This window comes from Stenotrophomonas sp. MYb57 (assembly GCF_002966815.1).
GTDB classification, from domain to species: domain Bacteria; phylum Pseudomonadota; class Gammaproteobacteria; order Xanthomonadales; family Xanthomonadaceae; genus Stenotrophomonas; species Stenotrophomonas indicatrix.
The window spans coordinates 2,469,955-2,581,757 of record NZ_CP023271.1; the positions used below are offsets into that span (position 1 = coordinate 2,469,955).

The following is a 111,803-nucleotide window of genomic DNA, read 5'->3' on the forward strand; positions in this document are numbered from 1 at the left end:
ACAACCGGCTGGAGCATGAAATCCGGCTGGTCGACCGGGTCGGCCCGTCGGTACTGCGCCGCCACTACCGCACCCTGTCGCGACTGCGCATCCTGCTGTCCGATCGCGAGGCTGGTGCCTTCGTGGTGGTCGGTGCGGCTGCTGCGGTGCTGTTTGCCTTGACCATCGGCCGCCTCGCCACGACCGATGGCGTGACCCCTGGCCACGTCTATGCGGTGATTACCTACCTGTGGACCTTTGTCGGCAGCCTGGACGATGCACCGTCGATGGTCGACCAGCTGGCAAGGCTGAAGGACATCGGCCGCCGGGTCAGCCCGGGAATGGAGGATGCGGAGAACAACGTCCACCCCGGGCCATGAGCCACCGCAGCTGTCTAGGCGATTGTCTCCATTGCTGCGGGCAGAGCGACAACCGAGCCGCCCAGCACTTGCCAGACACCGGCCGTCTTCCCCCAGAAGCGGCAGTATCTGAAGCGGCCAGAGAAGGCTGCGCCATCGAAGGTTCCGGCCAGGGCCGCAGTGGTGAGTGCAACAGCGGTTTGATCATGCAGGGCAATCTCCACCGATTGCCATTCGGCCATGCTCAGCTTCTGGCGCCCTGAACGATGCAGGGCCAGATCATCCTGCTTGCCAAACACTTCGCCCGAAGGCCCCAAAAAGATCAGGGCGTCTGCAATCAGGCCATCCAGCGCGGCCACGTCGCTGGTGAGCATCGCGATGCGCAGCGCCTCTTCGAGCTGCCGTATTTCAGTGTCCATGCCGGCTCCATGGTAGTTGGGCGATTGCTGCGTCAGTGACAACCTGCCATCACTGCCGATGGGCTTCGGGCGCCAGGGTATGGATCACCCTGCCCTGCGCGTCCAGGAACTCGAGGGCCCCGTAGCCTTCCGGCGTTACGGTCAGGCGCAGCCTGGCGCGGTCCTGTTGATCGTTCAGCGCGATGGCAGGGGTGCCATCGGCAGCCACCGCCATCTCGATGCGTGTTGGCGTCTGCACCCCCGGAATCAGGCGATTGTCCAGCCGCGGCTCGCGAATCAGCGGCGGCGCCTGGTTGATCGAGAACCGAACGTCGCCGTCGGGCGACACACGCCAGCCAATTGCATCCATGGCCGGGTGGTCAAGCGCCAGTACGGCCATGCCGCCCTCCACGTCTGCGGTTCCAAAGCCACCGCGCTCGCTGCCCTTGTGGTCGTACAGCACAATGCCCGCCACATTGAAGGCTCGCTTGTACTGGATGCCATCGATGATGGGCGGTGGCGTCTGGCCCGAGAGCGTCATCCGGATCACTCCGTTCTCGTCGACGATATCGATCCGCCGCGCCGTGATGCGTTCTTTGTCGGGAGCATCCACGCGGGTCTGCGGCGAGGTGCTGACGATCACCTTCTGCAGCTGCTCGACCGAGGGGCGTTTGGGGCTGGTGGTTTCCGCCGCCAGGGCGGCCATGGAAAAAGAAGAAAACGCGATGGCGGTTGCAATGCAGTGTGCTCGATTCATGGGTTCTCCCAGGGCCAGGAAGGATTCACGCGCGGATACGGGACTACGCCGGCCATGTCAGCCACGCGCCCGGCTCGACGACCTGCACGGGCACGGCACGGTCACCGGCTGCCTTGCGAAGCCGCCCAAGCGGGTCGTCCACTTCCGCATAGTTGTCCATTCCGCTGATGCCATAGTGAATAGGCACCAGCGTGCGTGCGCCGAGGATTGCCGCCGCTGCCACCGCTTGCTCCGGCGTCAGTACGCCAGGCTGGCCACTTACGGGCTCGCGCCAGCCGAACGTGGCGCCATTAATGGGGAGGAAGGCCGCATCGAACGGTCCGAACTGGCGCCCGATACGCCACCAATGGCCGTGCCATTGGGTGTCGCCGCCATGGAAGATGCGTCGGCCGCCCGCTGTTACCACCCAGGAAACCTGCGTATCGCCGTAGCCGTCCGATGCCGGTACCGGCGTTGCAGTGAAGTCGCCCAGCAATTGGGGCTCCCACAGCGCGCTCGGCCGTGCACGTGCGGCTGCGGGTAGCGGCATGGGCTGCAGGCCGGCTGGATATGCGAGTGTTCCCCCTTTGCTGAGCGCCGCCGCAACCGCATCTGCATCGAAGTGATCGGAGTGGGTGTGGGTGACAAGCACGTGGCTTTCGCCCGGCACATCGTTCACCGGCACCAGCCGGTCCGGCAACGCCTTGCCCCACGTTGCGGGATTCACCAGCGGATCAATCAGCAGCGTGCTCTCCGGCAATTGCAGCCGCACCCCGGCCCACGCCAATCGCTGGGCGCGCAGGCTGCGCATCGCCGCCGGTGGCGCTGCGGCGCCGGCAGGGACCAGCGCAGCAGCGGCCACACCGGCGCAACTGGCAAGGAAGCGTCTGCGACTGCCCAGCGCCGGCGCGTTGAAGGAATCGTGTTTCATGCGGCCTGCTCCCTTGCTGCCAGCGCAGCATCCAGGGAGAAGATCGACTGCGCGACGATCGCCGTGAGATTGTGTCCATGCCATTCTCGTTCGAATGCCGTCGGCGTTACCCCCGACGCGATGCAATCCTCCAGTCTGATGGCTGCCATCAGCGCTGTGGTTTCCGTCGGCGCAGTTCGCAGCCGGATATCCACGACGATCTCCTGCATCCGCTGCAGGTAGTGGAGTGCATTGCCCAGCACCGCCGCATCGAAGACCCCGATATGCCCGCCGACCACCCTGCTGCGCCCGAACTGCTGGATACGGCCGATGGCGGCGCGCTGCAGCGCCGGGTCCGACCGGGAGAGATAGACGATGTTGCCGACGATGTTGTCGCCCACGCAGACCAGATCGGCGCTCGGCACATCCACGCTCATGTGGTCCATCGTCTTGCCGGGGTTGTACAGGAAGCGCAGCTGGTGGCGCCCCCAGCGCATGGCGAGATTGTCGAACACGATATCGGGATCGCGGTAGCGTGATGCCACCGGTTGGTTCTGCGAAAGAAAGGCATGCCGGTGATGGCGGTGCGCCAGGGTCAGCGCCTCCGGAAACAGCGTCATGCCACAGATGTGGTCGCTCATGAAATGGGTGGCGGCAACCAATCGCACCCTCTTGCCCATCTGCCCGTACAGCACGTCACGCAACCAGGCGGCATCCTCCTCGCTGCCCAACGCGTCCACCAGCAGCACCTGGTCTCCGTTGACGAAGGCGGTAGCGACCGATTCAACCTGGTCACCGACGAACATCAGCACATCTGGGGCAAGCTCCTGAATACGCATGGTGGGCTTTCCGGGTGGGAGGATCGGCATCATCACCAGCTCATGCGGCACCCGGCAAACGAGTAGTTCTACGCTTCGCGTTAGAAAAATTCATGCGCTACGATGACAGGGCCCCTGCTTTGGATGGTGCCCGTGAAACCCCGCCCCACTGCCCCACTGAATGCGCTGCGCACGTTCGAAGCGGCTGCCCGCCACCTCAGCTTCAATCAGGCGGCGCGCGAACTGTTCGTCACCCCGGCTGCGGTCAGCCATCAGGTCAAACACCTCGAGGCCTATCTGGGCGTAAGCCTGTTCCAGCGCAATCACCGCGCCGTGGCGCTCACATCAGACGGCGCGGCGCTGGCAACAACGGTCGGCGATCTACTTGGGCAGCTGGACCTGGCGTTGGAGCGCGCCAGGACGCGCGCACCACACGAGCTGCGGGTGACAACCATGGAGTCGTTCGCCGCGAAATGGCTGGCCCCAAGGCTGCATCGCTTTCACCATGCGCACCCCGATGTCCGGGTGCGCATCGACACCGGCAATGAACACGCCGACTTTCTGCGCGGAGGATTCGATGTCGGCATCCGCTACGGTGCAGGCAACTACACCGGCGTGCGTGCTGAGCTGCTGTTGAAGGCGCCGGTATTCCCTGTGTGCTCGCCCGCGCTGCTGGCCGGCACTGCTGGCCGGCTGCAGCGGTCTGATGATCTGCACCACTGCACGTTGTTGCACGATGAAAGTGCCACGGACCGCCCCGGCGTGCCGGCGTGGTCACACTGGCTGGAGGCCGCCGGCGCCATCAACGTCAACGCAAGCGCTGGGCCGGTCTTCCCCAGCATCTATCTTGCGCAGGAAGCGGCGGTGGCCGGCCATGGCGTGGCGCTCGGCGTGGCGCCGCTGGTGGAAGACGATCTCCGCCAAGGCAGGCTGGTGAAACCCTTCAGCCTGGAGCTGGAGAACCGTTACGCATTCTGGTTGATCCGTCGGGAGATGGCTCAGGACCGCCCCGATGTGCAGGCGTTCTGCCAATGGCTGGGTGAGGAGTGCAGTGATCGACCATGACAGGCCCATGCGTGTCATGACGGTTCATCGGCAACAGGTGAGCGGGTCGTGTGCGCATCGCCTGCACGCATCCGGTAGTGCTCCACCCACTCCATGGTCGGTGCGATACCGCCGAAGGGAAACAGATGCGGGCTGACCTGCCCATGGGCTTCGGTCAAGCCCTCTACCAAGCGATCCACGAACACGTCTGGCCCGGCTCTTCCCAGCAGGCGGCCGATGGAGATGCCGTAGCGGGACAGCATCGAGGTGCTTGCAGCGACGCCGCACATGGCCGCATAGCGTACAAGCCGCGCGATGCTGGCCGGCCCGGGAACGCCCACCAGCACCGGATGGGTGATGCCACGGGCGCGCAGTTCATTCAACCAGGCCAGAACGATATCGGCGTCGAATGCGAACTGGGTGATGACCAGCGGTGCCATGCCTCGCTCTTCGATACGCTGGCACTTGTTTTCAAGCACGCGCCACCTCTCGGCGCTGGTCATCACCGGATGGCCTTGCGGATGCCCGCCCACCCCCACGACCTTGATGCCGGCGCGCTCGAGAATGCCGCTCTCGATGATCGATGTGCTGTCGGCGAACGGCCCGGCAGGCGTGGCAAGATCGCCTGCGATCACGAAACAGCGCTCAATGCCGGCGTCGATGACGGCACGCTCGATGAAGTGCTCAAGCGCCGCCCGCGAGCCGATGCGGCGTGCGGAAAGGTGCGGCATCGGCTCGAACCCCAGTTCGCGCACCCTGCGTGCCGCCGCCAGTCGCGCAGCATCGTCCTCGCTCGGCAGGTAGGGAATGGAGATCGTCGTCCCCCGTGCAATGCGGGCGGCTTCGGCGCGCAGCGCAGGCATGGCCTTGGCACTGACTTCCAATGAAAAGGCGTTGACGAAGGTCTGCGCCGGTGGCTCCATGCGGCCAACGCCTGCTGACATCAGCCGGCTCCACGCAGGTTGCCGGCGCTTGTGGAGCTGTTCCGTGCCAGTTCGACAAACGCCTGCAGGTAATCGATACCGGTATCGGCCTCACGCGCGCCCAGGTAGATCTGCTTGGGAATGCCTTTCGCACCCAGACGCACCGGTACCACGTCCATGCGGGCTGCATATTCCTCCACCAGCCAACGTGGCATGGCGGCCACGCCGCGACCGCTGGCCACCATCTGCATCATGATGTCGGTGGTTTCGATGGCCTTGTGGCGCCGGGGCGTGACACCGGCAGGCAGCAGGAACTGGTTGTAGATATCCAGCCGCTCGAACGGCACCGGATAGCTGATGAGTACTTCCTGGCTGAGCTGGCGGGGCTTGACGTGCTCGACCGACGCCAGCGCGTGGCCCTTGGCCACCACCAGCACCTGCTCGTAATCGAAGACGGGGACGAACTTCAGGCCCGGCTTCAACAGCGGGTCGGGCGTGACCAGCAGGTCGATTTCATAGCCGAACAGGGCGCCGATGCCGCCGAACTGGAACTTCTGCTTGACGTCCACATCGACGTCGGGCCAGCTGGCCAGATAGGGCGAGACGATCTTCAGCAGCCACTGGTAGCAGGGGTGGCATTCCATGCCGATGCGCAGCGCGCCACGCTCGCCCTGCGCGAACTGGCCCAGACGTTCCTCGGCCAGGTCCAGCTGCGGCAGCACCCGGTTGGCCACCGCCAGCAGGTACTGGCCCGCCTGGGTCAGGCGCAGGCTGCGGCCTTCGCGCAGCCAGACGTTGGTACCCAACTGCTGCTCCAGCTTCTTCATGCTGTGGCTCAGGGCCGATTGGGTCAGGTTCAGCACACCGGCGGCGGCAGTCAGCGAGCCTTGCTGTTCGACCTGCTGCACGATGCTGAGATGGATCCGCTCCAACATGACGATGAATCTCACTCATGGATTGGTGAAGTAATACCATTTTACGTCATGGGAAGGGCTGGCTAGCATCGGCTCATGCCTTCGGATCCCTGCCAGCGCGGCTACCCAGCCGGCACGCAGGACTGCGCCCCTGCAGGTCACCCCGAAGCAGCCCCTCCCCTGCTGAAGCGAAGAGATGACCCGCCCCCTCCGTATCGTCGCCGTTTCCGGCGGGCTGCAGCGCCCCTCAAGGGCCGCGACCCTGGCCGAGCACCTGCTGGACCTGATCGGCGAAGGCGTCCCCTGCGATCAGCACCTGATTGAACTGGGTGAACTGGCGCCACAACTGGCCGGTGCGCTCCGGCGCTCGCAGTTGCCCGAAACCGTGGAGCGGCAGTTGGCCGCTGTCGAGCGTGCCGATGTGCTGGTGGTGGTTACGCCGGTCTACCGCGGTTCGTACACCGGCCTGTTCAAGCACTTCTTCGATTTCATCGACCAGGACGCGCTGGTCGATACCCCGATCCTGCTGGCCGCCACTGGCGGCAGCGAACGCCACGCGCTGGTGATCGACCACCAGCTGCGACCGCTTTTCAGCTTCTTCCAGGCGCGAACCCTGCCCTTGGGTGTCTACGCAACCGACAAGGATTTCGCAGACGGCTGCGTGCAGAACGAGGCCCTGATGCAGCGGGCGCGGCTGGCGGTGCAGCGAGCGATGCCCCTGCTTGCCCTCTCCCATCGTGCAGCACCTGCCGTTACCGAGGCCGCTGCAGTCCTCTGAATGCCGAATGCCAGCGACCTGCATTCGGATGTCACCCCCGCAACCCGGAACGCCGCCCATGACGACCGAGAACTTCACCTTCAGCATCACCCGTATTCCTTTCAACGAGGACTACCAGCCCGCTGACGGCACGCGAATCACCACCAACTTCGCCAACCTGGCCCGCGGCGAATCCCGCCAGGAAAACCTGCGCAACACGCTCGGCATGATCAACAACCGCTTCAACGATCTGGCGCACTGGGACAACCCCAGCGCGGATCGCTACGCGGTCGAGCTGGACATCATCTCGGTGGAGATGCACATCGATGGCAGCGACGGCAGCGATACGTTCCCGTTGATCGAGGTACTGCGGCCGACCATCGTCGACACGCGTACCGGCGTGCGCACGGAAGGCATCGTCGGCAACAATTTCTCCTCCTACGTCCGCGACTACGATTTCAGCGTCGTGCTGCCCGCCAGCAACGAAGGCAAGGCCACCTTCGGCATTCCCGAAGACTTCGGCGATCTTCATGGCAAGCTGTTCAAGCACTTCCTGGCGTCCGACGCCTACCGTGCGCACTTCAGCAAGCCGCCGGTGATCTGCATCAGCGTGTCCAGCAGCAAGACCTACCATCGCACCGAGAACCACCATCCCATCCTGGGCGTCGAGTATCGGCAAGGCGAGTTCTCCCCCACCGACCAGTACTTTGACAAGATGGGGCTGCAGGTGCGCTACTTCATGCCGCCAGGCAGCGTCGCGCCACTGGCGTTCTACTTCCAGGGTGACCTGCTGGGCGACTACTCGAACCTGGAACTGATCGGCACCATCAGCACGATGGAGGCCTTCCAGAAGATCTACCGCCCCGAGATCTACAACGCCAATTCCGTAGCGGGCAAGGTCTACCAGCCCAGCCTGAAGCACCAGGACTATTCGTCCACCCGCATCGTCTACGACCGCGAAGAGCGCAGCCAGCTGGCCGTCAAGCAAGGCCGGTTCACCGAAGAACACTTCATCAAGCCGTACCGCGCCGTACTTGAGCAGTGGGCCGCCCGCTGATCCACCGCTTTTCCATTCGCCCCTCAGGACACAAGACGCAATGTCGACGAAGAAACTGCTCCCCACCTCCACCGCAGGCAGCCTGCCCAAGCCCTCCTGGCTGGCCGAGCCCGAAAAGCTCTGGTCGCCCTGGAAGCTGCAGGATGACGGCCTGATTGAAGGCAAGCAGGATGCCCTGCGCCTGTCCCTGCAGGAACAGCAGCACGCCGGCATTGACATCGTCAGTGACGGCGAACAGACACGGCAGCATTTCGTCACCACCTTCATCGAACACCTCAGTGGCGTCGATTTCCAGAAGCGTGAAACCGTCCGCATCCGCGACCGCTACGACGCCAGTGTGCCCACCGTGGTGAGCGCTGTCAGCCGCCCGAAGCCGGTGTTTGTGGAAGATGCGAAGTTCCTGCGCAGGCACACCACGCAGCCGATCAAGTGGGCGCTGCCGGGCCCGATGACCATGATCGACACGCTCTACGATGCGCACTACAAGAGCCGCGAAAAGCTGGCCTGGGAGTTCGCCGGGATCCTCAACCAGGAAGCCAGGGAACTGGAGGCGGCCGGCGTCGACATCATCCAGTTCGACGAACCGGCCTTCAATGTGTTCTTCGACGAAGTGAACGATTGGGGTGTCGCTGCACTGGAGCGCGCGGTCGAAGGGCTCAAATGCGAAACCGCGGTGCATATCTGCTATGGCTACGGCATCAAGGCCAACACCGACTGGAAGCAGACGCTGGGTTCGGAATGGCGCCAGTATGAAGAATCGTTCCCGAAGCTGCAGACGTCCAGCATCGACATCATCTCGCTGGAATGCCACAACTCGCACGTGCCGATTGACCTGATCGAGCTGGTGCGCGGCAAGAAGGTAATGGTTGGTGCCATCGATGTGGCGTCCAGCACGGTCGAAACGCCGGAAGAAGTGGCCAACACGCTGCGCAAGGCCCTGCAGTTCGTGGATGCTGACAAGCTCTACCCCAGCACCAACTGCGGCATGGCGCCGCTGTCGCGTGACGTAGCACGAGGCAAGCTGCGCGCGCTCAGCGCAGGTGCACAGATCATCCGCGACGAGCTTCTGGCCCGCGGCTGAGCACGAGTGCGCATGCGGGCGCACACGCTTGGATGGATGAGGCAAAGGCCGCGCGCCAGTGCGGGAGCCCACCGCTCCCACACTGGCGCCGCCTCCCCTGCTCCTGTGCCCCCACACTCAGCGCTGCTGATCCTTCAGGAACAGCCAGGTAATCAACGTGGCATCGGGCCCCTTGGGATCGGTGAACGGCAAACCGGACTGGCTGCCGCTCCAGGCATGCCCCATCCCCTGCACCACGTAATGCTGCACCAGCGTCCTGCCGCCATAGGTGTAAGAGTCAACCGTGTAGGCACGCCCACCCTGCACCTGGCCGTGGAAGGTGCTGGTCGGCACGTACTTCACCGAGTCGTTGTCCACGCCATCGTCAGCCAGGTCGTTGGTCTGCAGGAACTGGCGCACGGCCTGCTGCCCGTTGATCGGGTTCACCGTGGCGTCGGCGGTGCCATGGAAGACCAGCACCGGGATCGGCCGCGGCGACGGCGAGCCCGAGCACTGCCAGGCCAGGCGCCCGTTGCTGTCCGGTGAGTAGATGCTGCCGGCCAACAGCGCATAGGCGCTGCCGGAGATCGTGGTCGCGCCCTTGTACATGCCGCCGGAATGGATCGCGCCCGCCGCGAACACATCCGAATAGCAGGCCAACATGATCGAAGTCATCGCCCCGCCGGCGGAAATGCCGGTGACGTACACCCGGTGCGGATCGATGCTGTAGCCCGCTTTCACCTTGTCCACGATGCCGGCCAGGATGGAGGCTTCGCCACTGTCGCGCGCCTGGTTGATCGGCAGCTGCCAGTTCCAGCAGCGTGCGGGGTTGGAGGTTACGTTCTGCCGCGGGTAGACCACGATGAAGCCTTCGGTGTCGGCCACCTCGTTGAAGCCGGAGGCCTCGCCCATCAGGTTCGGCCCGGTCACGCAGCCGTGCAGCACCAGCAACAGGGGCAGTGGCTGCGTTTCGTCGTAGCCGGCCGGTACCCACACCTGGTACTCGCGGGCACCGAACAGGTTGCCGTACAGGCCAACATCCCAATGCCCGGGTGGGTCTGCCGCAGAGGCGGCGCCCGTGGTGGCCAGCCAGGCGCACAGCAGCATCAGCATCAGCGCCTTGATTGAATCGATTCCAGATTTCATGACCAGATCCTCATGCGTGAGTCGTGGATGAAGTGGTACCGGAAATCCTCGTGGACCGACCTTCCAGAGGGTGCTGCGACGCCGCTGTCAAACCCAGCCGGTGGCGTAGTAGATGCCGATCACCACGAACACCGCGAGGGTCTTGATGATGGTCACTGCGAAAATGTCCTTGTAGGCCTGCCGATGGGTCAGCCCGGTGACCATCAGCAGGGTGATGACCGCACCGTTGTGCGGCAGGCTGTCCATGCCGCCCGATGCCATCGCGGCGACACGATGCAGCACCTCCATCGGGATGCCGGCAGCCTGCGCGTTGGCGATGAAGGTCTCCGACATCGCCGCCAGGGCGATGCTCATGCCGCCCGATGCAGAGCCGGTGACGCCGGCAAGACCGGTTACGGTGACCGCTTCATGCAGCAGGGGGTCCTTGATCGCCCCCAGCGCGTTGGCCACCACCATGAAGCCGGGCAACGCGGCGATGACCGCGCCGAAGCCATATTCCGAGGCGGTGTTCATGGCTGCCAGCACGGCACCACCGATCGCCGCCTTGGTGCCTTCGGCAAACTGGGTGACCACCGGGCGCCAGGCCAGCGCCAGCACCGACAGGATGCCAACCAGCAGCGCCCCCAGCACGGCCCAGATTGCGGTGATCTTCGCCACGCCCTGCACCACCGGCGCGGCGCTGCCCATGATCGACGGCACGAAGCTGTGCTCTGCACCGTACCAGTGCGGTATGCCCAGGGTGAACAGCTTGTTGGACACAAACACCAGCAGCAGCGGCAGCACGGCAACGCCCGCGTGGGCCAGATGCGTGCCTGCGAACGGTGCCGGCTCGTTCACCAGGGTGGCCGGGTCTCCGTAGCCCTCGCCACTGCGCACCGCCGCGCGACGGCGCCACTCCAGGTAGGCCATGCCCACCGCAAGCACGAACACACTGCCCAGCGTACCCAGCACCGGAGCCGCCCAGGTATCGGTGCCGAAGAACGTGGTCGGGATGATGTTCTGGATCTGCGGCGTGCCCGGCAATGCGTCCATGGTGAAGCTGAAGCCGCCCACCCCCAGCGTGGCCGGAATCAGGCGCTTGGGGATGTTGCTCTGGCGGAACATCTCGGCCGCGAACGGATAGACCGCGAACACCACCACGAACAATGACACGCCGCCGTAGGTGAGCAGGCCCGACACCAGCACGATCGACAGCATCGCCCGCTGCGGTCCGAACAAGCGGATCGCCGCACCCACGATCGAGCGGGAGAAGCCGGACAGTTCGATCAGCTTGCCGAACACCGCGCCCAGCAGGAACACCGGAAAGTAGAGCTTGAGGAAGCCAACCATCTTGTCCATGAACAAGCCGGTGAACATCGGTGCCACCAGCGAGGGATCGGTGAGCAGCACTGCGCCAAGCGCGGCGATGGGCGCGAACAGGATCACGCTGTAACCGCGGTAGGCCACCAGGATGAGGAAGGCCAGCGCTGCAAGTACGATCAGTAACGACATACGGCGCTTCCGGGTGGGGACGCGCCCAGTATCCGGATCTGGCGACCGCTGCCGACTGGACCTAGGTCCACTCGCCGGTGCGCAACCGCGCCGCTAGCCTAGCGTCCATGGGTGGCAATGGGCCATTCGCCGCGTACATGCCTTGGGGGAGGACCGAATGAAACGGAATTGCTTGAGCCTGATGATCGGCACACTGCTGGCCACCGGGCCGGTTCTGGCGCAGGACGCACCGCAGGGCGCGCCGGCAGCCGGCCGCACCGCTTCGGCCACCAACCTGGACAGCATCACGGTGACCGCACGCAAGCGCGAGGAGACCCTGCAGGAGGTGCCGGTTGCCGTCACCGCCTTTACGTCCGAAGCCCTGGACAAGATGAACGTCCAGGACATCAGCGACCTTGATGGACAGGTCCCCAACCTGACCATCTACGCGGCGCGCGGCGCCAGCAGCACGGTCACCGCCTACATCCGCGGCATCGGCCAGTCCGACCCTACCTGGGGCGCTGACCCGGGCGTGGGCATCTACCTGGACGACGTCTACATCGCCCGTCCGCAGGGCGCGTTGCTGGACGTGTTCGATGTCTCGCGCATCGAGGTGCTGCGCGGTCCGCAGGGCACGCTGTACGGCAAGAACACCATTGGCGGTGCCATCAAGTACATCTCGCGCGGCCTGCCCACCCAGACCGAAGGCTTCGCCCAGATCACCGTGGGCAACTACAGCCAGTTGGACGCCAAGGCGGCGATCGGCGGCCCGATCGGCGGGGCCGACAGCGGCCTGCGCGCGCGCGTGGCGGTGGCCAGCATGAATCGTGACGGCTTCGGCGAGAACACCTTCACCAACCAGCCGGTCAGTGACAAGCAGATCAATGCTGCACGCTTCAACCTGGGTGCGTATGCGGGCGACGACTTCGACGTGCAGTTCGCATTGGACTGGATCGATGACCAGTCCGGCATGCGTGGCTCGAAGATGCTGGCACCCAACCCGTTCGTGCGCGCCTACCCGCCGATGGATGACCGCTACGACATCCGCTCGGGCATGCGCAACCTCAACAGCGTGGAGACCAAGGGCGCCTCGGCCACGGTGAACTGGCGGCCCAGCGAAGACGTTGCATTGAAGTACGTGGTGGCCAAGCGCGAGTCGGACAGCGACGCGAACATCGACTTCGACAGCACGCCGGTCAAGCTGGCCGATGTAGGTGGCACTTACCATGACGACCAGGTCAGCAACGAGGTGCAGCTGAACTACGATGCCGGCGGCCGCGTGCGCGGCGTGGTGGGCCTGTACCAGTTCAGTGGCGAGGCCGGTGGACAGATCCGCAACAACTTCTTCAACCTGCAGTTCGGCGACACCCGTGGCAAGGTGCTCACCGACAGCATCGCGCTGTATGCCGATTGGACGTTCGACCTGACCAGCAAGCTGAAGCTGGACGTCGGCGCCCGCTACACCGACGAGGACAAGCGCGCGATCGTGCTCAACCGCTTCTACTCCGATGCGACGTTCACCCGTCCGATCGCGGTCGCCGCCGATTTCGACAAGAAGACCAATTTCAAGAACGTCTCGCCCAAGGTGTCGCTGGATTACCAGATCACCCCGGACATCATGGTCTACGGCCTGGCTACGCGTGGCTTCAAGTCCGGCGGCTACAACATCCGCGCCAATGCCGTTGCCGTGCCACGCTCGGCCGAGCCGTTCGATGACGAGACGGTCGACAGCTTCGAGATCGGCAGCAAGATGGCCTTCCTCGACCAGCGCCTGTTCCTGAACCTGTCGGCGTTCCACAACAAGTACAAGGACATCCAGCTGTCGGTGTTCACCGGCATCGATACCAACGGCGACGGTATCGACGATGCCTTCTTCGGCGATTTCACCAATGCTGGCGCCGGCACCATCAACGGCCTGGAAATCGAGTACCAGTACCTGCCCAGCCAGCACTGGCTGATCTCCGGCAACCTGGCCTGGCTGGATGCCAAGTATGACGAGTACTTGGACCGCGGCGTCAACGTGGCCAAGCAGATGAAGTTCACCAACGCACCGGACTTCTCGGGCGCGTTGAACGTGGAGTACCACACCGACCTGGCCAATGGCAGCAACCTGTCCGCACGGGTGAGCTACAGCTACCAGAGTGAAGTGTGGCCGACCACCGATCTGAGCCCGGTGATCCGCCAGGACGGCTACGGGCTGGTCAATGCCGGCGTGACCTGGAAGCTTGACGACGCCTGGACCTTCTCGCTGCAGGGCACCAACCTGGCCGACAAGGAGTACCGCACCACCGGTTACAACATTCCGGCGGTCGGCACGCTGATTGGTTTCTATGGGCCGCCGCGCCAATATAGCCTCAGCGTCCGTTACGATTTCTAGGAAGCTCCTGCATGACACCGTCTTACGATGATCTGTACTGGAAAAGTGACGATGGCCTGCGCCTGCATGCGCGTGACCATGCACCTGCAGGCGCGGAGCCGGCGCGCGGCACCGTGGTCTGCATCCCCGGCCTGAGCCGCAATGGCGCCGACTTCGATGCCCTTGCGCAATCGTTGACCGCCGTCGGCTGGCGGGTGATCGCAGTTGACCTGCGTGGACGCGCAGGTTCGGAACGCGCATCGGACCCGTCCAGCTACAACCCGCGCACCTATGCCGACGACATGGTGGCGCTGCTGCGGTCACAGAACATCGACAAGGCGGTATTCGTCGGCACCTCGCTGGGGGTGCTGGTCACCATCACCCTGGCCTCGCGTGCGCCCGGGCTGATCGCCGCAGCAGTTCTGAACGATGCCGGCCCCAAGGTGCCGCGCGAAGCACTGGCGCGGATCGGCAAGTACGCCGGCAAGCCCGTGCCACCGATGGACCTGGCACAGGCCACGACCTATGTGGAATCCATCGGCAAGGCCGCGTTTCCGCGCTTCACCGTCGACGACTGGCGGGCGATGGCCGTACGCACGTTCCGCCAGCGCAGCGATGGCCTGCTGGAACTGGACTACGACCCGGCAGTGATCCGCACCACGCGGCCGTGGCTGCTGTGGCTGCTGCGCCCGGTGCTGTGGCGTGCGGTGCGTGGGCTGACCGCACGCGTGCCGGTGCTGGTGGTCCGCGGAGCGTTGTCGGACATCCTGCCTGCCGATGTCGCGCAGCAGATGGCCGCCACGTCGCCCAACGCCCGCCTCGTTGAAGTACCGGAGGTGGGTCATGCGCCGATGCTGTCCGAGCCCGAGGCGCGTGACGCGATCCTGGCATTGCTGGATCGCGTGCGATAAGTTCCGGCGTGTCGAGGGGTGCGCTGCCTGCCGCCCTGCAGGCCCTGCACCAATGGGCGGCAAGCGAGCGACTGAGCGGCAGCACGCGCATCGCGCAGTCGCGCATCAATGCTTTCGCCGAGGCCACCGGTGACCACAACTGGATCCACACCGATCCCGCCCGCGCACGGACCGGCCTGCCGGGCGGGCAGACCATCGCCCATGGGTTCCTTCTGCTCTCGCTTACCGTAGAGGACGACGTGGTGGCCCTGGCCGGTTTTGCCGGCATCGCCCACGTACTGAACTACGGCTTGAACAAGGTCCGCTTCCTGGCGCCGGTGCCGAGCGGTTCCGAGGTACGGGTGCGCTCGCAGCTGATGTCCTTGGAAGCGCGCAGGTCCGGGCAGTGGCTGCTGACCCAGCACAAGACCGTGGAAGTGGTTCCCGCCGGCGAGACAGCCGTGGTCGCCGAACAGTTGTCGCTGATCGTGCTCGCCGACTAGCGCCGCACCGTCCTCCCGCGCGGGGCGGGCCGGCTGCCCGCCGGCCGCGGTTCTCTCTACACTGGAGCGATGTTGACGCCCTCCATCGTCCTGTTCGCCTGCATCGCGTGGACCGTGCTGCTGTTCGGCGTCGCCCTGTGGGGGGAACGCCAGGGGCATCGGCTGTCGAAGGTATGGCCAGCCATCTACGCGCTGTCACTGGGCGTGCACTGCACGGCGTGGACCTACTACGGGGCTGCCTCGCAGGGCGTGCAATGGGGCTTCCCGATTCCGCCGACACTGATCGGCATGGCCCTCATTTTTGCCTTCGGCCTGCCGTTCTTGGTGCGGCTGGGGCGGCTGGCCAAGCAGCACAACAGCGCCACCATCGCCGACCTGGTGGTCGCGCGACTGCGTGCCGACCAAGGGCTGGGCATCACCATCACCCTGGTCGCGCTGTTCGGCATCATTCCCTACATCGCGCTGCAGCTCAAAGCGGTCAGCCAGGGCCTTGCCGCCCTGCTCGGTGATCAGTTCGCACCCGTTGGCTGGCAGCTGGACGTGTCGTTCTGGTTCGCGCTGACGATGGCGGCGTTCACCACCCTGTTCGGCGCACGCAAGGCGTCGGCGACCGAACACAACCGCGGCATCGTGGTCGCGCTTGGCCTGGAATCGCTGTTGAAGCTGACGGCACTGCTGGCCATTGGCCTGTATGCCGCGCTATCGGTGCACAAGGCCGGCACGCCGCTGCTTGAGAAGATGGCGCACCTGCCGCCGCCGGCGGTGGTGCCGGATTACCTGACCATGGTGGCGCTCGGTGCCATGGCCGCGTTTACCCTGCCCCATCAGTTCCATGTGGGCGTGGTCGAGCTGCGCCAGTCGTCGGACCTGAAGACGGCGCGCTGGCTGTTCCCGGTCTACCTGCTGTTGATCGGCCTGCCGTCGGTGCCGATGGCACTGGCCGGTGCCGCGCAGCTGCCGCCCTCGATGACGCCGGATCTGTACGTGCTGGCCCTGCCGCAGGAGCGCGGCCATCACCTGCTGGCACTGCTGGCATACCTGGGCAGTCTGAGTGCCGCCACCGGCATGATGATCCTGTCCGGGCTGACCCTGTCGATCATGCTCGGCAACCACGGTGTGGGCTCGCGCCTGCTGAGCGGCGTCAATGGCTTCAACACCGGCGCGGATCTACGACCGCGGGTGCTGGCCTTCCGGCGCGCCGGCATCCTCGCCGTGTTCCTGATGTCGTGGCTGTACAGCCGTGCGATGAGCGGCACCGAGGCGCTCAGCGATTTCGGCCTGATGTCGTTCACCGCGCTCTCGCAGCTGGCACCGGCGGTGCTGCTGGCGGTGTACCGTCCGCGCACGCCCTCCCCGGCCATCATCGCCGGCATCGTACTGGGCTCGCTGGTCTGGTTGTGGCTGGTGCTGCTGCCCATGGTGCTTCCTGCCCCGCTGGCGTCGGCCGGTCCCGACGGACTGCACTGGCTGGCGATGTTCTCGCTGCGCATGCAGCCGGGCCATATCGCCATCAGCATGGGCGCCAGCCTGGCCGTCAACCTGGTAACCGTGGTGCTGGCGTCGCGCGCGGTGCGTCCACCGATGCCTCGGCAGCGCGACGCGGTGGCCGCTGCATCGTTGCGCAAGACGGCTGGTCGCTTCCTCGGCCAGGAACGGGCACGCCAGCTGATGGACGGGCACGCCGGGCAGATGCTGGACGACGACCGGGTGACTGCCATCGAGCGCGAACTGACCGCCGTGGTCGGTGCAGGCATGGCGCGGCTGCTGGTGGAGGCGGCACGCGATGGTGGCGCAGCGCCGCTGGACGCTGTTACCCGCGCGGTCGGTGAAGCCACCCAGGTGCTGCGCTTCAACCAGCGCCTGCTGGAGGCCGCCCTGGAAAACATGAGCCAGGGCATCAGCGTGGTCGATGCGCAGCTGCAGCTGGTGGCCTGGAACAGCCGCTACGCCGCGCTGTTCAAGTTCCCGCCGGAGCTGCTGCAGGTGGGGCAACCGGTGTCGAACCTGACGGCGTGGGCACTGGGACAGCTGAAGATCGGCGACACCCCTGGTGACTCGCGCGACAAGGCGTTGCAGCGGCGGGTGGTGCACATGCGGCGCGGCACGCCGCACCTTTCCGAGCGGATTTTCCCGGACAACACCATCGTTGAGATCCGAGGCAACCCGATGCCCGGTGGTGGCTACGTGGCCACCTTCACCGATGTCACCGCGTTCCGGCGGGCAGAGGACGCGCTTAAGCGCAGTAACGAAACCCTGGAGCGCCGCGTGCAGGACCGCACCGCCCGGCTGGAACAGGCCGTGCATGAAGCCGAGCGCGCCAACGTGGCCAAGACCCGCTTCCTGACTGCGGTCGGCCATGACCTGATCCAGCCCCTGCATGCGGCGCAGCTGTTGACCGACGCCATGTCGCAGCACATCGAATCGGAATTCCTGGACAGTTTCCTGCGCCAGATTCGCGGCGCGCTGGATTCCACCGACGATCTGCTGTCGGGCCTGCTGGATATTTCGCGACTGGAAGCCGGTGGCCTGGTGGCCGATCCGCGCCCGTTCGCATTGTCGACCGTGCTGGAGCCGCTTGCGCAGGAGTTCGCGGTGCTGGCCGCGGCGCGCGGCCTGCAGTTCCGCCATGTCCGCACCCGCGTGTGGGTGCACAGCGACCCGTTGCTGCTGCGCCGCGTACTGCAGAACTTCCTGGCCAACGCCATCCGCTACACCCGCCGTGGCGGCGTACTGCTGGGCGTTCGCCGGCATGGCCAGGCACTGTCGATCGGCGTGCATGACAGCGGCCCCGGCATCGCGCCGGAGCAACAAGCCGTGGTGTTCGAGGAATTCCACCGTGGCGACCGCAGCAATGGCCAGGGCCTCGGTCTTGGCCTGACCATCGCGCACCGCATTGCCGACCTGCTGCATGCACCGTTGGAACTGCAAAGCGAACTGGATCGCGGCTCGGCCTTCTCCATCACCGTGGCGCGTGCAGCGCCGCCTGAGGCCCCACGCACTGAGCCCGCCGCTGGCAACAGCAGCATCAAGGGCATCCGCGTGCTGGTGGTCGACAACGATGCGGAGGCGCTGGAGGCAATGCGGCTGATGCTGCTTGCCTGGGGCTGCGATGTCATCGCGGCGCGTGATGTCGCTGCGCTGGGCGCGTCCGCACATGAGGCGGCACTGTGGCTGTTCGACTACCACCTTGATGAGGGCGATACCGGCGTCGCACTGTGGAAGCGCCTCGTCGCCGTGCATGGCGCGCGGCCGACGGTGATCCTCAGCGCCGATACCGGCAATGACACGCGCGAGGCGGTGCGCAGTGTGGGCCTGTCACTGCTGAACAAACCGTTCAAGCCGCTGGCGCTGCGCTGGGCGATCAACCATCTGCTGGCAACGGCCAGCACGGAAAGGACCTGACGAAGGATCAGGCGTCCTGCGCGTCTTCGATCTGCCGGGATGGGTCGGTCAACCCCATCTCGTGCAGCACGCGGATGGCCTGCGCGCGATTGCGTACGCCCAGTCGTCCCATGATGCGGGTCATGTGTGCCTTGACCGTGCGCAACTGCACGCCCAGCCGGTCGGCGATCTGCTTGTTGAGCAGCCCTTCGGCCACCAGGCTCAGCACCTTGTACTGATGCGCGGACAGGCTGGACAAGCGCGCGGCAAGATCGGCGTCCTTGCTGAAGGGCGCCACCCGCGCCACCGGCTCGCGCAGCAGCGCCGGTATCCAGCGCTCACCTTCCAGCACGGTCTGCAGTGCGGACTGCAGGTCGGTCAGGCCGGAGCTCTTGGGCAGGTACCCGGCTGCGCCCAGGTCGATGGCGCGGCGGATCACGTGCGGCTCTTCATTGGCCGAAACGATGATGATCGCCAGCCCCGGTTGCAGCGCACGTATGGTCGCCAGTCCGGCCAGGCCGTGGTTGCCCGGCATGTGCAGGTCCAGCAGCATCAGATCGATCTGCTGGTTCTCGATCGCTTCGAGCACGCCGTGCAGCGAATCGGCCTCGCTGATCTGCAGGTCAGCCACCGCTTCTTCAGCGGCGCGATGCAGCGCCGCGCGGAACAAGGGGTGGTCATCGGCGATGAGCAGGGTCGGCATGTCCAGCCGAGGTTAGCAAATCGCCTGCGCCTGGGCACGGGTACCAAGGTACGCTGGCGTGCGCCGCCCGGATGGTTAGGGTGGAGCAATGAACATCCACCGCCCCGTCATGCTGCTGTGCGCCGTGCTGCCATTGCTTCTGGGCAGCATCTCCAGCACCCACGCCGCCCCGCCCCGCCCCACTACCGCTGTTCCGGTGTTCGAGCAGTGGCGGGAAACCGTGCATCGCGGCAGCGACGAACTGCTGACCGCAGGCCTGGGCATCGACGCCCTGCGCTCGGCCACCGCGCCGGCGTTTGCCAACCCGGCCCAGCCCACGGCCGAGGAAGCACGGCGTCGTGCGATCTGGAGCAGCTGGCGCGGCATCGCCGACCTGACACCCGGCGGCGGCTTTGGCGATGTCTACGGCAGCCTGCAGGCGGTACCCGGGCGCGAGTTCTCCGCCTATGCGCGCGTTCCCGGCGCGCGCCATCCCCACCGCGTGCTGGTGCAGGTGCCCGACAGCTTCGACGCCGCGCGGCGCTGCCTGGTCGTCGCGGCATCTTCCGGCTCGCGTGGCATCCATGGCGCGATCGCGGTTGCCGGCAGCTGGGGCCTGGCACATGGCTGCGCGGTCGCCTATACCGACAAGGGCGCCGGCAGTGATTACTACGATCTGGACGCCAAGGCCGGCTTCCAGGCGGACGGCACGCCAGCCAGCCACGGTGCGTTGGCCTTCATTCCTGCGGGTGCGACAGCCGCGCAGGGAATCGCCTTCAAACATGCCCATTCGGGTGACAACCCGGAAGCAGACTGGGGACGCCATCTGCTGCAGGCGCTGCAGTTCGGCCTGCAGGCGCTGGACCGCGCCTATCCGCAATCGGCCCCGTTCACTGCGGCCAATACACGCACGCTGGGCGTGGGCGTATCCAATGGCGGTGGCGCCGTGCTGCGCGCGGCGGAGATCGAAGGCGACTGGTTCGATGCAATGGTGGCCGGCGAACCCAATGTCTCGGTGGCCGGCGCACCAGCGTTGTATGACTTCGTCACCCAGGCCGCGTTGCTGATGCCCTGCGCCCTGCTGACGGAGGACGATCTACCACAACCGCCGATGCGGGCGCAGGCCGTGCCAGGGTGGACCCAGCGATGTGCCACGCTGAAATCCGCTGGGTTGGTGCAAGGCGATGACACTGCAGCACAGGCACGGTCGGCACGGCAGCAGCTGCTCGACGCGGGTTTGAGCGCCGATGCACTTCGCGCCGGTGCATTCTCCACCGGTTTCGATCTGTGGCGCGCCATCGCAGCGACCTACTCGTCAGCCTATGGACGCTACGCCACGGGCGAACATCCCTGCGCGTACAGCTTCTCGGCCGCCGGCACCGACGGCAGACCCCACGCGGCCACGGCCGAGGTTCGTGCAACCTGGTGGAGCGAGGGCAGTGGCATCCCGCCGGGCAGCGGCGTGGTTCTGGTGGACGGCAATGCCACCGGGGCGGCAGCTGATCCGCTGCGTGGCCTGCGCTGCTTGCGCGCACTTGGCGAGAGTGACAGCGCCGACGCCCGACGGGTACGCGCCGGCATCGCCGCAGCGACTGCCAAGGCGCCGCGTCGCGGCCTGCCGATCGTGGTCATCCATGGCCTGGACGACGGGCTGGTACCGATCAGTATGACCAGTGATCGCTACGTGCCACTTGCCCGCAAAGCCGGGGCGCAGATCGCCTATTGGCGGGTGAACAAGGCACAGCACTTCGACTCGCTGCTGGCCTTCCCGGACTACCGGAAGCGCTACGTCCCGCTGCTGCCCTACCTGTTCGCGGCGATGGACCAGGTGTGGGAACACCTTGAAGATCCAGCGCGAGCGCTGCCGCAGGATGCACTCATCCAGCCGAGCCCACGCGCGGAAGCGCCGCTGCTGCGCGAGCAGCTGTCCATTCCCGCGCCCCCCGGCCGCTGACGCGCCGCCCCATCAGGAAGATCACATGTCATTCGCCACCGCCGCAGACGCGCCCGCCGCCGAGCCTCATGCCTACCCCCTGCTGATCAAGCAACTGCTGCTGACACCTCTGGCAGTGCGTCCACGGCAGGAGATCGTCTACGGCGACAAGGTCCGCTTCGACTACCGCACCCTGCAGGCGCGCATCGGCCAGTTGGCCGGGCTGCTGACCTCACTCGGGGTAAAGCGCGGCGATACCGTGGCAGTGATGGACTGGGACAGCAACCGCTACCTGGAGAGCTATTTCGCCGTGCCGATGATCGGAGCGGTGCTGATGATGGTGAACATCCGCCTGGCGCCCGAGCAGATTGCCTATACGCTCAATCACAGCGGTGCGCGGGTGATCCTGGCCAACCGCGAGTTCCTGCCGGTGCTGGACGCCATCGAAGAACAGCTGCCGGACGTGCGCACGCGCATCCTGCTGGATGATGATGAGGGCCCGCTGCCAGCGGGTTTCGTGACCGAGTATGAGGCCGGGCTGCGCGAGGCCACGCCCATCACCCGCTTCCCGGACTTCGACGAGAACACCCGCGCCACCACGTTCTATACGACCGGCACCACTGGCCTGCCCAAAGGCGTGTACTTCAGCCATCGGCAACTGGTACTGCACTCGCTTGCGGCGATGGCAGCCCTCGGCAGCGCGTCCAGCCAGGGCCGCCTGCACCGCGACGATGTCTACATGCCGATCACGCCGATGTTCCATGTCCATGCCTGGGGCATGCCGTACGTGGCCACGCTGCTGGGCATCAAGCAGGTCTACCCCGGTCGCTACCTGCCGGGCGCGTTGCTGGCGCTGATCGCCCGCGAGAAGGTGACGTTCTCGCACTGCGTGCCGACCATCCTGCATATGCTGCTGGGCCATCCCGCCGCTGCCGATACCGACCTGCGCAACTGGAAGGTGATCATCGGCGGTGCGGCACTACCGCGGGCACTGGCGCAGCAGGCACTGGCCCGTGGCATCGACATCTTCGGCGGCTACGGCATGTCCGAAACCTGCCCGCTGCTCACCCTCGCGCAGATCGATGCCGACGCCGTGGACGGCCCGGATGAGGAGCTGTCCCTGCGCACCAAGGCCGGCATTCCGGTGCCATTGGTGGATCTGCGCATCGTCGACGAACGCATGAATGATGTTGCCCACGATGGCATCGCCACCGGGGAAGTGGTGGTGCGCACGCCCTGGCTCACTCAGGGCTATCTGCACAATCCGGACGCTTCGACGGCGTTATGGGCCGGCGGTTACCTGCACACCGGGGACATCGGCAACATCGATGGCAGCGGCTACCTGCGCGTGACCGACCGCATCAAGGATGTGATCAAGACCGGTGGCGAGTGGATCTCCTCGCTCGCCCTGGAGGACATCATCGCCCTGCATCCGGCGGTCAACGAGGTTGCGGTGATCGGCATCAGCGATACGAAATGGGGCGAACGACCGCTGCCGTTGGTGGTCCGGCAGCACGGCAGCGATGTGACCGAGGCGGAGATCATCGAACTGGTCGCAGCACGCAGCCGCTCCGGTGATATCTCCCGCTACGCGATTCCCGACCGCGTCAGCTTCGTCGATTCGCTGGAACGCACCAGCGTGGGCAAGATCAACAAGAAGAAGCTGCGCAGCCTGCATGATGTGGGCGCAGCCACCGACGCAGGTTGACGCTGCGGCCTGCGGCCAACGGAGTGTCACTTCGTTCTTCTGCTTGATCGCCCGGCGCGCCCGCCCCGCTGGCGCCGTGGAGGATCCAGCAGATCCATCAGCCTGAGCTGGTTGTCGGTGCAGGAAATGCCCTCAGGACGCTGGGTGACACCCTCGATGATGCCCAGCAGGCGCGCTTCGTTCTCCTGCAGTTGCAGGATCAAGCGCCGGATCTCGGCCAGGCGCCTGCCCAGCGACTCGACCAGGCCTTGGTGATCGCACGCCTGCGTGCCCCCAGGCAGGAAATGCCGGATCTCATCAAGTGAGAAGCCGACGCGTTGCGCGTTGTCGATGATCTGCAGCACGCCCAATACGTCCGGGGAATAGATCCGGTAGCCGTTGCTCCCCCTGGGCGGCGCGCTGATCAGGCCTTCGGCCTCATAGAACCGGATACGCGATGGGGCCAGGCCCGTGGCCTTGGCCAGATCCCCGATTTTCATCCTGCCACTGCCCCTTGACCTTAAAGTTGACTTTAAACATACACTGCCGCGACCGTCAGCGTGAGAGGTTGCCGACGGCGGTCTGGCGAGCACCCGCGCGGCACTGAAATGCGGGCGCCCTGGGCTGAACTTCCACCCCGGGCGATCAGAGGCCCAGACGCCCAAGGAAAAGAGATGCAGACCATTCTGGGAGCAAACGGCCAGATCGCCCAGGAACTGGCGCGCGCGTTGAGGCGCACCTACACCGACGACCTTCGCCTGGTGAGCCGCACGCCGCGGCTGGTCAACACGGGCGACCAGCTTGTGCCGGCGGACCTGCTGGACGCAGAGCAGACGCTGAAAGCCGTTGAAGGCAGCGACATCGTCTATTTCACCGCAGGGCTGCCGCCGGATTCAGGGCTCTGGGAGCGGCAGTTTCCTTCCATGCTGAAGAACGCACTGGATGCCGCCGTCACCACCGGCGCTGCATTTGCGTACTTCGACAATACCTACATGTATCCGCAGACGGCGGCTCCGCAGACCGAGGACACCGCGTTCGCGCCCGCGGGCAGGAAGGCACGCGTGCGCGCAGAGATGGCGCGCATGGTCCTGGATGAGATGGCAGCCGGGCGCATCGCCGTCACCATCGCCCGAGCACCGGAATTCTATGGCCCGGGCAGCACGCAGAGCTTCACCAATGCCCTCGTCATCGACAGGCTGAAGGCTGGCAAGTCGCCGCGGGTGCCACTGCGCGACGATACCCTCAGAACGCTGATCTGGACGCCCGACGCCAGTCGCGCGCTCGCACTGCTGGGCAATACGCCCGACGCGCAGAACCAGACGTGGCATCTGCCCTGCAGTGAGCCGAGATTGACCTATGCCCAGTTCGCCACCCTCGCCTGCACTGTGTTCGGCAGGCCGGACACCCATGCCACCCTCGGCAGGACTGCGCTGTACATCGCCGGCCTGTTCTCGAAAGGTGCGCGCGAGATTCGAGAGCTGCTGCCGCGCTATGAGCATGACAATCGCTTCGAATCCGGAAAGTTCAAGCAGCGCTTTCCCGACTTTCCCGTCACCAGCTACGACGCAGGACTGCGGCAGATCAAGCACGAATGGGAAACCGGAAAATAAGCCAGAGGCGTATCTGATGAACCGTCGCATCCTTCATGTTGTCACCAACGTCGCGCATTACGATGACCCCAGCCACAGGACCGGGCTCTGGTTGTCGGAACTGACGCATGCCTACGACCTGTTCGCCGGGCAAGGCCATGAACAGCACCTGGTCAGCCCGCGCGGCGGGCACTCACCGCTTGAGCCGCACTCGCTGAAATGGCCGGCGCTGGACCATTCGGCGAAGGCATGGCTGCAGGATCCGGCGCGCATGGCACTGCTGGACAACACGCTCGCCCCCGACAACGTCGACGCTGCCGCGTACGACGCGATCTACTTCACCGGTGGGCATGCGGTGATGTGGGATTTCCCGGACAGCGAGGGCATCCAGAAAATCACGCGGGACATCCATGAGCAGGGCGGAATCGTCTCGGCGGTCTGCCACGGCTATTGCGGCCTGCTCAATACCCGGCTGAGCGATGGGCAACTGCTGGTGCAGGGCCGGCGGGTAACAGGATTCTCCTGGGCCGAGGAAATCCTGGCGGGTGTTTCCAGGCAGATGCCGTACAACGCGCAGGCGGAAATGTCCCGGCGAGGAGCGCTGTACGAGAAGGGACTACTGCCGTTCGTGCCGAAGGTGGTTGTCGATGGCAGGCTGGTCACCGGCCAGAATCCGCAGTCGGCCAAGGCGACGGCAAAAGCGGTTGCGGCGCTGCTGCGCACGTCCGGCTAGCACTGACACTGCCTTTCAGCGCTGCGTCCTCCAGCACGTCCTGGCGCTGGAAGGCGCAGCTCAGCGGCTGGACGCAGCTGGCAACCGGGCCAGCAGATCCGCCCGGCATGCATCCAGGATTTCGTCCGCCAGCGGCGATTCGTCCGGACAGGACCTCGACAGCACCAGCGCGCCGACCGCTTGAGCCATCAGCGCAATACTGCGCGCACGCGCCGCATCGTGCGGATCGCGCTGCGCCTGCCCCTCCTGCGTGGCACGTGTTGCCAGCCTGGCCTCGATGCCGGCCGCAAAGGCAGCCTTGACCGCGTCCGTCTGCCGCGCCGCATCGGTGCACAGCGCCGCCAGCGTGCAACCCTGGCCGGGCCCGTCGCGATGCGCGCGGGACAGGTACTCGCTCACGAATGCCTGCACATCCAGATCAGCCACCGCTGCAGCCGAGCTGGTCAGGCCGCAGGCGGCTGCTTCGGCCATCAGGTCGGCCTTCGAGCCGAAATGCTTGTAGAAGCCGCCATGGGTGAAGCCAGCGGCGGCCATCAGGTCGGCCACGCCAACGCCGTCGTAGCCGCGCTCGCGGAACAGCGTGGAGGCGGTTTCGACGATGTGTGCCCGGTTGGCCTGAGCCTGTGCCTTGGTGACCTTCATGAGCCTTCGCCCTTGGGAGTCCTGTCGCGTGTGGAGGGCACTTTAACACACATAGATTATATTCATCATCAAACCATTGACATCAATGATGATGGTCATCATCATTGATCCAGACCCCTCCTCCGTAGACGAGCCCACCCTCCCATGTCCGACGCCACGCTTTTCCAGCCCTATCCCCTCGGCCCGCTGACGCTGGCCAACCGCATCGTGATGGCACCGCTGACGCGCAACCGCGCCGGCCAGGGCCTGGTGCCCAGTCCGCTGGCGAGCACCTACTACGCCCAGCGCGCATCAGCCGGCCTGATCATCACCGAAGCCACCCAGGTCTCGGCGCAGGCGCAGGGCTACCAGGACACCCCGGGGCTGTACACGCAGGACCAGATCGACGGCTGGCGCACCGTCACCGATGCGGTGCACGCACGCGGCGGGCACATCTTCGTGCAGCTGTGGCACGTCGGCCGCATCTCGCACGTCGACCTGCAGCCCGGCAACGCCGCGCCGGTTTCCGCCTCGGCCCTCCGCGCGCAGACCAAGACCTTCGTCAACAATGGTTTCGTCGATGTGTCCGAGCCGCGCGCCCTGGACATCGACGAGCTGCCCGCCATCGTCGACGATTTCCGCCAAGCCGCTGCCAACGCCATCGCAGCGGGTTTTGACGGCGTGGAGATCCACGGCGCCAACGGCTACCTGCTCGAACAGTTCATCAAGGACGGGGCCAACCAGCGCACCGACGCGTATGGCGGCTCGGTCGAGAACCGTGCCCGCCTCCTGCTTGAGGTGACCGCTGCGGTGGCGCGCGAAATCGGCGCTGACCGCACCGGCGTGCGCATTTCGCCGGTGTCGCCGGCCAATGCCATTTCCACCGTCAGCGATCCGCAGCCCCAGTACGACTACATCGTCGATCAACTCAGCGCACTGGGCATTGTCTACCTGCATGTGGTCGAGGGCGCCACGGGTGGCCCGCGCGATGTGGCACCGTTCGACTTCGATGGGCTGCGCCGTCGCTTCAACGGCACCTACCTGGCCAACAACGGCTACGACCTGCAGCTGGCCAGCGCCCGTGTATCCGAAGGCAAGGCCGATCTGGTCGCCTTCGGTCGCCCGTTCATCAGCAACCCCGATCTGGTCGAGCGCCTCAAGCGCGGCGCCGCGCTGGCGGCACTGAACCCGGCCACGCTGTATGGCGGTGGCGCCGAAGGCTACACCGACTACCCCACCCTGGCTGAAGCGCACGCGCAGTAACGCGGCCGCCCGCATCCGACACGTCCCCCGTCCAGAGAAGCCCATCATGTCCGTCCTCCCTTCCGTCCTCATCACCGGCGCTTCCAGCGGCATCGGTGCCACCTATGCCGACCGCTTCGCGCGGCGCGGGCATGACCTCGTCCTGGTCGCGCGTGACAGCGCCCGACTGGAAGCACTCGCCGCGCGACTGCGCCAAGAGACCGGCGTGGCGGTGGACATACTGCCGGCCGATCTCACCCAGGCTGACGCGCTGGCCACGGTCGAGGCACGGCTGCGCGACGATGCGCGCATCGGCATCCTCATCAACAATGCCGGTATCGCCCAGTCCGGCGACTTCCTCGCACAGTCGGCCGACGCCATCGAACGCCTGGTCACCCTGAACACCACCGCGCTCACGCGCCTGGCCGCCGCTATTGCGCCGCGGCTGGTCGGTGCCGGCAACGGCGCGATCGTCAACATCGGATCGGTGGTTGGCCTTGCACCGGAGTTCGGCATGACCGTGTACGGCGCGAGCAAGGCGTACGTACTGTTCCTGTCGCAGGGCCTGAGCCAGGAACTGGCCCCGAAGGGCGTCCATGTGCAGGCGGTGCTGCCCGCTGCCACGCGCACCGAGATCTGGGAACGCGCCGGTATCGACATCACCACGCTTGCTGAAGTGATGGACGTGGGCGAACTGGTCGATGCAGCGCTGGTCGGCTTCGATCGTCGCGAAACGGTGACCATTCCGCCGCTGCACGTGGCCGAACGCTGGGACACGCTGGATGGCGCACGTCAGGCCCTGCTCGGCGACATCCGCCAGGCGCACGCCGCAGAGCGCTACCGCACCGGCGCCTGAGGCCGGCCTCCGTTGCATCCACCCGGCCCCATCACTGCAGGAACCGTCCGCCATGAAAGCCTTCATCATTGACCGCTACAGCAGCAAGGACGTCGGCCGCATCGCCGACGTGCCCGAGCCGCATGTGGGCGACGACGATGTCCTGATCCGGGTTCATGCCGCAGGCGTGAATGCACTGGACAGCAAGATCAGGCACGGCGAGTTCAAACAGATCCTGCCCTATCGCTTTCCGTTGATCCTGGGCAACGATGTGGCCGGGACGGTGGTGCGGGTCGGCGATCGCGCAGGCCCGTTCAAACCGGGCGACCAGGTGTATGCCCGCCCGGACGATGATCGCATCGGCGGATTTGCCGAGTACATCGCGGTCAAGGCCTCTTCGGCAGCACCAATACCGAAGAACCTTGGCATGGTCGAGGCGGCCGCCCTGCCACTTGTGGCACTGACCGCCTGGCAGGTGCTGGTCGAAACCGCAGCACTGAAGAAGGGACAGCGGGTCTTCATCCAGGCCGGCTCCGGTGGCGTCGGCACGATTGCGATCCAGCTTGCCAAGCACCTGGGCGCCTTCGTCGCCACCACCACCAGCACGGCCAACGTTGTCTGGGTGAAGGCACTGGGTGCGGACGTCGTCATCGATTACCGGCAGCAGGACTTCGCTGCCGTGCTGCGTGACTACGACGTGGTCCTCAACAGCCTCGGCAGCGACGAACTCGATCGATCCCTCGGCATCCTCAAGCCCGGCGGTCACCTGATTTCCATTTCCGGGCCACCCACGCCGGCATTCGGTGCGGCAAGAGGACTGGCCTGGCCGCTTCGGCAGGTGCTGCGCCTGTTGAGCCTTCGCATCCGCCGCAAGGCCGCGCGCAGGAACATCCGGTACAGCTTCGTGTTCATGCGTGCTGATGGGCAACAGCTGGAACAGGTCACGGCACTGGTCGAGTCAGGCGCCCTGCGCCCGGTGGTGGACACGGTCTTTCCCTTCGAGGAAACCGGCAGAGCATTGGCCTACATGGACGGCGGCCGCGCCAAGGGCAAGGTGGTGGTGCAGATGGTGCACTCACAGCACGTGCAGCCCTGAGGAGGCAGCATCGGGCCCGCTGCTTTCAACAGCACCGAAGCCCTCGCCCATTGCTGCTCCGCGCCGTCACCGCGGTGGCGCTGCAGGAATCGACGGAGCCGGCGTTTTGGGCGCGGTCGTGCCGGCGGCCGCATATTCACGCGCCTTGACGCGGAACGGGGCGATGCATCCGGCAAGGCTGATGCAGATGGAAAGAGAAAGTGCGATCAAAGCCAGAGTCTTCATCGAGGTGCCAGGTTGCGGGGGGTGTGTTTGCAGCGCCATGGTCAGGTGCTCGAGGCTGCAAGTCCATCTCCATCTGCCAACACTGGCCCGTACCATCAGGACCCATATCCTCCTCTGCCCGACGCCTGTATCCGGGCAGCACCGATCGCGCCCTTACCCGCCTCTGGGCGCGTGCTAGGCTGGCCCAGCAGAACCTGCGCACGATATCCCCGCTGCACTCCCCTCCGGGCCGACTTCGATGAAGAACCCTCGCCTGCCTGCCTCCCAGCCGAACAGTGCATTGGACGGTCCGTCGCCCGACCTGTTCGTCGCCCTGCGGGATCTGCTGCTCACCTACAAGGCCGATCTTCTGGTGGTACACGATGATGCTGGTCACTTCTACGCCAATTGCAGGAACGCAGACGCCAAGGGCAAGGCGCAGTTCTTCGGCGCGGTGAAGGCATCGGGCCGCAGGCATTCATTCCACTTCATGCCCGTCTACACCTTTCCCGAGCTTCTGGTGGGCATCAGCCCGGCCCTGAAGAAGCATATGCAAGGAAAGTCCTGCTTCAACTTCGATGCCTGGGACCCGGCTCTTCTGCGTGAGCTGTAGATGCTGGTTGAGCAAGGCTTAGTCCGCTACAGGACGGCCGGCAAGCTTTGAGCGCAACACGCGGTCCGCAGGTGTCTTCTGGTGTCCTCAGCTGGATCTGACAGGATGGCAGGAGGCCCCGCACGCTGCAGCACGGCACAACACGTAGTGTCAGATACAGGCCCAGGCCAGCCATCCGCCCAGTGGCAACACGGCCAGCAGGGCGAGCACGCCAAGGCAGCCGCCGTTGCTGTTGCTGGTGGTGGATGTGAAATCGCTCCGAGCGTCGCCGCTTCTCCGCTCGGACGGCGGCTGTGACTGCAGCCACTGGCGATGGCAGGCCTGGCAGAAGAACCGGGTCTTGCCATTGCGCCAGGCGTTGCTGGTGCGATCATTGTGGTGAGCGGCGTTGCCGCAGCGACCGCACTTGAAGATCCGCGAAGGTGGCTGTCGCTTCCTGTTGAACAGGGCCAGCACTACCACCAGCGCGATGGCGGCTGCCGCTGTGCCGATCAGCGTTTCCGGCCCCATCGAATACTCCATGCGTCATGAATGCGAACAGCGTAACCAACGCAAGCAGGCGCCCGCAACGACGGGCGCCCGCTTGCAACTCAATGCAACGGCACCTTCAGCACCGATGGTGCGGACGCGGGCGAACTGAAGGTCACCGCCCCGCCCAACTGGCTGATGCCTGCATAGCGCAGGTCCACCGTATCGACCACCAGCGTCAGCCGGCTGCCCGCCGGAATGTTCCAGCTGCTCGCTTCCAGGCGCAGATCGAGGGTGGTCGCCTGGCCGGGCGCAACGCCTCGCAGGGTGTAGGGCTTGTGGCTGATCAGCTGGCCATTGCCCAGCACATCTTCCGCGTACAGATAGGCATACAGCGTGGTGTTGGCGCGGCTGGGAGTGACGGTCACGCGCACTTCCGGCGCGCCGTCCAGGCGGCGTGCGTTCCAGTACACCGGCCCCTGCCAGACGCCGGCGGCGTTGCGCCCGATGAAAGGCACGTACGCACCCGGCGGAAGGTTGATCATCTGCAGCGAGCCGGACACCATCGCCACGCCGGAATTGGCGGCGGTCCCCAGGCCGCTGCCGATGCGGTAGTTCCAGCCATTGCTGCGCCCGTTTTCAACCAGCCCCCCGGTGGGCAGAAGCAGGCCGCCGGGTGCGGTCAACGCGTAGCTGACCGCACCACTGTTGGTCGCCTGCCAGTTCGGGTAGCTGCTCCAGCTGCCCTTCTGCGACTTCAGCTGCACCGCCGGCTCGCGGTCGATGCCGTTGGCCACGCCCTTGAGGTAATGGTCGAACCAGTCACCCGCCGAGTCGTAGACCTCGTTGGGAATGCCCAGTGCGCCCAAGGCCTCGTTGAGGGCATGGTCGCCGTGGCGCAGTTGCAGCTGCTTGGGGCCTTTCAGCTGGTTGAAGAAATCCACCAGCTGACCCGGCGGGAACAGGCTGTCGTTGAAGGCGTTGGCCAGGAACACGGCCGGCTGGTTGGCGTTGATCTCGCTGATGCTCGCAGCGGGGCTGCGGATGGCGGCCACGGGCAGCAGCGATTCCACTGCACCCTGGTAGTTGCCGACCAACACGTTGCGGTTGATCGTGGCCAGCTCGGACCCGGGGCGGCCGGTGACCAGGCCGGCGGCCACCAGCAGCGCGATTCCCTGTGCGCTGGGGGTGTCGTTGGCGTACAGAGACGCCCGCAGGTCGGCCCATCCGCTGAGCGCGGCCACCGCCTTGATGCGGGGATCGCGTGCCGCCGCCAGCAGGCTGGTGCCGGCGCCGTAGGATATGCCCGAGACGCCGATCCGCGCCGGGTCGGCCTGGGTGTTGTCCAGCGCCCAGTCGATCAATGCGCTGACATCCTCGACTGTGGCCGGCCCGGCGATATCGATGGCCCCGCCGGACTCCCAGAAGCCGCGCGAGCTGTAGCTGAGGACCACATAGCCGCGCTTGGCCAGCGACTGTGCCACCCCTACGTACTCCACGCTGGGAACGGCCCAGCTGCTGGGCATCACCAGCAGCGGGTACTTGCCGCCACCTGCGTCCTGAGGCTCGATGACAAAGACCCCGAGGGGCGTGCCATCCCAACTGGGAAGGGTGCGGTGGGTGGTCTTGACCGTGGCAGCCCAGGCGGTGGGCGCCAGTCCGGTCAGCAGGATCAACAGCAGCAATACCTTGCGCATCGTCGTCTCTCCCCGTCGTTGTTGGTGCAACGGGCAGGACCGTACCAGTGCGAATGGTGGCTTACACCTTGCGTTGCAGCATGGGACGCACGTTCGGCACCCCATGCTGCGGGCCCTGATGCGCCTACAGCGTTGCCTGCGCCTGCAGGGTGAACACCCAGCTGTCGGGTCGGCTGGCATAGGCGCCGGGCCGTGCCACGTACTGCACCGCCGGCCGCAGCACCAGCCACGGGGCGACCTGCACGCCGTAGTTCAGCTCGACGAACTGCTCGTTGCTCTGCACATCCTTTCCGGTCAGCTGCTGATGGCGGGCGAGCCGGTCGGAGATGTCCAGCCGGTTCCAGGCCAGGCTGAGCACATCATCTTCGCGCGATGCGATCACGCCACGCCAGCTCACGCCCGCTTCCCACGAGTAGCGCATGAGCCCTGTTTTTGCGTCGGCACGGGTAGCCACGCCGAACACCGAAATGCCGCGCACCGTGTCACCCTCGGGCTTCCACACCCGCTGTGCGGCCTGCACGTACGAACCGCTGCGATGCGAAGCGCGAGGTGCCGTCGGGTCACCGATGTCATCGGCGTTGGAGGTATCCAGGTAGTAGCCGACCTTGTAGGTACCGCCATAGTCCTCTCCGGACTTGCCATGGCTGTAGCCCAGCTCGACCGGCAGGAACAGGCCGGTCTTTCCCTTCGTCGAAACACGGAAACCACTGTTGGCCTGCTTGCGCGTCGGGTTGACGTCGTAGATGCCGGTCTGTGCGTACCAGCCTGAAGGATCATTCCACTTTACCCGCAGACCCCATTGGCCTGTCGGATTGTCCAGCCAGCCAGAACTGTAGATCGGGCCCAGCGGATGCCCGCACTGGCCGTTGTTGTTGAAGTTGCAGGTGTAAGGCAAGCCACCGAAATCGTTGCCCATCGAGTAGAAGCCACCCTTCAGGCTCAACCGCTTGCCCAGCAGCAAACGCTCGTAGGAGAGCTCGTTGAAACGCAGGTTCTGGCCCTGGCCATAGAAGGCCTGGTTCTGGATGTAGGAACCGGTGGATCGTTCGTTGATGGCGTTGCCGAAGCGATCGGAGAACACCACGCGCAGGGTGCCGTCGAAGCCGAATGCCTTGCCGGTGTCGATCGTCGCGCCCAGATCGATGTGCTCGGCGGTGGACCAGCCACTGCCCTTGTAACCATCGCTGTTGACGCCGCTGCCGATCACGATGCGTGCGCTGGGGGTAACGCCGTGGTCCTGCAGCCAGAGGCGCGCTGCCCAATCCGCGCTCAGCGGCGTCTGCGCGACGCTGTCGACCGATTTGTGCTTGGCGGTGGCACCTGATTCGGCAGCCGACACCGACCCGTTGACGATGAAGGCAAGCAGCCCGATGCCGGTCAAGGATACGAAATTCATGCGGCCGCCCTCCGCGCCTTCCGGGTCTTCCAGGCGCGTCGCACCAGCAGCACGATGCCTACCAACGCCAGCACGGCAAGGATGAGCATCGGCAGCCACAAGCGTGCAATCTTCGCCAGAAGTGGCTTCTCGCCGCCGGCACGGGTCAGCGCAACCTGCGCCTCGGTGACCTGGTCGCCCGGCCCGAACTGCGTGCGCACGTAGGTCGCAACCGCTGCGATATCGGCGTCACTCAGGTCCTGTACGAACGAGCCTTTCGAGAAGTGCGGCATCAACGCGTGTTCGCCGTGCACATCGCGGTCAATGCCGCCGATGATGGTGGCGATCAGGTTCTGCGGGCGGGTCATGCCGACGGTAGTGTTGTGCACCAGGGAGGGGTAGTACCCGTCCCTGCTGCCCTCGCCGCGCGAACCGTGGCAGCTTGCACACAGGCCCGAATACAGCACACCGCCCGAGGCCAATGCAGCACTCGTTCCGCGTACCGGCTGCTCACCCGGCGCCGTGGCGGCGTCTCCCCACGCGAAGGCGGCCCGCGTGGCATCAGGGTCGGCCACGGCCGGCACCGTGCGCAGGTAGGCGACGATGGCGGCGATGTCCTCGTCCTGCAGCTTGGACAGGCTGTTGCTCACCGCTTCGGCCATGCCGCCGCCGGCCTGCGCCTTACCGGCGACGCGGCCGGTCTTCAGGTACTGGGCCAGCTCGGCATCGCTCCAACCCCCGATACCGCTGGTGGGGTGGGAGGTGATGTTGGGGGCGTACCAGTCACCCAGCGATCCGCCGGCAAAGGCCTTGCCACCCACTTCCTGCATCATCAGCCCGCGCGGACTGTGGCAGCTGGAGCAGTGCGCCAGACCCTCCACCAGATAGGCGCCGCGATTCCACTGCGCGCTCCTGCCCGCATCGGGGGTGAACGTTTCCTTGTCCAGGAACAGCAGGTTCCACACCGCCATGGACTGGCGGATGCTGAAGGGAAACGGCAGCTCGGTCGCGTGAGCTTCCTCATCGACCGGCGCCACCTCCTTCATGAAGTAGGTATACAGCGCGTGGATGTCCTCGTCGGTCAGCTTGGCATAGGAGGTATAGGGCATCGCCGGATACAGATGGGCGCCATCCTTGCGCACGCCTTCGCGTACCGCCTTGGCGAAATCGTCTTCGCTGTAGAGGCCGATGCCATGGCTTCTGGAGGGCGTGATATTGCTTGCCCATATCTCACCCAGCGGCGAGGCAATCGCGTAGCCGCCTGCGTAGGGTTTGCCCTGCTTGGGGCTGGTGTGGCATGCCACGCAGTCCGCAGCGACCGAGAGGTAGCGCCCACGTTCGGCAACCTCGTCTGCGCGCGCGGATTGGCTGGCGGCAGCCAGCATCATCAGCAGAAGCGAGCAGAAGGTCTTCATGCGGCACGCTCGATGGCATCTGCTGCCTTCAGCGCAAGCGCGGCCATGGTCAAGGTGCTGTTGACCACGCTGGCCGACACCATCGGGCCGCCACCCGGGAGCCACAGGTTGGGATGATCGTGTGCGCGGCAATCGCCATCGACCACCGAATCGCGCGGATCCGCGCCCATGATGGTCGAGCCCATGATGTGGTTGTTGGCGTTGAGCGCCGTGGTGATGACGAATTCCTCGGCGTTGAACAGCGAGCCGATGTGACGCAACTGCTTGCAGGACTCGTCATAGCCCTTGCGGGCGTAGTCGCCCAGCGAGTAGTGGATATCCGGGCAGGCCAGGCCGTGGCCATCGACCCGCGTTTTCGACAGCGTCAACCGATTGCTGGGATCCGGTAAGGGTTCCAGGCTGATCGAAAGATCCACGCCGAAGACCGCACGGCGGCGGATCTCCGCATCCAGCGCGTCGCCGACCAGGCCTTTCTTCAGCGCCTGGTCGGTGGCGATCGCCACCCGGCTGATGTTGTTGAGGATGATCTTGGTGGCCGAGTACTGCGAGCGGAAGGCGCCGTCGCGCGGGCCGACCATGCAGCTGGACTGCGCCGGTCCACGGCCCAGCCAGATCGGCCTGTCGGCAATGAACGAGCAGTGGAAACCGGAATGGTCGAGCATGTTGCGTCCCACCTGGTCGGAACTGTTGGCGATGCCGTTCGGGTTCTGCTCATTGGCGGCGAGCAGCAGTAGACGCGGCGTCTCCAGTGCATTGCACGCAATCACGAAACTACGGCCGGTGGCCTTGTGGCTGACCTTGTTGTTGTCATACCAGTGGATGGCCGTGACCCGGTTCTGCGCGTCGGTATCGATCTTGTAGGCCACTGCTTCGGCCAGCACCTGCGCACCCAGTTTCTCGGCCGCTTCGATGGTATGGATGCCGTTGTACATCGCGCCGATCGGGCAGATCGGCTGGCAGTTGTTGTTGCCGCAGCAGGCGGGCCGGTCGTTCCAGGGCGTGACCATGCGACCCTGCGGAATGGGCACCAGGTTGTAGCCGTGCGGATTGACCACCTCGGCGAACACCTTGTCACCGTTGCCCCAGGGAATCATGTCGGCGAGGTAGGGCCTGGATCGCTCGGAGGGGCTCTGCTTGTCCGGATCATTCGGCCCGGAGACGCCCATCGCCTCCTCGGCGCGGCAGTAATAAGGCTCGATGTCGTCGTAGCTGATCGGCCAGTCGCGCCCCACCCCGTAGGTGCTCTGCATCCTGAAGTCCACCGGCAGGTGGCGCCAGCAGGAGGCGGCCCAGTGCCAGGTGGTGCCACCCACGGCCTTGATGAAGCCCTGATGGAAGCTGCTGGCATCGGGGCCGGTCAGGCCCACGTAGTCATTGGCCGGGAAGTACAGCGGCGCGGTGGCAAGCGGTGACTGCGGATACGGCCCCTGGAAATCACTGCCGATGCGCCGTTCGAAGCTGACGTTGCGCCAGTTCTCGACCACGTCGGAACGATGCAGGCGGGGGCCCGCCTCCAGCACAAGAACCGATTTTCCGGCACGAACCAACTGGTGGGCGATCAATGCGCCGACGACGCCCGAACCGACGATCACAACATCGGCATCGGCGTCGCCATCACGGAAAACCGGAGCTTTCATGAGGGGAATCCATAACAATTACGGGAAAAGAGCTGGAAGCGCAGGCTCAGCCGTGCGCGCGTACCGCCGCCGGCGGTTCGGCCGTCCACCATGCGGGACCGCCTTGTGCGTAGGTGGGCGGGAACAGGCCATCGTCCACCGGGCGCTGCATCAGCGCATCGCGATAGGAAACGGTGATGGCCTGCGGCCCCTTGCCTACGCTGCCGGTGTACCAGGCAGTGATGATGGCCAGCGCTGTCGGTCGTGCATCGCCAACAGCCGCCAGCAGTGCTTCAGCGCCGTGCACCTGTTGCGCCTTGGCCGCGAGTGCGGGGAACTGGGCGTGCATGTCGGGATGCAGCTTGGCGAAGGCGGCTTCGATGCGCCCGGCGGTTGCCGGATCAAGGTCGGACTTCCCGGTCAGTGCCTGGGAGAGCTGCAGAAAGCGCCCGTCCGTCCGTTTCGCTGGCGTGGCACCGGCATGGGTTGCTGGCGCCTTGCCGTTGCAGGCAACCAGCAGCGAAGCGGAGCCAACGGCCAGCAGGAAGGTTCTGCGCGTCAGGCCTTGCCCACTCCCTTCCAATCCCTCGGGAACACTCATGATGTGGACTCCTGATGCGTCACTTCTTCGGCTGCCCCTGACCGCGACGCGGGGGGCACCTACGCGGGCAACTTTAACGCACCTGAACGTCGTCGCGGAGTGAGCAGGAAGAGCCGAAGCGCGGCGAAGCACCCTTCTTTCCGGCACCAGCAGAGGCAGATTTCAGCCGGTGCGCTGCCGCCCCCGTCACGCCCGCACAACGCCCTCAACGCTAGAAACAAGGGGTTTCCTACTCTGGAGAGTGGCCATGCGGGTACTGCTGCTGTGTGCCGTGGCGACGATGGCATTGTCGGCCTGCAACCAAGGCGAACCGACCGATAAGGCACAACATGCCGATGCGGTTCGGCAAACCCCGCCAGCGGCCAGCGCGCCGGCGCGCAACGTGCCCGGCGGCGGCAGCGGCACCGCCGCCTCCGAAGACCAGGCCTCGGGGCCAGAGGCCGAACGCGGGAAAGAAGCCGCGCCGCCGCCGCCCAAGCACTAGGCGCAGCCAGCCGCGAAGCCCCCGATGCGGGGGCGCCCGCCGAACAAGCGAATCTACTCGGCCCGTTCAAGCACGATGCGGACGAACGGTATCCAGTCATCGCCGACCCGATGCTCCCATTCCCCGGTCAGCAACTGCCGGTCGCTGCTGATCACGCCGTCGAACCGCTGGGACTGGCCCTGGATGGTGTACCTGCCGCCATCAAGTCGTGAAGTGAAATCGCTGGTGCCACCATCAGCGTCGTAGCTGCGGCTGAAGAAACCAGCGGATTCAACATCGACGCCGATGATTTCCGTGGAGCGCACACGCTGCCCGTCCATCATCGCGTCGACCTCATGCACCAGAAAGTGACCATTGGGCATCCACGTGTAAACGTCCGATGCGAACGACACCCCGCCCGTGCTGCCGTCGGGTTGCAGCGCGATGAGGGTGGTCTCCCACACTCCGGCAAGAACGTCCAGCCGGCGGTGGTGTCCGCTGTGAAAAGTGGTTTGTGTCATGGCGACTCCGTACTGGGTGCGGCGGCATAGGGTTCAACCAGGGCGCGCAGCAGCTCCATGCCCGTGGCAGTAGTGGTGGGCGCAGCGGTGCCCTCGCGCTGGACGAAACCGGTCCAGTCCGCGCCGGCCACCCGCCTCAGCTCCGTCGGTTCCACCGGCAGCCAATGCATGGGCCAGAAAGGCAGGCGTCTCTGCCCCACCCTGCCGCGTTGCAGTTCGATCAGGCCGCTGTGGCTGCTGGCACCCAGCACCCGGGAATATGCCACCTGCAGGCCATCGTCCGGGCCTTCCATGTATTGCACAAAGCGCGCGCCATCGAACAGCAGTACGCCAGTGACGCCGGCATCACGGTTGAAACGTGCTGCGTCATCCACGATTCCGCACAGCCTGCCCCCGGTCTGGCCCAGCCGGCTGGCAGCAATATCCGCTGCCGCCTCGCTGGTATATACAACGGCTCTGATGGGCACGTTCGACCTCCCTGCAGTCGGCTCCCAACCGTAGCAGAAGGCCGGTCGAGGCAGCACAGCAGGCGCAGCCTGAAACAGAACAATTCAGTGAAATGTGAAAACGAACCCGAAAAGGATTCACGCCACGCACTGCTGCCCCATGGCATGAAACAGGTCCGCCCGCGAGATCGACTTCATGCCTGACACCGGACTCTTCTACGTCTTTTCAGTGGACTACGCGACCGATGCGCGAGGCTGCATCGATCAGGTCACCGCTATCGCCTTCCGCTGCAACCAGTGCCACCACGTGTCCCGCGCCGACGCGGAGCTCAAGCGGATGACAGGGGGCACGCTGCTGACCTGCGGAAGGTGCGGGTCGCACCAGGCCGTCAGCAATGCGCGCCTGGTAGACCGCGAACACCTGGCGGCAACCGGCCAATCTGCAGCAGCGGCCGACCCACGCTGAGCTAGGTTCCGACGCGCGCCCAGTGCCCGGCGTGAGGGGAATGCATGCATCTGCGCGCTCGATGCGCATCCGCCGTTCACTGCATCTACCCCGCACCCCAACACCGGCCGGGATAGCCTCGTCGCTCCTTCCCTGCTGGAGCGCACCATGGCCATCAAGACCGCTGAAGACCTTTTCATCCACGAACTGTCCGACATCTACAGTGCCGAGAAGCAGCTGACCAAGGCCCTGCCGCGCCTCGCCCGGGCCGCAGAGAACCCCGCACTTGCCGCTGCGTTCGAGACACACCTTGAGGAGACCCAGGGCCAGATCGAGCGCATCGACCAGGTGGTGGAGGTGCTGGGCATCCGCCTGAAGCGGATCAAGTGCGCGGCGATGGAAGGCCTGGTGGAAGAAGGCAAGGAAGTCATCGAGAGCATTGAAAAGGGCCCGGTGCGCGATGCAGCACTGATTGGCGGCGCGCAGAAAGTCGAGCATTACGAAATCGCTTCCTACGGCACCATCGCCGCGCTGGCCAAGCAGCTCGGATACAAGGACGCTGTGCCGTTGCTGCTGGAAACGCTGGAAGAAGAAAAGGCCACGGACGAGAAGCTGACCCTGCTGGCCAAGAGCGGCGGCAACGCCAAGGCCGCCCAGGCCGCGTGATCGCAGGTGCACCGCAGATCAGCCCACGCGTCGCTCCCTAGGGGGCGGCGCGCTTCTGCACGAGGATGACGTATGCATCCTGATCTACTTGGATGGACCGCCACAGCCGTACTGATGGCCACACTGGTCCGGCAGATGGTCAAGCAATGGCACTCGCCGCACCCGGAAACCGTCTCGAAGTGGCTTTTCATCGGGCAGATGACCGCGTCTACGCTGTTCACGATCTACAGCGCGCTGCTGGGTGCCACCGTGTTCGTGGTCACCAACCTGCTGTTGCTGGCAACCGCGCTGATCGGACAGCTGCTGGCGTGGCGCCGCAACCGTGCAACGGCTTCGAGCTCATCTGGAAGGACGCCTTGATTGTTGACGTTGCGTCTACACCGGCTTGATGCGGGTACTCACGCGTTCACGTTTACCGTTGTCGTGCAACCCGCACGATGCGGTCCAATCAATGAGGAAACGTCATGCAGCGCGATCAGAAAGACCTGCCCCATCCGGATGACCACACGGCCGCGGTGCCTGCTGGCAGCGCTGGACAGGCCAAGGCCCACAACAGTGCCAATCATGATCAGGCGTTGACGGAGACGTTCCCGGCCAGTGATCCGATCTCTCCCTTCGTCGCCGCCGCCACGCCGGATGAGCAGGCGCAACGGCTTGGCAAGCGCGTGGTGCCCGCTCGGCACGACAAGGGTGAGGGGGACGACGGAGCTGGCCAGTGATCGGGCCTGCGCTCCCGCCGAGGGGGCCGGGCAGCCCGCGCCCGTCAGGCGGCTCCGGCGCGCTGGTGCGTGGTGCCGAAGACGAACAGGCAGTGGAGGCCTGACACCTCGGAGCCCGCCATGGAACAGCCCACCGCCCTGCTCATCATCGATCTTTTCAGCCTGTTCGACTTTCCACAGGGGCGGCAACTGGCTCCGTACGCCGTACGTGCAGCCCAGCGCACCGCCCGCCTGCGTGCTGCATTCGACGCGCACCGCTCGCCGGTGATCTACGCCAATGACAATTTCGGCAACTGGCAGCGCGACTTCCCGCAGCTGGTCGAGGCCTGCCGGCAGAGGGGCGGAGCCTCGGCGCGGATCGTCGAGTACCTTGCCCCCAGCGAGGAACACTACTTCATCCTCAAGCCGAAGCACTCCGCCTTCCTCGCCACGCCACTGCCGGTGCTGCTGGCCAAGCTCGGCACCCGGCGATTGGTGCTGGCCGGCATGGCACTGGACGCGTGCGTGCTGGCCACTGCCATCGATGCCAACTCGCGCGAGTACGCGACGGTGGTCGCCCGGGAAGCGGTCGCCGCCCTGCCGGAACGCCGCCAGCCGGCCCTGCAGACCCTGCAGCGATCGGGCGCCGTCGAAGTACTCAGCAACCGCCAGATCATCGCTTCGCTGTCATCCACGTCCTCATATCAACGCACGGGCCTGGCACCACCGCGCTGAACCGGGCCTCTCGCCAGCGTGCGCTTCTTCGCCGGCGGCCGCGGCGTCCCAGCGCGATAATCGACCTGGCATACCGGGCAGAAGAAGGTGCGCCGATGCGTGGTGCCCATGTAGACCTTGCTGACCGGACCACCACAACGGGGGCATGTCCGCCGGGTGTGCACCTGCCAGTGCTTTTTCAGCTCGAACCCGCGCTTCCAGCGCAGGAAGTCGAAACTGTATTCGCGGGCCTGCTTGACCAGGTCGGCAAGCTTGCGCGGCGGAAGATCACCAACAGGGTTGGCCGGGTGGACCCGGATGCGGAACAGCACCTCGTTCTTGATGATGTTGCCCACGCCGGAGAACAGCGTCTGGTCCAGCAGGGCATCGCAGACCAGGACATCGGGCATCGACTTCAGGCGACGGCGGGCAAGCCGGGGGTCCCACAGGTCGCTCATCACGTCGGTGCGCCAGTCGTAGACCTCGTCCAACGGCTGATCGATCAGCTTCACCGAGCAGGTGTAGAAGTTCAGTTCGCCGTTGTCAAAGCGCAGCGATACCCGCGCTGGCGTCTCCTTGCGTTCGTCGATGCGCCAGCTGCCGAACATCATCAGGTGGATGCGCAGACTGACGTGGCTGAACTCCAGCAGGAAATGCTTGCCCCAGCTGCGCACGGCCCGCACCCGGCGTCCCTCCAGGCAGGCCAGGTCGAGCGTGCTGTTGCCACTGACGCCACGGACGGTCTTTCCCTTGAACCTGGCGGCGGCCTCGCGCAGCAGCACGATGGAAGGACCTTCAGGCATTGGCGTGCTCCAGCATCGACTGCAGTTGCAGTGCATTGGGCACGGCGTGGCCGTGCGCCGTGTTGTCAAGGATGATCCACGCCTCCCCCGCCTGGGCGGCCTCTACTGCGGCGGCCACCAGACTGCAGAGCTGCGGTTGCTGGTAGGCGCTGTAGTACATGCGCGGCTGCCCGTGCCACCGCCAGTAGCTCCAGTGCCTGGCTCCGCCCGGCTGATCAGCCCCTGCAACCCGGGCGGGATCGGCCGCGACCCGGGCAATGCCGTGGTCATCCAGCAGCGCGTCGGCCTTGTCGTCGAACCAGCTCGGGTGGCGTGGTTCGCAGGCGACCCGCACGGCGCTGCGCCGGCGCAGCGCCCGGAAGAAGGCCGAGGCCGTGCGGCCATCGTAGGCCAGGCTCGGCGGCAGCTGCAGCAACAGGGCGCCCAGCCGATCACCCAGATGCGCCGCCGCGTGCAGGAACGTGTCGAGCAACGGCGCAGCACCGCGCAGGCGCGCGTCATGGGAAATGGCCTGCGGCATCTTCACCGAGAAACGGAAACCGTGCGGCACGCTGGCCGCCCAGCGCGCATACGTGGCGGGCTGATGTGGCCTGTAGAACGACGAATTGATCTCCACGATCGGAAAGCGCGATGCATAGCGTTGCAGCGCACTGTCTCCCGCCGCGAACGCGTGGGCGATGTCCGTGGGCAGCGACCACCCTGCGCAGCCCACGGCGACCGGGTGGCCCGGTCGCGGATGACGGAGTTCACGTGCCATGGCGCTACGGTGGCGACAGGCCCGTAGCAACATGGTGAACACACGTTGGCTGCGGCGTGAAGCATGTGCCGCCGGGCGTGGCGGGCCTGCAGCCGGCAGGTTGCCGTGTATCGGCCATCGCTGCTCAGAGGCTGGCGTTGACCATGGCGCCTGCTGGTTGCTGTGGCATCGGTATGGAATGCCCGTTGCGCGGTGCAACGCGTTCGTGGGTGGCGGCCAGGACCTGGTTCACCCGATGGAGCGTGCCACGGCCACCGGGCTCGATACCGATGATGTAGACGAAGCGGCCGTCGCAGCGCGACTGCGCCGATTCAAGCCCCTCGGTTTCAGAAATCACGCGCTTCAGTGCCTTCTCCCAGGCCCTGCCGGGGGGCGATGCCAGTTCCACCACCACTGCGGTTTCCCCGCAGTCCAGCGGCATCACTTCCACGCGCAGAATGCGCGGCGCCCTGCTGGTCTCGGTGCTACCCATTTTCAGTCCTCCTCGGCCAATGACGGCGGAAGTATCCACGTCCGGCGCCAAGGCGCCGTCAAGAATGGATGGCCGTTGCGTGCAGGCCTCGACCGCCTTCGCGACGTGCTGCTGGAAGCGAGCTCCTTCGCCCTGCTCTGCCCAGCGACAAAGCGGTCTGTGGAGAGCGGCCACGCCACTAACAGGTCTTCTTTTCATGCATGGGCACCCTGATCTGACAGGAGCCCAGTGCTTGCGCGCAGTCACACCTTCGCACTTTGGTCGTTGACCTGTTGACGCCAAAAAATGACGCTAACGACACCGCGACAGCTTTCCTGACGCCAGTGCGCGGTCGAGATCCCAGGCAATACCGGCTACGGCCGGGTCGCATCCCCAATACCTGTCACCGCATCGTCCTTCACACGGAATGGCCTGGCCTGCCGTGGTGGACGGCTGCGCCTTGCCCATATCCGTGGAGATCCGCAATGCGCCTTGCCACGTTCTTCCTTGCCCTTGTTTTCAGCACTTTTGCCGGGGCCGCACATGCCCAGGTCGTGACCCTCAACAAGGGTGGGTTCGTATTGACCTATGACTGCAGCATCCACAGCGCGACACGGTACGAATACACGTTGGTGGCTGACACCGGCTCGGCGGCCCGCCCGTCCAGCTTCTACAAGGACCCGGACCTGCCGGCAGGCTGCCTCGGCCAGACCAGCACCGCCTCCTATGCCAGCGTGCGGTCCGGCTATGACCGGGGACATCTGGTGACGTCCAATCACATGGACTACGACGCCACTTACATCCGCCGCGCCAACTACATGACCAACATCGTGCCGCAGGTGTCCAGCTTCAACCAGGGCATCTGGGTGAAGGCCGAGAACGTGGCCGAATGCTACCGGGACATCGCCCCGGTCGACGTCTATGGCGGCGTTGTCTATGGCGATGCGTCCAATGACCATTTCCTGGCCAGCCATGGCATTCCGACCCCGGAATTCTTCTGGAAGACGATCATCACCAAGGATCCAAACACCGGCACCGCCAAGGCCATCAGCTGGATCATTCCCAATGAAACGGGTCTGGGCAGCCTGGACAGCTATCTGGTCACCATCGCGGATCTGGAAGAGCTGCTGGGTGCCAGCTACGTGGCGATCAACGCGCCGGCGTCGCTGAAGAACATGCTGCCCAGCGCCAGCTGGCCGCTGCCGAGCGGATGCGATCTGAGCTGAGCGCCGGATGGCCCGGCAGAGCCTTCTCCGCCGGGCCTGCGCTGCGTGAGGACCCTGCCTGATCTGCCTCTGCGCCCCGCGTCAGGGTGCGACGCCGGCGCGCGCGGCATCCGGCCTGCGGCGGTAATGCAACGCAAACAGATACAACCCGGTGAACAGCTGCAGGAACAACGGCGGCAGCGGCGAGTAGGTCAGCCAGGCCGGTGGTTCGCCCTGCCCCATCCAGCGCGCCACGAAGTTGGCGATCACTGTCAGGGTGAAGACGATAGACGTCCAGCGGTGCACCGGACGCGCCGAGCTGCCGGCCCTCACTGCGGCGTCCTCGCGGCAGTCTTCGCAGGGCGCTCGATCATCTTCCAGCCATTGCCGGACGGATCACGGAATCCGGCATCCACTGCACCATAGCGCTCCACCGGCTCCTGGGTGAATTCCACCCCACGTGCCAGCAGCCGTTCGTAGCTGGCGCGGCAATCGTCCACCGCCAGCACCAGCGGCGGCATCGCACCCTTGGCCACCATCTGCTGCAGGGTCAGCGCAGTGGCCGCATCGTGTACCGGCGGCCCCGGTTTGAAAAGGCCAAGCTGGAAACCGCCCTCGCCGCCCGAATGCACCGTGAGCCAGCGATAGTCGCCGTTGCCGACATCGGTATGCACCTGGAAGCCGAGTGCGTTGACGTAGAAATCGAGTGCCGCATCCTGGTCGTGCACATACAGGCCGACCACATTTACCATGCCAGTCATAGGATCCTCCCTCAGGTGGGATCTACGCTAACAAGGCCGGTGCGGCGGCGCTTCTCCAAAACTGCGATCTTCAGGTCCGGGCGCCGTGCGGCACGCGCATGGCACTCCGGCACCGGACCCTGCGCCGGGGCATCGGTCCGCTCTCGGTCGCGGAGGGCGCCGGGGCTGTCGCCGGTGATGTCACGAAAGATGCGGCCAAAGGTGCCCAGGCTGGTCCACCCGGTCTGCAGTGCGATCTCGGTGATCGGCAGGTCGGTATCGCGCAGCAGGGCGACAGCGCGCTCGATGCGGCGGCTGAGCAGATAGCGGTGCGGCGGCACCCCGAAGGCGTCCTTGAAGGAGCGCGCGAAATGGGCCGCGGAAACCGCACTGATCCCGGCCAGCCGCGCCACCGGCCAGTCTTCATGGCTGGCCCGGTCCATGTGGTCTTTTGCACGCAGCAGGCGGCGCAGCAGTTCCGGGCTCTGGGTCATGGCGCCCAGCGTAGCGCAGAAGACGGCCTCGCTTCCGATAGGTAGCGGGCAATGGGATACTGCGCAATGCCGCAGCGGGCCTGAAGCCGCTCCCGGCCCCCAAACTTCAAGGATGACCCCGATGCGCAGGATGCACTTCGCCGGCACGCTGTTGAGCCTGGCATGCCTTTCCATTTCGTCCGCCTGGGCCGCGGAAGATCCCGATTCACTGGCCCTGTGCGATCAAGTAACGCCGCTGATGGACGCCGACGACTTTAAGGCGCTCGATGCCATGGCCGACCGCTTCCGCAAGGGCCAGCGCAATGCCAGCGGCTATTCCAACCTCAGCCGTTTCTACATCTGCATATCGCGGCGCATCGGCACCGCGCCTCAGGATGTGCAGCAGTGGAATGACTGGACCGCCTGGGCCGCACGCTGGATCCGGCAGTCACCGGGCTCCCTGTCGGCCCATTTGGTCGCCGCGCGCGTGCCACTCAATCTGGCCTGGAGCTTCCGAGGCGATGGCTATGCCCACGAGGTGGCGGCGAAGGGCTGGCAGCAGTTCAGCGAGTACAACGCGGTAGCGGCCGCCTATATGCAGGAGCACAAGGCGATCGCCAAGCGCGACCCCTACTGGTATGAAATGTCCATCCTGATCGCGTTGCGGCAGGGGGTGGATGAAGCAGCCTTCATGGCGCTGGTCGACGAAGGCAGCAGGCTCTTTCCCGACCATGACCCGCTGTATCTGATCGCGATGCAGCGCTTCACCCCGCATTGGCAGGGCGATGCGCAGCAGATGGAAGCCTTCGCGCGGCATGCCCTGGCACGAACCGCCAAGCGCCGCCGCGCCAGCCTGTATGCCCGCCTGTACGCATCGGTCAGCGAAGGCGTTCCGGGACAGCAGCTGTTCCAGAACTCGGCGGTCGACTGGCCGCTGATGCGGCAGGGATGGGAAGACATCCTCGCCGAGTACCCGACTGCATGGAACCTGGAGGCCGCAGCCCGCCATGCCTGCCTCAGCAGTGACGTACCCGCTGCGAAGGCTTGGCAGCGCCGGTTGCTGGCCGGACAGGGCATCGGCGAACCTTATCTGGGCATGGTGGTCGATTCGGCCGAGCGCCAGTGCCTGCCGGAGGGCTCCTTCGCGCGATGATAGCGCCCGGCAGGCAACACGCCCGTGCGCGCGTCAGCGCGCCATGGCCCGCGCGGCCTGCTCCTGTACGGCCTGCTCCTGTTGCCGGGCATCATGCTGTGCAGCGCCGGTGCACTCGGGTGCGTCCTGCAGCTGACGCACCTGGTCCTCGACCGGCGTAGCCACTGCCTGCGCAGTATCGGTGCGGGCGATCTGACGATCGGCGGCGTGCGGCTGGCCCTGCACCGCGAACGCGTACCTGCCGTCGTCACTGAGCACGGCCTCGTCGATCCGCTGCATGCCCTTGGCCTTGGCCGCGACCAGCAGGGCCATGCCCAGCCGTTCACTCATCTCATCAGGCTGGCGCCCCATCGCCTGGTCGAGGCTGCTCACCGCGCCTTGGCTCTGCAGCCACATGCCGTGGTCCGGGCTGGCGGTGTGCCGTGGGTCCTGCCGTGGCAGCAGCGGTGAGGGCGGCGCGAGCGACTGCAGGTGATCGCCCTGCACGGCAGCGTCGATCTTCTGCAGATCCTTGCCGCCAGCCGCGGCGATATGGAACAGGCGTTCGGCCATGCCATAGGTGGATTGCCCCTGGTTGCGCGCCAGCCCCAGTGCAAAGGCGTCCACATCCTGCTGCGGCCTGCCGTTGCCGTCCTCTGCAAGCACCTGCCACGATGGCCCCAGCATCGGGTTGTCCCCGACCATCGACTGGGTACGCTCCATCAGCGTGCGCATCTGGGCCTCGCTGAAGCTCAGGGTAGTGAGCTCACCGGCCTTCACCGGTCCGCGATCACCGCTGGGGTCGCCGGACAGTGCCGCGTTGGCCATTCCGGCAATCTGCTCACCCTGCGCATGGCCGCGCAGGTCGAAGGTGAATTCATAGCGGCGCTGCCCCCTGTCTTCCTGGCCGTCGGCGTCGTAGGCGCTGACCCGGGTTGCCGGCAGGTTGCCGTTGTACTGCACGCTGCGCAGTTCGGTGCGGCTGCCGTCCTCGCGACTGACCTGCACCACGTCGCCGCTGTTGCGTGCACCCGCCAGGTCCAGGCCGAACGTGTCGCCATAGCCGACCTTCAGCCGCGTCTGCGAACTCATGCCCAGCCGCTCGACCGTCGCCAGATCCTGCACGCCCGGGGTCTGGCCGCTCAGCGTGCCGTTGTCGATGAACTGTTCATAGGCCTGGCGGCCTTCGGCTTGATCCAGGTCGAACGTGGCAGTGCGGACGGCAGCGTGACCGAGCGCGTCCTGGCGACCGGCAATCGCGCTGAACCTGCCGGCACTGAATCCCATGCCGTTGAAGGCTTCCACCGCCTCGTTCGGCCCGGTGGAGACGCGCACCCGGCCATCATCCAGGCGATCCACGCGGTAGCTGGCACCGCTCGCCTCGGTCGTCTGGCTCTGCATGGCGATGTTGCGGAAGCTGCCTTCCAGTGCGGTGCCGGTGAACTGCTGGCCATCCAGGGTGACGCTGCCCCCCTTGGGAATGGTCTGCGGATCGAACGGGTTGATGCGGGTGGGATCGACGTCCACCGCCTCGCTGGGCAGGCTGACCCTGTAGCGCCCGCGTACGCCGGTGCTGCTGGTGTCCTGGAAGCCGGCACCTTTCGCGCTTGCCCCGACCACCGACTCCATCGTGAGCAGGTAATCCCTGCCGCCATCGGGCGTCGGGCTGCCGGTCATGTTCAGCGACGTCCCCTGGAACTGCGATGCGAGACTGGACGCTGCGCGCTTGTGCTCGGTACCCACTTTCAACGCGCCGTCGCCCTCGTTCAACGTGACCGAGTAACCACCGGCGGCGGCCCGCGCCTCGCTGTTGGCCGAGGTGTAGGTCGGATCGAACGACGCCGAGGCGGCATCGCGCGGCGCATCCTGGGTTGCGCCTTCCTTGCTGGTCCGGGCATTCATGCCGTGACCTCCTTGAACAGTGACGCGCTGATTATAGGACGCGGTGTGCGCAGCACGTTCACATCGCGCCGCAGCCGCATCTACGATAGTGATGGCCATCCCATTCCACGCCGAGGGTCCATGCCCCACTCCCTCGCCCGCCCGCAGCGATGGCGCCGTCACGGCCGCAGGCTGCTGCCGTACCTGCTGGGCCTGTATCTGCTGTACCTGTTGGCAGGCAATGTTTTCCTCAATACGCCGCTGTTCGACCAGGTCACCAATCGCAAACCGCACAAGTTCGTGATGACCACCGGCCCGGCGATCACGCTGCTGCCGGGGCATGTCATCGCCTGGAATGTGCAGATGCGCGGCCACGTCAATCACACGGTGTATGTGCTGCGCGCGGACCGCGCCAGTGCACGCTTGGCATTGCTGCCGCTGTTCCAGCGCGAAGTGCGCGTGCCGTCGCTGCACGCGACCGGGGTGGCCGCCGAGATCGCGCGCGTGGATGAGGCCATTCCCTCCCCGCCGCGTAGTGATCGCGGTTGGACGTTGCGGTTCGATGCCATTCATAGCGAGAGCATCCGCAGCTTCCGCGCAGGCAAGCTGTTGATCGTTGGCCAGGGCAGCGGCACGGTCGGTTTCGTGAAGCAGCTGCGTGGTGGTCCCTCGGAACTGCTGGACTCGGAGGTGGCGTTCGCTGATGCCGACGTCAGCCTTGACGGCACCCAGCTGCTCGGCGACATGCAGCTGAAGACGCAGTTCTCCTACCCACGGCATTACCGCGACCAGGCACCCGGGCTGGCAAAGCTGGGGCTGCTGCATGCCGTGCTGGAGGTGCAGGCGCGCAGCCAGGGCCTGCGCCTGGATACGGACACGCAACGTCCTTCCATTGCCAGCGCCGCCGTGCCGGGCCAGCTGCAGGCCGCGATCACCCTGGACCAGGGCGCGCTTCAGCCCGGCAGCCATGCGGTCTGGCGCGTTCCCCTGCAGATGGGAGCTGGCGCCCCCGACCGCGGAACGCTGGCAGTGCAGCTGGATACCGCCCGCGACATCCGCCTGCAGGCGCGGTTGCCGCAGCGCGAGGGCACAGGCGCTGCGCTGGACGCGGATCTGACCATCACCGGCCGGCACATTCCATTCGCCGAACCCAGCGAGATGCTGGGCCGCACCTCCGGAACGGTCAAGGGCGAATGGACCTTCACCTCGCTCAACTGGATTCCCGCACTGTTCGTGCAGAAACCCTGGTTCCAGCTGCAGGGCGGTGGCGTGCTGCGCGCCGACCTGCGCCTGCAGAACGGCGAGCTGGCCGCTGGCAGCAGCGTCGATATACCTGCGGCGCGGGCGGTGGCCGAAGTGGCCGGCGTGCACATGCAGGGAACGGCCAGTGCCCATGGCCAACTGCAGGCCGGGACGCCGACGCACGCCGTACTGGAAGTGAAGCTTCCCACGTTCAATGCGCGTGCAGGCGGCGCGAAGGGTGCCACGCTGTTCGATGGGCGCGACCTGGCACTGACGCTCACCGGTGACGGTCGCCTGCGCGAGCTGCGCAAGGGCGTACGCGCGCAGCTGCGCTTCGATGACGCAAGCATTCCAGACCTCACCGCCTACAACCGCTACCTGGGCGACGGCCAGGTGCGGCTGCTGGGAGGCGCTGGCCAGGTGAGCGGCGACGTTGAACTCGATACCCAGGGCCGGGTTGGCAATGGCAGTGTCCGCCTGCGCAGCCAACGCGCACGCCTGCAGGTGGCCGGGCTTGGCCTGCAGGGCGACGCCCGCGTTGATGGCAGGCTGCGGCGTGGCGATTTCAGCCAGCGCCGCTTCGATCTGGGCGGTAGCGTGATCGAGCTGCGCAACGTGCAGGTGGGTGAGCAGCAGCGTTCACAGCCGTGGTGGGGCCGGGTCACCATCGCCCGCGGTGACATCGATGCGCAGTCACCGTTCCAAGTGGACGCACGCGCGGATCTTGCCATGCGCGACGCGGGCCCGCTGCTGGCGCTGTTTGCCGAGCGCAGCGACTACCCGCGCTGGGCATTGTCGCTGCTCGACTCCGGCCAGGTGGATGCACATACCCGCCTGCGCTGGCGCGCCGGGCATCTGGTACTGGATGGACTGCAGGCGGAGAACGAGCGCCTTTCGCTGCGTGCGCGGCTGGATCTGCTGGACCAGCGCAAGCGTGGCGACCTCTACCTTCGCTGGGGCCTGCTGGGTGCCGGCATCGAGCTGGATGGGCAGCGCCGCCAATGGCATCTGGCCGGTGCGCGGGAATGGTTCGACGGTCGGCCCGCGTTGCTGCCCGGTGCTGCAGCGGCCAGCGACGGTGGCACGGCGGACTGACCCGAAGGCTGCATCCAGTCGCGACGCCTTTACGTACAACGCACTACCGCAGTTCGCGATAGTGCAGGAGGAAAGACACCGTGAATGTCCGCAGGCAAGCAGTTGGCCTTCTGGGCTGGGCCATCGTCACTTTTCTGGCCGCCGCACTGGGCGCGCGTGCCTCGATCTCGGCAACGGATTTCTACGCGAGCCTGGCGTTGCCGGCATGGGCACCGCCGGCCAGCGTGTTCGGTCCGGTGTGGACGGTGCTGTACGCATTGATGGCGCCGGCGGCGTGGCTGGTGTGGCGCCAGGGCGGATGGCGCGCGGCCACGCCTGCGCTGGCGCTCTACCTGCTGCAGCTGGCCCTCAACGTGCTGTGGAGCTGGCTGTTCTTCGGCTGGAAACAGGGGGCGTTGGCGTTCGCTGACATCGCACTGTTGCTGGCGCTGATCGTGGCCACGATCGTCGCCTTCCATCGCGTGCGTCCGGCGGCGGCATGGCTGCTGCTGCCTTACCTGGCATGGGTGACGTTCGCCAGCGCGCTCAACTACGCAGTGTGGCAGGCCAATCCGGCCGTGCTTTAGCCGGGCAATGCCTGAGGGCCTTGCGCTGCGGGCCGCCACTGGCGCAGCGCGCTGCCCCTGAAGGCCTGCTCACCGCAGCCGGTCGGGCAGCGCAGTACACGCGCGGCAGACGTGCTGACAAGCCCATCGCCCTCCTGCGCCTTGAATACGACCTCGCAGCACAGGCAGCGCGCCACCAGCGAATACAGATGGACGATGCGGCCGCTGCCGGGATCCTGCAATGCATTGACATCCAGCAGGTCGAAACGGCCGTTTTCAGGCGCTGGGCGCGATGGGCGAAGCAGGGAAGACGATGGCTGCAGGTTCACGTCGATGCGTCACAGAAGGATGAGCGACGACTGTAGTAGGCGCGATGTGCAGCAGATGTGCACCGCACCCATCAGGCTGCAGCAGCGCCACCCAGCCGGTTGATCTGCGCACATTCCAGCACCGGCGGCGGCTCCGGCATCGTCGCCAGCACGATCATCGCGCGGCCGATGGCTTCGTTGCTGGTCACCAGTGAGGGCAGGACTCGGCCCGCCGCCGCCATCAGGGGGCCGCCAAAGCGATACAGCGGCTTCAACGCCGCATGACGGGTGCCGGTACCCGTCACCGGGCGCACCCCGGCGGGACGCAGCATGACGGTGCGCACCGCGAGCTGCGCCAACGCGGCCTCGGTCTCGCCCTTGATGCGCAGGGGCATGATCCGGCTGTGGGGATTGGCATGGGCGCCGGAGACATACAGGAACCGGCCGTCCGGATTCGCCTCGGCCCACGCTGCAGCCACGGCAAGGGTGGCATCGAGCGTCACCTTCCGATACTCGTCCTCGGCGGTGCCGACCGGCGGTGCTCCGGCACAATAGAAACACGCATCGAATCCGGCCAACTGCGGGCCCACACCACGGGCATGCTGGAAATCGGCCAGCACGATCTGCTCGATACGCGCGTCAATGGGGGCCTGGCCGCGGACCAGGGCGGCGGTGCGCGCCACCTGCGGCGAAGCGAGGCAGGCACGGGCAACGCCCTGCCCGACCAGTCCGGTCGCGCCGGTCAGCAGAATCCGCAGCGGGCGTGTTTCGTACATGCGTTGACCTTGAAGAAGCCTAGAGTTTCACGAAGCGCTGGATCCGGCGGGCCAGCCAACCACTGAATACCAGCGGCGCATCCAGCGCGGAAACGCAGATGCACGGTACGCCCGGCGCCGTTACCGGCTGGTGCTCGACCTCCTCGTCCAGGTCGGCCACATCGCCGGGCGCGAACAGACCCAGCGCATCATTGTAGGAACCCCGCAGGATCTGTGTCAGTTCGCTGCGGCCATGGCTGTGCATCGGCAGGCATTTGCCCGGCGCGATCTTCAGCATGATCAGCGACGGCATCTGCTCGGCACGGATGCAATGCACTCCCGGCGCCATCCAGCGCCAGTGCAGCCGGCCCAGCGAATCGCCGAAGTACGGATGCAGCGACGTCGGCAGATGGTCCGGATCCGCCTCGGGGCGTTCTCGCGGCATCGACCGCAGCGGGCCTGGCACCGCGTCGGCCTGGACCTCGACGAGCTGGGCAAGCATCGCTTCGCGCAGGCCCGCCCGCCGCGCCTCGTCCGCCACGGGCTGGGTCTGCTCCAGCAGTGCGGCACCGATGGCCTCCGCTTCGCGCAGCCGCTGGCGGCAGTGCGGGCACTGCTCCAGATGGGTGCCGGCGACGATGCTCAACGGTGCCGGCAGAGCACCGGCGGCGTAGCTCATCAGCGTCGACTCATGCAGGTGGTGGTGCGGATTCATGGTGCACCCCCGACCTTGGACTGCAACTGCAGGAACGCTCGTCGCAGGTGTGATTTGACCGTACCCAGCGGCATGCCCAGCGCCTGCGCGATCTCGCTGTGGCTCTTGGCCTCGAAGTAGGACATGCGAACCAGACGCGCCTGCGTGGCCGGCAGTTCATTGATGCGCTGGCGCAGGCGGGCATGGTCGGCAAACTGCTCGGCGCTGCTGCGCTCGCCGACGTCAGCGGCAGCGGCGTCTTCCACGGCTTCCTGCACCTGCATCCAGCTGCGTTCGCGACGCACGCGGTCGATGTGCAGGTTGCGACCGATGCGATACAACCAGGTGCTCAGCGCACCTTGGGCAGGATCGAACTCGGCCGCGCGCAGCCACAGGCGCAGCAGGCATTCCTGGGCCACCTCTTCGGCCACCGCTGCGGGTGCCCCAAGGCCACGCAGATAAATGCACAGGCGCGGCATGAAATGGTCGTAGATGCGCATGAAGCAGTCACGATCGCGCAGCCGGGCGACGCCATCCATCTCGCCGTTCCAGTTCGTTGGCTCGTTGCTGGGCTGCTGTGAACTGGACACGATCCGCGCGGTGTCGAAGGGATGGGAGGGACTGGCGGGAGGACGGTACATCGGCGGGGGCTGCCGTTGGGTGAAGAGGAGTCCTTCCCTCTACGCACGGTGGCACCTGTTGGATGCACCCGGGATGGGTGCCAACGTGCATCCAGCCGGCGCCGTCGCGCGTACAGGCCCGCAAGCCTCCCATGGATCGCCCCGATGCGTCTTGCCTTGTTGCTGCTCTGCATGCCCTGCGCCGCTTCGGCCGCCCCTCTCGCTTCGGCCGCCCCTCTTCTGCGTTCGGAGGGCGTTGCCACCCTGGCCAACGGAGTCATTGCCTACCGCGAAGTGCATTGGCAGCGCGGCGCCGGCGATGGCAGCGAACGCTGGGTGGAATACCTTTGCCCTGCGGGCCAGCCTTTCGCCCGCAAGCAGATGCCCGCCGCCACCCGGCCGCAGGTGCGGGGCTATGTGCTGCAGGACGCCCGCAGCGGCCAAGCGGCCGATGTGAGGGTCGACCCCGGCGTGGTCCGGGTCGACTGGAAGGAGGACACGTCCACGCCTTCCCGAACCAGGCAGCTACCGCTGCCCCCGGATGCCGTGATCGACGCCGGCTTCGATGCCGCCGTGCGGGCCCACTGGCGCACGCTGCAGGGTGGAGCACCGGTCAGCCTGCCTTTTCTGGTGCCCGGCCGGCAACGCTTCTACCCCGTGCAGGTGCAGTACCAGGGCCCGGTGCGCTGGCAGGGGCTTTCCGCCCATGCGGTGAATGTCCGCCTTGATACCTGGTTCGGCGCGGTGGCCCCACGTCTGTCGCTGGTCTACGCCGATGCTGATCGCCGCCTGCTCGAATTCCGTGGTACCAGCAACCTGCGCGATGCACGTGGCGATTATCCGCAGGTGACCGTGCGCTTCGCCGCGCCCGCAACCGAGCAGCCGGAGCAGCGCTGGCGCACTGAGCTGCAGCGACCGCTGGTAGCCAGCTGCGGTGTTACGACCAGGTGAACATCCAGTCAGCTGCAATCCACTGCATCCAACCTGCACTGCAACGCGTAGAGGTAGGCAATCGACTTCCTCGGGCTTCCGTCCATGGCATCCGCAGCGCCTCCACTCCGCAGACGTTCGCGCCTGTTGCGCACCTTCCAGCGCTGGTTCGACACCGATGCCGGAAGCGAAGCGGCGATCGACGGCAGCCAGGGTGACCGCATCGACTGGCTGCGCGCCCTGCCCTTCGCGCTGCTGCACGTGGCCTGCCTCGGGGTGATCTGGGTGGGCGTGTCCTGGACAGCGGTTGCCGTCGCAGTGTTCCTGTACGCGATCAGGATGTTCGCCATCACCGCGTTCTATCACCGCTACTTCTCGCACCGGACGTTCGAGGCATCGCGCACCGTGCAGTTCGTGTTCGCGGTCATCGGCGCCGCCAGCGTGCAGCGTGGCCCGCTCTGGTGGGCAGCGCACCACCGCCACCACCACCGCCACGCCGATCAACCGCAGGACCCGCATTCCCCGCGCCAGGGCGGGTTCTGGCGCAGCCATATGGGTTGGTTCCTCACCCGTAGCGCCTTTGCCACCGATCTGCAGCGCATTCCCGATCTGGCCCGCTACCCCGAGCTGCGCTGGCTGGACCGGTTCGACACCGTGGTTCCGGTGCTGCTGGCTGCTGCGCTGTATGGCGTGGGTGCGGTGCTCGAGCGTGTGGCGCCAGGCCTGCATACCTCCGGCCCGCAGCTGCTGGTCTGGGGCTTCTTCATCTCCACCGTGGTGTTGTTCCACGCCACGGTCACCATCAATTCGCTGGCGCACCGATTCGGCCGGCGCCGCTTCGAGACCCGTGATGACAGCCGCAACAACCTCTGGCTGGCGCTGCTGACCTTCGGCGAAGGCTGGCACAACAACCATCACTTCTTTCCCGGCACCGCCCGCCAGGGCTTCTGCTGGTGGGAGATCGACATCAGCTGGTATGGCCTGCGCGCAATGGCTGCGCTGGGCCTGGTGAAGGGCCTCAAGCCGATCCCGGCCTGGGTACTGGCCAAGGCGAGGCACTGACATGCGTATCGCGGTCATCGGTTCCGGCATCGCGGGTCTGGCCAGCGCGTGGTGGCTGGACGGCGAGCATGACGTCACCCTGTTCGAGGCCAACGACTACCTGGGCGGCCACACCCACACCCACGAGGTGACGGTGGACGGCCGCAGGATGGCGGTCGACACCGGGTTCATCGTCTTCAATCCGGACCATTACCCGCTGCTGTCGGCGTTGTTCGACGAACTGGGCGTGGACTCGCAGCCCACCACGATGAGTTTCTCGATGCACAGCGAGCGCAGCGGCGTGGAGTACAACGCCACATCGCTCGATGGCCTGTTCTGCCAGCGCCGCAACCTGCTCTCGCCGCGTTTCTGGGGAATGCTGGCCGACCTGCGGCGCTTCTATCGCGACGCGCCCCTGCTGCTGGGCGAGGAGCAGGGCCCGACGCTGGGCCAGTACCTGCACAGCCAGCGCTATGGCGAAGCGTTCGTGCAGGAACATCTGCTGCCGATGGCCTCGGCGCTGTGGTCCTCGCCGACCGCGCAGGTGCTGGACTTCCCGGCGCGTTACCTGGTGCAGTTCATGGCCAATCACCAGATGCTGCAGATGACTGGGCGCGCGCCCTGGCGCGTGGTCAAGGGCGGCTCGGCGCGCTACGTGGACGCCCTGCGTGCGCGCTGGCGGGTGCATGAGCGGCTGGAATGCCCGGTGCATGCGGTCGAGCGCATGCCCTGGGGGGCACGCGTACACACCGCAACCGGCATTGAAGGCTTCGATGAAGTGATCCTGGCCTGCCATAGCGACCAGGCCCTTGCCCTGCTGGCCGACGCCGATCCGATCGAGCATGCGGTGCTCGGCGCGATCCGCTACCAGCCCAACGAGGCCGTACTGCACACCGACGCCTCCCTGCTGCCCGCCAACCGCAAGGCGTGGGCGGCCTGGAACGCGCATGTACCGCGCGACCCGACCGCACCCTGCACGGTCAGCTACTGCATGAACCTGTTGCAGGGGCTGCCCGGTGATACGCCGCTGGTGGTGACCCTCAACCGCAGCGAAGCCATCGATCCGGCCAAGGTGCTGCGCCGTCTGCAGTACGCGCATCCGGTGCATGATCCGGCTGCGGTGGACGCGCAGCGGCGCTGGGCCGAACTGCAGGGCCGGCGGCATACCTGGTTTGCGGGTGCGTACTGGGGCTGGGGCTTCCATGAAGATGGAATCCGCAGTGCCCGCCGCGTTGTGGATGCACTGCAGATGCGCGACGCCGGCGCGCCGCCTCCCCTGCAGGTGGAGGTGGCTGCATGAGCGCCAGCGCTCTCTACTTCGGGCAGGTGGTGCACCGCCGGCACCATCCGCATCCGCATGCCTTCCGCTACCCCATCGCGCAGCTGCTGCTGGACCTGGACGAGTTGGACCAGGTATTTGCCGGGCGCTGGCTGTGGTCGGTCGGGCGACGCAACCTGGCAGAGTTCCGCCGCAGCGACTATCTCGGCGATCCCAAGACACCACTTGCAGACGCCGTGCGTGACCATGCCGCGACCGTGCTGGGGCGGCGCCCGGACGGCCCAGTGCGTCTGTTGGCGCACCTGCGCTTCGGTGGCCACGTGTTCAATCCGGTCAGCTTCTATTACTGCTACCGGGCCGACGGCAGCACCCTGGACTGCATCGTCGCCGACATCACCAACACGCCGTGGAAGGAACGGCACGCCTATGTTCTGCCTGTTGAAAGCGCACAGCCGCAGGGGCGTGCCCTGCGCTGGCAGTTCGACAAAGCCTTCCACGTTTCCCCCTTCATGCCAATGGATTGCCGCTACGACTGGCGCTTCACCGCGCCCGGCGATGACCTGCGCGTACATATGCAGGTCTGGCGCGACGGTGTCCGGCAGTTCGATGCCACCCAGGCCATGCAGCGACGCCCGCTCGATGGCCGCGGCCTGGCCCGGGTACTGGCGTTCTACCCGTTGATGACCGTGCAGGTGGTAGCCGCCATCCACTGGCAGGCACTGCGCCTGTGGCTGAAGCGCAATCCCGTGCATGACCACCCCGCTCTTGCCGAGAAACCGCGATGAACGAGCTGAATCCTTCCGTTGCCCTGCCCCGCCCCGGCGCGGTGGACGCATTCCTGCGCCGGAGGCTGCTGGCGGTACTGGCGCCGCTGCGCGAAGGCGGGCTGCGGGTGCGCGACCCCTTGGGCGAGGTCGTCCTCGGTGATCGTGCCGGCGCACTGCAGGCCACGGTGACCATCAGCGATATGGCGTTCTACCGCAAGGTGGCCGCGCAGGGCAGCGTCGGCGCGGGTGAGAGCTACATCCACGGCGATTGGCACTGCGATGACCTGGTGGCCCTGGTGCGGCTGCTGGTACGCAACCGCGACCTGCTGGATGGCATGGAACGCGGGCCGGCGCGGATCGGTGGCTGGCTGCTGCGCGGCTGGAACCGCCTGCGGCGCAACAGCCGCGAAGGCAGTCGCCGCAACATCGCCGCCCACTACGATCTGGGCAATGACTTCTTCGCGCTGTTCCTGTCGCCGGACCTGATGTACTCCTCGGCGGTGTTCAGCGATGCCGGCGACTCGCTGGAAACCGCCTCGCGCCGCAAGCTGGACCGCATCTGCCAGCAGCTGCAGCTGCAACCCGGTGATCGCGTCGTCGAGATCGGTACCGGCTGGGGCGGGTTCGCCCTGCATGCCGCCCAGCACTACGGCTGCCATGTGACCACCACCACCATCTCCGCCGAACAGCACGCGCTTGCCGCCCAGCGTGTGGCCGAGGCGGGCCTGCAGGAGCGCGTGACCCTGCTGATGCAGGACTACCGTGATCTGCAGGGCCAGTTCGACAAGCTGGTGTCGATCGAGATGATCGAGGCCATCGGTGCCGAGTATCTGGACACCTACATGGCCACCCTGCAGCGGCTGCTGAAGCCAGATGGCGTGGCCCTGCTGCAGGCCATCACCATCGAGGACCAGCGCTACGAGCAGGCGCGTCGCAGCGTGGACTACATCAAGCGCTTCGTGTTCCCCGGCAGTTTCATTCCCTCGATCAACGCCATCCTGGCCGCCAAGACCCGGGCCTGCGACCTGCAGCTGATCGCCCAGCAGGATTTCGGCCACTCCTATGCCCTCACCCTGCGCGCCTGGCGGCAGCGCTTCCTGGCGCAGTTGCCGGCGGTACGTGCGCAGGGTTTCGATGACCGCTTCTGCAGGCTGTGGGAGTTCTATCTGGCCTACTGCGAGGGCGGCTTCCTCGAGCGCTCGATCGGCGTGTCCCATCTGCTGCTGGCACGCCCGGGCTACCGTCCCGAGGCGGACGTCCATGGCCAACGGGCCGGCTGACATGCGCCGCACCTGGGTCAACGTAATCGGCAACCAGCTGGTATGGCTGTGCGCCGTTGCCGGAGCCGGCCGCGGCTGGCAATGGCCGGCCCTGCTGTCGGCCACGCTCTATGTCGGCAGCCAGTTGCTTGCCTCGACGCGGCCACGCTTGGAGCTGCGCCTGCTGTTGCTCGCGCTGGGGTGTGCCTGGCTGGTGGATGGCAGCGCTGCAGCCAGCGGTGCTGTGCAGTACTCCGCCGCACCGCTTGGATGGGTGCCGCCACCGTGGATTTTCGCGCTGTGGGCGGCCTTTGCGATGACGCTGACGGCGTCGATGGCGTTCCTGCAGCGGCACTGGATGCTGCCGGTGGCCCTGGGCCTGCTGGCGCCGCTGGCGTATCTGTCCGCGGCGCGGGGTTTCCAGGCCGTACATTTCACCGCCCCGGCCTGGCTGGGCGTGGCAACACTGGCGCTGGGCTGGTGCGTGGCACTGTCGCTGCTGTGCGCCGTCGCCCGTCGCGGAACGCCCAGCAATCGTGACACCCCATTGATCGGAGCAGCCTGATGAGCATTCTGTGGTGGGTACTGCTGTACGCCGTGCTGATCATGGCCTGGGGTTGGACCTGGCAGCGCAGGCACCGCAACATCGGCATCGTCGATGTCCTGTGGGCAAAGGGCGTGGCGGCAGGCGCGCTGCTGCTTGCATGGCTGGGCGATGGCGCGCTGCAGCCACGCATCGCACTGGCCGTGCTCGGTGGCCTGTGGGGAAGTCGTCTCGCCCTGCATCTGTGGCGCCGCGTACGCAGCGAGGAAGAAGACGGTCGCTACCGCTATCTGCGCGAACACTGGCACGGCCACCAGGGCAGGATCTTCGGCTTCTTCATGGCGCAGGCGCTGTTGGTGGTGCTGTTTGCGCTGCCGTTCACGGCCGTGGCCGGCAATCCCCACAGCGACATGCCTGGCTGGATAGCAGCGGCGGTCGTCGTGTGGCTGCTCAGCGTGGGCGGCGAAGCACTGGCCGACCGTCAGCTGGCACGCTTCCGTGCCGACCCGGCGAACAGGGGCCGGACCTGCCGCCAAGGACTGTGGCGGTACACGCGCCATCCCAATTACTTCTTCGAGTGGCTGCACTGGTTCACCTATGTACTGCTGGCAGCCGGCTCACCCTTGTGGTGGCTGGCCTGGTCCGGGCCGGTGCTGATGTACGTGTTCCTGCGCTACCTCAGTGGCGTTCCCTTCACCGAGAAGCAGGCGCTGCGCAGTCGAGGCGATGACTATCGCGACTACCAGCGCAGTACCCCGATGTTCTTCCCCTGGTTTCCGCGCAGCCCCAAGGAGTGATCCCGATGAACAGCACCCCGTCCCTTGCTCCGGTTGCCGATACGGAAGCCGGCCTTACCGGTTGGGCCGAGCGTGGCTGGCTGCCCGACGCGGCGCTGCGCGCGGGCATACGCCGCCTGTGTGCGCAACGCCTGGCCGAGGAGTCGAGCGGCAGCATGGAGGAGCAGGCGCAGCGCTTCAGCCGCCGTATCGCCGAGCTCGCTGGCAGCCCACTGGCACTGCACGTGGATGCGGCCAACCGCCAGCATTACGAGGTGCCTGCCGCCTTCTTCCAGGGCTGCCTGGGGCATCGCCTGAAGTACAGCAGCTGCTACTACCGCACCGGCCGCGAGACGCTGGACCAGGCCGAGGATGCGATGCTGGAGCTGTACGGGCAGCGCGCCGGATTGGCCGACGGCCAGGACATTCTTGAGCTGGGCTGCGGCTGGGGCTCGCTGACGCTGTGGATGGCCGAGCGTTACCCGAACGCGCGCATCACCGCCGTGTCCAACTCGCACAGCCAGCGCAGCCATATCCTGGCGCAGTGCGAGGCGCGCGGGTTCGGCAACGTCGAGGTACTCACCCGGGACGTCAACCAGCTGGACCTGCCTGCCGCTGCGTTTGATCGCTGCGTGTCGGTGGAGATGTTCGAGCATGTCCGCAACTACGACCGCCTGCTGGGCCGCATTGCCCGTTGGCTGAAGCCGGACGGTGCGCTGTTCGTGCATATTTTCGCCCATCGCACGCTGATGTATCCGTTCGAGACCGAGGGCGACGACAACTGGATGGGCCGGCATTTCTTCACCGGCGGCCTGATGCCGGCAGCGGACACGCTGCTGCACTTCCAGCGCGACCTGGTGCTGGACCAGCGCTGGCTGCTGGACGGCACGCACTACCAGCGCACGGCCAACCATTGGCTGGCCAAACAGGATGCCGCCCGTGAGCAGCTGCTGCCGGTGCTGGCACAGACCTATGGCGACGAAGTGGCGGCACGCATCTGGTGGCAGCGCTGGCGCATGTTCTGGATGGCCTGCGCCGAATTGTTCGGCTACGACGACGGCCAGCAATGGCTGGTCGCCCACTACCTGTTCCGCCCGCGTTGAAGGAGACCGCCCTCATGCGTATCGCATCGCTGTTCCCGCTGCTGGCCGTTGCCCTGTTCGGCGCAGGCTGCAGCAGCCACGACACCCGCCCCATCCCGCTGCCTCCGAAGGTGGACGTGCCGCGCTTCATGGGCGACTGGTACGTCATCGCCCATATTCCGTCCCGGCCCGAGCGCGAGGCCTTCGACGCGGTGGAAAGCTACGCGCTGCAGGCCGATGGCCGCATCCAGACCACTTTCACCTATCGCAAGGGCAGCTTCCAATCGCCACAGAAGTCGATGCACCCGGTGGGCCGTGTGGAAAAACACGGCAATGGTGCGGTCTGGGGCATGCAGTTCATCTGGCCCATCCAGGCCGAATACCTGATTGCCTGGCTGGATGAGGGCTACACCCAGACCATCGTGGCCCGCAGCAAGCGTGACTACGTGTGGTACATGGCGCGTACGCCGCAGGTGAGCGAGGCGGACTACCAGCAGGCGGTCGCCCGCATCAAGGCAATGGGATACGACACCGGCAAGCTGCGCCGTGTGCCGCAGTCGGTGCGCTGAGCCCGCGCGAAGTGATGTTGCAGAACAGAATGACGCTAGCGCCGAATCGGCCGTTGCCCCATGAATGGGGGAATATAGGGCTGCCCGGCCTTTCACGGATTATCAATCCCGCTTTATGTGATTAATATCACTTAAAGACATTTACTCCCATGCAATAAAGGCGGCGAAGATTCACCGGCCTCCGGCCACAGGGAGCGTGCCATGCAGGATGTCTCGCCGCATCAGTGCAAGGTTGTATCCGAACGGAAATGGTCTCTCAGCACGTTCATGGAGTTCTATGAGCGCGTATTGAGCCAGCGCATTTTCGGTCCCTACGGAAAGCTGCTGGCCGAGGAGATCGCTGGCGACATCCGGGCCGGTTTCAACGCGTCCGACGTCCTGGAGGTCGCCTGCGGCACCGGGGTCATCACCGCAAACCTTTACCAGCACCTGAGCAGGCCGCTCGGCCTACGGTTGGTCGCCACCGATCTCTCAGCGATCGCTGTGAACGTGGCACGCGGCGTGCTGAGCGATGAGGTGCAGCGCAACGTGCCCCTCCTTGCCGATGTGGACATGGCGGAGCTGCCCTTCGCCGACGCCAGCTTCGACGTCATCGTCTGCGGGTTCGGCCTGATGTTCCCGCCGGACAAGGCGCGCGTCGCCCGCGAGTTCAGGCGCGTGCTCCGCCCTGGCGGACGGGTCTACGCCACGGCATTCCACTACAACCAGCTGTTCGAGCTGGCCCGCGAACAGTCCCGGCAGCACTTCGGCATGCCCTCCCGGCTGATGGATGCAGCCCTGAGCCTGACCGACCCGTCGCCCATCACACGCGCGTTCGCGATCGAAGGACTTTCCCCGCGCGAGGGCGAGATGGCTGAACTGCGGCCCCTCGCGTTTGCCATGGGCGACGCCGATGTGCGCGAGTTCCTGTTCAACGCCTGCATCCTTCTGGAGGAGTTCAACCAGTGCGACGCCCCCAGCAGGGAGCGCTATCTGGACGCGATGCTGGACGCCGTCCATGCAGCAGTGCCAGACCGGCGTTACCAGGTGGAAGCCTGGTTGTTGCGCGGCTGTGTCGATGCTGCACACACTCCAGCGCAGGCCGCCCTCCGGGCACCGGATTTCTCACCCCTGCTGGCGTTCCACCTGCCGCTGCAGCAGGATGCGCGCGCGATGCGCGGCTTCGAAAGCGCTCGCGCACGGTTCCTCGCCGACCACCCCGATTATCCCCATGATCAGGTCGAGGCCATGCGCCAGCAGGAATATGCGCGGCTGGATGAGCAACAGGTGACCTATCTGGATCACGTGGGCGGAACATTGCCGCCCGACAGCCTGCTTGAGCAGGATTACCAGGCACTCAAGCGGACGATTCTCGGCAATCCGCACAGCGGATCGAAAGCATCCCAGGACGCACTTCATAGGGCGTGTGAGCAGATCCACGCCTTCTTCGGAACCACGCCGGAGGAGTACGAGATACTGTTCACCGCCAATGCCAGCAGCGCAATCCGCTTGGTGGCCGAGTCATTCCCGTTCCAGGCCGGGTCGCAGGCGCTGCTGACCAAGGACAATCACACCTCGGTACACGGCTTGCGCGAGTACGCCACGGCGAAGGGCGCCCAGGTGAAGTACATTCCGCTGGATGACGAGCTGCTGTTGCATGAAGGGCTGATGTGGCGCGCGTTGCAGCGGCTGCAGCCCGGCGCCCCGCATCTGCTCGCTTTTCCCGCGCAATCCAATGCGACCGGCGCCCGGCACGATCTGGCGTGGATCGAGCGGGCCCAGGCGCATGGCGCGACGGTGCTGTGTGACGCGGCGGCCCTGGTGCCGCAATACCGGCTTGACTGCGGCCGTCATCACCCCGATTTCGTGGTGGCGTCGTTCTACAAGATCTTCGGTTACCCCACCGGTGCCGGTTGCCTGCTCGCCCGGCGGGCCGCACTCGACCTGCTGAAACCGCCGTCGTTTGCCGGTGGTGGCGTGTGCTACTACTCCGGGCCATGGTCACCCACCGATCGCCTGCTGTACCGCGATGCGGGCCAGCGATTCGAAGTCGGCACGCCCAACTACGCCGCCTTCCCCGCCATCGCCAGAGGCTTTGAATTCGTGGCTGCGCTGGGCGGAGTGGAAGCGGTCGCGTTGCGCTCGCGTGCGTTGGCCGAGTGGCTGCAGGCGCAGCTGTCATCGCTTCGCCACCACATCGGCGGCGCGTTGCCGCTGTGCCGGATCTATGGCCCGCCCGCTGCGCAGCGGGGCGCGACGCTGATGCTGAACTTCTTCGACTGCTATGGCTCCATCCTGCCGCACGCCCGCGTCAAGCGCGCCGCAGACCGGTTCGGCATCACCCTGCGCAATGGCTGCTTCTGCAACCTGGGCGCCGTCCAGCAGGCGACCTACGCGACCGCAGGCGCCGAGCACTGTGAGCTGGACAAGACCGGGAAGATTCTCGACTGCACCACATTCGACGAGAAGATCCTGGAGAAGGGTGATTGCGGTGCGGTCAGGATTTCGTTCGGGCTGGGATCGAATTTCACCGATGCCTATCGCTTCCTGCTGTTCGCCACCTGCCTGCTGGACACAGATGCTTCAGGCCTGGAATGTGTGATGGAGCAATCATCGGCACCGGCTCCGGAACCCCGGGTTGCCAGCACTGTGCAGGCTTGATCCGCTGCGGGGCCGTGCCCAGGCCGGACTGTCGCATTGCGGCGATGGGCTCCGGAACGGGTGCCGCTGATCGGCCAGGCCTGATCAACCGCAGCCTGGCCTGTGACGCGAGATGAATGGGGGTACACCCGGCCGCTAGCCGCATGCAGCCTGCCTCCTCTATAGTCAGCCGAGCACGACAGGCGTGGTGCCTGTCCGGCAACTACAGGGAGTGGGTCATGGGTCTGGTACAAGCGGTGAAGGGTGCAGTCGGCGGTGTGCTGGCCGACCAGTGGAAGGACTTCTACACCGTGCCGACCGGCCTGCCGTCCACGGCAGCCCTGTTCGCGGCGGTGCCGCAGGGCACCAATGCCGGGCGCGGTTCGAACACCAGCGGCTCCTCCAACATCATCAGCAACGGTTCGAAGATCGTCGTACCCGAGGGCTACGGCCTGCTGCTGTTCCAGGATGGCGCGATCACTGCCTTCGTGGCCGAGCCGGGTGGCTACGAGTGGCGTTCGGACGATCTGAACTCGCAGTCGATCTTCGCCGGCGACGGCCTGGTCAGCACCTTCATCAAGCAGAGCTGGGAGCGCTTCAAGTTCGGCGGCCAGCCGGGCTCGCAGCAGGCCGCCTTCTTTGTTTCGCTGAAGGAACTGCCGGACAACCGCTTCGGCACCCAGTCGGAGATCTACTGGGACGACGGTTTCCTCAACACCCAGGTCGGCGCGGTCACCCGTGGTTCGTACACGCTGAAGATCGTCGACCCGATCCTGTTCGTGAAGAACTTCGTTCCGGCCAGCTACCTGCGGCCGGGCCAGGTATTCGACTTCACCGATCTGGACAACGCCGCTGCCAGCCAACTGTTCAATGAAGTGGTGGGTTCGCTGGCGCCGGCGTTCAGCCTGTACACCAACGATCCGGGCAAGGGCAACCGCATCACCAAGCTGCAGCAGGATTCGCTGGGCTTTGCGCAGAGCCTGTCGGCCGCCGTCGAACAGGGCTACCAGTGGAAGTCCGATCGTGGCCTGGCCATCGTCAAGACCGCCATCGTCTCGATCGAGTACGACGCCAACACCCGCGAGCTGCTGAAGACCGTGCAGCGCGCCGATGCGCTGTCCGGCTCGCGTGGCAATTCCAACCTGCAGGCCAGCGTCGCCCAGGGCATCCAGTCCGCCGGTGAGAACGGCGGTGCCGCCGGGCTTGTCGGCGTGGGCATGGCATCGGGCATGTTCGGCGCGGGCAACCTGCAGCAGCCGGCAACCCCGGCCGCCCCTGCCGCCGACGATCCGGTGGCCAAGCTGAAGAAGGCCAAGGAAATGCTCGACCTGGGCCTGATCACCCAGACCGACTACGACGCGCTGAAGGCCAAGGCGCTGGGACTGTAAGAAGACGCAGGACGCGCAACCACCATGTCCGATCCCAGAAACACGCCTCCGCCGCTGCCCGGTTCCGCTTCAGCACCCCCGCCCCTGCCGGCGGCGGTGCTGGACGGCCCCGGTTCGCCGCAGGATGTCCCTCCCCTGCCCGGCAGCTTCCCGCTGGATACTTCCAAGCTGCCTGAGGCCATCCGCAACGAAGTCGAGGCGCCCGACCCGGTCGCCATCGACACCGCTGCGGCCGAACTGAAAGACGGCCTCAACCGCTGCCCCAAGTGCGGCGCCACCGACATACGGCCCAAGCTGGGCACCGACATTCTGGTCTGCCTGTACTGCCGTCACCAGTGGCATGGCGCGCGGGTGGAGGAGGAATTCGGGCTGGGCGAAGCCATCGACCAGCTGCGTGGCACCGTCATTGCATCGGGCGCACGCGATATCGATGCCGACACCTCGGCACTGATGACCTTCAAGTGCACCGGTTGCGGCGCCGAAGTCACGGTCAACACCGAAAGCACGATGACGGCGCGCTGCCACTGGTGCCGGCATGTGTTCGGCGTGAACGAACAGATCGCCAACGGCGCGGTGCCCGACGCCGTGCTGCCGTTCCATATCAAGAAGGAGGATGCGGTCGCGCGCATCCGCCAGTTCGTCGACAAGCGCCGGATGTTCGCGCTCAAGGCGTTCAAGGAACAGTTCACCCCGGAAAACGTGGTGGGCGTGTACCTGCCCTACATGATCGTCGACGGCAATGTCAGCGCAGCGGTGGCTGGCAAGGGTGAGATCAAGACCCGCGAGTACACCCGTGGCACCGAGAAGAACAAGCAGACCTACTACGACGCGGATATCTACCAGGTGGAACGCCAGGTCGATTTCACCGTGGACGACCTGCCGCTGGAATCCTCTGCCGAGCGCGGCAACCTGGACACGCGCGCCAACACCAACAACATCATCAACACGATTCTGCCGTTCGACACCAAGAACGCGGTGAAGTGGAACGCCTCGTACCTGGCCGGGTTCACTTCGGAAAAGCGCAACCTGGACGTCGAAAAGCTGCGGCCGCGCCTGGAAGACCAGCTGCTGTCGATCGCCCGCGCGCAGGTGGAAGGCACGGTGCGCCGTTACGACCGTGGCGTGCGCTGGGAACAGGAGCAACTGGAAGTGCACGGCACCCGCTGGGTGGCCATGTACCTGCCGGTGTGGCTGTATTCGTACCACCAGCCCGGCAGGAACGGCGGCATGCTGCACTACATCGCGGTGAACGGCCGGACCGGTGAAACCATGGGCAGCGTGCCGGTGCAGCAGTGGAAGATGCTGCTGGCGGCGCTGACCGCAGGTACGATCATCGAAGCCCTCGCAATTGCCTTCCTGGTGGCCAGCACATGAGTGATGACAGTGGTCTTTGGTTGTTGGCCGCAGGCCCGGCCGGCGCAACTGCGCTGTACTGGGCGCTGTATCGCTTCTACCGCAATACCGACAAATCGCATTCGTTCGAGCACGAGACCGAGATCGATGCCAAGCCGGTGACCGGCTCGGATCGCCGGGTCGATTCGATCTCGGGCACGCAGGAAAAGCGGATCCGCGGCGACAACGTGTATGAGTATCGAAAGCGGGTGGCGCGGGTGAGCAGCGGAGACGATTGAACGATCCGCCAGCGCTTCGGGGGCTGGGACCATCCCAGCCTTCGAAGCAAACCGGAACGTCAGGTGGCCGTACGTCCCGATGCCCCTGGATTCAGTCCGGCGCCACCTCTCCGTTGATCTGCTGCATCACTGAGCGCTTGCCGTCACTGGCAGGCATCGCTTGCACCAGGTTGCGCAGCAGCCGCAGGTCCTGCTGCCGGCCAAGCTCGTCGCTGAGCCGATGCAGCGCCTTGTAACGATGCCCCGAGGCGTGCAGCGGCCTGCTGTGCGGCACGTGCAGCTGCAGGTCGCAGGCGATATCCAGTTGCATGCGCAGCCTGCGCACGCGTCGGCGCCAGCGGTGGACCGCCGCGGCACCGCCGTCGCGTTTCGCCCGTGCGGCAGCCTTGTCCACGCGGCGCCAGCTACGCTCAAGATTCTGGCGCAGCGGGCCACGCCGCAGCTGATGCCAGGGTTGGACCGCCAACTGCTGCTGCACCGCTGCCAGGACACGCAGGCGGCGTGCAAACCCCGGGTCACGCTGCAGGGTCGCCTGCAGCAGCCCCTCACGACGCAGGACCAGCATCCGGATGACGCCGTTCCATCGCGGATCGGCAACCCGCCCCTGCAGTTGCCGGGCGACCTCGACCACCACATGCGCATCACGGAGGCGGGACAGGCCATCACCCAGGCGCTTCAATCCCAGGTCGGCAGCCTCGACGTCCAGCGCTGCGTGCTCCAGCAGCGCCAACAGGGAGCGCAATCGGCGGATGGCCTTGCGCGCGGAATGGATGGCCGGACGCGGGTCGGATGCCGACGACAACGCCGCAGCGATCGCGGCACCCTCATGCAGCGCTCTCTGGCGAAAGGCCTCGCCGGCTTCTGCTGCGGACATCGATGTTCCCTGCCGGGATGGGAGCCGCAGTGTAGCCTGCTCCCCGTCGGGCACCGGCACCACGCAGCCGTGACGCGGCGCTGCCTACACTTGCGCCCCTTCGCCCGTGCTGATCCCGCCACGCTGGCGCAGCACCCCTCCTCCCGCTCGAGATCAACGTGACGCCCCTGCCCTCATTTGCGACCCGCGACAGCCGGGCCACCGACAGCGTCAACATGGCACTGGCCGCCGGGGCCATCGTCGGCACCTGGTTCTGGGACGTCCAGGCCGACCAGCTCACGGTCGATGAAGCCCTGGCCCGCGCCTTCGGCCTGGACCCGGCAATGGCGCAGCGGAAACTGCACCTGCAGGACGTACTGGGCGCCGTGCATCCCGATGACCTGCCCGCACTGTCGGCGGCGATTGAGCAGACCGTGCAGACGGGCGGGCGCTTTGCCCACCAGTACCGCGCGCGCGCCACCGATGGCAGCTACCACTGGCTGGAAAGCATCGGCAGGGTCGATCTGGATGCTCAGGGCCGCGCGCTGGGTTTCCCGGGCGTGCTGATCGACATCGATGAGCGCCTGCGCGTCGAGGCCGAGCGCGACCAGGCGCAGGCGCTGCTGCGCTCGTTCGTGGAGGCTGCACCGGGCGTGATGTATGCCAAGGACCGGCAAGGCCGGCTGCTGATCGGCAACCACGGCACCACCGAGCTGATCGGCCTGCCGCCGGGAGAATATATCGGGCGCACCGATGCCGAGCTGTTGGGCGACCCCGCCCAGGCGGCGTCGGTGATGGCGACCGACGAGCGCATCATGTCCAGCGGCAACAGTGAGCAGCTGGAGGAGGAAGTGAGCTTTCCCGATGGTCGCCGGGCCTGGTGGCTGTCGACCAAATCGCCGCTGCGCGACGCCGATGGCGCCGTGATCGGCCTGGTCGGTACGTCGCTGGACATCACCGACCGCAAGGCCGCCGAAGCCGAGCGTCGTGATATCGAAGAACGCTACCGGCTGGCCGCACAGGCCACCAACGATGCCATCTGGGATTGGCGCATCGCCGATGGCCAGGTGATCTGGAACGAAGCGCTGGCCAGCCTGTTCGGCCACACGGAAAAGAACACGACCGCGCAATGGTGGCTGCAGCACATCCACCCCGATGACCGCGCACGCATCGATCACGGCATCCACGCCGTGATAGACGGGAACGGCAGCGGCTGGACGGACGAGTACCGTTTCCAGCGCGCGGATGGCAGTTATGCGTCAGTGCTGGATCGCGGAACGGTCCTGCGCGACGCCGATGGCACCCCGCTGCGGATGATCGGGGCCATGCTGGATCTTTCCGGTCGGAAGGCCGCCGAAGCGGCGCTGGCCGACAGCGAAGAGCGCCTGCGGCTGGCCACCGAAGCAGGCGAGCAAGGGTTCTGGGACGTGGACATGGTGCAGGACGTGCTGATCTGGCCGGCGCGCACCAAGGCCATGTTCGGCATCTCCGCCGGTGCGCCGGTGACCATGGACGACTTCCGTGCCGGGCTGCACCCGGACGACCGCGCGGCAACCCTGGCCGCGTTCGCCGCCGCCTGCGATCCCGAGCGGCGTGAGACCTATGACGTGGAGTACCGCACCGTCGGCAAGGAGGATGGCATCGTCCGCTGGGTCGCAGCCAAGGGCCGCGGCATCTTCGAGTTCGGCAGGTGCGTGCGCGTGCTGGGCGTGGCCATCGACATCACCGCGCGGAAGGCCGCCGATGCGCGCCTGCAGGAGCTGAACGGGCAGCTGGAGGCACGTGTGCGGGCCGAAGTCGCCGAGCGCCTGCGGGTGGAAGAGGCGCTTCGGCAGAGCCGCAAGATGGAGGCGGTCGGCCAGCTGACCGGTGGTATCGCCCACGACTTCAACAACATGCTGGCGACGGTGATCGGGCCGCTCGACCTGCTGGCGCTGCGCCTCGGCGACAGCGACGCGCGCGCCAGCCGGTACATTGAAATGGCCCTTGATGGCGCGCAGCGCGCCGCCCAGCTGACCCAGCGCCTGCTTGCGTTCTCGCGCCAGCAACCGCTGCAGCCGGTGGCGATGGATGCCAACCGCCTGGTGGCCGGCATGACCGACCTGCTGGTGCATTCCCTTGGCAGCAGCATCATCCTTGAAACCGCACTCGGCGCGGGCCTGTGGTGGACCCATGCCGACGCCAACCAGCTGGAGAACGTGGTCCTGAACCTGGCGGTCAACGCGCGCGATGCGATGCCCTCCGGCGGCCGATTGAAGATCGAGACCCGCAACCAGCGCGTCGACCTCGACACCGCATCGGCGCATGCGGGCGTGCCTGCAGGCGACTACGTCGTGATCGCGGTGACCGACGACGGCAACGGGATGACGCCGGAGGTGATGGCGCGCGCGTTCGATCCGTTCTTCACCACCAAGCAGGTCGGCCAGGGCACCGGGCTCGGGCTGTCGCAGGTGTATGGCTTCGTCCAGCAATCGGCCGGGCATGTGAAACTCGATTCCGCGCCCGGCAAAGGGACGCGGGTACAGGTCTACCTGCCGCGGCTGCTGGCCGACGTCGACATGCCCGCTGCCGCATCGGATGACGATGCGCCGGCCCTGCACGGTGGGCGCGAGCACATTCTCGTCGTGGACGATGATGCGGCCGTCCGCGCGTTCTCGGTCGATGCCCTCACTGAACTCGGCTATCGGGTACTGGCCGCAGATGGCGCCGCCAGCGCCTTGGCGCTGCTGCAGGCCCATCCTGAGGTCGCGCTGTTGTTTACCGACGTGGTGATGCCCGAGGTCAATGGGCGGCAGCTGGCCGAGCAGGCACGCGCGCGCCATCCGCAGCTGAAGGTGCTGTTCGCCACCGGCAACAGCCGCAACGCGCTGGTCGACAACAACGTGCTGGATGCGCAGGTTCACTTGATCGGCAAACCGTTCACCATCGGCGAACTGGCCTCGCGGGTAAGGATCGCGCTGGCCGGCGATGGCTGAAGGCCGCCACGCAGGTTGCGCCGCAGCCGGCAGCGGATGAATGCGCGACCGGGTCATGCTTCACCGCATGCCTACCGCGGCACCGCCATGCTGTCCCGGCATTGAATCCGCCAGCCAGCCTGCCGCAGCCAGCGAGGAGCCACGATGAGCCCACCGTCACACCTTCCCCTTTCGCGCCGGGAACTGCTGAAGTTGAGCGCGGGATCGGCCACCACCATGGCCCTGCCTGCGGTGGTCGCTGCGGCGGAGCCGGACCGGACCGGTGCACGGGCACCGGAACTGATGCAGGTGGACTTCGAGGTCAACGGAACAGCGCGATCGCTGCGGCTGGACACCCGCGTCACCCTGCTCGACGCCCTGCGTGAGCACCTGCACCTGACCGGCAGCAAGAAGGGCTGCGACCACGGCCAGTGCGGTGCCTGCACGGTGCTGGTGGACGGCCGGCGCATCAATGCCTGCCTGACGCTGGCGGTGATGCACCAGGGCGCGAAGATCACCACCATCGAAGGCCTCGGCACGCCAGACCGGCTGCACGCGATGCAGGCGGCCTTCGTCAAGCATGACGGTTTCCAGTGCGGCTACTGCACCCCGGGGCAGATCTGCTCGGCCGTCGCCGTGCTGCAGGAAATCAAGGCCGGCATACCGAGCCACGTCAGCGCCGCGTTGGACGCGCCCAGCGCCTTCACCGCCGAAGAACTGCGCGAGCGCATGAGCGGCAACATCTGCCGGTGCGGCGCCTATTCCAACATCATCGAGGCCATCCAGGACGTCGGGGAGGCCAGCGCATGAGAGCTTTCAGCTACGAGCGCGCCCGCTCTCCCGCCGAGGCGGCAGCGGCAGCGGCGCGTACCCAGGGCGCTCGGTTCATTGCCGGCGGCACCAACCTGCTGGACCTGATGAAACTGGAGATCGAGACGCCCGCCCACCTGATCGACGTCAACGGGCTGGACCTGGACACCATCGAGCCTACCAGCGAGGGAGGCCTGCGCGTCGGCGCGCTGGTACGCAATACCGATCTGGCGGCCGACCGGCGCATCCGGCGCGACTATGCGGTGCTGACCCGCGCACTGGTGTCCGGCGCATCGGGTCAACTGCGCAACAAGGCCACCACCGCCGGCAACCTGCTGCAACGCACCCGCTGCCCCTATTTCTACGACACCGCACAGCCCTGCAACAAGCGGCTGCCCGGCAGTGGCTGCGGCGCGCGCGAAGGTTTCAGCCGGCAATTGGCCGTGATCGGTGCCAGCGAGCACTGCATCGCCACCCATCCCAGCGACATGGCGGTGGCGATGATGGCGCTGGATGCATCGGTGGAGACCGTCCGCGCCGACGGATCGCGCCGGAACATCGCGCTGGACGCCCTGTATCGCGCTCCTGGCCGTACGCCGCATATCGACACCGTGCTGGACAAGGGCGAGCTGATCGCCGCCGTGGTCCTGCCGCCGCCCCCGGGTGGCGTGCACGTGTACCGCAAGGTGCGCGACCGCGCATCGTATGCGTTCGCCCTGGTGTCGGTGGCGGCGATCCTGCGGCCCGATGGCAGCGGCCGGATCGCCCTTGGCGGTGTCGCGCACAAGCCGTGGCACAGCGCCGCGGCCGATGCGGCCCTGCCGCAGGGCGCCGCCGCCGTGATGTCGGTGCTGCTGCAGGGTGCTGCGCCCACCGCACAGAACGCCTTCAAACTAGCGCTGGCCGAACGCACATTGGCTTCCATCCTGCAGGACGTGAGGGCCGAGGCATGAAATTCGACACCCCCGCAGGTCGCAATCCGATCGATGCGCAGACCGTCATCGGCAAGCCGCACGATCGCATCGACGGCCCGTTGAAGGTCACCGGCAAGGCCACCTACGCACACGAATGGCATGACGCCACCCCGTCCGCCCCCGCCTATGGCGTGGTGGTCGGGGCGGGCATTGCCACCGGCACCGTGACCCGCATGGAGCTGGACGCAGCGCGGCGCTCGCCCGGCGTTCTGGCCATCGTCACCGCCGACACCGCCGGGCCGCTGCATCCGGTCAAGCGCAACGCGGCGCCGCTGCTGGGTGGTCCGAAGGTGCACCACTATCACCAGGCACTGGCGGTGGTGGTGGCCGAAACGTTCGAACAGGCCCGGGCTGCGGCCGGACAGATCCGCATCCGCTATGCCCCGCAGCGCGGCCGCTTCGATCTAGCGGAGGCCAAGCAGGCAGGCGCTTCCCTGCAGACGCCGGAGCCCGATGCGCGCGTCGGCGATTTCGAGAAGGCCTTCAGCCAGGCGGCGGTTACGCTCGATGCGACCTACCACACGCCGGACCAGTCGCACGCAATGATGGAGCCGCACGCGACGATGGCCGCCTGGGAAGGCGACCAGCTGACGGTGTGGACCTCCAACCAGATGATCGACTGGGGCCGCACCGATCTGGCCCGCACACTGGGCATCGCCAAGGACAAGGTGCGGCTGGTGTCGCCCTACATCGGCGGCGGCTTTGGCGGAAAGCTGTTCCTGCGCTCCGATGCGCTGCTGGCCGCGCTCGCCGCACGCGCTGCCAAGCGGCCGGTGAAAGTGGCCCTGCAGCGGCCGCTGATCGCCAACAATACCACGCACCGCCCGGCCACGCTGCAGCGCATCCGGCTGGGCGCAACGCCGGAAGGAAGCCTGACCGCCATCGGTCACGAATCATGGTCGGGCAACCTGCCAGGGGGCTCGCCGGAGGAAGCGGTGCAGCAGACCCGCTTGCTGTATGCGGGGCCCAACCGCTTGGCCGCACTGCGCCTGGCCACCCTCGACCTGCCCGAAGGCAATGCCATGCGCGCGCCGGGCGAAACGCCGGGACTGATGGCGCTGGAAATCGCCATGGACGAAATGGCCATCAAGCTCGGCCTGGACCCGATCGAATTCCGTATCCGCAACGACACCCAGGTCGACCCGTCCAATCCCGAGCGCCCCTTTTCACAGCGGCAGCTGGTGCAGTGCCTGCGCACGGGCGCCGAACGGTTCGGCTGGCAGCGGCGCAGCGCCACCCCGGGCGCCGTGCGCGATGGACGCTGGCTGGTCGGCATGGGCGTGGCCGCAGGCTTCCGCAACAACCTGGTGATGAAATCCGGCGCACGCGTGCGCCTGGCCGCTGATGGCCAGGTCACCGTGGAAACCGACATGACCGACATCGGCACCGGCAGCTACACCATCATCGGCCAGACGGCCGCGGAAATGCTCGGCGTTCCGTTGCAGCAGGTCACGGTCAAGCTGGGCGATTCCCGTTATCCCGTGGCTGCCGGCTCCGGTGGCCAGTGGGGCGCCAACAGCTCCACCGCGGGCGTCTACGCCGCATGCATGGCACTGCGTACGAAGGTCGCGCAGGCGCTGGGAATGGACCCGGCGGCAGCGCAGTTCGAAGCCGGCAAGGTGACCGCAGGGGGCCGCAGCCGCGCCCTTGCCGATGCCGCTCAGGCCGGCGAGCTGGTGGCCGAAGACAGCATCGAGTTCGACACGCTGCAGGAGAAGTACCAGCAGTCCACCTTCGCCGCGCATTTCGTCGAGGTGGGCGTGGATGTGGCCTCGGGCGAAAGCCGGATCCGCCGCATGCTGGCCGTGTGCGCAGCCGGCCGCATCCTCAACCCGAAAACCGCGCGCAGCCAGGTGATCGGCGCGATGACGATGGGCATCGGCGCAGCGCTGTCGGAGGAACTGGTGGTGGATCGGCGGCTGGGGTTCTTCGTCAATCACGACCTGGCCGGCTACGAAGTACCCGTACATGCCGACGTGCCGCACCAGGAGGTGGTGTTCCTCGATGAAAGCGATGCGGTGTCGTCGCCGATGAAGGCCAAGGGCGTTGGCGAGCTGGGCCTGTGCGGCGTAAGCGCGGCAGTGGCCAACGCGGTGTACAACGCGACCGGAATCCGCGTGCGCGACTATCCACTGACCCTGGACAAGCTGCTCGCCGGCCTGCCGGACATCGCATGACCAGTGCGCTCTGCCCTGCCCCGTTGGACCTGGACGGCGGCAACCCGCGCCCGGTGCTGCAGGCCGCCGCCGACGCGGCGCGTACCGGCCACGCGGCTGCGTTGGCAGTGGTGCTGCAGACGGAAGGGTCCAGCTACAGCCGCGCGGGCACCTGTGCGCTGTTCGAACCGGGTCGACAGGTGGGCTGGCTGAGCGGCGGCTGCCTGGAACCGGAGCTGGCGCGACAGGCCGACAACGCGGTGGATGCCGGGCGCATCGCATGGATGGAGATCGACAACCGCGACGACGCTGCGCTGTTCTCCGGCAATGCCACCGGATGCCGGGGTCGCCAGTGGCTGGCACTGCTTCCATTGCCGCAGCTCGGCGGCATCGAACAGCTTCTCGATGCCTGGCTGCAAGGGCCGCATACGCTGCACCTGGCACTGCAGGCTGATGGACGGCTGGACGCCCGCTGCGCCGGCTTCACCTTCACCCGCACGGTGCCCCCTGCCGCCCCGCAGTCGCTGGACGGCAGCCACCGCTGGCGGCTGCAGTGGCACCGGTCGCCTGTCGTGCACGTGCACGGAGCAGGCCCGGAGGCGGCGCTTCTGCTGCCACTGCTGGACCAGCTGGGCTGGTGCCCGCATGTCGAAGAACCGAGACTCCGCTGGCGCGAGCATCTGCCCCTTGCCGCTGGTTCGTATTGTTCTTCCGCTGCCGCCAGCGTGGCCGATGCCGCACTCGTGATGCATCACAATTTCGAGCTCGACCGTGACGCGCTCGAACGGCTGGCAGGCTCGCGCGTGCCCTTCATCGGGCTGTTGGGGCCACGCCGTCGCAAGGACGACCTTTTCAGCGTACTGGATACCCATACGCGCCGTGCGCTGGAACCGCGCCTGCGCTCACCGATCGGCCTGCCACTGGGCGGACGTGGTCCCGAAGCGATTGCCTTGAGCATTGCCGCGCAGCTGCAGGCATGGCGGCACGGAACGCCCCTGGCCACGCCATGACCGGGCATGCGGCCGTGGTGCTCGCGGCCGGGTGCAGCCAGCGCCTGGGGCAGCCCAAGCAGCTGCTGCGCGCAGGCGGAGAGACGCTGTTGCGACGCAGCGTGCGGCTGGCGCTGGAAACATCGCCGGACACGCTGGTGGTGGTACTGCCCCAGCACCCACGCTTCGAAGAAGAACTGCACGGCCTGCCGGCACAGCGGCTGCACAATCCCAACCTTGGGCTCGGTATCGGCGGCAGCCTGTCGCTGGCCGCCACCCACGTGCACAGCGCCGCCAGGGTGCTGGTGATGATCTGCGATCAACCGACGCTGCGCGTGGAGCACCTGCACGCACTGCTGGGCGCGGCAGCCGCCGCACCGTCCGGCTGCGCGGCCACGGTACTGGGCGACACCATCGGCGTGCCGGCGGTGGTGCCGGGCAGCTGGTTTGCCGGCACAGGACCGCAACCTGCAGACGGGGGATTTGGCCGGCGGCTGCGGCAGACCGAAGGCATTGCGCGCTGCTCCGGCGCCGGGCTGGAATGCGATATCGATACCCCCGAGGACCTGCGCCGGGCGCGCGCGCTCGGCTGGCTGGATCCTGCGTCCGCCTGAGGGCGGCGGCGACAGTTGAACTGGCCAGACCGCGCTGCGCGGGCGCTCGGCATACACGCTGCGCGGACGCTCCGCCGCGCAGGATGGTGCGCCCGCTACCTGCCAGCATTCCCGCACATGGCCGCACCCTCAGGCTCCCGCCTTGTCATCTACGCCGCGCTGGCCGGCAACCTCGCCATCGCCGTTGCCAAGTTCATCGCCGCCGGCCTGTCCGGCAGCTCCGCGATGCTCAGCGAAGGCGTGCATTCGCTGGTCGATACCCTCAACGAGGTGCTGCTGCTGTACGGTCTGCGCCGTGCCGAAAAGGCCCCCGACACCCTGCACCCGTTCGGCTACGGTCGCGAGCTGTACTTCTGGAGCTTCATCGTCGCCTTGCTGGTCTTTGCCGCCGGCGCCGGTGTGTCGGCCTATGAGGGCATCCAGCACATCCGCCAGCCGGAACCGGCCACCAACCACGCCATCAGCTACAGCGTGCTGGGTATTTCCATCCTGTTCGAAGGCGCCTCCTGGTGGGTTGCACTGCGCGAGTTCCGGCGCAGCAAGGGCACGCTGGGCTACTTCGAGGCGTTCCGCCGCAGCAAGGACCCCTCCACCTTCACCGTGTTGCTGGAGGACAGTGCCGCCCTGCTCGGCCTCGGCTTTGCCCTGGTCGGGCTGCTGGCCGCGCAGCTGCTGGAAATGCCGGTACTGGATGGGGTCGCCTCGTTGTGCATTGCCGGCGTGCTGGCGCTGACCGCGTTCCTGCTGGCGCGGGAAACCAAGGGCCTGCTGGTGGGCGAGCCTGCGCACCCGGCCGTTGCCCAGCGCATCATGGCGGTGGCCGTGACCGATCCGGACCTGCGCCGTGCCAATGGCGTGACCACCATGCAGATGGGCCCGGAACAGGTGGTGGCCATGCTCAGCGCCGAATTCGAGGACGACCGCACCACCCCGCAGATCGAAGCCTGCATCACCCGCATCGAGGGTGCGGTGAAGCAGGAGTTCCCGGAACTGGTGGCGCTGTTCGTGAAACCGCAGACGCCGGAAGTCTTCGCCAGACGGCGCGCGGCGCTGGCTGACCCGGAGTGAATCAATGGCGGCGGCTTCACCCGCTGCAGGCCACACTGAAGCAGGCTTGGGAAGCGAGCACTGCCGCAACATGATGGATTGGCTGCCGGATACCTGGATACCGATACCCCGTACCTTCTACCGGCGCCCGTCGACGGTGGTTGCACCGGACCTGCTCAACAAGCTGCTGGTGCGCAGCGACGGCCGTGCAGCGCGTATCGTCGAAGTCGAAGCCTACGCCGGCAGTGAGGATCCGGCTGCCCATTCGTATCGTGGCAGGACCGCACGCAACGCCAGCATGTTTGGCGAGGCCGGGCACCTGTATGTGTATTTCACCTACGGCATGCACTGGGGCAGCAATGTGGTCTGCGGCGAGGTCGGCGAGGGTGTTGCGGTACTGCTGCGCGCGGCAGAGCCGGTGGCCGGACAGGAACGGATGTACCCACTGCGGCCAGCTGCCCGCCACGATCACGACCTCGCCAGCGGTCCCGGCAAACTGTCGCAGGCGTTCGGCCTGGACCGGCGCGTTGATGGCGCCGATCTGGTCACCGCCAGCCACGGCATCACCCTCGTGGATGACGGCACGCGGCCCCCCGACGATCCGGTGGTAGGCCCACGCATCGGCATCACCCGGGCAGTGGACTTTCCTTGGCGCTGGCATGTTCGCGATCATCGTCACGTTTCAGTGCGTCCTGCCCGCGCCTCAACGCGAAGGAGCCCCCGATGACACCTCTCGACAAACCGCTGCGCCGTGAACTGACCATCGCCGGCCAGGCCTATACGCTGACCCTGGACCCGAGCGGACTGAAGCTGGTCGAGAAGGGACGGCGGAAGGGCCTGGAACTGCGCTGGGAAGACCTCGTCTCCGGTGACGCCGCGTTGGCCAGCGCCCTGCAGGCGTCCCTGCAACAGCCATGAGCAGGCGCATCACGACGGCATCACTGCCGTACGCAGGGCGCTAACAGACCGGGTACTAGCGTGGACAGCCATGGATGAGGCCACCCGACTTCGCGAAATCGAACGGCTGGGCGTGCTCGATACGCCGCCCGAGCCGGTGTTCGATGCCATCGTCGCCGCCGCGCGCACCGCCACCGGCATGCCCATCGGCCTGGTCTCCATCGTTGCCGAGCAACGGCAATGGTTCAAATCCAGCATCGGCCTGGGCGATGTCAGCGAAACGCCGCGCTCCATCTCGTTCTGTACCTACGCCATCGAACAGGACGCGCTGCTGGAGATTCCGGATGCGCGGCAGGATCCGCGCTTCGCCCACAACCCGCTGGTCACCGCCGGGCCCAGGGTGCGCCACTATGCCGGTATCCCTCTGGCCACTGCCCATGGCGCGCGCATCGGCACGCTGTGCCTGCTCGACACCTTGCCTGGCGTGCTGTCACCGTCGCAACGTGAGCTGATGGTCCATCTTGGCCGGGTCACGACCCAGGTGCTGGAGCAGCGCAGTGCGCTGTTGCGGCAGATCGACCAGGCACAGGCGCTGCATCGCGATCTCAAGCGCAGCGAGGACTTCCTGGAGCGTACCAATACCGCCGCCAAGGTCGGCGGCTGGGAGCTGGAGCTGGCCACCCGCGAAGTGCGCTGGACGCGCGAGACCAAGCAGATCCACGGCGTGCGTTCCAGCTACCAGCCGACATTCGAATCGGCCTTGTCGTTCTATCGTCCGGACAGCCGCAGCATCATCCAGGCGGCGGTGCAGCGCTGCACCGAACAGGGCACGCCCTGGGAAGTGCAGCTGCCGATGACAACCGCCGATGGCCGCAGCATCTGGACCCGCGTGGTGGGCACCCGCCAACAGGTGGAGGGCATGCCACGGCTGGTCGGTGCCATCCAGGACATCACCGAAGAACGCGCGGTGGTGGACGCGCTGGAAGCCAGCGAAGTGCGTTATCGCCGTCTCTTCCACTACAGCCTGGGCCTGATCTGCACGCACACGCTGGACGGCACCGTGACATCGGTGAATCCGGCAGCCGTGCAGTCGCTGGGCTACCCGGAAAGCGAGATGGTTGGCCGCAGCCTGTGCGACCTGATGCCGCCGGAAAAGCGCGAGGCGTTCAAGGCCTACCTGCGGCGCATCGAAGCCAACCATACCGACGCAGGCGTGATCGAACTGCTCGCCGCCGATGGCACCCGCCGCTACTGGGCCTACAACAACGTATTGGACACCGAGACCCATCCGCCGTTCGTGCTCGGCCACGCCCAGGACGTTACCGCGCTGCGCCTTCAGGAAGAGCGCTTGCGCGAACTGTCGCTGAAGGATCCGCTGACCCAGTGCCACAACCGCCGGTACCTGCATCGGCTCGATGACGTCGCCTCACGGTCGTGGGCCTGCCTGGTGTTCGACCTGGATCACTTCAAACAGGTCAACGACACCCTGGGGCACCGTCGCGGCGACACGGTGCTGGTCGAGTTCGCCGACTTCCTGCGCGCGCCGCTGCAGGCCAATGAGGCGGCAGTGCGGTTGGGCGGCGACGAGTTCCTGGTGGCGCTGATCGAACCGGCGGCCGGGCGGCTGGCTGCGCTGGAAGCCTGGTACGCGGGCAACGCCGCGCGTGCTCCCACCGCGTTCTCGATGGGCGCCGCCGTCAACGTCCCCGGCGAACCCGTGGCCGAAACCATCCACAAGGCCGACAGCCGGCTGTATCGCACGCGGGCCAGGGTACGTCGCGAGATGCGTCCGCCGGGCAGCGCCGACTAGCGGGTAACGGTGACCCACACAGGGGCATGATCGCTGGCCTTCTCCTGCAGCCGCACCCAACGATCGACACCGGCATCCTCAAGCCCTTTGGCCAGTACCGGGTTCAGCAGCAGATGATCGATGCGCAGGCCACGATCGCGTTCGGCGTGCTGGCGGAAATAGTCCCAGAAGGTGTAGATGCGCTGGTCGCCATGAACCGCGCGCAGGGCGTCGGTCCACCCCTGCGCCAGCAGCTGCTGGAAGGCATCGCGGACCTCCGGCTGCATGAGCGCATCGCGCCGCCACGAGGCCGGGTCGTACACATCCTCGTCGTCTGGAATGACATTGAAATCCCCCAGCAGCAGTGCCGGGTGCGGAAGATCGACCAGGGTGCGCGCATGGCGGATCAGCCGCTGCATCCATCGCAGCTTGTAGTCGAACTTCGGCCCCGGATGAGGATTACCGTTGGGCAGGTACAGCGCCGCAACCACAACGCCATGCACGGCAGCTTCCAGGTACCGGCTCTGCGTATCGGCCGGTTCGCCGGGCAGGCCGCGCCGGCTTTCGATCGGCATGGCATCGCGGGCCAGTATCGCCACCCCGTTCCAGCGCGCCTCACCCAGCCACAGTGCGCCATACCCTGCCCGCTCCAGCGCGTCGACTGGAAAGGCGGCATCGACCGCCTTCAGCTCCTGCAGTGCCACCACGTCGGGCGCTTCACGCTGCAACCAGGACAGCAGATGCGGCAAGCGCGTGCCGATGCCATTGACGTTGAACGTGGCAATGCGCAGTGTCTTGCGGCGAGCCATTGCGGAAGTACCCGAGCGGCGGGCCTGCAGTATTGGCGAGGCGGCATGCAGGCAGCGTGGAGGACGCCACACGCAGGTTCACGGCGTTGCCGCGCCCGTCCCTGGCAGGAAGTTCGCCATCCGCTCCAGCTCGTCCTCCAGCGCATTGCTGAATGCCACGTCCCTTGGTGCGCTGCCATCGATATAGCCGAAGCTGGGCTGCAGCTGCCCATCCTTCGCCGCGACATTGGCCCAGCCGATCACCTGGTCGCGCCACAACAGCGGCAGCGCGTAGTAGCCGAAGCGACGCTTGGCCGCCGGGGTGTAGGCCTCGAACCGGTACACCCAGCCCCAGAGCAGTTCGAACCGTCGCCGATCCCAGGCCACCGGATCGAACGGCGCGAGCAGCCGCACCTGTTCATCGGTCTGGTAGCGCCGCGAACGGGGGTTCTCGTCGGCCGGCCAGTACCAGGTGGTTCCATCGATGCTGCAGCCCGCCAGCTGCTCGCGCGCCAACCGCAGTGCCTGCTGGATCTCCTCCGCCAGATGCGGTGCGCCATAGCCCAGAAGCCGCGCCAGATAGGTGAGGCTCGCCGAAGGCAGCGGCGCATACTTGCGCACCACCAGATCGATCAGTGCCGTGGCGCGCTGCAGGCGTGCAGCCTTGCCGCCATCGGCCGGGGCATGTGCCGCAACGGCATAGATGCGGGTACCGCTGTCACGACGATGGATGCGCAGCATGCCGCGATAGTGCATGCCGTCCAGCAGGTGGGTGCTGGCGTTGCTGGTGCCGCCCCAGTAGTTGGTCACCCGGCCATGCGCGAACGCCTGGTCGACTTCGCGCGGATGCACCGCCCCCCGCTCCTGCACGAACGCCAGCACGTCGGCTGCCTTGCGCCGCGTGCTCGCGTCCCATGGCCTGCGGGACACCCGGGGATGCATCAGGGACAGGTGTTCACGCGGCAGGAAGCCGTAGTTGACGAGGAAGTCTTCCTCGATCGGCAGTCGGCTGTAGCGGCGCTCCAGATCCCCGGCCCGGTAGCCCTTCACCCGGTGCCGCAGGGTCAGGTCCTGGGCGCGTGCGGGCGCACGGATGGGGTCGGCCTGCACGAAGCCCAGCCGACGGATCGCCGTCAGCAACGTGGTGGGCGTGAACAGCGTGCGGGCTACGGCGTAGCGGCGCAGATCATCGAGGGTCGGCGAGGTCGGCATGGGCCGATTGTAGGACTGCCGGCCGCCCCGCTGCAGGACGTCATCCGCGCAAGGCGCGCCTGGCCTTACTCGGCCACGATGCGGGCATCGTCGCCGGTGCCGTCCACGATGACCCGGCTGCCGACCTGCAGGCCTGCGACCTGTTCACGCAACTGCGTGGTTGACAGCACACGACCCTCGTCCAGGCGCACCTTCACCATGTAGCGGGTGGTGGGGCCTTCGCCGGCGATCTTCTCGCCGATGGAGCCACCGATCTTGTCGCCACTGTTGGCGGCGACATTGGTGACCACATAGCCTGCTTCGGTCTGCCCGGCACTGCTGAGGCCGACACCCGCCAGAACACCGCCGATCTTGCCCAGCCGCTCGCCGATGCTGCGGCCGCGCTTGGTGCGTTCGGAGGTATCCTCGCCTCGATTCTCGATCGGCTGCATGTCTTCGACCACACCATGCCGAGGCTTGGCCCAGGCCGTCGGCATCAACAGTGATGCGCCGATCGCCAGGCCCAGCAGTCCGGCAACACGGAAGGGGGTGTGCTGTCTCATGTCAGTGTCCTTGGTTGCGGGAAGCGGTCGGGGTTGACCTGCCTGGGCGACGCGCGTCCGGGCCGACGATATCGGTATCGCAATGGGGCCCGCGGTGCTGCCAGCGCCGTACCACGCCATCACGGTCGGCGATGTAGGTGATGTCGCAGCGGTGTTGCTCGGCATGGTGCACGTCCTCGACGATGATCGGTGCGAACACCGGACGCTCGCCGCTGGTACCGGTCGGTTCCATGTACAGGAACTCGCCACCGCCCACCTTCACCTGCTCGGTGTAGGCCGGTACGACCGTGCGCCAGGTGTAGCGTGTTTCCAGCGTTGCATCGTCTTCCTCGATCTGCACCCGGCCGCCATCCACGCGCAGCTGCATCAACAGCTGCGATGCCTCGCGCCCGATCCATCCATCGGCGCTCGCTCTGGCGGCGGCGCCCAGCGTCTGCGCGCCTGCAGCACCGGCCGCAGCCAGCAGGGCGCAGGCGAGAGCGCCCGGCAGGAATCCTTTCATGTGCACTCGAACAGCTCCCGGCTGGGGATGTATCGCGTGCGCCTGCCTTCCCCAGCAGAACACGCCATCCAATAGTGTCGCTATCGCCTCAGTCTAGGCCTCGAACACCCAGGTAACCATCGGAAACGTCCACGAAACTGCGTAGGGAAATTCCTAGAAGCGGCGTCTCGGGATCCGCGACTGGCCGCACCGCCAGCGCTCGCTGCGCACCGGATCCGCTGGCCCGCCGCTTACAATCTCCCCCAGCAGGCCACAGCCAAGGGAATCGCGTGCCACCGTTCAACCTGTTCCAGCGCCTGTCGCAGGCGCCGACCAACCCGCGCACCGACACTGCGCCGCGCACGTTCGATGTGGCCGAGCTGTACGAAGGGCCGGTGCGCCTGCAGGACGATGCAGCCGCCGCGCCGCTGCGGCTGGACGAGAAACTGCGCCAGGCCTACTTCTGGATCGTCAACAACGCGATCATCAGCCCGCACTACGACATCGAGTACCACGAAGGCCCCTCCGCCTCGTTCGCGGTGGGTGACACACGGCGGCCGCTGACCCTGCCATCGGCGCAGAGCTATTCCAGTTACGTGCTGCTGCCGCTGCTGACCTTCGCCACCCGCCGCAAGTGCCTGTTCGTGGGTGGGCCAGGGCGCGGCAAGACCGCCAGCGCGATCCTGATGGGCGTCCTGGCCGGCTATCCGGTCCGCGAGGTGCGCCGGGCGATGCAGCACGGGCACCCGCAGATGACCATCGCCGATCTGCTCGGCAATCCCCTGCCCGCCGACCTGGTGGCCGCGCAGGACATGGCGGACATCCGCATTGCCTGGCGGTCGTGGCTGGGCATGCGGGTGAAGATCATCGACGAATACAACCGCATTCCCACCCGCACCCAGAGCGCGCTGCTGACGGTGATGGGCGACAACTACGCCGAGATCCTCAACCACGTCTACGAATGCCCGGAATCGGCGTGGTACCTGACCGCCAACGATGATCGCGGCGGCGGTACCTACCAGGTGATCGAAGCCCTGCGCGATCGCATCGACGTGGTGGTGCAGGCACTGGCATTCAACCCGCGGTTCCTGGAAGAGATGCTGCTGCGCATCGAGCAGGACATCCGCCCGGAAGAGGTCGTGCCGCGTGACATCATCTTCAGCGAGGCCGAGGGCGACCAGCTGCTGCAGGAGATCCGCGCGGTCGACGTACCGCAGGACGTGCGCCGCCGCATCGAATTCTTCAGCAGCCAGTTCGAGCTGATGGAAACCGCCGGCGCCCAGTTCGAGTACCTGACCAAGGACACCGTGCGTCTGGCCGGCACCGAATGGGCGCAGGCAACCGCTGCCGACAGCGGCCGCGATCGCATGAAGGACCTGGGTTGCCAGACCCGCAACGGCCTGTCGGTGCGCAACCTGATGACCCTGCTGATGTTCGCCAAGGCCATGGCGTACTTCCGCGGCAGCCCTGCCGTTGCCCTGGAGGATGTGCGTCAGGTACTGCCCTTCGTGCTGAACGACAAGCTGCAACCGGATCTTGATGCTCCCTTCTTCGCCCTGCCGGAGAATGCGCCCTATCGCAGCGATCGGCTCAGCTGGCTGCGCTGGCTGCTCGATGCCTCCAATGCCGAATATGACCGGCTGGATCTGGATCGCGACGATCCGGTGGGCGAGCTGTCGGCACAGTTCCAGCAGGGCCTGGATGGGATGACCGAGACGGAAACGCGCAAGCGCCTGACCCGCATCGAGCGTCTGGTGGACGAACGGGTGAAGGGACGCAAGCTGTACGGCCATCTGTACGACGACCTGCTGAAGCTGAAGTACCTGCACCAGCGCTACACCAACTACCTGCATTGGCTGCGGGCACGCTGATCGTGGTTTCCGCCGTTCTCGCCGAGCTGCTGGCCGCGCGCCGTTCCGTGCTGAACCAGGCCGTGGCCGATGCCCGCCACCGCTGGCCCGGCCTGGACATGGCCGCCTTCAGCGCGTTCGTCACCCAGACCATCGACCCCCTCTGCCAGGCCATCCAGCGCCACCACCCGTCGGCAACGCAGAGCACGTGCGAGGCCGCCTTCGAGATCGGTCTGGAGCTGGTGGCGCAGGGCCATGCCGGCCCGAAGGCGCGTCTCCCGTGGGTCGAGCAGGCCTGGCGCTCGCTGGCCCCGGCCCTCGCCCCGTTGCTGGCCGACGCTCCGCGCGAGACCCTCGGCACCATCAGCAATGCGGTGGTGCGGCTGGGCGCCAGTCCGGACGTTCGCGTTGCGCAGTGGATCGATGCGATGGCCGCGCATGCAGGCGGGTGTACATCCTTGCCGGAACTGCGCGACATCGGAGCGCTCTGCGCCTGGCAGGCGGGGATGGTGCAGCTGCGCCGCCCTGCCCTTGCCCGTATCGATGCCCTGCCCGCGAATACGGTGGCCGCCGTGCTGGGCATCGATGCGGGTGATCTGGCCTCGGTCCGGGTCCAGCTTGAGCAGGACCGCTGGTGGAATCCGCGGCAGGGTGGCGTCGACCTGCGCGGGCATCGTGTCGGCAGCTTCAGCGGCCTGGACGGCGCGTTTCCGGCACCGCCACAGGTTCGTGCAGCGACCGAGGGCTTCGTGGTCGAAAGTGCAGGCGGGTACTTCCTGCTGCTCGCCGATGCCTTCGGTGCCGTCCTGCTGCCGGCCAGCGCCGCCGAGTACGCAGCGGGCAGCAGCAGCGGACCGGCGCCGGATGTGACCGCCCGCTTGGGCGTGCAGTGGATGGCGCCGGCGTTGTCCAAGGACGACCTGTGTGCGGTCTCCGGTGCGTCGGGCATCGCCCTGTTCTCGCCGTGGTCGCACCATGTGCATGTGTTGCCACCCCAATGAGTGCCACGGTCGCTGATCCGCTGCAGCCCTGGCGCGAGGCCTGGCCACAGGCACTGGCCACATGGAGCCGTTTCACCCGGCTGCAGGACCCGAAGCTGTGCCATTCGCGCATGCAGGCGGCTGCCGAGGGCCTGACCGGCAGCTTCGCGGCCATCCGCCTCGCCGACCAGCGCATCGTCATCGACCTGGAAGAAGTACAGCGCCTGCAGCTGCAACCCTACGCGCTGGAGATCCTGGCCCACGAGATCGGCCACCACGTGCTGGCGCCTGCCACCGCCAGCGACCATGCACGGCTGCTGGCGCGCATCCGCCGTGCGCTGCCGACGCTGGAAGCGCATGCACCGATGGTCGCCAACCTCTACACCGACCTGCTCATCAACGATCGCCTGCAGCGCCAGAGCGGGCTGCGCATGGATGCGATCTATCGACGCCTGGCCGGACAACCGGCGCAGGCCAGCTCGCCGGTCTGGCAGCTGTACATGGGCATCTACGAGGAACTGTGGCAGCAGCCGCGCGGCACGCTGGGCGGCTCGACCGACGACAGCGCATTGCAGGGCGATGCCTGGCTCGGTGCACGCGTCGTGCGCGTCTACGCCAGCGACTGGATGATCGGCGCTGGCCGCTTCGCCACGCTGCTGCTGCCCTGGCTGCTGGAATCACAGCAGGATGCGCGGGTGGATGCCCTGATGGATACCCGGCACGCCGGCCAGGGAAGCCAACCGGTCGGCCTGGGGCAGCTGGAGGACGACGAGTTGGCGCCGGCGCCGCACCCTGCATCCGACCCACGCATCACTGGCGATGAGCGCGGCGGCGACGCACAGCAGAAGAGCGATCTGCCTGCGGATGCGCTCGCTGGGGACCCTGCGCACTCGCCAGGACAGATGCGCGAGCCGTTCGAGTACGGGCAGATCCTGCGCGCGGCCGGCCTGGACCTGGATGACCATCAGATCGCCGTGCGCTACTACCGCGAGCGCGCGCTGCCACACCTGATCCGCTACCCGTCGCGGCCGCAGCCGCAGCCCCTGGAGCCGCTGCCGGAGGGGCTGCAGCCCTGGGAAGCCGGCGATGCACTGGACGCAGTGGACTGGCTGCAATCGGTGCTGCAGTCCCCCCATGTGATTCCCGGGCTGACGACGGTACAGCGTGTACACGGGCTGGCACCCGGCCGTGAACCCGCTGCCGAACCGGTGGACCTGGATCTGTACGTGGACAGTTCCGGTTCGATGCCCAACCCGCAGGCATGGACCTCGTTCCTGACGCTGGCCGGCGCCATCATCGCGCTGTCGGCGCTGCGCGTGGGTGCACGCGTGCAGGCCACGCTGTGGAGCGGCACCGGGCAGCACCTGCACACTGACGGCTTCGTGCGTTCGGAAGACGACATCCTCAAGGTGCTTACCGGCTATTTCGGTGGCGCCACCGCGTTTCCGATCCACCGGTTGCGTGACACCTATGCCGAGCGTCCGCCGCATGCACGGGCGGTGCATATCCTGCACATCTCCGACGACGGCATCACCACGATGTTCGACAAGGATGAGCGCGGCAACAGCGGCTGGGACGTGGCCGCCAGAGCGCTGCGTGTGGCCGGCGGTGGCGGCACCATGGCGCTGAACCTGTTCAGCCCGCTGCCGTCCCGCATCGCCGATGCCGGCAACGCGGGATGGACCGGCGATCTGCTGCGCGCACGCGACGCGGGATGGAACGTCCATGTGGTGCGCGACATGGCCGACCTGCTGCAGTTCGCGCGCGCCTTCAGCCAGCAGCACTACGGCCCTGGCGACATGCGGGTGCAGCGATGATCGTGCTCTGCCTTGCGCCCGCGCGCCTCTGACGATTGCCCTTCCACCCAGGTATTTGCCAAGTCTGGAACCTGACCATGCTCTCCGGCCCCTCCCTTGACGTTCTGCTGCGGCGCCTGCTGGACATGCCGCCCGATTTCCTCGAGCCACCGCGCCGCGCCGGCAGCGGTCGGCTCCATGTCGCGGCGGTGGTGGGCGATGTGTTTGCCGCACGCTCGCTGCACCTGCCCCCTGCACTGCGGGCAACGCTGTCGGGTGATCTGGCCGGCGTGGATGCAAACCAGCTCTCGCTTTCAGCGGTGACCGCATGGCTGATGGCAGATGCGTACTGGAATGCACTGGATATCGCCCCGGAGGCGTGGATGCCCCTGTTCGCCGAAGCGGTGCCGGCGCTGGCGGCCAGTACCAGCGCAGACCGGTTCGTGTTCGATCCAGAGCGCCGCGAAGAACTGGTGCGTACCGTGGTGGCCCGGCTGGGCCTGCTGCCGCAGGGTGAAACAGCGGCCCAGGCGACCGATCGCCTGGCCCGGGTCAGCGGCGTGGAACGGCAGCGCCTGCTCGATGCCAGCCGCGCCGCTGAAGCGCGCGCGCGTGCCATCCGCGAGGCCTTGGCGCGCAAGGCGGCCGAAGAGTCTGCGGACAAGTGGACCCGCGAGTGAGCCGCGAGCCGACCGATGCCGATCGCTATCCCACGCTGAGCGCGGCGGGCCTGGCGATGCTGCAGCAGATGCGCGAGCACCCGGCGGCGCCGATCTTCCGCAATGCCAGCGGCAACCGCCTGCTTGCCGATGAGGTGACGGCATTGCGTGGCTACGAACGGGAGATCACCTGCGCGCGCTTCGAGTGGACGCCAGACCAACCGCCACCGTGGCTGCAGGCGCATGTGACCGAGGTGTTTGCGCAGGTGCCGTATTACCGCGCGCAGGCGATGCCAGCCGCCTTCACCGACATTGCACCGGTCCACCGTGGCGACCTCGCAGCGGACATCGCCCGTTTCGTGCCGGACCCGGTACCGCTGGAGCGGATGATCAATTTCCGCACCACCGGCACCACCGGCCATCCACTGGTACTGCCATCGCATCCGGTGGTGGCGGCACGCTATCTGGCCCATCACAAGCGCGCCTTGCAGCGCTTCGGCATCACCCTGGCGCACGGCCGCGGCCAGATGGGGGTGATGTTGCTGGGCATGCAGCAGCGGTGCTTCACCTATGTTTCGGTGACACCGACGATGGACGAATCCGGCCTGGCCAAGATCAACCTGCATCCCGATGACTGGCGCCATCCTGAGGACCGCGCACGCTACATCGACCAGATGCAGCCGGAAGTGATCGCCGGCGACCCGATTTCCTTCGCAGCGCTGCTGGAATTGCCCGTACGACACCGGCCGCAGGCGCTGCTGTCGGTATCGATGGCGCTGTCTCCGGGCCTGCGCCAGGCCCTGGCCGCGCGCTTTGGCTGCGCGGTGCTCGATCTGTATTCGATGAACGAAGCGGGCCCGCTGGCCGTGTATGACGATGCTGCCGGCGGCCACGTACTGCTGCAGCCGCGCATGTATGTGGAAATTCTCGGTGCTGACGGGGCGCCGTTGCCGCCCGGGGAGACCGGTGAGATCACGCTCAGCGGCGGATTCAACTTCTGCCTGCCGCTGCTGCGCTACCGCACCGGCGACCGCGGCGCGCTGGCCATGGCCGGCGATACGCCGATGATCGTCGGCCTGCAGGGGCGACGTCCGGTACGCTATCTGACCGCCGACCAGCAGTGGATCAACAACATCGACCTGACCCATGCGCTGGCTGCGCTGCCGTTGTCACGATACGTGGTGCATCAGCACAGCGATGGCCGCGTTGCATTGTCGTTGCCACCTGCAGAGCTGGGCTACTCCGCCGAGGCGATCCGCTGCCTGCGCGCGGTGTTGCGAGGACAGCCGGTGGATGTCATTGCGCTGCAGCGCGAAGACAAGGTTCTGCAGTACTCCAGCGACGTAGCCGGGAGCAGTTCGCCGCCGCGATGAGTGCCCTGCGTCAGCGCAGCCAGTGCGCATAGGCGGCCAGCACCGCCAGGTGCGCCACGTAGTAGACGTAGAACGCCCAGCGCCATCGTGGCAGCCGCCACTGCACGCGCGCGGCCGCCAGCGCCAGCGGGATGGCCAGCAATGCCCATCCATTGCCATTGACCCAGCACAGCCCACCGAATCCGAACGCCAGCAGCCAGTAGGCCCGGTGGCGGAATGCGATCCAGCCCAGCATCACGAATGCCACGCCCACCCATTGGTAATCCACGAAGAACGGCAGCAGCCCACCCGCCACCAGCAGCAACAGCTGCCGGTTATTGGCCAGCGCGTGCACCGCTACAGCGGCCAGGCCGAAGGTCAACAGGATGTTCAGCGGCAACCAGTGGCCGAAGGCCAGCATATGCAGGGGTTGCGCAACCAGGCCCCATGCGAACAGGCGCCGTATCGACTTGCGCAGGTCCGCATCCGGTTGCGCGAGGTTGCAGGCCATCACCAGTGCGAACAGCGGGAAGGCGATGCGCCCCAGCTCGCTGACCACCGGTACATAGCCGCCGAAAATCACTTTGGCGACATGGTCGCCGGTCATCGACAGCAGCGCGAGCCACTTCAGCAGCTCGCGGGCGCCGCTGCCGAGGGCGCTGCGCGCCGGGGGGTATCGTGCAGCGACGTCCTGCGCGCTCATGCCATCCATCCTCTGCGTCCTGCAGGGTCGATATCGCCAGGAATCGGCGGCCTTACCCCTTGAACGCAAAGAATACTTGAACCTGGGGCGGATGACGCTGGTCGATGTGCCCCGCTATCCTTGTACTCCCTGCTTGTGAGGCACCGCCATGCGCACGCTGTACCCGCCAATTACCCCGTACCGCGAACACACGCTGCCCGTGGATGCACTGCACACCCTGCATGTCGAGGAGTGCGGCACGCCCGATGGCATTCCGGTGGTGTACCTGCATGGCGGTCCGGGCGCTGGCATCTCGCCCACCCATCGCCGCTTCTTCGACCCCAGGCGCTACCGCATCGTGCTGATCGATCAGCGCGGCAGCGGCCGCTCCACGCCCTTCGGCGAGCTGCGCGACAACACCACGCAGCATCTGGTGGCCGACATCGAGAAGGTCCGCCAACACCTGGGCATCGAGCGCTGGCTGGTCTACGGCGGATCCTGGGGTTCGACCCTGTCGCTGGCCTATGCACAGGCGCATCCCGACCGCGCCACCGGGCTGATCGTGCGCGGCGTGTTCCTGGGGCGCGAGGAAGAAAACCGCTGGTTCGCCGAGCTCAACGGCGGTGCGCGCTGGATCTTCCCGGAGCGCTGGGATCGCTACCAGGCGCACATTCCGGAAAGCGAGCGCGGCAACATGCTCGACGCGTACTGGAAACGCCTGGACCACGCCGACGAAGCCATCCGCATCGCCGCGGCACAAGCGTGGCTGGGCTGGGAAGACAATGCCGCCACGCTGCTGCACGACGTCGACGCGGTGTCCGCTACCGATCCGCTCGATACGCTGGCCAAGGCACGCATCGAGGCCCACTACTTCCGCCACAACACTTTCCTCGAGCACGGCCAGCTGCTGCGCGACATTGATCGCATCCGCCATCTGCCGGGTGTCATCGTGCAGGGGCGCTACGACATCATCTGTCCGCCGCGCAGTGCCTGGGACCTGGCACAGGCGTGGCCGGAAGCCCGGCTGGAGATGGTCATCGCCGGCCACAGTGCCAACGAAGCGGCCACGACCGATGCCCTGGTGCGGGCCACCGACGCTTTCGCGGACCGCAGCTGAACAAAAGGGGCCAACGGCCCCTTTTTCTATACCAAGGTATAGCCGGGCTAACCCACGGGCCTCTAGGCCTGCTGAATACGAGCGCGGACAATAGCGCCACTGGCCAGTGACTGGCCGCCCCACGCGGAGACGCAGATGGATCCCGACCCTGCCGGGCGCAACGCGCGCCCCTGCCTGCCTACTTGTTCACTGCTGGCGACTGACGGCCGGTTCCTGTCCGTGTAAGCGATGGGAGCCCCGGGCAGCGCCTGCCCGGAGGAATCCCATGTCCTACAAGATTCTCTACATCACCGTGCGCCGCCTGATCGGTGAGCGCGATGTTTCCGCCCTGCGCAGCCTGCTGCTGCAGCACGGCCCTGTCCTGTTCGCCCGTTCGCTGGCCCTCGGCTCGCCACGGGTGGTGGCCGACGCACTGTCGCTGCTGCCGATCAGCGAGCGCATCAACGTGCTGCGCCACCTGCCGTACCCGCTGCGCGATGCGATGAAGCCGCTGTGCATCGGCGGCAGCCAACGCTTGCGCATGCAGCCCTGGTCGCCGTCGGTGCTGGCCATGCGCCACGCCTGATACCACCCCTTCCGCTCCACGCGCCGGCTGCGCCCGGCGCCGCTCCAAGAGGACCTTCCCATGAGCCTGCTCAACGCCTGGTTCAACGCCTTCCTGCGCAGCCGTCGCGCGGGCAACCTGTTCGGTCGTCGCGCGATGCCCGAAGCCGGGTACGGCCGTGGCAGCACGCAGGCCGCGCCCACCGTGCTCACTGCTGGACTGCTCGCGCTTGCACAGGGCAGCGAAGCCGATGCGCTGGCCACCCTGCAGTCGCATGTCGATGGTCTCAGCCCGCACGAGGCCGAAGAGCGCCTGCTGCGCTTCGGCCCCAACGAGGTCGATCACGAGAAGCCGCTGCCGTGGTGGCGCCATCTGTGGCAGTGCTATCGCAACCCGTTCAACCTGCTGCTGACGGTGCTTGCGGCCGTGTCCTGGCTGACCGAAGACGCCAAGGCGACGGTGGTGATCGGTGCGATGGTGGTGCTGTCCACCCTGATCCGCTTCGTGCAGGAGGGGCGTTCCAACCGCGCTGCCGAACGGCTGAAGGCGCTGGTAGGCAACACCGCCCGCGTGCTGCGCCGCGCTGCGGGCACCGAAGCGGCGGAGGTGGCCGACCAGTATTTCGGCGCGCAGCTGCACAGCCATCGGCCGGCACGGCTGCTGGACCTGCCCATCCGCGCTCTGGTACCGGGTGACCATATCGTGCTTTCGGCAGGCGACATGATCCCGGCCGACTGCCGCGTGCTCGCCGCCAAGGATCTGTTTGTCGCACAGGCGGCGATGACCGGCGAATCGCTGCCGGTGGAGAAGTTCGTGCAGCCGGGCAACGCCGACGCCGGCCTGATGGAACAGGCCAACCTGTTGTTCATGGGGACCAATGTGGTGTCCGGCACGGCAACAGCACTGGTGCTGGCCACCGGCAACACCAGCTACTTCGGCACCCTCGCCCAGCGCAGCAGTGCCAGCGATCGCGCGCCGACGGCATTCCAGGCCGGGGTCAACAGTGTCAGCTGGCTGCTGATCCGCTTTGCCCTGGTGATGGTGCCGTTCGTGCTGCTGGTCAATGGCTGGACCAAGGGCGACTGGACAGAAGCGTTCCTGTTCGCGCTGTCGGTGGCAGTCGGCCTGACCCCGGAAATGCTGCCGATGATCGTCACCTCCACCCTGGCCAAGGGCGCGGTGCTGCTGTCGCGGCGCAAGGTGATCGTCAAGCGCCTGGACGCGATCCAGAACTTCGGTGCGATGGAAGTGCTGTGCACCGACAAGACCGGCACCCTCACCCAGGACAAGATCGCGCTGGAGCGGCACACCGATGTGTTCGGGCAGGATTCGGAGGATGTGTTGACCTTCGCCTACCTCAACAGCCACTTCCAGACCGGCCTGATCAACCTGCTGGATCGTGCGGTGCTGGAGCATGTGGAGCTGCAGAGCTCGCTGCGCCTGTCGCAGGACTACCGCAAGGTCGATGAGATTCCGTTCGACTTCGAGCGCCGTCGCATGTCGGTGGTGGTCTCCGAGCGCGAGGACCATCACGAATTGATCTGCAAGGGCGCGGTGGAGGAGATGCTGGCGGTGTGCAGCACCGTGCGCGAGAACGGCCGGGACATGCCGCTGGACGCGCAGCGCCTGGCCCGGGTGCGGCAGACCACCGAGGAACTGAACGAACAGGGCCTGCGCGTGGTGGCGGTGGCGATGAAAGAAACCTCCGCCAGCCAGACGGTCTACTCGCAGGCCGACGAGCGGGATCTGACCCTGGTCGGCTATGTGGCCTTCCTCGATCCGCCGAAGGAATCCGCTGCTCACGCACTGCAGGCGCTGGCCGCGCATGGTGTGGAAGTGAAGGTGTTCACCGGCGACAACGAACTGGTCACCGCGCGGATCTGCGCCCAGGTCGGCCTGGACGCCGACACGATCGTGACCGGCCCGCAGATCGAGCGCATGGACGACGCTGCCGTGGCGCGTGCACTGCAGGAGCACCGCGTGTTCGCCCGCCTCACGCCCCTGCACAAGGAACGGCTGGTGCGCGAGCTGCGCGCGCAGGGCAAAGTGGTCGGCTTTCTCGGCGATGGCATCAACGATGCTCCCGCACTGCGCGCCGCCGATATCGGCATCAGCGTGGACAGTGCGGTCGACATCGCCAAGGAGGCCGCCGACATCATCCTGCTGGAAAAGAACCTGATGGTGCTGGAGGAAGGGGTGATCCAGGGGCGGCGCACCTTCAGCAACATGCTCAAGTACATCCGCATGACCGCCAGCTCCAATTTCGGCAACGTGTTCTCGGTGCTGGTGGCCTCGGCGTTCCTGCCCTTCCTGCCGATGCTGCCGCTGCAGCTGCTGGTGCAGAACCTGCTGTATGACATCTCGCAGATCGCCATTCCGTTCGACAACGTGGATGAGGAGCTGGTGCGCAGGCCGCTGAAGTGGAACCCGGCGGACATAGGCCGCTTCATGGTGTTCTTCGGTCCGATCAGCTCGATCTTCGACCTCAGCTGCTTCGCCCTGATGTGGTACGTGTTCGATGCACGCACGCCGGCCGACCAGGGCCTGTTCCAGTCGGGCTGGTTCGTGGTCGGGCTGCTGACCCAGACGCTGATCGTGCACATGATCCGCACGCCCAAGGTACCGTTCCTGCAGAGCATCGCCGCGCCGCCGCTGCTGCTGATGACCGGGGCGATCATGGCCATCGGCGTGATCCTGCCGATGAGCCCGTTGGCCGGCTACTTCAAGCTGCAGGCACTGCCGGCCGGTTACTGGCCGTTCCTGGTGGCGATCCTGTTCGGCTATGCGGTGCTGACCACCGCGCTGAAGAAGCTCTACATCCGCCGCTACGGCTGGCAGTAAGCGCACCGGCGCAGGGAGAACCCTCATGGACTTCAACCTCCACCTGCCCGCGTTCAACGCGGGTGCCACCCTCAGCTCGCTGATCAGCCTGTCCGTCGCCTTCGTGCTGGGTGCGCTGATCGGCCTGGAGCGGCAGTTCCGCCAGCGCACCGCCGGCCTGCGCACCAATACGCTTGTAGCGGTGGGTGCAGCGGTGTTCGTCGACCTGGCCGTGCGCTTCCACGACCTGTACGGCGGGCCGCCGTCGCCACTGCACGTGGTGGCCTACGTGATCTCCGGCGTCGGCTTCCTCGGTGCCGGCGCGATCATGAAGGATGGCGCCCAGGTGTCGGGCCTGAACACCGCCGCCACGCTGTGGGGTTCGGCGGCGGTCGGCGCCTGTGCCGGCATCAAGCTGCTGCCTGAAGCCGTGCTGGCTGCGGTGTTCGTGCTGGCTGCCAATACCCTGCTGCGGCCGGTGGTGAACCGCATCCAGCGGCAGCCGCTGCCGGAGGCCTTCAGCGAGGCCACCTATGCCATCAACGTGGTCTGCCAGCGTGAGCAGCAGGCCGAAGTGTTGGACCGGCTGCTGCTGTTGCTGGAGCAGGCGCAGTACCCGGTACGCGCGGTCGACCAGCGGCCGTTCGGCGAGCGCGATGTCGAGATCGAAGCGGTGCTGTACGCCACCACGGTCGATGGCGCTGAACTGGATGCAGTGCTGGCAACGCTGGCCGCCACGCCGGGCGTGCTGCAGGGATTCTGGAACGCCAGCCTGGAGGAGTAGTGCCGGCCGCTGGCCGGCAACCTCATGAACTGCGGGAACACCCTGCAGATGCCGGCCAGCGGCCGGCACTACCCTGCATCTCTCTGGCGCATGCCGACCAAGGTCGGCATCTACTGAACAGCGCTTTGCTATCCTTTCCACCCACGCCAGGGAGCTATCCCGATGCCATCGCTGTCGCCCCGCCGCCCACTGGTCGTGCTGGCCCTGATCATCGTGATGGCGGCCATCTTCCTGGTCGATACGGTTACCGACTACGCCATTGCTGCCGCCTGCTTCTACGCGGCGGTGATCCTGGCAGCGTCGCGGCGGCTTCCCGCCCGCGGCCTCATCGCCCTTGCGGCAGTCTGCATCGCATTGACCGGCCTCAGCTTCTTCCTGACCCGCTTCGGCACCTACCGTATCGGCCTGGTCAATTCAGCGATCGGCATGCTGGTGATCGGCATCACCACCTACCTGGCATTGAAGATGGAAGCGGCCAAGGCCGCGGTGCAGGATGCACAGGCGCGACTGCTGCGGGTGGCCCGCGCCTCCACCGTCGGCGAGCTGACCACCTCCATCGCACATGAAGTGAACCAGCCGCTGGCGGCCATCGCCAGCAGCGCCGAAGCCAGCCAGCGCTGGTTGGCCCAGGAGCCGCCGAACCTGGACAAGGCGCGCCAGACCATCGCCCGCATCGTCGCCGACGCCCATCGCGCCAGTGACGTGATTGCCCGCATCCGCGGCCTGACCCAAGGCGCCGCGCCGGAGCGCCAGGCCTTCGACCTCAACCTGGCCGTGGAGGAAATGCTGGCACTCTCGCGCAGCGAACTGGAGCAGCATGGTGTGACGGTGGCGCTGGTGCTGGGCAGCGACCTGCCACCCGCCCACGCCGATCGCGTGCAGGTGCAGCAGGTGATCGGCAACCTCATCCTCAACGCCGTCGATGCGATGTCGGACACGTCCGTAAGCGAGCGCAGGCTGTCCCTGCTGACGGCGTACGATGGCCGCGGCCACGTCAGCCTGAGCGTGCGCGATCGTGGTGTCGGCCTGCCGTCGGAGCAGACTGACCGCGTGTTCGATGCATTCTGGACCACCAAGGCGAACGGCCTCGGCCTGGGCCTCAGCCTGAGCCGCTCGATGATCGAAGCCAACGGCGGCCATATCCGCGCCGAACGACCGCCCGGTGGCGGCGCCTGCTTCATCTTCGAGCTGCCCACGGCCACGGAGGCTGCGCATGCGTAAACCCGCCACAACACCTATTGAACCGTCACCGATCGTCTACGTGGTCGACGACGACGCCTCGGTGCGCGCCGCGCTGGAGGACCTGCTGGCCTCGATGGGCCTGCAGGTGCGGGCCTTCGCCTCGACCGGCGAATTTCTTGCCCATGCGATGGAGGATGCTCCGGCTTGCCTTGTGCTGGACGTGCGCATGCCCGGGCAGAGCGGACTGGATTTCCATCGCAGCATGGCCAGCCACGATCTGCACCTGCCGGTGGTGTTCATCACCGGCCACGGCGACATCGCCATGGGCGTCAATGCGATCAAGGACGGCGCGATCGAATTCCTGACCAAGCCGTTCCGCGACCAGGAACTGCTGGACGCGATCCACAGGGGCATCGGGATCGATCGCCAGCGGCGCCGCGAGGGTGATGCGCTGGGGGCATTGCAGCTGCGCTGGGGCACCTTGAACGCCGGCGAGCGCGAGGTGGTTGCCGGCGTGGTGCGCGGTCGCCTGAACAAGCAGATCGCCGCCGACCTGGGGGTCAGCGAGATCACCGTGAAGGTGCGTCGCGCGCAGGTCATGCGCAAGATGGAAGCACGCACGCTGGTCGATCTGGTGCGCATGTACGACCGGCTGCAGGCTGCTGCGCCATGACCGCCTGCGTGGCCCTGCTGCGCGCGGTCAATGTCGGCGACACCAGCGAGCTGTTCCATCCATTGCGGCGATGGCATGGCCGATTCACGCCTGCGCGTACCCTGCATCACACACGGCACGCAACCTCAACACCGTGGGCAAGCTGGCGATGATGGCCGTTGCCCTTCGCTGAGCTGGGGCCGTTACGTGCGCGCCGCTGCGATGTTCCTTTTCAACCGTGTATCGGCCAGCCCCACCACCAGCAGCACGATGCTGGTCAGCCACCCTGCCGCCAGCAGGTGCATCCATGGCAGCACGAAGCCGAGCACGACCAGAACCCCTGCCCCCACCAGGTGCGAGCGCGGCACGCGGCCGTAGACCGCCCGCTTGTACAGTGCGCTGCCCAGCAGGTAGATCAACGGCCCCGCTGCCAGCATCGCGGCATACGGCAGGGTCACCCTCGCCTCCGGTTCGTCCATCACCAGGTCGTTGCCGACGGCGGTAGCGATGATGCCGGCGATCAGCAGCGCGTGCACGTAGTGGAAGTAGGCGCCGATGCGGCCCGGGTCGTCGGAACGGGTGATGGTGTCGGTGGCGTCGCGGCTGGAGATGCCGAAGTACAGCCACCACATCGCGATAGTACCGGCAAAGGTCGCCAGCACTGCCGACACCACCGCGCCACTCCAGTGCTCCACCTCGCTCAGCACGCCGCCGGTTGCCAGCAACGTCTCACCCAATGCGACGATCACGAACAACTGGCAGCGCTCGGCCAGGTGCCCACCTTCGATGGTCCACTCGCGGGTACGCGAACGGCCAAGGCCCGGAAACGCGAAGCCGAACATCGGCGAGATGTACTCGCAGGCGACAGCCACCGCCCACAATGCCAGCCGCGCATTGCCCTCGACCGCTGCACCGGCCAGCCAGAAGCAGGCCGAAACGCTGACCCAGGCCAGCATGCGCCTGAAGTTGGCGGCCAGCGGGTGCGAGCGCCCTACTTCCAGCAGCACAAACAGCGTCCGCCCTACCTGCATCGTGGCGTAGGCACCGGCGAACATCCACGCGCGACCGGCAAAGGCTTCCGGGATGGACGAAGACATCAGCAACGCCAGCAGCATCGTGACGAACAACAGGCCACGGATACGTGGCGCCTCCGGGTCGAACCAGTTGCTGACCCAGCACGCGTACTGCCAGCCAAGCCAGACCGCAAACCACAACACCAGCGTCTGCAGCACGCCCAGCAGGCCCAGGTGGTGCAGCAGGTGGTGGCTGAGCTGGGTGACCGCGAACACATAGACCAGGTCGAAGAACAGTTCTTCGTAGGTCACCCGTGCATGATGGCCGTCGCGACGACGCAGGGCAGGAAGACGGGGCGTTGCCGGCATCACGGATCCTCGGTTCAGCGGCCCAGCCGCCAGAAAATGACACCGGCCACCAGCGCCGGCACGGCAAACACCAGCAGCAGGATCGGCAACTCCTCGCGCACCGTATAGCCTGCCCGGCTGACCCCCACCCACATGTTGGCCACCGATACCAGCAGCCAGGTGCCGATGAAGGCCAGCAGCGCCGTTGGCAGCTGCGAACCACCGGTGCTCCAGAGCCTGCCGAACAGCGCGAAGACGGCCAGCAGCAGGAACCCGCCGACGATCACCAGAAGCACGTGCATGGTCACTCTCCCCGATGGCTGCCATGCAGCCTATCTGCGGCCGAGTGTGCGCTGCAGAGGGTGATCGTGGATTCACTTTCCGGGGGCGGCGAACAATCCCCTCACCGGGCACCCTGATAGCAAATGCGAACAGTTCCCATTACTATCGTGGCACCGCGCAGGGCTGGCCTTGTGCGGCCCACCCTTCCCGCCTGCACTGCCTCCCCCGGATGTCCACGCCCCCGCCCTCCCCACCACCTGCGCTGCCGCTGGTGTCCTCGCTGGTGCGCCACTACGAGGATCTGGTGGATTACCTCCGCCGTCGCTTCGCCTCGCCCGGGCTGGCCCGCGAGGTGGTGCACGACGTCTGCGTACGCCTGCTGGAACGCCCCTCCCCGGCAGATGTGCGGCAGCCGATGGCGCTGCTGCGACGGATGGCGCATGACGCTGCGGTTGATCGTTGCCGTGCTGAAGACCTGCGCCGCCAGTGGGTGGAACCCCGTGCCGAACTGCCCGATGCGGCCTGCGAAGGTGCCGGCCCGGCCACACAGGCCGTTGCCGCGCAGGAACTGGCACGGCTTGTCGACGTCATCCGTGCGATGCCCTGTCGACGCCGCCAGGTGTTCATCCTGCACAAGATCCATGACGTTCCGCAGGCTGCGGTTGCCCGCCGCATGGGCATCGGCCTGAAGGCGGTCGAGCGGCATCTGCGGTTGGCGATGGTCGATTGCCGGCAGGCGCTGCCGGTGAGGGCGCTGACGTGACAGCGCCCCCTCGCCCGCGCCCTCCACTCCCGGACAAGGCCGGCACGCCTTCGCCTGATCGTCTGCTGGAGCAATATCGGGACACCCTCAAAGCACTGTTCCCGGTACCCGATCCGGCGCAACTGTATCGCCCCCACCGCAGCCGGCAGATCGGCGGGGCTGCGCTCTGCCTGCTGCTGGTGGCTGGACTGGGCGGGCTTTACGCTGTCGATCCCGGCTGGCAACAGCACGATTACCGGACGGTCACCGGCCAACGTCGCAACGTGCTGCTGGCCGATGGCAGCCGTATCCAGCTGGATGCGGGCAGCCATCTGCAGGAGCGCAGCCATCTGCGTTCGCGCCGCGCGGTGCTGGTCTCCGGACGCGCCCGCTTCGACGTGGCGCCCTCGCGCTGGCGCCGGTTCCAGGTCGATGCCGGGCCCGTGCAGGTGCGCAACTACGGCACGGTGTTCGACGTGGAGCGACGCGGTGACCGCAGTGAAGTCCGCCTGTGGCGAGGCAAGGTCGGCGTGCGCGTTGCTGGCCGTGACGGCGAGCAGCACCTGCAGCCTGGCCAGCAGCTGCTGGCAGGGACAGGGCCGGTCCAGCTGCCGCAGCCGATCGCCACTGGCAGCGGGGAATGGACGCAGGGCCGACTGCAGTTCGCGCAGGCCCCGCTGGGCGAGGTGGTACGCAGCCTGCAGCGCTATCACCACGGCGCAATCGTACTGGACGAACCCGGACTGGCCACGCTGCAGGTATCGGGCGTGTTCGATGGCGACCATGCCGCCACCGCGCTGGCGCTGCTGCCGGAGATCCTGCCCGTCGCCGTCCACGTCCGCGGCGACGGCAGCGTGCACATCTCCGCACGCCACTGAATTCGGCACCGAGGGTGGGTTATGGCCCTGCTCATACGGCTGCTGCATGAACCCCTCTGAAGGACCCCGCATGACCCGCATTGCCCTGCCCGCCGCCCTGCGCCGCCTGACGCCTGCCCTGCTGGCCGTCAGCCTGTGCGCCGCCCTTCCGGCGGCGGCGCAGTCCACCCCCACGGCGGTGGACGTCCATCTTCCGGCCGCCCCGCTGCAACAGTCACTCAATGCGGTGGCCAGGCAGAGCGGCATCCAGCTGCTGTTCGCTGCAGACAGCGTTGCCGGCCGCCAGGCGCCAGCGCTGGACGGCCGCTATGCCCCGCGCGAAGCACTGCAACGGCTGATTGCCGGCCAGGGACTGAGCGTCGAGGAACGCTCGCCGGGCGTGTTCGTGATCCGCAGCGCGCTCGCTACGGCAGCTGCGGCGGCAAACACGGAGCGCCCGCGCACTGCGCCAGCGCCGGCAGCCGCAACCTCGCTTGGCAGAGTGACTGTGTCGGCGTCCACCGCGCGCATGCCGCAGGGCGAGACCGCCATGCCAAACACCATCACCGTGCTCACCCGTGAGGACGTCCAGCAGCAGCTGGCATTGGGCTCGGATGTGTCACGCGTGCTGTCCTCGCAGATCCCGGCCTTCGCTCCGGCACGCGAGAAGATGTCCAACTATGGCGAAAGCATGCGCGGGCGCGGCATCCTGTACATGGTTGACGGCGTGCCACAGTCGACGCCGCTGCGCGATGGTTCGCGTGATTCACATACCATCGATCCGGCGATGATCGAACGCATCGAAGTGATCCACGGCGCCAACGCGCTGCAGGGTATCGGCGGCACCGGTGGCATCGTCAACATCATCACCCGCAGCGCGCCGAGCGAACCGGGTGCTTTCCTGCTGGACAGCAGCCTTTCGCTCACCGCCGCCTCGCCGCGCCGCCGCGACGATGATGGCCAGCGTGCTTCGGCACTGGTGGGTATCCGCGGCGAACAGTTCGACCTCGTTGCCGGCCTGGCACATGAGCGGCAGGGCCTGTACTACGACGGCGACGGCCGTGCGATCGGCACCAACGCGCAGGGCGAGCTGATGGATTCGACCTCGACCAACATCTTCGCCAAGCTTGGCTGGAACATCGCCGAAGGCCAGCGCGTGCAGTTGATGGCCAATCGCTACGAACTGCGTGGCCTGGACAATTACCTGCCTGTGGATGGCAACTTCCGCACCGGTCGCCCGGCCACGTCGGTGCCCGGCGATACGCCGCTCGATCCGCCGATGAACCGCTCACGCTCGCTGACCCTGGACTACGGCAATGCCGATCTGTTCGGCGGCCAGTTCCTGGCGCAGGCCTTCGCGGTCGATTTCGAAGGGCGTTACGGCGCCAGCCAGTGGGACCCATGGGGCAACACGGGTGCCAACGCCGCCTGGGACCAGACCCAGAATGAATCAGACAAACGCGGCTTCAAGCTGACCCAGAGCTGGCGTCGCATCGGCGACACCTCGCTGGACGTGACCCTGGGCCTGGATGGCCTGCGCGACCGCACCCATCAGGTGCTGCTGGCCAGCGGCCTGAACTGGGTGCCGCTGACCACCTACCAGAGCCTGTCGCCGCTGTTGCAGCTGCAGTGGTGGCCCACCGACCACGTCATGCTGTCCGCAGGCCTGCGTTACGAAAAGGGCGAGCTGGAGGTGGGCGACTACACCACCCTGCCCCGCTACGGCGCACGCAAGGTGGCCGGCGGCAAACCGACGATGAGCGAGACGCTGCCGAACTTCGGCGCGGTCTGGTACATCAATGACCGTCTCAATGCCTACGCGTCGTATTCGGAAGGCTACACCGTTGCCGATGTTGGCCGCGTGCTGCGCGCGATCAATCGCGATGGCCAGCGCGTGGACAACCTGGTGGACCTGTCGCCGGTGGTGTCGGACAACCGCGAGATCGGGCTGGAGTATGACGACGGCCGCTTCAGCGGCGATATCGCGTACTACACCTCCGAATCCAAGCTGGGTTCGGTACTGGTCTATGACGCCGGCATCGATGCCTACAACGTGCAGCGCCAGGCCACTCGGGTGGAAGGCTTCGAGACCAACCTGCGCCTGCGCCTGGGTGACAGCCACCTCGGCATGGGCTATGCCCGCGCCAATGGCCGCTACGACGCCGACCTGGATGGTCGTCTGGAAAGCGACCTGGCAGGCGTCAACATCGCCCCGAACCGTCTGACCGCGTTCTGGGAACAGGGCTGGACCTCGCAGCTCAGCACCCGTCTGCAGGCCAGCCATGCCTTCGATCGCGACTTCGACCTGCGCGGCGTGCCGGTGGCCAGCTTCAAGGGCTACACCACGTTCGACCTGGTCGCCCGCTATGCGCTGGGCAAGAGCAGTTTCACCCTGGGCGTGCAGAACCTCGCCAACAAGCAGTACATCACCTACTACTCGCAGACCACGCCATCCAACCCGAGCTATTTCGCCGGGCGTGGGCGAGTGCTTACGCTGGGATGGCAGTACCGCTACTGAGACATGGCGCCTTATGGGTGCCATGAATTCTATGCGTGACGCGACGAAGGAGGCCCATGCTAGTTTCTGGGCCTCCTTCATCGGTGCCCTCCCATGCGCTTGCAGACCCTCGCCATCACGCTCGCTGCCCTGCTTCCCGCTGCGGCCTCTGCCACCGAACCAGCGCTGCCGCAACTGCGTGCCTACACCGTTGATGCCTCCTGGCTGCAGCCGATGGCGCCGCTGCAGATTGCCGATCACACCTGGCAGATCGGCACCGAAGACCTGACCGCACTGCTGGTGCAGACGCCGCAGGGCGCGGTGCTGCTCGATGGCGGCATGCCGCAGATGGCCGACCACCTGCTGCGCAACATGAAAGCGCGCGGCGTTGCGCCGCAAGATCTGCGCCTGATCCTGCTCAGTCATGCCCACGCCGATCACGCCGGCCCGGTTGCTGCGCTCAAGCGCAGTACCGCTGCGCAGATCGTCGCAAATGCCGAATCTGCGGTACTGCTGGCACGTGGCGGCAGCAACGACCTGCACTTCGGCGACGACATCACCTATCCGCCGGCAACGGCGGACAGGATCATCATGGATGGCGAGGTGGTCACGCTCGGTGGCGTCGACTTCACCGCGCACTTCGTGCCCGGCCATACCCCGGGCAGCACCGCCTGGACCTGGACCGACACCCGGGGCGGCAAACCGGTGCGCATGGTCTATGCCGACAGCCTGAGTGCGCCGGGCTATCAGCTGCAGGCCAACCCGCGCTACCCGCACCTGATCGAGGACTATCGCCGCAGCTTCGCCACGGTGCGCGCCCTGCCCTGCGACGTCCTGCTGACTCCGCATCCCGGCGCCAGCGGCTGGAACTACGCAGCGGGCACATCGGCAGGAGCCAAGGCAATGACCTGCCAGGACTACGCCGACTCGGCCGAACGCAATTTCGACGCGCAGTTGAAGAAGCAACGCGAAAATCAGCGTTGACCAGGCGCGGCGGCGATCCGCCGCCGCGCCCGCTACACCTTGTCAGCCACCCTGCCCGTGCTGTGCGAAGGGCTGGGTGCTGCCATCGGCCAGCACCAGCTCCACGGTATACGGCTGCACATGGCCATCAGGCATTTCCATGCCCGGTGATCCAGCCGGCATCCCCGGCAGCACCAGGCCACGTGCCGTCGGCCTTTCCTTCAGCAGGCGCTTGATGTCGCTGGCCGGAATATGGCCTTCCACCACATAGCCACCGATCTCGGCGGTATGGCAGGACGCCTTGCCGGCCGGTACGCCGAGCCGTTGCTTGACCGGATGCATGTCATCGGTATCGCGTATCTCAACCGCGAAGCCGGCAGCCTTCAGGTGGTCGGCCCACACGCCACAGCAACCGCAACTGGCCGTCTTGTGCACGATGGCCAGGGGAAGCTCCCGGTCGATCGTCGCTCCGGCCGTCGCCTCGACCGCCGAGGCGGTTGCGGTTGCGGGCGAGGACACGGCCTCTTCGGAGGCACGCGCGCAGGCGGTGGCCAGCAGAACGGGGGTGAGCAACAGGCTCAGGGAAAGAATGCGGTTCATGGATCAGGTTTTCCTTTGCAATCGCAGGCGCGAGCGCCTGCCATCCACGCGACGGATGCGCGTGGGTCAAGTAGATGAGGGGTACTGCAGGACGGCAGGTACGCAACCTGCGCGCAATCAGGCGATCGGCGGACGAATCAGGTGAGGCAGCGCAGGCGCGGGATGAGCCGGCGGCAGCGCGTCGCCGGGCACTGCACGCAGCGGCCATGCAGCAAGGCTTGCCGCCGACGGCAGCATGGCCACACTCGCCGGCACGCACTCGCAATCCTCGCTGCTGCACGCGGCTGCGTTCCTTTCATCGCAGCAGGCGGGCGTGACAGAGATCGCAGCGCCGGCGATCTCGTGGGGGCCATCGCAATGACCGCCGCCGGACTGACCATTGATGCCGCCCGAGGCAAGCGCCAGCGCCGGTGCATTGAGCACCAGGGTCAGGAGCAGCATCAGTCGCAGCAGCAGGCCGGATATATCCACGGGCTGATGATAGCCGACGCACGATGCGCCCGTCGCCGCTGCCTGCTGTCATCATGCATGACGTTCATTGGAGCCTTTCCATGCCTGCCCGCTTCGCCTCTGCTGCCCTCCTGCTGTCCGCGTTGCTTAGCCCTCCCGCCATGGCAGGCGAACGCCAATGGACCGTGCTGTCCAGCGGCGATGGTGACGACACCCATGAGCGCTGGCAGGTAAGCGGGACGCGGTTGCGAACGCTTCCCGTGTTCGACCCGGCGCGCGCCGAGCCGCCGCTGTCGGTGCATCAAGCTGCGGCGGCAGCACTGGCCCACGCGCGCCTGCGTTATCCCGGCGATGACTTCGTGGTCTCCGAGGTAAGCCTGCAGCGGTTCGCCGCCGGCGCTGCGCCGCAGAGCGAGGACGCAGCGCGCGGCTGGGTGTACCTGGTCAGCCTCGACTACAACGCCAAGGGCTGGACCCAGATGGTGCCGGTGCTGCTGGATGGCAGCATCGTGCTGAGCGACAACGAGCAATTGTAGGATCGGCGCCTACGCGGGCACGTCGACCTGCGCGCGCATCCGTACCGGAATGGATTTCGCCGCTGGCGTACCGCTGATCCGATCGTAGTAGTCCAGCGGCAGCAGGGGGTTGAGCTCCGGGTAGTAGCCCGCCAGCGCCCCGCGCGGCATCGGGTAGTCAAGCACGGTCAGGCCTTCGATACGCCGCGTCACGCCGTCGTCGCTGATCGTTTCCAGGCTTACCAGGGCTTCCTTGCCGAGCCCGCGCGCCAGACGGTCCTCGATGTTCATGAACACCACCATGCGGTCGTTGTACACGCCCCGGTAGCGGTCGTTGTAGCTGTAGATGGTGGTGTTGTACTGGTCGTGCGAACGCACAGTGGCCAGCCGCAGCATCTCCGGGTCATCGACTACCGTGTTCACTTCCAGGCCCGGCATGACGAGGATGTTGGCCTTGCCGTTCGGCGTCGGCCACACGCGCCTGCGCGGCGGAATATCCAGGTGGAAGCCGTGCAGTGCCTGGATGCGCTCGTTGAAGCCGGCATAGATGTCCGGATAGACGGCGGCGATCAGGTCGCGGATCGGGCCGTAATCATGCATGTACGCGGCCCAGTCCACCTTGCTGTCCGGCAACGTTGCCATCGCCATCCGGCAGACGATCTCCACCTCCGGCAGCACGTGGTCGCTGGCCGGCTCCAGCACGCCGCGCGACGCCGTCACGTTGGACATCGCATCTTCGATGGTGACGAACTGCTCGCCCTTCGGCGTGCGGATCCACTCCGAGCGCGCCACCACCGGCAGGATCAGCGCGTCGCGACCGTGCACAAGATGCCCCCGGTTGAGCTTGGTGGCGATGCCCACGGTCAGTTCCAGTCTGCGCATGGCCTGGTAGGCGCGCTCGGTATCGGGCACGGCATGGATGAAGTTGCCGCCCATGCCGATGAACACCTTGGCACTGCCATCGAGCATCGCCGCGATCGACTCGACCACATGGTGGCCGTGCTCGCGCGGCGGATCGAAACCAAACACCTGCTGCACGCGATCCAGGTAGCGCGCCGTGGGCTTCTCGTCGATGCCGACGGTGCGGTCGCCCTGCACGTTGGAATGGCCACGGATCGGACCGATACCCGCGCCCGGCTTGCCGAAATTACCGCGCAGCAACAACAGGTTGGCCACCTGCTGCAGCAGCCGCGACCCCTGCTGGTGCTGGGTCAGGCCCATGCCATAGCAGATGACCGTCGCCTGCGAACGGATGTAGATCTCCGCGCAGCGCCGGATCTGTTCCTGTGCGATGCCCGACACCCGCACGATCTCATCCCAGTCCTGCGCCAGCACGTCCTCGCGCAGCGCCTCCAGGCCAACGGTGTGTTCGGCCAGGAAGGCATGATCCAGCACTGACTCACCCTGGGCTTCGCGCTCGAACATCACCTTCATCATGCCCTTGATCAGCGCAAGGTCGCCGCCGATACGGACGTGCACGAACTCGCTGGTGATCTCGGTGGAACCGAACGTGGCCATCTGCACCACGTCCTGCGGTTCGGTGAAGCGGATCAGGGCACGCTCCGGCATCGGGTTGACCGCCACGATCGGCACGCCGCGCTTGCGCGCTTCGACCAGGTTGCTCATCATCCGCGGCGAGTTGGTGCCGGTGTTCTGGCCCATCACGAAGATCGCCTCGGCGTGTTCGAAGTCGTCCAGCACGATGGTGCCCTTGCCCACGCCGATCGCCGGCGGCAAGCCGCGGCTGGTCGGCTCGTGGCACATGTTCGAGCAGTCCGGGAAGTTGTTGGTACCGAACTCGCGCACGAAGATCGAATACAGGAACGCCGCCTCGTTGGGCGTGCGGCCGGAGGTGTAGAACTCGGCCTGGTCGGGGTTGTCCAGCGCCTGCAGATGGCGACCGATGAGTGCAAACGCCTCGTCCCATTCGCAGGGCACGTAGTGATCGGTGGCGGCGTCGTAGCGCATCGGCTCGGTCAGCCGGCCCTGCTGCTCCAACCAGTAATCGGTCTGCGCCATCAGCTCGGTGACGGTGTGCTGGGCGAACAGCTCACGGGTCACCCGGTGCTGGGTCGCTTCCCAGGCCAGGGCCTTGGCACCGTTCTCGCAGAATTCCAGCTTCTTGCGGTGGTCGGCATCGGGGAAGGCGCAGCTGGGGCATTTGAATCCGCCCGGCTGGTTCATCGCCAGCAGCGCCTTGGATCCTTTGCCGATCACGCTCTGCTGCAGCAGCACCTTGGCGGTCGCACCGGCGGCCCCCCAGCCGCCTGCCGGTTGGTTGTAAGGCTTGTAACGCGGCGGCTTCTGTTCGGACATGGTCGGGAACCTGCGTTGGTGGAGTGCCTGCCTGCAGAGCCGGGCTCGCGCCCGGCTGCCGTGGCCAGTCAAGCACACCGGCAACCCCAGCGCCATGGCCCGGCCCGGGTACAGCAGGCTGCCACGGCAACGGTTACCGCCGCGTCTTCACTGGATGGCTGCGCTATCCTCCGGGCGTAGCCTGCCCTTCTGCTTTGCCCAGGATGTGCCGCATGCCCGGATCGACGTTGCCTTCGCCCCCGCCCGCCGGCACGGCCCTGCGCACGCTGCAACGCTGGCGCAGCACGGGGCAGGAGCAACGGGTGGATACGATCGCCGAAGAAGTACCGGTGGCGATGCGTTACAACGGCGCGGCCTTCGCGGTGATGATGGCCACGCCATGCGACCTGGAGGATTTCGCGCTGGGCTTCTCGCTCAGCGAAGGGTTGATCGAGCGTCCTGACCAGTTGCTGTCCATCCAGATGCAGCCACAACTGGAGGGCATCGCGCTGAATATGAGCGTGTCCGCCGACGCCCCCGGCGCCGCACTGGATCCTGACAACGAGCGCCTGCTGCCGGGTCGCGGCGGCTGTGGGTTGTGCGGTGCACGCCAGCTGGAGGACGTGCTGCGTCCGCTGCCTCCGGTAAAGGACCGCCGCACGTATCAGACGGCTGCACTGCAGCGGGCATTGGCTGGGCTGGCCCTACGCCAGCCGATGAATGCAGCCAGTGGTTCGACCCATGCCGCGGCCTGGGCCGATGCCAGTGGCCGCATCGGCTGGGTGCGCGAAGACGTCGGCCGCCACAATGCGCTGGACAAGCTGATCGGTGCACTGCACCACAACGAACACAGCATCGATGGCGGCCTGCTGGTGGTATCCAGCCGTGCCAGCTACGAAATGGTCAGCAAGGCAGCGCGCGCCGGTGCCAGCGTACTGGCCGCCGTCTCGGCCCCCACTGCGCTGGCCATCGACCTGGCCCGCAGTGCCGGCCTGTGCCTGGTGGGCTTCGCCCGCGAAGAAGGCTTCAACGTGTATACCCACCCGGAGCGGCTGCAGGGGGATGGCCTGCACGGGCATCCGCCTGCCTGACGGGTGCCCTCAGCGGATGGACTGGCTGCTACGCCTTGCGGGACCGCTCGGGAGAGAGCAGCCCGCCGATCCGTTCGGTCACCTGCGCGCGCACGTTCTCGTCCAGCTGGCCTTCGTACATGGCCTCGTAGATCCACAGGCCATCGGCGGCCAGCCGCGCCACGAAATTATCCAGCGCCGCCGGATCATCGCTGCCGGCGGCCGGTGGCGAAGGCGCCCAGCGCTGCACCACCGGTGCCCACGGCCGCTCGCTGGGGAATTCGGGGTCCACCGAGTCCAGCATGAACATCAGCTCGGCCCGGGTGGCACTCTGCGCCGACACGCGCACGAAGGTCTGGTAGCGCTCCAGCGCAGTGGCCTCGCCGGCCGACTTGCCCAGCAGCGCCTCCATCGATGCTTCCCAGCTCTGCACCAGATGCTCGTCGATGCCGCGCAGCAACGCTTCGCGCGAAGGAAAGTGGTACAGCAGGCCGCCACGGGTCAACTGCGCCTCGGCCGCCACCGATTCAAAGGTGACCGCACGCACGCCGTCGCGGTTGATCACGCTGACGGCGGCGTCGAGGATGCGCTCGCGCTTGCTGGTTCTCATGCCGTTATTTTACGCGATCGGCGGCGCCGTCGCGGCCACCGGCGCGTCCACGCAGCAGGCGCGCGATGATCACCGCGCCGGCCGCCAGCACCGCACTGATCACCAGCAGCACGATCTGGTAACCGCGATCGTAGGCCGCGATGGCCAGCGCGAACCACTCGCCCTGCCCCGCCTCACGCGCCACGTGCAATGCCTGAGTGAAGCCCTCGCGCGCGGCGGCGGGAATACCCGCAGACTCCGGCAGGAACGCGCCGTACATCGCAGCGCTCAGGCTGCCCAGCAGCGCGACGGCCAGCAGGCCGCCGAACTCGTAGGACACTTCCTCCACCGACGAGGCCATGCCCGCACGATGCGGCGGCACGTTGTTGAGGATGGCGGTGGACGCCACCGAGATGGCAGCACCCATGCCGAAGCCGGTGATCGCCATGCCGGCCACCACCCAGCCCAGCCCATGTGGGAAGCCCAGCGCCACCACGCCCACACCTACCGCGCCGGCCGCAAGGCCGCCGCAGATCAGCGGACGCAGGCCGACGCGATGCAGCACGCTGCCGCCCAGCAACGCGCTGGGCAGGCTGCCCAGCGCCGCCACCGATACCAGCAGGCCCGCCTGCAACGGGCTGAGGCCGGCCACCAGCTGGAAACGCTGGGTGGTGAGCAGCTGCAGCCCTGCCATCGCAAACAAGGTGAACACCGCCGACAGGGTGCCGGCAAGGAAGGCCGGATTGCGGAAGATGGCGAAATCCAGCAGCGGATACGGCAACTGCTGCTGGCGGCGGCTGAAGGCGATGCCGGAGATGATCGCCAGCAGCAGCGAGACCGCGCCCACGCTGTACGAGGGCGGCGTGGCGATCAGCGACTTGATCGCCAGTACCAGGCCCGACAGCGCGGCCAATGCCAGCAGCGAGGACAGCAGGTCCCATGGGCGGGTGCTGTCGCGCTGCCCTTCCGGCGCCAGCAGCAGGGTCGCGATGAAAGCGACCACCACCACCGGCACGTTGATGAGGAACACCGAGCCCCACCAGAAGTGCTGCAGCAGCAAGCCACCGATGATCGGCCCCAGCGCCGCACCGACGATGGCCACCGAACCCCAGATCGCGATGGCGATGTTGCGCTCGCGTTCTTCATGGAAGCTGAGCCCGATCAAGGCCAGCGTGGCCGGCATCATCGCCGCCGCACCCACGGCGAGGAAGGCACGCGCGGCGATCAGCTGCCCTGCGGTTGCAGAGAACGCCGCTGCCAACGAGGCGATGCCGAACACCACCAGCCCGACCAGGAACATCCGGCGGTGGCCGATGCGGTCACCCAGGGTGCCAGCGCCCAGCAGCAGACCGGCCATCACCAGCGGGTAGGCGTTGATGATCCACAGCGCCTGCCCGGCACTGGCCGACAG

111 protein-coding genes (2 of these 111 only partly in view) are annotated in these 111,803 nt (G+C 66.6%); 67 read left to right on the forward strand and 44 right to left on the reverse strand.

The window, feature by feature from the left end; translation table 11 throughout:
- Nucleotides 1–359, forward strand: partial view of an ABC transporter six-transmembrane domain-containing protein gene (locus CLM74_RS11315; protein ID WP_105164089.1) — the final stretch only. It extends 574 nt beyond the left edge of the window; only the last 359 of its 933 coding nucleotides appear in the window; its start codon lies off the left edge, out of view; its stop codon occupies nucleotides 357–359.
- Nucleotides 360–373: 14 nt separating this feature from the next.
- On the opposite strand, the gene CLM74_RS11320 is transcribed toward CLM74_RS11315, so the two are convergent.
- From CLM74_RS11320 to CLM74_RS11335, 4 genes are all read right to left on the reverse strand, one after another.
- The gene (locus CLM74_RS11320; RefSeq protein WP_105164090.1) at nucleotides 374–757 is read right to left on the reverse strand and encodes a nuclear transport factor 2 family protein; all 384 of its coding nucleotides are present in this window, start codon (nucleotides 755–757) and stop codon (nucleotides 374–376) included.
- 49 nt (nucleotides 758–806) lie between these two features.
- Nucleotides 807–1,493, reverse strand: coding sequence for a hypothetical protein (locus CLM74_RS11325; protein WP_105164091.1), 687 nt, complete (start codon nucleotides 1,491–1,493; stop codon nucleotides 807–809).
- 43 nt (nucleotides 1,494–1,536) lie between these two features.
- On the reverse strand, nucleotides 1,537–2,283 hold the full coding sequence (locus CLM74_RS11330; RefSeq protein WP_199776048.1) for an MBL fold metallo-hydrolase: 747 nt from the start codon (nucleotides 2,281–2,283) through the stop codon (nucleotides 1,537–1,539).
- Nucleotides 2,284–2,399: 116 nt separating this feature from the next.
- Entirely contained in the window at nucleotides 2,400–3,254 is an 855-nt protein-coding gene (locus CLM74_RS11335; protein WP_105164093.1) for an MBL fold metallo-hydrolase, read from the reverse strand.
- A 99-nt stretch (nucleotides 3,255–3,353) separates the two neighbouring features.
- On the opposite strand from CLM74_RS11335, the gene gcvA reads away from it, so the two are divergent.
- Nucleotides 3,354–4,265: a transcriptional regulator GcvA gene (gcvA, locus tag CLM74_RS11340; protein WP_199776049.1), complete on the forward strand. Its 912-nt coding sequence runs from the start codon at nucleotides 3,354–3,356 to the stop codon at nucleotides 4,263–4,265.
- A gap of 14 nt (nucleotides 4,266–4,279) precedes the next feature.
- Here gcvA and CLM74_RS11345 read toward each other — a convergent pair whose 3' ends face one another.
- Together CLM74_RS11345 and CLM74_RS11350 are read right to left on the reverse strand one after the other, a co-directional pair.
- Nucleotides 4,280–5,188 (reverse strand): methylenetetrahydrofolate reductase, encoded by a 909-nt coding sequence (locus tag CLM74_RS11345; protein ID WP_105164095.1) that lies wholly within the window; start codon nucleotides 5,186–5,188, stop codon nucleotides 4,280–4,282.
- Nucleotides 5,188–6,102, reverse strand: coding sequence for a LysR family transcriptional regulator (locus CLM74_RS11350; protein ID WP_025874528.1), 915 nt, complete (start codon nucleotides 6,100–6,102; stop codon nucleotides 5,188–5,190). Before CLM74_RS11350 ends, CLM74_RS11345 begins: the two co-directional genes overlap by 1 nt.
- A 175-nt stretch (nucleotides 6,103–6,277) precedes the next feature.
- Here CLM74_RS11350 and msuE point away from each other — a divergent pair, with 175 nt between their 5' ends.
- From msuE to CLM74_RS11365, 3 genes are read left to right on the forward strand one after another with little or no spacing between them, the layout of a single operon-like run.
- The gene (gene msuE / locus CLM74_RS11355; RefSeq protein ID WP_025874527.1) at nucleotides 6,278–6,859 is read left to right on the forward strand and encodes an FMN reductase; all 582 of its coding nucleotides are present in this window, start codon (nucleotides 6,278–6,280) and stop codon (nucleotides 6,857–6,859) included.
- 58 nt (nucleotides 6,860–6,917) lie between these two features.
- Nucleotides 6,918–7,895 carry a DUF1852 domain-containing protein gene (locus CLM74_RS11360; RefSeq protein WP_080148744.1) on the forward strand — a complete coding sequence of 326 codons (978 nt, stop codon included), beginning with the start codon at nucleotides 6,918–6,920 and terminating at the stop codon, nucleotides 7,893–7,895.
- A 40-nt stretch (nucleotides 7,896–7,935) separates the two neighbouring features.
- Nucleotides 7,936–8,976: a methionine synthase gene (locus tag CLM74_RS11365; protein ID WP_059064271.1), complete on the forward strand. Its 1,041-nt coding sequence runs from the start codon at nucleotides 7,936–7,938 to the stop codon at nucleotides 8,974–8,976.
- A gap of 117 nt (nucleotides 8,977–9,093) precedes the next feature.
- Here CLM74_RS11365 and CLM74_RS11370 read toward each other — a convergent pair whose 3' ends face one another.
- Together CLM74_RS11370 and CLM74_RS11375 are read right to left on the reverse strand one after the other, a co-directional pair.
- Nucleotides 9,094–10,101: a PHB depolymerase family esterase gene (locus CLM74_RS11370; protein WP_105164096.1), complete on the reverse strand. Its 1,008-nt coding sequence runs from the start codon at nucleotides 10,099–10,101 to the stop codon at nucleotides 9,094–9,096.
- A gap of 87 nt (nucleotides 10,102–10,188) precedes the next feature.
- Entirely contained in the window at nucleotides 10,189–11,592 is a 1,404-nt protein-coding gene (locus CLM74_RS11375) for a GntP family permease (RefSeq protein WP_105164097.1), read from the reverse strand.
- 181 nt (nucleotides 11,593–11,773) lie between these two features.
- Here CLM74_RS11375 and CLM74_RS11380 point away from each other — a divergent pair, with 181 nt between their 5' ends.
- From CLM74_RS11380 to CLM74_RS11395, 4 genes are all read left to right on the forward strand, one after another.
- A complete protein-coding gene (locus CLM74_RS11380) occupies nucleotides 11,774–13,948 on the forward strand; it encodes a TonB-dependent receptor (protein ID WP_105165001.1) in 2,175 nt (724 codons plus the stop codon).
- An 11-nt stretch (nucleotides 13,949–13,959) separates the two neighbouring features.
- Nucleotides 13,960–14,838 carry an alpha/beta hydrolase gene (locus tag CLM74_RS11385; RefSeq protein WP_105164098.1) on the forward strand — a complete coding sequence of 293 codons (879 nt, stop codon included), beginning with the start codon at nucleotides 13,960–13,962 and terminating at the stop codon, nucleotides 14,836–14,838.
- An 8-nt stretch (nucleotides 14,839–14,846) separates the two neighbouring features.
- Nucleotides 14,847–15,320: a MaoC family dehydratase gene (locus CLM74_RS11390; RefSeq protein WP_105164099.1), complete on the forward strand. Its 474-nt coding sequence runs from the start codon at nucleotides 14,847–14,849 to the stop codon at nucleotides 15,318–15,320.
- A gap of 69 nt (nucleotides 15,321–15,389) precedes the next feature.
- Nucleotides 15,390–18,722, forward strand: a complete 3,333-nt coding sequence (locus tag CLM74_RS11395; protein WP_105164100.1) for a PAS-domain containing protein — start codon at nucleotides 15,390–15,392, stop codon at nucleotides 18,720–18,722.
- Nucleotides 18,723–18,729: 7 nt separating this feature from the next.
- Here the strand turns inward: CLM74_RS11395 and CLM74_RS11400 are convergent, their stop codons facing one another.
- A complete protein-coding gene (locus CLM74_RS11400; protein WP_099842518.1) occupies nucleotides 18,730–19,404 on the reverse strand; it encodes a response regulator transcription factor in 675 nt (224 codons plus the stop codon).
- A gap of 88 nt (nucleotides 19,405–19,492) precedes the next feature.
- Here CLM74_RS11400 and CLM74_RS11405 point away from each other — a divergent pair, with 88 nt between their 5' ends.
- Nucleotides 19,493–21,337, forward strand: a complete 1,845-nt coding sequence (locus CLM74_RS11405; RefSeq protein WP_105164101.1) for a 3-hydroxybutyrate oligomer hydrolase family protein — start codon at nucleotides 19,493–19,495, stop codon at nucleotides 21,335–21,337.
- A gap of 25 nt (nucleotides 21,338–21,362) precedes the next feature.
- Entirely contained in the window at nucleotides 21,363–23,024 is a 1,662-nt protein-coding gene (locus tag CLM74_RS11410) for a fatty acid--CoA ligase (RefSeq protein ID WP_105164102.1), read from the forward strand.
- 26 nt (nucleotides 23,025–23,050) lie between these two features.
- Here CLM74_RS11410 and CLM74_RS11415 read toward each other — a convergent pair whose 3' ends face one another.
- The gene (locus CLM74_RS11415; RefSeq protein WP_059064246.1) at nucleotides 23,051–23,503 is read right to left on the reverse strand and encodes a MerR family transcriptional regulator; all 453 of its coding nucleotides are present in this window, start codon (nucleotides 23,501–23,503) and stop codon (nucleotides 23,051–23,053) included.
- A 174-nt stretch (nucleotides 23,504–23,677) separates the two neighbouring features.
- Between CLM74_RS11415 and CLM74_RS11420 the strand changes: the two genes are divergently transcribed.
- Together CLM74_RS11420 and CLM74_RS11425 are read left to right on the forward strand one after the other, a co-directional pair.
- Nucleotides 23,678–24,613: an NAD-dependent epimerase/dehydratase family protein gene (locus tag CLM74_RS11420; RefSeq protein WP_105164103.1), complete on the forward strand. Its 936-nt coding sequence runs from the start codon at nucleotides 23,678–23,680 to the stop codon at nucleotides 24,611–24,613.
- Between the two features lie 16 nt (nucleotides 24,614–24,629).
- A complete protein-coding gene (locus CLM74_RS11425) occupies nucleotides 24,630–25,325 on the forward strand; it encodes a type 1 glutamine amidotransferase domain-containing protein (RefSeq protein WP_105164104.1) in 696 nt (231 codons plus the stop codon).
- A gap of 60 nt (nucleotides 25,326–25,385) precedes the next feature.
- On the opposite strand, the gene CLM74_RS11430 is transcribed toward CLM74_RS11425, so the two are convergent.
- On the reverse strand, nucleotides 25,386–25,967 hold the full coding sequence (locus CLM74_RS11430) for a TetR family transcriptional regulator (RefSeq protein WP_105164105.1): 582 nt from the start codon (nucleotides 25,965–25,967) through the stop codon (nucleotides 25,386–25,388).
- 144 nt (nucleotides 25,968–26,111) lie between these two features.
- On the opposite strand from CLM74_RS11430, the gene CLM74_RS11435 reads away from it, so the two are divergent.
- Genes CLM74_RS11435 through CLM74_RS11445 form a run of 3 tightly spaced genes read left to right on the forward strand, consistent with a single transcriptional unit; the run spans nucleotide 26,112 to nucleotide 29,119 of the window.
- On the forward strand, nucleotides 26,112–27,209 hold the full coding sequence (locus CLM74_RS11435; RefSeq protein WP_099784162.1) for an alkene reductase: 1,098 nt from the start codon (nucleotides 26,112–26,114) through the stop codon (nucleotides 27,207–27,209).
- Between the two features lie 46 nt (nucleotides 27,210–27,255).
- Nucleotides 27,256–28,044, forward strand: a complete 789-nt coding sequence (locus CLM74_RS11440) for an SDR family oxidoreductase (protein WP_105164106.1) — start codon at nucleotides 27,256–27,258, stop codon at nucleotides 28,042–28,044.
- 52 nt (nucleotides 28,045–28,096) lie between these two features.
- Complete coding sequence (locus tag CLM74_RS11445; protein WP_105164107.1) at nucleotides 28,097–29,119, forward strand: NADP-dependent oxidoreductase; 1,023 nt, start codon at nucleotides 28,097–28,099, stop codon at nucleotides 29,117–29,119.
- Between the two features lie 66 nt (nucleotides 29,120–29,185).
- Here the strand turns inward: CLM74_RS11445 and CLM74_RS21530 are convergent, their stop codons facing one another.
- A complete protein-coding gene (locus tag CLM74_RS21530) occupies nucleotides 29,186–29,344 on the reverse strand; it encodes a hypothetical protein (RefSeq protein WP_154231483.1) in 159 nt (52 codons plus the stop codon).
- A gap of 238 nt (nucleotides 29,345–29,582) precedes the next feature.
- On the opposite strand from CLM74_RS21530, the gene CLM74_RS11450 reads away from it, so the two are divergent.
- Entirely contained in the window at nucleotides 29,583–29,936 is a 354-nt protein-coding gene (locus CLM74_RS11450) for a hypothetical protein (protein WP_105164108.1), read from the forward strand.
- A gap of 150 nt (nucleotides 29,937–30,086) precedes the next feature.
- On the opposite strand, the gene CLM74_RS11455 is transcribed toward CLM74_RS11450, so the two are convergent.
- The 6 genes from CLM74_RS11455 to CLM74_RS11480 form a co-directional block, all read right to left on the reverse strand.
- Entirely contained in the window at nucleotides 30,087–30,446 is a 360-nt protein-coding gene (locus CLM74_RS11455) for a hypothetical protein (protein WP_105164109.1), read from the reverse strand.
- A gap of 80 nt (nucleotides 30,447–30,526) precedes the next feature.
- Nucleotides 30,527–32,101: an alpha/beta fold hydrolase gene (locus CLM74_RS11460; protein ID WP_105164110.1), complete on the reverse strand. Its 1,575-nt coding sequence runs from the start codon at nucleotides 32,099–32,101 to the stop codon at nucleotides 30,527–30,529.
- A gap of 124 nt (nucleotides 32,102–32,225) precedes the next feature.
- A complete protein-coding gene (locus tag CLM74_RS11465; protein WP_033831149.1) occupies nucleotides 32,226–33,497 on the reverse strand; it encodes a carbohydrate porin in 1,272 nt (423 codons plus the stop codon).
- Nucleotides 33,494–34,891: a cytochrome c gene (locus tag CLM74_RS11470; RefSeq protein ID WP_033831150.1), complete on the reverse strand. Its 1,398-nt coding sequence runs from the start codon at nucleotides 34,889–34,891 to the stop codon at nucleotides 33,494–33,496. The genes CLM74_RS11465 and CLM74_RS11470 overlap by 4 nt, the downstream gene beginning before the upstream one ends.
- The gene (locus CLM74_RS11475) at nucleotides 34,888–36,528 is read right to left on the reverse strand and encodes a GMC family oxidoreductase (RefSeq protein WP_032974706.1); all 1,641 of its coding nucleotides are present in this window, start codon (nucleotides 36,526–36,528) and stop codon (nucleotides 34,888–34,890) included. Before CLM74_RS11475 ends, CLM74_RS11470 begins: the two co-directional genes overlap by 4 nt.
- Before the next feature lie 46 nt (nucleotides 36,529–36,574).
- Complete coding sequence (locus CLM74_RS11480; RefSeq protein ID WP_105164111.1) at nucleotides 36,575–37,108, reverse strand: sugar dehydrogenase complex small subunit; 534 nt, start codon at nucleotides 37,106–37,108, stop codon at nucleotides 36,575–36,577.
- A 247-nt stretch (nucleotides 37,109–37,355) separates the two neighbouring features.
- On the opposite strand from CLM74_RS11480, the gene CLM74_RS11485 reads away from it, so the two are divergent.
- Complete coding sequence (locus CLM74_RS11485; RefSeq protein WP_105164112.1) at nucleotides 37,356–37,592, forward strand: hypothetical protein; 237 nt, start codon at nucleotides 37,356–37,358, stop codon at nucleotides 37,590–37,592.
- Nucleotides 37,593–37,645: 53 nt separating this feature from the next.
- Here the strand turns inward: CLM74_RS11485 and CLM74_RS11490 are convergent, their stop codons facing one another.
- Both CLM74_RS11490 and CLM74_RS11495 read right to left on the reverse strand, forming a co-directional pair.
- Nucleotides 37,646–38,092, reverse strand: coding sequence for a hypothetical protein (locus CLM74_RS11490; protein ID WP_158684141.1), 447 nt, complete (start codon nucleotides 38,090–38,092; stop codon nucleotides 37,646–37,648).
- On the reverse strand, nucleotides 38,089–38,559 hold the full coding sequence (locus CLM74_RS11495; RefSeq protein ID WP_105164114.1) for a BLUF domain-containing protein: 471 nt from the start codon (nucleotides 38,557–38,559) through the stop codon (nucleotides 38,089–38,091). The genes CLM74_RS11490 and CLM74_RS11495 overlap by 4 nt, the downstream gene beginning before the upstream one ends.
- 175 nt (nucleotides 38,560–38,734) lie before the next feature.
- Here CLM74_RS11495 and CLM74_RS11500 point away from each other — a divergent pair, with 175 nt between their 5' ends.
- The 5 genes from CLM74_RS11500 to CLM74_RS11520 all read left to right on the forward strand — a co-directional run bounded on the left by CLM74_RS11500 (nucleotide 38,735) and on the right by CLM74_RS11520 (nucleotide 41,082).
- Nucleotides 38,735–39,004 (forward strand): hypothetical protein, encoded by a 270-nt coding sequence (locus CLM74_RS11500; protein WP_105164115.1) that lies wholly within the window; start codon nucleotides 38,735–38,737, stop codon nucleotides 39,002–39,004.
- A 147-nt stretch (nucleotides 39,005–39,151) separates the two neighbouring features.
- Nucleotides 39,152–39,649, forward strand: coding sequence for a DUF892 family protein (locus CLM74_RS11505; protein WP_032974702.1), 498 nt, complete (start codon nucleotides 39,152–39,154; stop codon nucleotides 39,647–39,649).
- A 72-nt stretch (nucleotides 39,650–39,721) separates the two neighbouring features.
- Nucleotides 39,722–40,009, forward strand: a complete 288-nt coding sequence (locus CLM74_RS11510) for a hypothetical protein (RefSeq protein ID WP_059064233.1) — start codon at nucleotides 39,722–39,724, stop codon at nucleotides 40,007–40,009.
- Between the two features lie 104 nt (nucleotides 40,010–40,113).
- Nucleotides 40,114–40,368, forward strand: a complete 255-nt coding sequence (locus CLM74_RS11515) for a hypothetical protein (protein ID WP_105164116.1) — start codon at nucleotides 40,114–40,116, stop codon at nucleotides 40,366–40,368.
- 120 nt (nucleotides 40,369–40,488) lie between these two features.
- Nucleotides 40,489–41,082, forward strand: a complete 594-nt coding sequence (locus CLM74_RS11520; RefSeq protein WP_105164117.1) for an isochorismatase family cysteine hydrolase — start codon at nucleotides 40,489–40,491, stop codon at nucleotides 41,080–41,082.
- Here CLM74_RS11520 and CLM74_RS11525 read toward each other — a convergent pair.
- From CLM74_RS11525 to CLM74_RS11535, 3 genes are all read right to left on the reverse strand, one after another.
- On the reverse strand, nucleotides 41,052–41,864 hold the full coding sequence (locus CLM74_RS11525; protein ID WP_051501598.1) for a DNA-formamidopyrimidine glycosylase family protein: 813 nt from the start codon (nucleotides 41,862–41,864) through the stop codon (nucleotides 41,052–41,054). The genes CLM74_RS11520 and CLM74_RS11525 overlap by 31 nt on opposite strands.
- Nucleotides 41,857–42,621, reverse strand: a complete 765-nt coding sequence (locus CLM74_RS11530; protein WP_059064230.1) for a DUF72 domain-containing protein — start codon at nucleotides 42,619–42,621, stop codon at nucleotides 41,857–41,859. Before CLM74_RS11530 ends, CLM74_RS11525 begins: the two co-directional genes overlap by 8 nt.
- A 124-nt stretch (nucleotides 42,622–42,745) precedes the next feature.
- Nucleotides 42,746–43,093, reverse strand: a complete 348-nt coding sequence (locus tag CLM74_RS11535; RefSeq protein ID WP_105164118.1) for a hypothetical protein — start codon at nucleotides 43,091–43,093, stop codon at nucleotides 42,746–42,748.
- A 464-nt stretch (nucleotides 43,094–43,557) separates the two neighbouring features.
- Here CLM74_RS11535 and CLM74_RS11540 point away from each other — a divergent pair, with 464 nt between their 5' ends.
- Nucleotides 43,558–44,298, forward strand: coding sequence for a DNA/RNA non-specific endonuclease (locus CLM74_RS11540; RefSeq protein ID WP_033831157.1), 741 nt, complete (start codon nucleotides 43,558–43,560; stop codon nucleotides 44,296–44,298).
- Between the two features lie 81 nt (nucleotides 44,299–44,379).
- On the opposite strand, the gene CLM74_RS11545 is transcribed toward CLM74_RS11540, so the two are convergent.
- From CLM74_RS11545 to CLM74_RS11555, 3 genes are read right to left on the reverse strand one after another with little or no spacing between them, the layout of a single operon-like run.
- The gene (locus CLM74_RS11545) at nucleotides 44,380–44,610 is read right to left on the reverse strand and encodes a hypothetical protein (RefSeq protein ID WP_105164119.1); all 231 of its coding nucleotides are present in this window, start codon (nucleotides 44,608–44,610) and stop codon (nucleotides 44,380–44,382) included.
- Nucleotides 44,607–45,038: a VOC family protein gene (locus CLM74_RS11550; protein WP_032974687.1), complete on the reverse strand. Its 432-nt coding sequence runs from the start codon at nucleotides 45,036–45,038 to the stop codon at nucleotides 44,607–44,609. The genes CLM74_RS11545 and CLM74_RS11550 overlap by 4 nt, the downstream gene beginning before the upstream one ends.
- An 11-nt stretch (nucleotides 45,039–45,049) precedes the next feature.
- Nucleotides 45,050–45,511, reverse strand: coding sequence for a helix-turn-helix transcriptional regulator (locus CLM74_RS11555; RefSeq protein ID WP_025874482.1), 462 nt, complete (start codon nucleotides 45,509–45,511; stop codon nucleotides 45,050–45,052).
- 121 nt (nucleotides 45,512–45,632) lie between these two features.
- On the opposite strand from CLM74_RS11555, the gene CLM74_RS11560 reads away from it, so the two are divergent.
- Entirely contained in the window at nucleotides 45,633–46,643 is a 1,011-nt protein-coding gene (locus tag CLM74_RS11560; RefSeq protein ID WP_025874481.1) for a DUF4034 domain-containing protein, read from the forward strand.
- Nucleotides 46,644–46,676: 33 nt separating this feature from the next.
- Here CLM74_RS11560 and CLM74_RS11565 read toward each other — a convergent pair whose 3' ends face one another.
- Nucleotides 46,677–48,524, reverse strand: a complete 1,848-nt coding sequence (locus tag CLM74_RS11565) for an XVIPCD domain-containing protein (RefSeq protein WP_105164120.1) — start codon at nucleotides 48,522–48,524, stop codon at nucleotides 46,677–46,679.
- 120 nt (nucleotides 48,525–48,644) lie between these two features.
- On the opposite strand from CLM74_RS11565, the gene CLM74_RS11570 reads away from it, so the two are divergent.
- Both CLM74_RS11570 and CLM74_RS11575 read left to right on the forward strand, forming a co-directional pair.
- Nucleotides 48,645–50,840: a hypothetical protein gene (locus CLM74_RS11570; RefSeq protein WP_105164121.1), complete on the forward strand. Its 2,196-nt coding sequence runs from the start codon at nucleotides 48,645–48,647 to the stop codon at nucleotides 50,838–50,840.
- An 80-nt stretch (nucleotides 50,841–50,920) separates the two neighbouring features.
- Complete coding sequence (locus tag CLM74_RS11575; RefSeq protein WP_105164122.1) at nucleotides 50,921–51,406, forward strand: TspO/MBR family protein; 486 nt, start codon at nucleotides 50,921–50,923, stop codon at nucleotides 51,404–51,406.
- Here CLM74_RS11575 and CLM74_RS11580 read toward each other — a convergent pair.
- The 4 genes from CLM74_RS11580 to CLM74_RS11595 all read right to left on the reverse strand — a co-directional run bounded on the left by CLM74_RS11580 (nucleotide 51,403) and on the right by CLM74_RS11595 (nucleotide 53,783).
- The gene (locus CLM74_RS11580) at nucleotides 51,403–51,714 is read right to left on the reverse strand and encodes a hypothetical protein (protein ID WP_032974675.1); all 312 of its coding nucleotides are present in this window, start codon (nucleotides 51,712–51,714) and stop codon (nucleotides 51,403–51,405) included. The two genes, CLM74_RS11575 and CLM74_RS11580, sit on opposite strands and share 4 nt — an antisense overlap.
- Nucleotides 51,715–51,785: 71 nt before the next feature.
- Complete coding sequence (locus CLM74_RS11585) at nucleotides 51,786–52,469, reverse strand: NAD-dependent epimerase/dehydratase family protein (RefSeq protein WP_105164123.1); 684 nt, start codon at nucleotides 52,467–52,469, stop codon at nucleotides 51,786–51,788.
- Nucleotides 52,470–52,488: 19 nt separating this feature from the next.
- Entirely contained in the window at nucleotides 52,489–53,163 is a 675-nt protein-coding gene (locus CLM74_RS11590) for a ChrR family anti-sigma-E factor (RefSeq protein ID WP_025874475.1), read from the reverse strand.
- Nucleotides 53,160–53,783 carry a sigma-70 family RNA polymerase sigma factor gene (locus CLM74_RS11595; RefSeq protein ID WP_105164124.1) on the reverse strand — a complete coding sequence of 208 codons (624 nt, stop codon included), beginning with the start codon at nucleotides 53,781–53,783 and terminating at the stop codon, nucleotides 53,160–53,162. The genes CLM74_RS11590 and CLM74_RS11595 overlap by 4 nt, the downstream gene beginning before the upstream one ends.
- A gap of 144 nt (nucleotides 53,784–53,927) precedes the next feature.
- Between CLM74_RS11595 and CLM74_RS11600 the strand changes: the two genes are divergently transcribed.
- From CLM74_RS11600 to CLM74_RS11660, 13 genes are all read left to right on the forward strand, one after another.
- Nucleotides 53,928–54,713, forward strand: coding sequence for a hypothetical protein (locus tag CLM74_RS11600; RefSeq protein ID WP_105164125.1), 786 nt, complete (start codon nucleotides 53,928–53,930; stop codon nucleotides 54,711–54,713).
- A gap of 84 nt (nucleotides 54,714–54,797) precedes the next feature.
- Nucleotides 54,798–55,754 carry an acyl-CoA desaturase gene (locus tag CLM74_RS11605; RefSeq protein WP_105164126.1) on the forward strand — a complete coding sequence of 319 codons (957 nt, stop codon included), beginning with the start codon at nucleotides 54,798–54,800 and terminating at the stop codon, nucleotides 55,752–55,754.
- 1 nt (nucleotide 55,755) lies between these two features.
- Complete coding sequence (locus CLM74_RS11610; protein ID WP_105164127.1) at nucleotides 55,756–57,033, forward strand: FAD-dependent oxidoreductase; 1,278 nt, start codon at nucleotides 55,756–55,758, stop codon at nucleotides 57,031–57,033.
- Nucleotides 57,030–57,797: a DUF1365 domain-containing protein gene (locus CLM74_RS11615; protein ID WP_105164128.1), complete on the forward strand. Its 768-nt coding sequence runs from the start codon at nucleotides 57,030–57,032 to the stop codon at nucleotides 57,795–57,797. Before CLM74_RS11610 ends, CLM74_RS11615 begins: the two co-directional genes overlap by 4 nt.
- The gene (locus CLM74_RS11620) at nucleotides 57,794–59,059 is read left to right on the forward strand and encodes a cyclopropane-fatty-acyl-phospholipid synthase family protein (RefSeq protein WP_088100038.1); all 1,266 of its coding nucleotides are present in this window, start codon (nucleotides 57,794–57,796) and stop codon (nucleotides 59,057–59,059) included. The genes CLM74_RS11615 and CLM74_RS11620 overlap by 4 nt, the downstream gene beginning before the upstream one ends.
- Before the next feature lies 1 nt (nucleotide 59,060).
- Nucleotides 59,061–59,603, forward strand: coding sequence for a DUF2878 domain-containing protein (locus CLM74_RS11625; protein ID WP_105165002.1), 543 nt, complete (start codon nucleotides 59,061–59,063; stop codon nucleotides 59,601–59,603).
- A complete protein-coding gene (locus CLM74_RS11630) occupies nucleotides 59,603–60,379 on the forward strand; it encodes a DUF1295 domain-containing protein (RefSeq protein ID WP_099784220.1) in 777 nt (258 codons plus the stop codon). The genes CLM74_RS11625 and CLM74_RS11630 overlap by 1 nt, the downstream gene beginning before the upstream one ends.
- Before the next feature lie 5 nt (nucleotides 60,380–60,384).
- A complete protein-coding gene (locus tag CLM74_RS11635) occupies nucleotides 60,385–61,461 on the forward strand; it encodes a class I SAM-dependent methyltransferase (protein WP_105164129.1) in 1,077 nt (358 codons plus the stop codon).
- 14 nt (nucleotides 61,462–61,475) lie between these two features.
- On the forward strand, nucleotides 61,476–62,009 hold the full coding sequence (locus tag CLM74_RS11640; protein WP_033831173.1) for a lipocalin family protein: 534 nt from the start codon (nucleotides 61,476–61,478) through the stop codon (nucleotides 62,007–62,009).
- Nucleotides 62,010–62,210: 201 nt separating this feature from the next.
- On the forward strand, nucleotides 62,211–64,649 hold the full coding sequence (locus CLM74_RS11645) for an aminotransferase class V-fold PLP-dependent enzyme (protein ID WP_105164130.1): 2,439 nt from the start codon (nucleotides 62,211–62,213) through the stop codon (nucleotides 64,647–64,649).
- Nucleotides 64,650–64,867: 218 nt separating this feature from the next.
- Nucleotides 64,868–66,016 carry an SPFH domain-containing protein gene (locus tag CLM74_RS11650; protein ID WP_025874463.1) on the forward strand — a complete coding sequence of 383 codons (1,149 nt, stop codon included), beginning with the start codon at nucleotides 64,868–64,870 and terminating at the stop codon, nucleotides 66,014–66,016.
- Between the two features lie 24 nt (nucleotides 66,017–66,040).
- Nucleotides 66,041–67,390, forward strand: a complete 1,350-nt coding sequence (locus tag CLM74_RS11655; protein WP_032974658.1) for a membrane protein — start codon at nucleotides 66,041–66,043, stop codon at nucleotides 67,388–67,390.
- Complete coding sequence (locus CLM74_RS11660; RefSeq protein WP_025874461.1) at nucleotides 67,387–67,647, forward strand: hypothetical protein; 261 nt, start codon at nucleotides 67,387–67,389, stop codon at nucleotides 67,645–67,647. The genes CLM74_RS11655 and CLM74_RS11660 overlap by 4 nt, the downstream gene beginning before the upstream one ends.
- A 91-nt stretch (nucleotides 67,648–67,738) precedes the next feature.
- Here the strand turns inward: CLM74_RS11660 and CLM74_RS11665 are convergent, their stop codons facing one another.
- Nucleotides 67,739–68,521: a CHAD domain-containing protein gene (locus CLM74_RS11665; RefSeq protein ID WP_105164131.1), complete on the reverse strand. Its 783-nt coding sequence runs from the start codon at nucleotides 68,519–68,521 to the stop codon at nucleotides 67,739–67,741.
- Between the two features lie 158 nt (nucleotides 68,522–68,679).
- Here CLM74_RS11665 and CLM74_RS11670 point away from each other — a divergent pair, with 158 nt between their 5' ends.
- The 10 genes from CLM74_RS11670 (at nucleotide 68,680) to CLM74_RS11715 (ending at nucleotide 80,751) form a co-directional block, all read left to right on the forward strand.
- The gene (locus tag CLM74_RS11670) at nucleotides 68,680–71,475 is read left to right on the forward strand and encodes a PAS domain-containing sensor histidine kinase (RefSeq protein ID WP_234003338.1); all 2,796 of its coding nucleotides are present in this window, start codon (nucleotides 68,680–68,682) and stop codon (nucleotides 71,473–71,475) included.
- A gap of 144 nt (nucleotides 71,476–71,619) precedes the next feature.
- Entirely contained in the window at nucleotides 71,620–72,264 is a 645-nt protein-coding gene (paoA, locus tag CLM74_RS11675; protein WP_032974655.1) for an aldehyde dehydrogenase iron-sulfur subunit PaoA, read from the forward strand.
- Nucleotides 72,261–73,217 carry a xanthine dehydrogenase family protein subunit M gene (locus tag CLM74_RS11680; protein WP_100436358.1) on the forward strand — a complete coding sequence of 319 codons (957 nt, stop codon included), beginning with the start codon at nucleotides 72,261–72,263 and terminating at the stop codon, nucleotides 73,215–73,217. Before paoA ends, CLM74_RS11680 begins: the two co-directional genes overlap by 4 nt.
- A complete protein-coding gene (gene paoC, locus CLM74_RS11685; protein WP_105164132.1) occupies nucleotides 73,214–75,415 on the forward strand; it encodes an aldehyde oxidoreductase molybdenum-binding subunit PaoC in 2,202 nt (733 codons plus the stop codon). Before CLM74_RS11680 ends, paoC begins: the two co-directional genes overlap by 4 nt.
- Nucleotides 75,412–76,404: an XdhC/CoxI family protein gene (locus CLM74_RS11690; protein WP_105164133.1), complete on the forward strand. Its 993-nt coding sequence runs from the start codon at nucleotides 75,412–75,414 to the stop codon at nucleotides 76,402–76,404. The genes paoC and CLM74_RS11690 overlap by 4 nt, the downstream gene beginning before the upstream one ends.
- Complete coding sequence (locus tag CLM74_RS11695) at nucleotides 76,401–76,997, forward strand: NTP transferase domain-containing protein (RefSeq protein ID WP_105164134.1); 597 nt, start codon at nucleotides 76,401–76,403, stop codon at nucleotides 76,995–76,997. Before CLM74_RS11690 ends, CLM74_RS11695 begins: the two co-directional genes overlap by 4 nt.
- Nucleotides 76,998–77,114: 117 nt before the next feature.
- Nucleotides 77,115–78,065 carry a cation diffusion facilitator family transporter gene (locus tag CLM74_RS11700; RefSeq protein ID WP_025874453.1) on the forward strand — a complete coding sequence of 317 codons (951 nt, stop codon included), beginning with the start codon at nucleotides 77,115–77,117 and terminating at the stop codon, nucleotides 78,063–78,065.
- A 70-nt stretch (nucleotides 78,066–78,135) separates the two neighbouring features.
- A complete protein-coding gene (locus tag CLM74_RS11705) occupies nucleotides 78,136–78,771 on the forward strand; it encodes a DNA-3-methyladenine glycosylase (protein WP_033831185.1) in 636 nt (211 codons plus the stop codon).
- Entirely contained in the window at nucleotides 78,768–78,962 is a 195-nt protein-coding gene (locus tag CLM74_RS11710; protein ID WP_025874451.1) for a hypothetical protein, read from the forward strand. The genes CLM74_RS11705 and CLM74_RS11710 overlap by 4 nt, the downstream gene beginning before the upstream one ends.
- A gap of 70 nt (nucleotides 78,963–79,032) precedes the next feature.
- Complete coding sequence (locus tag CLM74_RS11715) at nucleotides 79,033–80,751, forward strand: PAS domain S-box protein (protein ID WP_105164135.1); 1,719 nt, start codon at nucleotides 79,033–79,035, stop codon at nucleotides 80,749–80,751.
- Here CLM74_RS11715 and xth read toward each other — a convergent pair.
- From xth to CLM74_RS11735, 4 genes are all read right to left on the reverse strand, one after another.
- The gene (gene xth / locus CLM74_RS11720) at nucleotides 80,748–81,539 is read right to left on the reverse strand and encodes an exodeoxyribonuclease III (RefSeq protein ID WP_105164136.1); all 792 of its coding nucleotides are present in this window, start codon (nucleotides 81,537–81,539) and stop codon (nucleotides 80,748–80,750) included. The two genes, CLM74_RS11715 and xth, sit on opposite strands and share 4 nt — an antisense overlap.
- Before the next feature lie 78 nt (nucleotides 81,540–81,617).
- Nucleotides 81,618–82,730: a crosslink repair DNA glycosylase YcaQ family protein gene (locus CLM74_RS11725; protein ID WP_059064198.1), complete on the reverse strand. Its 1,113-nt coding sequence runs from the start codon at nucleotides 82,728–82,730 to the stop codon at nucleotides 81,618–81,620.
- Between the two features lie 65 nt (nucleotides 82,731–82,795).
- Nucleotides 82,796–83,272, reverse strand: coding sequence for a hypothetical protein (locus tag CLM74_RS11730; RefSeq protein ID WP_025874447.1), 477 nt, complete (start codon nucleotides 83,270–83,272; stop codon nucleotides 82,796–82,798).
- Between the two features lies 1 nt (nucleotide 83,273).
- Entirely contained in the window at nucleotides 83,274–83,774 is a 501-nt protein-coding gene (locus CLM74_RS11735; protein ID WP_025874446.1) for a hypothetical protein, read from the reverse strand.
- 269 nt (nucleotides 83,775–84,043) lie between these two features.
- Between CLM74_RS11735 and CLM74_RS11740 the strand changes: the two genes are divergently transcribed.
- From CLM74_RS11740 to CLM74_RS11760, 5 genes are all read left to right on the forward strand, one after another.
- Nucleotides 84,044–85,624, forward strand: a complete 1,581-nt coding sequence (locus CLM74_RS11740; RefSeq protein ID WP_080148681.1) for an AAA family ATPase — start codon at nucleotides 84,044–84,046, stop codon at nucleotides 85,622–85,624.
- A 2-nt stretch (nucleotides 85,625–85,626) separates the two neighbouring features.
- Nucleotides 85,627–86,604, forward strand: coding sequence for a hypothetical protein (locus CLM74_RS11745; protein ID WP_158684142.1), 978 nt, complete (start codon nucleotides 85,627–85,629; stop codon nucleotides 86,602–86,604).
- Nucleotides 86,601–88,400: a hypothetical protein gene (locus CLM74_RS11750; protein WP_105164138.1), complete on the forward strand. Its 1,800-nt coding sequence runs from the start codon at nucleotides 86,601–86,603 to the stop codon at nucleotides 88,398–88,400. Before CLM74_RS11745 ends, CLM74_RS11750 begins: the two co-directional genes overlap by 4 nt.
- 77 nt (nucleotides 88,401–88,477) lie before the next feature.
- A complete protein-coding gene (locus tag CLM74_RS11755) occupies nucleotides 88,478–89,059 on the forward strand; it encodes a hypothetical protein (protein WP_032974634.1) in 582 nt (193 codons plus the stop codon).
- Nucleotides 89,056–90,411 (forward strand): AMP-binding protein, encoded by a 1,356-nt coding sequence (locus CLM74_RS11760; protein ID WP_105164139.1) that lies wholly within the window; start codon nucleotides 89,056–89,058, stop codon nucleotides 90,409–90,411. Before CLM74_RS11755 ends, CLM74_RS11760 begins: the two co-directional genes overlap by 4 nt.
- A 10-nt stretch (nucleotides 90,412–90,421) precedes the next feature.
- Here CLM74_RS11760 and CLM74_RS11765 read toward each other — a convergent pair whose 3' ends face one another.
- Nucleotides 90,422–91,093: a TraX family protein gene (locus CLM74_RS11765; RefSeq protein ID WP_105165004.1), complete on the reverse strand. Its 672-nt coding sequence runs from the start codon at nucleotides 91,091–91,093 to the stop codon at nucleotides 90,422–90,424.
- 148 nt (nucleotides 91,094–91,241) lie between these two features.
- Here CLM74_RS11765 and pip point away from each other — a divergent pair, with 148 nt between their 5' ends.
- From pip to CLM74_RS11795, 6 genes are all read left to right on the forward strand, one after another.
- Entirely contained in the window at nucleotides 91,242–92,189 is a 948-nt protein-coding gene (gene pip, locus CLM74_RS11770) for a prolyl aminopeptidase (protein WP_032974631.1), read from the forward strand.
- Nucleotides 92,190–92,454: 265 nt separating this feature from the next.
- On the forward strand, nucleotides 92,455–92,754 hold the full coding sequence (locus CLM74_RS11775; RefSeq protein ID WP_025874438.1) for a hypothetical protein: 300 nt from the start codon (nucleotides 92,455–92,457) through the stop codon (nucleotides 92,752–92,754).
- Between the two features lie 60 nt (nucleotides 92,755–92,814).
- A complete protein-coding gene (mgtA, locus tag CLM74_RS11780; protein WP_105164140.1) occupies nucleotides 92,815–95,574 on the forward strand; it encodes a magnesium-translocating P-type ATPase in 2,760 nt (919 codons plus the stop codon).
- Between the two features lie 25 nt (nucleotides 95,575–95,599).
- Nucleotides 95,600–96,337, forward strand: a complete 738-nt coding sequence (locus tag CLM74_RS11785) for an MgtC/SapB family protein (RefSeq protein ID WP_105164141.1) — start codon at nucleotides 95,600–95,602, stop codon at nucleotides 96,335–96,337.
- A gap of 162 nt (nucleotides 96,338–96,499) precedes the next feature.
- Nucleotides 96,500–97,558: an ATP-binding protein gene (locus CLM74_RS11790; RefSeq protein WP_105164142.1), complete on the forward strand. Its 1,059-nt coding sequence runs from the start codon at nucleotides 96,500–96,502 to the stop codon at nucleotides 97,556–97,558.
- On the forward strand, nucleotides 97,551–98,192 hold the full coding sequence (locus tag CLM74_RS11795; RefSeq protein WP_105164143.1) for a response regulator: 642 nt from the start codon (nucleotides 97,551–97,553) through the stop codon (nucleotides 98,190–98,192). Before CLM74_RS11790 ends, CLM74_RS11795 begins: the two co-directional genes overlap by 8 nt.
- A gap of 182 nt (nucleotides 98,193–98,374) precedes the next feature.
- Here the strand turns inward: CLM74_RS11795 and CLM74_RS11800 are convergent, their stop codons facing one another.
- On the reverse strand, nucleotides 98,375–99,553 hold the full coding sequence (locus CLM74_RS11800) for a low temperature requirement protein A (RefSeq protein ID WP_105164144.1): 1,179 nt from the start codon (nucleotides 99,551–99,553) through the stop codon (nucleotides 98,375–98,377).
- A gap of 14 nt (nucleotides 99,554–99,567) precedes the next feature.
- Nucleotides 99,568–99,834 (reverse strand): hypothetical protein, encoded by a 267-nt coding sequence (locus CLM74_RS11805; RefSeq protein ID WP_105164145.1) that lies wholly within the window; start codon nucleotides 99,832–99,834, stop codon nucleotides 99,568–99,570.
- Between the two features lie 209 nt (nucleotides 99,835–100,043).
- Here CLM74_RS11805 and CLM74_RS11810 point away from each other — a divergent pair, with 209 nt between their 5' ends.
- From CLM74_RS11810 to blaL1, 4 genes are all read left to right on the forward strand, one after another.
- A complete protein-coding gene (locus tag CLM74_RS11810) occupies nucleotides 100,044–100,577 on the forward strand; it encodes an RNA polymerase sigma factor (RefSeq protein ID WP_105164146.1) in 534 nt (177 codons plus the stop codon).
- Complete coding sequence (locus CLM74_RS11815; protein ID WP_105165005.1) at nucleotides 100,574–101,434, forward strand: FecR domain-containing protein; 861 nt, start codon at nucleotides 100,574–100,576, stop codon at nucleotides 101,432–101,434. Before CLM74_RS11810 ends, CLM74_RS11815 begins: the two co-directional genes overlap by 4 nt.
- Nucleotides 101,435–101,504: 70 nt before the next feature.
- Nucleotides 101,505–103,931, forward strand: coding sequence for a TonB-dependent receptor (locus tag CLM74_RS11820; RefSeq protein WP_105164147.1), 2,427 nt, complete (start codon nucleotides 101,505–101,507; stop codon nucleotides 103,929–103,931).
- Between the two features lie 93 nt (nucleotides 103,932–104,024).
- Complete coding sequence (gene blaL1, locus CLM74_RS11825; protein WP_105164148.1) at nucleotides 104,025–104,894, forward strand: L1 family subclass B3 metallo-beta-lactamase; 870 nt, start codon at nucleotides 104,025–104,027, stop codon at nucleotides 104,892–104,894.
- 42 nt (nucleotides 104,895–104,936) lie between these two features.
- On the opposite strand, the gene CLM74_RS11830 is transcribed toward blaL1, so the two are convergent.
- The gene (locus CLM74_RS11830) at nucleotides 104,937–105,473 is read right to left on the reverse strand and encodes a DUF411 domain-containing protein (protein ID WP_025874426.1); all 537 of its coding nucleotides are present in this window, start codon (nucleotides 105,471–105,473) and stop codon (nucleotides 104,937–104,939) included.
- A gap of 117 nt (nucleotides 105,474–105,590) precedes the next feature.
- Nucleotides 105,591–105,914 (reverse strand): hypothetical protein, encoded by a 324-nt coding sequence (locus tag CLM74_RS11835; RefSeq protein ID WP_158684143.1) that lies wholly within the window; start codon nucleotides 105,912–105,914, stop codon nucleotides 105,591–105,593.
- A gap of 110 nt (nucleotides 105,915–106,024) precedes the next feature.
- Here CLM74_RS11835 and CLM74_RS11840 point away from each other — a divergent pair, with 110 nt between their 5' ends.
- A complete protein-coding gene (locus tag CLM74_RS11840) occupies nucleotides 106,025–106,459 on the forward strand; it encodes a hypothetical protein (RefSeq protein WP_158684144.1) in 435 nt (144 codons plus the stop codon).
- 9 nt (nucleotides 106,460–106,468) lie between these two features.
- Here CLM74_RS11840 and CLM74_RS11845 read toward each other — a convergent pair whose 3' ends face one another.
- Nucleotides 106,469–108,754, reverse strand: a complete 2,286-nt coding sequence (locus CLM74_RS11845) for an FdhF/YdeP family oxidoreductase (protein ID WP_105164151.1) — start codon at nucleotides 108,752–108,754, stop codon at nucleotides 106,469–106,471.
- Nucleotides 108,755–108,966: 212 nt separating this feature from the next.
- On the opposite strand from CLM74_RS11845, the gene fdhD reads away from it, so the two are divergent.
- Entirely contained in the window at nucleotides 108,967–109,824 is an 858-nt protein-coding gene (gene fdhD / locus CLM74_RS11850) for a formate dehydrogenase accessory sulfurtransferase FdhD (protein ID WP_105164152.1), read from the forward strand.
- Nucleotides 109,825–109,852: 28 nt separating this feature from the next.
- Here the strand turns inward: fdhD and CLM74_RS11855 are convergent, their stop codons facing one another.
- The gene (locus CLM74_RS11855; RefSeq protein WP_025874422.1) at nucleotides 109,853–110,413 is read right to left on the reverse strand and encodes a TetR family transcriptional regulator; all 561 of its coding nucleotides are present in this window, start codon (nucleotides 110,411–110,413) and stop codon (nucleotides 109,853–109,855) included.
- A 4-nt stretch (nucleotides 110,414–110,417) separates the two neighbouring features.
- Nucleotides 110,418–111,803: the 3' portion of an MFS transporter gene (locus CLM74_RS11860; RefSeq protein WP_105164153.1), read on the reverse strand. The gene runs 147 nt beyond the window's last position; only the last 1,386 of its 1,533 coding nucleotides appear in the window; its start codon lies beyond the right edge, outside the window; the stop codon is at nucleotides 110,418–110,420.

Coding starts and splice junctions, on each gene's coding strand:
- CLM74_RS11320 (WP_105164090.1), bottom strand. CDS start 757: ATGGACACTGAAATACGGCAGCTCGAAGAGGCGCTGCGCATCGCGATG.
- CLM74_RS11325 (WP_105164091.1), bottom strand. CDS start 1,493: ATGAATCGAGCACACTGCATTGCAACCGCCATCGCGTTTTCTTCTTTT.
- CLM74_RS11330 (WP_199776048.1), bottom strand. CDS start 2,283: ATGCGCAGCCTGCGCGCCCAGCGATTGGCGTGGGCCGGGGTGCGGCTG.
- CLM74_RS11335 (WP_105164093.1), bottom strand. CDS start 3,254: ATGATGCCGATCCTCCCACCCGGAAAGCCCACCATGCGTATTCAGGAG.
- CLM74_RS11345 (WP_105164095.1), bottom strand. CDS start 5,188: ATGTCAGCAGGCGTTGGCCGCATGGAGCCACCGGCGCAGACCTTCGTC.
- CLM74_RS11350 (WP_025874528.1), bottom strand. CDS start 6,102: ATGTTGGAGCGGATCCATCTCAGCATCGTGCAGCAGGTCGAACAGCAA.
- msuE (WP_025874527.1), top strand. CDS start 6,278: ATGACCCGCCCCCTCCGTATCGTCGCCGTTTCCGGCGGGCTGCAGCGC.
- CLM74_RS11360 (WP_080148744.1), top strand. CDS start 6,918: ATGACGACCGAGAACTTCACCTTCAGCATCACCCGTATTCCTTTCAAC.
- CLM74_RS11365 (WP_059064271.1), top strand. CDS start 7,936: ATGTCGACGAAGAAACTGCTCCCCACCTCCACCGCAGGCAGCCTGCCC.
- CLM74_RS11370 (WP_105164096.1), bottom strand. CDS start 10,101: ATGAAATCTGGAATCGATTCAATCAAGGCGCTGATGCTGATGCTGCTG.
- CLM74_RS11375 (WP_105164097.1), bottom strand. CDS start 11,592: ATGTCGTTACTGATCGTACTTGCAGCGCTGGCCTTCCTCATCCTGGTG.
- CLM74_RS11380 (WP_105165001.1), top strand. CDS start 11,774: ATGATCGGCACACTGCTGGCCACCGGGCCGGTTCTGGCGCAGGACGCA.
- CLM74_RS11385 (WP_105164098.1), top strand. CDS start 13,960: ATGACACCGTCTTACGATGATCTGTACTGGAAAAGTGACGATGGCCTG.
- CLM74_RS11395 (WP_105164100.1), top strand. CDS start 15,390: ATGTTGACGCCCTCCATCGTCCTGTTCGCCTGCATCGCGTGGACCGTG.
- CLM74_RS11400 (WP_099842518.1), bottom strand. CDS start 19,404: ATGCCGACCCTGCTCATCGCCGATGACCACCCCTTGTTCCGCGCGGCG.
- CLM74_RS11405 (WP_105164101.1), top strand. CDS start 19,493: ATGAACATCCACCGCCCCGTCATGCTGCTGTGCGCCGTGCTGCCATTG.
- CLM74_RS11410 (WP_105164102.1), top strand. CDS start 21,363: ATGTCATTCGCCACCGCCGCAGACGCGCCCGCCGCCGAGCCTCATGCC.
- CLM74_RS11415 (WP_059064246.1), bottom strand. CDS start 23,503: ATGAAAATCGGGGATCTGGCCAAGGCCACGGGCCTGGCCCCATCGCGT.
- CLM74_RS11420 (WP_105164103.1), top strand. CDS start 23,678: ATGCAGACCATTCTGGGAGCAAACGGCCAGATCGCCCAGGAACTGGCG.
- CLM74_RS11425 (WP_105164104.1), top strand. CDS start 24,630: ATGAACCGTCGCATCCTTCATGTTGTCACCAACGTCGCGCATTACGAT.
- CLM74_RS11430 (WP_105164105.1), bottom strand. CDS start 25,967: ATGAAGGTCACCAAGGCACAGGCTCAGGCCAACCGGGCACACATCGTC.
- CLM74_RS11435 (WP_099784162.1), top strand. CDS start 26,112: ATGTCCGACGCCACGCTTTTCCAGCCCTATCCCCTCGGCCCGCTGACG.
- CLM74_RS11440 (WP_105164106.1), top strand. CDS start 27,256: ATGTCCGTCCTCCCTTCCGTCCTCATCACCGGCGCTTCCAGCGGCATC.
- CLM74_RS11445 (WP_105164107.1), top strand. CDS start 28,097: ATGAAAGCCTTCATCATTGACCGCTACAGCAGCAAGGACGTCGGCCGC.
- CLM74_RS21530 (WP_154231483.1), bottom strand. CDS start 29,344: ATGAAGACTCTGGCTTTGATCGCACTTTCTCTTTCCATCTGCATCAGC.
- CLM74_RS11450 (WP_105164108.1), top strand. CDS start 29,583: ATGAAGAACCCTCGCCTGCCTGCCTCCCAGCCGAACAGTGCATTGGAC.
- CLM74_RS11455 (WP_105164109.1), bottom strand. CDS start 30,446: ATGGGGCCGGAAACGCTGATCGGCACAGCGGCAGCCGCCATCGCGCTG.
- CLM74_RS11460 (WP_105164110.1), bottom strand. CDS start 32,101: ATGCGCAAGGTATTGCTGCTGTTGATCCTGCTGACCGGACTGGCGCCC.
- CLM74_RS11465 (WP_033831149.1), bottom strand. CDS start 33,497: ATGAATTTCGTATCCTTGACCGGCATCGGGCTGCTTGCCTTCATCGTC.
- CLM74_RS11470 (WP_033831150.1), bottom strand. CDS start 34,891: ATGAAGACCTTCTGCTCGCTTCTGCTGATGATGCTGGCTGCCGCCAGC.
- CLM74_RS11475 (WP_032974706.1), bottom strand. CDS start 36,528: ATGAAAGCTCCGGTTTTCCGTGATGGCGACGCCGATGCCGATGTTGTG.
- CLM74_RS11480 (WP_105164111.1), bottom strand. CDS start 37,108: ATGAGTGTTCCCGAGGGATTGGAAGGGAGTGGGCAAGGCCTGACGCGC.
- CLM74_RS11485 (WP_105164112.1), top strand. CDS start 37,356: ATGCGGGTACTGCTGCTGTGTGCCGTGGCGACGATGGCATTGTCGGCC.
- CLM74_RS11490 (WP_158684141.1), bottom strand. CDS start 38,092: ATGACACAAACCACTTTTCACAGCGGACACCACCGCCGGCTGGACGTT.
- CLM74_RS11500 (WP_105164115.1), top strand. CDS start 38,735: ATGCCTGACACCGGACTCTTCTACGTCTTTTCAGTGGACTACGCGACC.
- CLM74_RS11505 (WP_032974702.1), top strand. CDS start 39,152: ATGGCCATCAAGACCGCTGAAGACCTTTTCATCCACGAACTGTCCGAC.
- CLM74_RS11510 (WP_059064233.1), top strand. CDS start 39,722: ATGCATCCTGATCTACTTGGATGGACCGCCACAGCCGTACTGATGGCC.
- CLM74_RS11515 (WP_105164116.1), top strand. CDS start 40,114: ATGCAGCGCGATCAGAAAGACCTGCCCCATCCGGATGACCACACGGCC.
- CLM74_RS11520 (WP_105164117.1), top strand. CDS start 40,489: ATGGAACAGCCCACCGCCCTGCTCATCATCGATCTTTTCAGCCTGTTC.
- CLM74_RS11525 (WP_051501598.1), bottom strand. CDS start 41,864: ATGCCTGAAGGTCCTTCCATCGTGCTGCTGCGCGAGGCCGCCGCCAGG.
- CLM74_RS11530 (WP_059064230.1), bottom strand. CDS start 42,621: ATGGCACGTGAACTCCGTCATCCGCGACCGGGCCACCCGGTCGCCGTG.
- CLM74_RS11535 (WP_105164118.1), bottom strand. CDS start 43,093: ATGGGTAGCACCGAGACCAGCAGGGCGCCGCGCATTCTGCGCGTGGAA.
- CLM74_RS11540 (WP_033831157.1), top strand. CDS start 43,558: ATGCGCCTTGCCACGTTCTTCCTTGCCCTTGTTTTCAGCACTTTTGCC.
- CLM74_RS11550 (WP_032974687.1), bottom strand. CDS start 45,038: ATGACTGGCATGGTAAATGTGGTCGGCCTGTATGTGCACGACCAGGAT.
- CLM74_RS11555 (WP_025874482.1), bottom strand. CDS start 45,511: ATGACCCAGAGCCCGGAACTGCTGCGCCGCCTGCTGCGTGCAAAAGAC.
- CLM74_RS11560 (WP_025874481.1), top strand. CDS start 45,633: ATGCGCAGGATGCACTTCGCCGGCACGCTGTTGAGCCTGGCATGCCTT.
- CLM74_RS11565 (WP_105164120.1), bottom strand. CDS start 48,524: ATGAATGCCCGGACCAGCAAGGAAGGCGCAACCCAGGATGCGCCGCGC.
- CLM74_RS11570 (WP_105164121.1), top strand. CDS start 48,645: ATGCCCCACTCCCTCGCCCGCCCGCAGCGATGGCGCCGTCACGGCCGC.
- CLM74_RS11585 (WP_105164123.1), bottom strand. CDS start 52,469: ATGTACGAAACACGCCCGCTGCGGATTCTGCTGACCGGCGCGACCGGA.
- CLM74_RS11590 (WP_025874475.1), bottom strand. CDS start 53,163: ATGAATCCGCACCACCACCTGCATGAGTCGACGCTGATGAGCTACGCC.
- CLM74_RS11595 (WP_105164124.1), bottom strand. CDS start 53,783: ATGTACCGTCCTCCCGCCAGTCCCTCCCATCCCTTCGACACCGCGCGG.
- CLM74_RS11600 (WP_105164125.1), top strand. CDS start 53,928: ATGCGTCTTGCCTTGTTGCTGCTCTGCATGCCCTGCGCCGCTTCGGCC.
- CLM74_RS11605 (WP_105164126.1), top strand. CDS start 54,798: ATGGCATCCGCAGCGCCTCCACTCCGCAGACGTTCGCGCCTGTTGCGC.
- CLM74_RS11610 (WP_105164127.1), top strand. CDS start 55,756: ATGCGTATCGCGGTCATCGGTTCCGGCATCGCGGGTCTGGCCAGCGCG.
- CLM74_RS11615 (WP_105164128.1), top strand. CDS start 57,030: ATGAGCGCCAGCGCTCTCTACTTCGGGCAGGTGGTGCACCGCCGGCAC.
- CLM74_RS11620 (WP_088100038.1), top strand. CDS start 57,794: ATGAACGAGCTGAATCCTTCCGTTGCCCTGCCCCGCCCCGGCGCGGTG.
- CLM74_RS11625 (WP_105165002.1), top strand. CDS start 59,061: ATGCGCCGCACCTGGGTCAACGTAATCGGCAACCAGCTGGTATGGCTG.
- CLM74_RS11630 (WP_099784220.1), top strand. CDS start 59,603: ATGAGCATTCTGTGGTGGGTACTGCTGTACGCCGTGCTGATCATGGCC.
- CLM74_RS11635 (WP_105164129.1), top strand. CDS start 60,385: ATGAACAGCACCCCGTCCCTTGCTCCGGTTGCCGATACGGAAGCCGGC.
- CLM74_RS11640 (WP_033831173.1), top strand. CDS start 61,476: ATGCGTATCGCATCGCTGTTCCCGCTGCTGGCCGTTGCCCTGTTCGGC.
- CLM74_RS11645 (WP_105164130.1), top strand. CDS start 62,211: ATGCAGGATGTCTCGCCGCATCAGTGCAAGGTTGTATCCGAACGGAAA.
- CLM74_RS11650 (WP_025874463.1), top strand. CDS start 64,868: ATGGGTCTGGTACAAGCGGTGAAGGGTGCAGTCGGCGGTGTGCTGGCC.
- CLM74_RS11655 (WP_032974658.1), top strand. CDS start 66,041: ATGTCCGATCCCAGAAACACGCCTCCGCCGCTGCCCGGTTCCGCTTCA.
- CLM74_RS11660 (WP_025874461.1), top strand. CDS start 67,387: ATGAGTGATGACAGTGGTCTTTGGTTGTTGGCCGCAGGCCCGGCCGGC.
- CLM74_RS11665 (WP_105164131.1), bottom strand. CDS start 68,521: ATGTCCGCAGCAGAAGCCGGCGAGGCCTTTCGCCAGAGAGCGCTGCAT.
- paoA (WP_032974655.1), top strand. CDS start 71,620: ATGAGCCCACCGTCACACCTTCCCCTTTCGCGCCGGGAACTGCTGAAG.
- CLM74_RS11680 (WP_100436358.1), top strand. CDS start 72,261: ATGAGAGCTTTCAGCTACGAGCGCGCCCGCTCTCCCGCCGAGGCGGCA.
- paoC (WP_105164132.1), top strand. CDS start 73,214: ATGAAATTCGACACCCCCGCAGGTCGCAATCCGATCGATGCGCAGACC.
- CLM74_RS11690 (WP_105164133.1), top strand. CDS start 75,412: ATGACCAGTGCGCTCTGCCCTGCCCCGTTGGACCTGGACGGCGGCAAC.
- CLM74_RS11695 (WP_105164134.1), top strand. CDS start 76,401: ATGACCGGGCATGCGGCCGTGGTGCTCGCGGCCGGGTGCAGCCAGCGC.
- CLM74_RS11700 (WP_025874453.1), top strand. CDS start 77,115: ATGGCCGCACCCTCAGGCTCCCGCCTTGTCATCTACGCCGCGCTGGCC.
- CLM74_RS11705 (WP_033831185.1), top strand. CDS start 78,136: ATGATGGATTGGCTGCCGGATACCTGGATACCGATACCCCGTACCTTC.
- CLM74_RS11710 (WP_025874451.1), top strand. CDS start 78,768: ATGACACCTCTCGACAAACCGCTGCGCCGTGAACTGACCATCGCCGGC.
- CLM74_RS11715 (WP_105164135.1), top strand. CDS start 79,033: ATGGATGAGGCCACCCGACTTCGCGAAATCGAACGGCTGGGCGTGCTC.
- xth (WP_105164136.1), bottom strand. CDS start 81,539: ATGGCTCGCCGCAAGACACTGCGCATTGCCACGTTCAACGTCAATGGC.
- CLM74_RS11725 (WP_059064198.1), bottom strand. CDS start 82,730: ATGCCGACCTCGCCGACCCTCGATGATCTGCGCCGCTACGCCGTAGCC.
- CLM74_RS11730 (WP_025874447.1), bottom strand. CDS start 83,272: ATGAGACAGCACACCCCCTTCCGTGTTGCCGGACTGCTGGGCCTGGCG.
- CLM74_RS11735 (WP_025874446.1), bottom strand. CDS start 83,774: ATGAAAGGATTCCTGCCGGGCGCTCTCGCCTGCGCCCTGCTGGCTGCG.
- CLM74_RS11750 (WP_105164138.1), top strand. CDS start 86,601: ATGAGTGCCACGGTCGCTGATCCGCTGCAGCCCTGGCGCGAGGCCTGG.
- CLM74_RS11755 (WP_032974634.1), top strand. CDS start 88,478: ATGCTCTCCGGCCCCTCCCTTGACGTTCTGCTGCGGCGCCTGCTGGAC.
- CLM74_RS11765 (WP_105165004.1), bottom strand. CDS start 91,093: ATGAGCGCGCAGGACGTCGCTGCACGATACCCCCCGGCGCGCAGCGCC.
- pip (WP_032974631.1), top strand. CDS start 91,242: ATGCGCACGCTGTACCCGCCAATTACCCCGTACCGCGAACACACGCTG.
- CLM74_RS11775 (WP_025874438.1), top strand. CDS start 92,455: ATGTCCTACAAGATTCTCTACATCACCGTGCGCCGCCTGATCGGTGAG.
- mgtA (WP_105164140.1), top strand. CDS start 92,815: ATGAGCCTGCTCAACGCCTGGTTCAACGCCTTCCTGCGCAGCCGTCGC.
- CLM74_RS11785 (WP_105164141.1), top strand. CDS start 95,600: ATGGACTTCAACCTCCACCTGCCCGCGTTCAACGCGGGTGCCACCCTC.
- CLM74_RS11790 (WP_105164142.1), top strand. CDS start 96,500: ATGCCATCGCTGTCGCCCCGCCGCCCACTGGTCGTGCTGGCCCTGATC.
- CLM74_RS11795 (WP_105164143.1), top strand. CDS start 97,551: ATGCGTAAACCCGCCACAACACCTATTGAACCGTCACCGATCGTCTAC.
- CLM74_RS11800 (WP_105164144.1), bottom strand. CDS start 99,553: ATGCCGGCAACGCCCCGTCTTCCTGCCCTGCGTCGTCGCGACGGCCAT.
- CLM74_RS11805 (WP_105164145.1), bottom strand. CDS start 99,834: ATGCACGTGCTTCTGGTGATCGTCGGCGGGTTCCTGCTGCTGGCCGTC.
- CLM74_RS11810 (WP_105164146.1), top strand. CDS start 100,044: ATGTCCACGCCCCCGCCCTCCCCACCACCTGCGCTGCCGCTGGTGTCC.
- CLM74_RS11820 (WP_105164147.1), top strand. CDS start 101,505: ATGACCCGCATTGCCCTGCCCGCCGCCCTGCGCCGCCTGACGCCTGCC.
- blaL1 (WP_105164148.1), top strand. CDS start 104,025: ATGCGCTTGCAGACCCTCGCCATCACGCTCGCTGCCCTGCTTCCCGCT.
- CLM74_RS11830 (WP_025874426.1), bottom strand. CDS start 105,473: ATGAACCGCATTCTTTCCCTGAGCCTGTTGCTCACCCCCGTTCTGCTG.
- CLM74_RS11835 (WP_158684143.1), bottom strand. CDS start 105,914: ATGCTGCTCCTGACCCTGGTGCTCAATGCACCGGCGCTGGCGCTTGCC.
- CLM74_RS11840 (WP_158684144.1), top strand. CDS start 106,025: ATGCCTGCCCGCTTCGCCTCTGCTGCCCTCCTGCTGTCCGCGTTGCTT.
- CLM74_RS11845 (WP_105164151.1), bottom strand. CDS start 108,754: ATGTCCGAACAGAAGCCGCCGCGTTACAAGCCTTACAACCAACCGGCA.
- fdhD (WP_105164152.1), top strand. CDS start 108,967: ATGCCCGGATCGACGTTGCCTTCGCCCCCGCCCGCCGGCACGGCCCTG.
- CLM74_RS11855 (WP_025874422.1), bottom strand. CDS start 110,413: ATGAGAACCAGCAAGCGCGAGCGCATCCTCGACGCCGCCGTCAGCGTG.